This window comes from Amycolatopsis lurida, assembly GCF_900105055.1.
GTDB classification, from domain to species: domain Bacteria; phylum Actinomycetota; class Actinomycetes; order Mycobacteriales; family Pseudonocardiaceae; genus Amycolatopsis; species Amycolatopsis lurida.
On the sequence record NZ_FNTA01000004.1, the window covers coordinates 969,244 to 1,084,586 of the forward strand.

The 115,343-nt window shown below is 69.8% G+C and carries 107 protein-coding genes (2 of these 107 only partly in view); 35 read left to right on the top strand and 72 right to left on the bottom strand.

Features of this window, described 5'->3' with window-relative positions; genetic code table 11:
* Positions 1-351: the end of an IclR family transcriptional regulator gene (locus tag BLW75_RS09610; RefSeq protein WP_034311822.1), read on the top strand. It extends 537 nt beyond the left edge of the window; the window shows 351 of its 888 coding nt (coding positions 538-888); its start codon lies beyond the left edge, outside the window; its stop codon occupies positions 349-351.
* A 148-nt stretch (positions 352-499) separates the two neighbouring features.
* Here the strand turns inward: BLW75_RS09610 and BLW75_RS09615 are convergent, their stop codons facing one another.
* Positions 500-967 carry a nuclear transport factor 2 family protein gene (locus BLW75_RS09615; RefSeq protein ID WP_034311821.1) on the bottom strand — a complete coding sequence of 156 codons (468 nt, stop codon included), beginning with the start codon at positions 965-967 and terminating at the stop codon, positions 500-502.
* A gap of 77 nt (positions 968-1,044) precedes the next feature.
* Between BLW75_RS09615 and cysD the strand changes: the two genes are divergently transcribed.
* Complete coding sequence (cysD, locus tag BLW75_RS09620) at positions 1,045-1,953, top strand: sulfate adenylyltransferase subunit CysD (protein WP_034311819.1); 909 nt, start codon at positions 1,045-1,047, stop codon at positions 1,951-1,953.
* Positions 1,953-3,779, top strand: a complete 1,827-nt coding sequence (gene cysC / locus BLW75_RS09625; RefSeq protein WP_034311818.1) for an adenylyl-sulfate kinase — start codon at positions 1,953-1,955, stop codon at positions 3,777-3,779. The genes cysD and cysC overlap by 1 nt, the downstream gene beginning before the upstream one ends.
* A 143-nt stretch (positions 3,780-3,922) precedes the next feature.
* Here the strand turns inward: cysC and BLW75_RS09630 are convergent, their stop codons facing one another.
* Genes BLW75_RS09630 through BLW75_RS09640 form a run of 3 tightly spaced genes read right to left on the bottom strand, consistent with a single transcriptional unit; the run spans position 3,923 to position 6,381 of the window.
* Entirely contained in the window at positions 3,923-4,576 is a 654-nt protein-coding gene (locus BLW75_RS09630) for a response regulator (protein ID WP_034311817.1), read from the bottom strand.
* Positions 4,573-5,802: a sensor histidine kinase gene (locus BLW75_RS09635; protein ID WP_034311816.1), complete on the bottom strand. Its 1,230-nt coding sequence runs from the start codon at positions 5,800-5,802 to the stop codon at positions 4,573-4,575. The genes BLW75_RS09630 and BLW75_RS09635 overlap by 4 nt, the downstream gene beginning before the upstream one ends.
* Positions 5,803-5,811: 9 nt before the next feature.
* On the bottom strand, positions 5,812-6,381 hold the full coding sequence (locus BLW75_RS09640) for a TetR/AcrR family transcriptional regulator (protein ID WP_034311815.1): 570 nt from the start codon (positions 6,379-6,381) through the stop codon (positions 5,812-5,814).
* 90 nt (positions 6,382-6,471) lie between these two features.
* Between BLW75_RS09640 and BLW75_RS09645 the strand changes: the two genes are divergently transcribed.
* Positions 6,472-7,689: an MFS transporter gene (locus BLW75_RS09645; RefSeq protein ID WP_034311814.1), complete on the top strand. Its 1,218-nt coding sequence runs from the start codon at positions 6,472-6,474 to the stop codon at positions 7,687-7,689.
* A 13-nt stretch (positions 7,690-7,702) separates the two neighbouring features.
* Positions 7,703-9,667: an AarF/UbiB family protein gene (locus tag BLW75_RS09650; protein WP_034311907.1), complete on the top strand. Its 1,965-nt coding sequence runs from the start codon at positions 7,703-7,705 to the stop codon at positions 9,665-9,667.
* On the opposite strand, the gene lepB is transcribed toward BLW75_RS09650, so the two are convergent.
* From lepB to BLW75_RS09695, 9 genes are all read right to left on the bottom strand, one after another.
* Entirely contained in the window at positions 9,591-10,370 is a 780-nt protein-coding gene (gene lepB / locus BLW75_RS09655) for a signal peptidase I (RefSeq protein ID WP_241783595.1), read from the bottom strand. The two genes, BLW75_RS09650 and lepB, sit on opposite strands and share 77 nt — an antisense overlap.
* A gap of 25 nt (positions 10,371-10,395) precedes the next feature.
* Positions 10,396-10,725, bottom strand: coding sequence for a YnfA family protein (locus BLW75_RS09660; RefSeq protein WP_034311812.1), 330 nt, complete (start codon positions 10,723-10,725; stop codon positions 10,396-10,398).
* Between the two features lie 179 nt (positions 10,726-10,904).
* A complete protein-coding gene (locus BLW75_RS09665; RefSeq protein WP_034311811.1) occupies positions 10,905-11,312 on the bottom strand; it encodes a metal-sulfur cluster assembly factor in 408 nt (135 codons plus the stop codon).
* On the bottom strand, positions 11,309-11,758 hold the full coding sequence (gene sufU / locus BLW75_RS09670) for a Fe-S cluster assembly sulfur transfer protein SufU (RefSeq protein ID WP_034311809.1): 450 nt from the start codon (positions 11,756-11,758) through the stop codon (positions 11,309-11,311). The genes BLW75_RS09665 and sufU overlap by 4 nt, the downstream gene beginning before the upstream one ends.
* Entirely contained in the window at positions 11,758-13,047 is a 1,290-nt protein-coding gene (locus BLW75_RS09675) for a cysteine desulfurase (RefSeq protein WP_034311808.1), read from the bottom strand. The genes sufU and BLW75_RS09675 overlap by 1 nt, the downstream gene beginning before the upstream one ends.
* A gap of 39 nt (positions 13,048-13,086) precedes the next feature.
* Positions 13,087-13,857, bottom strand: coding sequence for a Fe-S cluster assembly ATPase SufC (gene sufC, locus BLW75_RS09680; RefSeq protein WP_034311806.1), 771 nt, complete (start codon positions 13,855-13,857; stop codon positions 13,087-13,089).
* Between the two features lie 36 nt (positions 13,858-13,893).
* Positions 13,894-15,066 carry a Fe-S cluster assembly protein SufD gene (gene sufD, locus BLW75_RS09685; RefSeq protein ID WP_034311805.1) on the bottom strand — a complete coding sequence of 391 codons (1,173 nt, stop codon included), beginning with the start codon at positions 15,064-15,066 and terminating at the stop codon, positions 13,894-13,896.
* Positions 15,067-15,068: 2 nt separating this feature from the next.
* Positions 15,069-16,517, bottom strand: coding sequence for a Fe-S cluster assembly protein SufB (gene sufB, locus BLW75_RS09690; protein WP_034311804.1), 1,449 nt, complete (start codon positions 16,515-16,517; stop codon positions 15,069-15,071).
* Positions 16,514-17,314: a helix-turn-helix transcriptional regulator gene (locus BLW75_RS09695; RefSeq protein ID WP_395766698.1), complete on the bottom strand. Its 801-nt coding sequence runs from the start codon at positions 17,312-17,314 to the stop codon at positions 16,514-16,516. Before BLW75_RS09695 ends, sufB begins: the two co-directional genes overlap by 4 nt.
* 247 nt (positions 17,315-17,561) lie before the next feature.
* On the opposite strand from BLW75_RS09695, the gene mptB reads away from it, so the two are divergent.
* The 5 genes from mptB to BLW75_RS09720 all read left to right on the top strand — a co-directional run bounded on the left by mptB (position 17,562) and on the right by BLW75_RS09720 (position 22,985).
* Positions 17,562-19,148 carry a polyprenol phosphomannose-dependent alpha 1,6 mannosyltransferase MptB gene (gene mptB / locus BLW75_RS09700; RefSeq protein ID WP_034311902.1) on the top strand — a complete coding sequence of 529 codons (1,587 nt, stop codon included), beginning with the start codon at positions 17,562-17,564 and terminating at the stop codon, positions 19,146-19,148.
* Positions 19,149-19,167: 19 nt separating this feature from the next.
* The gene (locus BLW75_RS09705; protein WP_034311803.1) at positions 19,168-20,094 is read left to right on the top strand and encodes an ABC transporter ATP-binding protein; all 927 of its coding nucleotides are present in this window, start codon (positions 19,168-19,170) and stop codon (positions 20,092-20,094) included.
* Positions 20,091-20,891, top strand: coding sequence for an ABC transporter permease (locus BLW75_RS09710; RefSeq protein ID WP_034311801.1), 801 nt, complete (start codon positions 20,091-20,093; stop codon positions 20,889-20,891). Before BLW75_RS09705 ends, BLW75_RS09710 begins: the two co-directional genes overlap by 4 nt.
* 64 nt (positions 20,892-20,955) lie before the next feature.
* Positions 20,956-21,924 (top strand): COX15/CtaA family protein, encoded by a 969-nt coding sequence (locus BLW75_RS09715; protein WP_034311798.1) that lies wholly within the window; start codon positions 20,956-20,958, stop codon positions 21,922-21,924.
* A gap of 113 nt (positions 21,925-22,037) precedes the next feature.
* Positions 22,038-22,985, top strand: coding sequence for an acyl-CoA desaturase (locus BLW75_RS09720; RefSeq protein WP_034311796.1), 948 nt, complete (start codon positions 22,038-22,040; stop codon positions 22,983-22,985).
* Between the two features lie 49 nt (positions 22,986-23,034).
* On the opposite strand, the gene BLW75_RS09725 is transcribed toward BLW75_RS09720, so the two are convergent.
* Together BLW75_RS09725 and BLW75_RS09730 are read right to left on the bottom strand one after the other, a co-directional pair.
* Entirely contained in the window at positions 23,035-23,901 is an 867-nt protein-coding gene (locus tag BLW75_RS09725) for an ATP-grasp domain-containing protein (protein WP_034311793.1), read from the bottom strand.
* On the bottom strand, positions 23,898-24,206 hold the full coding sequence (locus BLW75_RS09730; RefSeq protein ID WP_034311792.1) for a hypothetical protein: 309 nt from the start codon (positions 24,204-24,206) through the stop codon (positions 23,898-23,900). The genes BLW75_RS09725 and BLW75_RS09730 overlap by 4 nt, the downstream gene beginning before the upstream one ends.
* A gap of 95 nt (positions 24,207-24,301) precedes the next feature.
* Between BLW75_RS09730 and BLW75_RS09735 the strand changes: the two genes are divergently transcribed.
* Together BLW75_RS09735 and BLW75_RS09740 are read left to right on the top strand one after the other, a co-directional pair.
* A complete protein-coding gene (locus BLW75_RS09735) occupies positions 24,302-25,273 on the top strand; it encodes a quinone oxidoreductase family protein (RefSeq protein WP_034311790.1) in 972 nt (323 codons plus the stop codon).
* The gene (locus BLW75_RS09740) at positions 25,270-25,800 is read left to right on the top strand and encodes a GNAT family N-acetyltransferase (protein ID WP_034311787.1); all 531 of its coding nucleotides are present in this window, start codon (positions 25,270-25,272) and stop codon (positions 25,798-25,800) included. The genes BLW75_RS09735 and BLW75_RS09740 overlap by 4 nt, the downstream gene beginning before the upstream one ends.
* A 62-nt stretch (positions 25,801-25,862) precedes the next feature.
* Here the strand turns inward: BLW75_RS09740 and BLW75_RS09745 are convergent, their stop codons facing one another.
* From BLW75_RS09745 to BLW75_RS09765, 5 genes are all read right to left on the bottom strand, one after another.
* Complete coding sequence (locus BLW75_RS09745; RefSeq protein ID WP_034311786.1) at positions 25,863-26,108, bottom strand: cold-shock protein; 246 nt, start codon at positions 26,106-26,108, stop codon at positions 25,863-25,865.
* Complete coding sequence (locus tag BLW75_RS09750; protein WP_034311784.1) at positions 26,108-26,677, bottom strand: FKBP-type peptidyl-prolyl cis-trans isomerase; 570 nt, start codon at positions 26,675-26,677, stop codon at positions 26,108-26,110. Before BLW75_RS09750 ends, BLW75_RS09745 begins: the two co-directional genes overlap by 1 nt.
* Positions 26,678-26,687: 10 nt before the next feature.
* Positions 26,688-28,943 carry a HelD family protein gene (locus tag BLW75_RS09755; RefSeq protein WP_091597249.1) on the bottom strand — a complete coding sequence of 752 codons (2,256 nt, stop codon included), beginning with the start codon at positions 28,941-28,943 and terminating at the stop codon, positions 26,688-26,690.
* A gap of 70 nt (positions 28,944-29,013) precedes the next feature.
* Positions 29,014-30,195 carry an MFS transporter gene (locus BLW75_RS09760; protein ID WP_241783581.1) on the bottom strand — a complete coding sequence of 394 codons (1,182 nt, stop codon included), beginning with the start codon at positions 30,193-30,195 and terminating at the stop codon, positions 29,014-29,016.
* A gap of 233 nt (positions 30,196-30,428) precedes the next feature.
* Complete coding sequence (locus tag BLW75_RS09765) at positions 30,429-31,409, bottom strand: heme o synthase (RefSeq protein ID WP_034311778.1); 981 nt, start codon at positions 31,407-31,409, stop codon at positions 30,429-30,431.
* Between the two features lie 300 nt (positions 31,410-31,709).
* On the opposite strand from BLW75_RS09765, the gene tkt reads away from it, so the two are divergent.
* The 7 genes from tkt to BLW75_RS09800 all read left to right on the top strand — a co-directional run bounded on the left by tkt (position 31,710) and on the right by BLW75_RS09800 (position 41,658).
* Positions 31,710-33,812, top strand: a complete 2,103-nt coding sequence (gene tkt, locus BLW75_RS09770; protein WP_034311777.1) for a transketolase — start codon at positions 31,710-31,712, stop codon at positions 33,810-33,812.
* A gap of 16 nt (positions 33,813-33,828) precedes the next feature.
* Positions 33,829-34,941 (top strand): transaldolase, encoded by a 1,113-nt coding sequence (gene tal / locus BLW75_RS09775; RefSeq protein ID WP_034311774.1) that lies wholly within the window; start codon positions 33,829-33,831, stop codon positions 34,939-34,941.
* Between the two features lie 9 nt (positions 34,942-34,950).
* A complete protein-coding gene (locus BLW75_RS09780) occupies positions 34,951-36,570 on the top strand; it encodes a glucose-6-phosphate isomerase (protein WP_034311771.1) in 1,620 nt (539 codons plus the stop codon).
* Positions 36,567-38,096 (top strand): glucose-6-phosphate dehydrogenase, encoded by a 1,530-nt coding sequence (zwf, locus tag BLW75_RS09785; protein ID WP_034311769.1) that lies wholly within the window; start codon positions 36,567-36,569, stop codon positions 38,094-38,096. The genes BLW75_RS09780 and zwf overlap by 4 nt, the downstream gene beginning before the upstream one ends.
* Positions 38,093-39,097 carry a glucose-6-phosphate dehydrogenase assembly protein OpcA gene (gene opcA, locus BLW75_RS09790; protein WP_034311766.1) on the top strand — a complete coding sequence of 335 codons (1,005 nt, stop codon included), beginning with the start codon at positions 38,093-38,095 and terminating at the stop codon, positions 39,095-39,097. Before zwf ends, opcA begins: the two co-directional genes overlap by 4 nt.
* Entirely contained in the window at positions 39,094-39,849 is a 756-nt protein-coding gene (gene pgl / locus BLW75_RS09795) for a 6-phosphogluconolactonase (RefSeq protein WP_034311764.1), read from the top strand. Before opcA ends, pgl begins: the two co-directional genes overlap by 4 nt.
* Positions 39,850-40,455: 606 nt before the next feature.
* Entirely contained in the window at positions 40,456-41,658 is a 1,203-nt protein-coding gene (locus tag BLW75_RS09800) for a sensor histidine kinase (RefSeq protein WP_167373484.1), read from the top strand.
* A 107-nt stretch (positions 41,659-41,765) separates the two neighbouring features.
* On the opposite strand, the gene BLW75_RS09805 is transcribed toward BLW75_RS09800, so the two are convergent.
* The 8 genes from BLW75_RS09805 to BLW75_RS09840 all read right to left on the bottom strand — a co-directional run bounded on the left by BLW75_RS09805 (position 41,766) and on the right by BLW75_RS09840 (position 49,165).
* Positions 41,766-42,107 carry an RNA polymerase-binding protein RbpA gene (locus BLW75_RS09805; protein WP_034311760.1) on the bottom strand — a complete coding sequence of 114 codons (342 nt, stop codon included), beginning with the start codon at positions 42,105-42,107 and terminating at the stop codon, positions 41,766-41,768.
* Between the two features lie 65 nt (positions 42,108-42,172).
* Positions 42,173-42,403, bottom strand: coding sequence for a preprotein translocase subunit SecG (gene secG, locus BLW75_RS09810; RefSeq protein WP_016333144.1), 231 nt, complete (start codon positions 42,401-42,403; stop codon positions 42,173-42,175).
* Between the two features lie 155 nt (positions 42,404-42,558).
* Entirely contained in the window at positions 42,559-43,344 is a 786-nt protein-coding gene (gene tpiA / locus BLW75_RS09815; protein WP_034311753.1) for a triose-phosphate isomerase, read from the bottom strand.
* On the bottom strand, positions 43,344-44,552 hold the full coding sequence (locus tag BLW75_RS09820) for a phosphoglycerate kinase (RefSeq protein ID WP_277814956.1): 1,209 nt from the start codon (positions 44,550-44,552) through the stop codon (positions 43,344-43,346). Before BLW75_RS09820 ends, tpiA begins: the two co-directional genes overlap by 1 nt.
* A gap of 9 nt (positions 44,553-44,561) precedes the next feature.
* On the bottom strand, positions 44,562-45,566 hold the full coding sequence (gene gap / locus BLW75_RS09825) for a type I glyceraldehyde-3-phosphate dehydrogenase (RefSeq protein ID WP_034311751.1): 1,005 nt from the start codon (positions 45,564-45,566) through the stop codon (positions 44,562-44,564).
* A 178-nt stretch (positions 45,567-45,744) separates the two neighbouring features.
* Positions 45,745-46,932: a winged helix DNA-binding domain-containing protein gene (locus BLW75_RS09830; RefSeq protein WP_034311749.1), complete on the bottom strand. Its 1,188-nt coding sequence runs from the start codon at positions 46,930-46,932 to the stop codon at positions 45,745-45,747.
* A 47-nt stretch (positions 46,933-46,979) separates the two neighbouring features.
* Entirely contained in the window at positions 46,980-48,287 is a 1,308-nt protein-coding gene (locus BLW75_RS09835) for an acyltransferase family protein (RefSeq protein ID WP_091597252.1), read from the bottom strand.
* 455 nt (positions 48,288-48,742) lie between these two features.
* Positions 48,743-49,165: a nitroreductase family deazaflavin-dependent oxidoreductase gene (locus tag BLW75_RS09840; protein ID WP_034311895.1), complete on the bottom strand. Its 423-nt coding sequence runs from the start codon at positions 49,163-49,165 to the stop codon at positions 48,743-48,745.
* An 87-nt stretch (positions 49,166-49,252) separates the two neighbouring features.
* Here BLW75_RS09840 and BLW75_RS09845 point away from each other — a divergent pair, with 87 nt between their 5' ends.
* Entirely contained in the window at positions 49,253-50,179 is a 927-nt protein-coding gene (locus tag BLW75_RS09845) for an AraC family transcriptional regulator (RefSeq protein ID WP_034311748.1), read from the top strand.
* 12 nt (positions 50,180-50,191) lie between these two features.
* On the opposite strand, the gene BLW75_RS09850 is transcribed toward BLW75_RS09845, so the two are convergent.
* From BLW75_RS09850 to BLW75_RS09870, 5 genes are read right to left on the bottom strand one after another with little or no spacing between them, the layout of a single operon-like run.
* Positions 50,192-50,608, bottom strand: a complete 417-nt coding sequence (locus BLW75_RS09850; protein WP_034311747.1) for a type II toxin-antitoxin system VapC family toxin — start codon at positions 50,606-50,608, stop codon at positions 50,192-50,194.
* Complete coding sequence (locus tag BLW75_RS09855) at positions 50,598-50,864, bottom strand: type II toxin-antitoxin system Phd/YefM family antitoxin (RefSeq protein ID WP_034311745.1); 267 nt, start codon at positions 50,862-50,864, stop codon at positions 50,598-50,600. The genes BLW75_RS09850 and BLW75_RS09855 overlap by 11 nt, the downstream gene beginning before the upstream one ends.
* A gap of 47 nt (positions 50,865-50,911) precedes the next feature.
* The gene (locus BLW75_RS09860) at positions 50,912-55,378 is read right to left on the bottom strand and encodes a coiled-coil domain-containing protein (protein ID WP_034311742.1); all 4,467 of its coding nucleotides are present in this window, start codon (positions 55,376-55,378) and stop codon (positions 50,912-50,914) included.
* A 13-nt stretch (positions 55,379-55,391) separates the two neighbouring features.
* Positions 55,392-56,132, bottom strand: coding sequence for a hypothetical protein (locus tag BLW75_RS09865; RefSeq protein WP_091599662.1), 741 nt, complete (start codon positions 56,130-56,132; stop codon positions 55,392-55,394).
* 47 nt (positions 56,133-56,179) lie between these two features.
* Positions 56,180-57,631 (bottom strand): hypothetical protein, encoded by a 1,452-nt coding sequence (locus BLW75_RS09870; protein WP_034311893.1) that lies wholly within the window; start codon positions 57,629-57,631, stop codon positions 56,180-56,182.
* Between the two features lie 109 nt (positions 57,632-57,740).
* Between BLW75_RS09870 and BLW75_RS09875 the strand changes: the two genes are divergently transcribed.
* Together BLW75_RS09875 and BLW75_RS09880 are read left to right on the top strand one after the other, a co-directional pair.
* Positions 57,741-58,178, top strand: a complete 438-nt coding sequence (locus tag BLW75_RS09875; protein ID WP_034311892.1) for a PPOX class F420-dependent oxidoreductase — start codon at positions 57,741-57,743, stop codon at positions 58,176-58,178.
* Positions 58,179-58,517: 339 nt separating this feature from the next.
* Entirely contained in the window at positions 58,518-61,031 is a 2,514-nt protein-coding gene (locus tag BLW75_RS09880) for a PQQ-dependent sugar dehydrogenase (RefSeq protein WP_198935734.1), read from the top strand.
* Between the two features lie 106 nt (positions 61,032-61,137).
* On the opposite strand, the gene BLW75_RS09885 is transcribed toward BLW75_RS09880, so the two are convergent.
* Positions 61,138-61,749, bottom strand: a complete 612-nt coding sequence (locus BLW75_RS09885) for a TetR/AcrR family transcriptional regulator (protein ID WP_233621456.1) — start codon at positions 61,747-61,749, stop codon at positions 61,138-61,140.
* 84 nt (positions 61,750-61,833) lie between these two features.
* Here BLW75_RS09885 and BLW75_RS09890 point away from each other — a divergent pair, with 84 nt between their 5' ends.
* Complete coding sequence (locus tag BLW75_RS09890) at positions 61,834-62,712, top strand: sterol desaturase family protein (protein ID WP_034311732.1); 879 nt, start codon at positions 61,834-61,836, stop codon at positions 62,710-62,712.
* On the opposite strand, the gene BLW75_RS09895 is transcribed toward BLW75_RS09890, so the two are convergent.
* Together BLW75_RS09895 and BLW75_RS09900 are read right to left on the bottom strand one after the other, a co-directional pair.
* Positions 62,686-63,690 (bottom strand): glucosyl-3-phosphoglycerate synthase, encoded by a 1,005-nt coding sequence (locus BLW75_RS09895; RefSeq protein ID WP_034311729.1) that lies wholly within the window; start codon positions 63,688-63,690, stop codon positions 62,686-62,688. The two genes, BLW75_RS09890 and BLW75_RS09895, sit on opposite strands and share 27 nt — an antisense overlap.
* Positions 63,691-63,776: 86 nt before the next feature.
* Positions 63,777-64,700, bottom strand: coding sequence for a hypothetical protein (locus tag BLW75_RS09900; RefSeq protein ID WP_034311728.1), 924 nt, complete (start codon positions 64,698-64,700; stop codon positions 63,777-63,779).
* 60 nt (positions 64,701-64,760) lie between these two features.
* On the opposite strand from BLW75_RS09900, the gene BLW75_RS09905 reads away from it, so the two are divergent.
* The 4 genes from BLW75_RS09905 to BLW75_RS09920 all read left to right on the top strand — a co-directional run bounded on the left by BLW75_RS09905 (position 64,761) and on the right by BLW75_RS09920 (position 70,612).
* The gene (locus BLW75_RS09905) at positions 64,761-67,550 is read left to right on the top strand and encodes an FHA domain-containing protein (RefSeq protein WP_241783579.1); all 2,790 of its coding nucleotides are present in this window, start codon (positions 64,761-64,763) and stop codon (positions 67,548-67,550) included.
* Positions 67,551-67,740: 190 nt separating this feature from the next.
* Entirely contained in the window at positions 67,741-68,955 is a 1,215-nt protein-coding gene (locus BLW75_RS09910) for a glycosyltransferase family 4 protein (protein ID WP_103746172.1), read from the top strand.
* Entirely contained in the window at positions 68,949-69,656 is a 708-nt protein-coding gene (locus BLW75_RS09915; RefSeq protein ID WP_034311725.1) for a class I SAM-dependent methyltransferase, read from the top strand. The genes BLW75_RS09910 and BLW75_RS09915 overlap by 7 nt, the downstream gene beginning before the upstream one ends.
* Complete coding sequence (locus tag BLW75_RS09920; RefSeq protein ID WP_091597255.1) at positions 69,653-70,612, top strand: prenyltransferase/squalene oxidase repeat-containing protein; 960 nt, start codon at positions 69,653-69,655, stop codon at positions 70,610-70,612. Before BLW75_RS09915 ends, BLW75_RS09920 begins: the two co-directional genes overlap by 4 nt.
* 39 nt (positions 70,613-70,651) lie before the next feature.
* Here the strand turns inward: BLW75_RS09920 and whiA are convergent, their stop codons facing one another.
* Genes whiA through uvrC form a run of 4 tightly spaced genes read right to left on the bottom strand, consistent with a single transcriptional unit; the run spans position 70,652 to position 75,486 of the window.
* Positions 70,652-71,641 (bottom strand): DNA-binding protein WhiA, encoded by a 990-nt coding sequence (gene whiA / locus BLW75_RS09925; RefSeq protein WP_034311722.1) that lies wholly within the window; start codon positions 71,639-71,641, stop codon positions 70,652-70,654.
* Complete coding sequence (locus tag BLW75_RS09930) at positions 71,632-72,633, bottom strand: gluconeogenesis factor YvcK family protein (protein ID WP_034311720.1); 1,002 nt, start codon at positions 72,631-72,633, stop codon at positions 71,632-71,634. Before BLW75_RS09930 ends, whiA begins: the two co-directional genes overlap by 10 nt.
* Positions 72,620-73,477, bottom strand: coding sequence for an RNase adapter RapZ (gene rapZ, locus BLW75_RS09935; protein WP_034311885.1), 858 nt, complete (start codon positions 73,475-73,477; stop codon positions 72,620-72,622). Before rapZ ends, BLW75_RS09930 begins: the two co-directional genes overlap by 14 nt.
* A gap of 50 nt (positions 73,478-73,527) precedes the next feature.
* A complete protein-coding gene (gene uvrC / locus BLW75_RS09940) occupies positions 73,528-75,486 on the bottom strand; it encodes an excinuclease ABC subunit UvrC (protein WP_091597259.1) in 1,959 nt (652 codons plus the stop codon).
* Positions 75,487-75,724: 238 nt separating this feature from the next.
* Here uvrC and BLW75_RS09945 point away from each other — a divergent pair, with 238 nt between their 5' ends.
* The gene (locus tag BLW75_RS09945) at positions 75,725-76,462 is read left to right on the top strand and encodes a S1 family peptidase (protein ID WP_034311715.1); all 738 of its coding nucleotides are present in this window, start codon (positions 75,725-75,727) and stop codon (positions 76,460-76,462) included.
* Positions 76,463-76,557: 95 nt separating this feature from the next.
* Positions 76,558-77,337 (top strand): exodeoxyribonuclease III, encoded by a 780-nt coding sequence (locus BLW75_RS09950; RefSeq protein ID WP_034311712.1) that lies wholly within the window; start codon positions 76,558-76,560, stop codon positions 77,335-77,337.
* 71 nt (positions 77,338-77,408) lie between these two features.
* Here BLW75_RS09950 and BLW75_RS09955 read toward each other — a convergent pair whose 3' ends face one another.
* The 5 genes from BLW75_RS09955 to rpe form a co-directional block, all read right to left on the bottom strand.
* A complete protein-coding gene (locus BLW75_RS09955; protein WP_034311883.1) occupies positions 77,409-77,852 on the bottom strand; it encodes a PH domain-containing protein in 444 nt (147 codons plus the stop codon).
* 17 nt (positions 77,853-77,869) lie between these two features.
* A complete protein-coding gene (gene ribH / locus BLW75_RS09960; RefSeq protein WP_034311710.1) occupies positions 77,870-78,376 on the bottom strand; it encodes a 6,7-dimethyl-8-ribityllumazine synthase in 507 nt (168 codons plus the stop codon).
* A complete protein-coding gene (locus tag BLW75_RS09965; RefSeq protein ID WP_198935733.1) occupies positions 78,373-79,647 on the bottom strand; it encodes a bifunctional 3,4-dihydroxy-2-butanone-4-phosphate synthase/GTP cyclohydrolase II in 1,275 nt (424 codons plus the stop codon). The genes ribH and BLW75_RS09965 overlap by 4 nt, the downstream gene beginning before the upstream one ends.
* A gap of 53 nt (positions 79,648-79,700) precedes the next feature.
* On the bottom strand, positions 79,701-80,324 hold the full coding sequence (locus BLW75_RS09970; RefSeq protein ID WP_034311704.1) for a riboflavin synthase: 624 nt from the start codon (positions 80,322-80,324) through the stop codon (positions 79,701-79,703).
* Between the two features lie 111 nt (positions 80,325-80,435).
* A complete protein-coding gene (rpe, locus tag BLW75_RS09975) occupies positions 80,436-81,104 on the bottom strand; it encodes a ribulose-phosphate 3-epimerase (protein ID WP_034311703.1) in 669 nt (222 codons plus the stop codon).
* 145 nt (positions 81,105-81,249) lie between these two features.
* Between rpe and BLW75_RS09980 the strand changes: the two genes are divergently transcribed.
* From BLW75_RS09980 to BLW75_RS09990, 3 genes are all read left to right on the top strand, one after another.
* Positions 81,250-82,485 carry a sensor histidine kinase gene (locus BLW75_RS09980; protein WP_034311700.1) on the top strand — a complete coding sequence of 412 codons (1,236 nt, stop codon included), beginning with the start codon at positions 81,250-81,252 and terminating at the stop codon, positions 82,483-82,485.
* Positions 82,482-83,141, top strand: a complete 660-nt coding sequence (locus BLW75_RS09985) for a response regulator transcription factor (protein ID WP_034311699.1) — start codon at positions 82,482-82,484, stop codon at positions 83,139-83,141. Before BLW75_RS09980 ends, BLW75_RS09985 begins: the two co-directional genes overlap by 4 nt.
* Positions 83,142-83,288: 147 nt before the next feature.
* Positions 83,289-84,404 carry a serine hydrolase domain-containing protein gene (locus BLW75_RS09990; protein ID WP_034311696.1) on the top strand — a complete coding sequence of 372 codons (1,116 nt, stop codon included), beginning with the start codon at positions 83,289-83,291 and terminating at the stop codon, positions 84,402-84,404.
* On the opposite strand, the gene BLW75_RS09995 is transcribed toward BLW75_RS09990, so the two are convergent.
* The 4 genes from BLW75_RS09995 to ggt all read right to left on the bottom strand — a co-directional run bounded on the left by BLW75_RS09995 (position 84,401) and on the right by ggt (position 89,256).
* Entirely contained in the window at positions 84,401-84,907 is a 507-nt protein-coding gene (locus BLW75_RS09995; RefSeq protein ID WP_034311693.1) for a flavoprotein, read from the bottom strand. The genes BLW75_RS09990 and BLW75_RS09995 overlap by 4 nt on opposite strands.
* Positions 84,904-86,340, bottom strand: coding sequence for an RsmB/NOP family class I SAM-dependent RNA methyltransferase (locus BLW75_RS10000; RefSeq protein ID WP_091597262.1), 1,437 nt, complete (start codon positions 86,338-86,340; stop codon positions 84,904-84,906). Before BLW75_RS10000 ends, BLW75_RS09995 begins: the two co-directional genes overlap by 4 nt.
* A complete protein-coding gene (gene fmt / locus BLW75_RS10005) occupies positions 86,337-87,263 on the bottom strand; it encodes a methionyl-tRNA formyltransferase (protein WP_034311690.1) in 927 nt (308 codons plus the stop codon). The genes BLW75_RS10000 and fmt overlap by 4 nt, the downstream gene beginning before the upstream one ends.
* A 181-nt stretch (positions 87,264-87,444) precedes the next feature.
* Positions 87,445-89,256, bottom strand: coding sequence for a gamma-glutamyltransferase (ggt, locus tag BLW75_RS10010; protein WP_034311688.1), 1,812 nt, complete (start codon positions 89,254-89,256; stop codon positions 87,445-87,447).
* Between the two features lie 97 nt (positions 89,257-89,353).
* Here ggt and BLW75_RS10015 point away from each other — a divergent pair, with 97 nt between their 5' ends.
* Positions 89,354-90,733, top strand: a complete 1,380-nt coding sequence (locus tag BLW75_RS10015; RefSeq protein WP_167373485.1) for a pyroglutamyl-peptidase I — start codon at positions 89,354-89,356, stop codon at positions 90,731-90,733.
* 74 nt (positions 90,734-90,807) lie between these two features.
* Here BLW75_RS10015 and BLW75_RS10020 read toward each other — a convergent pair whose 3' ends face one another.
* From BLW75_RS10020 to pyrR, 13 genes are all read right to left on the bottom strand, one after another.
* Entirely contained in the window at positions 90,808-92,898 is a 2,091-nt protein-coding gene (locus BLW75_RS10020) for a primosomal protein N' (RefSeq protein WP_034311684.1), read from the bottom strand.
* A gap of 427 nt (positions 92,899-93,325) precedes the next feature.
* Positions 93,326-94,528 (bottom strand): methionine adenosyltransferase, encoded by a 1,203-nt coding sequence (metK, locus tag BLW75_RS10025; RefSeq protein WP_034311881.1) that lies wholly within the window; start codon positions 94,526-94,528, stop codon positions 93,326-93,328.
* Between the two features lie 96 nt (positions 94,529-94,624).
* Entirely contained in the window at positions 94,625-95,845 is a 1,221-nt protein-coding gene (gene coaBC / locus BLW75_RS10030) for a bifunctional phosphopantothenoylcysteine decarboxylase/phosphopantothenate--cysteine ligase CoaBC (protein WP_091597265.1), read from the bottom strand.
* Positions 95,838-96,107, bottom strand: coding sequence for a DNA-directed RNA polymerase subunit omega (rpoZ, locus tag BLW75_RS10035; RefSeq protein WP_005152353.1), 270 nt, complete (start codon positions 96,105-96,107; stop codon positions 95,838-95,840). Before rpoZ ends, coaBC begins: the two co-directional genes overlap by 8 nt.
* Before the next feature lie 24 nt (positions 96,108-96,131).
* Complete coding sequence (gmk, locus tag BLW75_RS10040) at positions 96,132-96,761, bottom strand: guanylate kinase (protein ID WP_091597268.1); 630 nt, start codon at positions 96,759-96,761, stop codon at positions 96,132-96,134.
* Positions 96,758-97,075 carry an integration host factor, actinobacterial type gene (mihF, locus tag BLW75_RS10045; protein ID WP_003096398.1) on the bottom strand — a complete coding sequence of 106 codons (318 nt, stop codon included), beginning with the start codon at positions 97,073-97,075 and terminating at the stop codon, positions 96,758-96,760. The genes gmk and mihF overlap by 4 nt, the downstream gene beginning before the upstream one ends.
* 107 nt (positions 97,076-97,182) lie before the next feature.
* Complete coding sequence (gene pyrF / locus BLW75_RS10050; protein WP_034311679.1) at positions 97,183-98,022, bottom strand: orotidine-5'-phosphate decarboxylase; 840 nt, start codon at positions 98,020-98,022, stop codon at positions 97,183-97,185.
* Positions 98,019-101,333, bottom strand: a complete 3,315-nt coding sequence (gene carB, locus BLW75_RS10055) for a carbamoyl-phosphate synthase large subunit (protein WP_034311676.1) — start codon at positions 101,331-101,333, stop codon at positions 98,019-98,021. The genes pyrF and carB overlap by 4 nt, the downstream gene beginning before the upstream one ends.
* Positions 101,333-102,466 carry a glutamine-hydrolyzing carbamoyl-phosphate synthase small subunit gene (gene carA / locus BLW75_RS10060; protein WP_034311673.1) on the bottom strand — a complete coding sequence of 378 codons (1,134 nt, stop codon included), beginning with the start codon at positions 102,464-102,466 and terminating at the stop codon, positions 101,333-101,335. Before carA ends, carB begins: the two co-directional genes overlap by 1 nt.
* Positions 102,466-102,975, bottom strand: a complete 510-nt coding sequence (locus BLW75_RS10065; protein ID WP_034311672.1) for a PH-like domain-containing protein — start codon at positions 102,973-102,975, stop codon at positions 102,466-102,468. The genes carA and BLW75_RS10065 overlap by 1 nt, the downstream gene beginning before the upstream one ends.
* Positions 102,972-104,273: a dihydroorotase gene (locus tag BLW75_RS10070; protein ID WP_034311670.1), complete on the bottom strand. Its 1,302-nt coding sequence runs from the start codon at positions 104,271-104,273 to the stop codon at positions 102,972-102,974. Before BLW75_RS10070 ends, BLW75_RS10065 begins: the two co-directional genes overlap by 4 nt.
* Positions 104,270-105,202, bottom strand: coding sequence for an aspartate carbamoyltransferase catalytic subunit (locus tag BLW75_RS10075; RefSeq protein ID WP_034311667.1), 933 nt, complete (start codon positions 105,200-105,202; stop codon positions 104,270-104,272). The genes BLW75_RS10070 and BLW75_RS10075 overlap by 4 nt, the downstream gene beginning before the upstream one ends.
* On the bottom strand, positions 105,199-105,795 hold the full coding sequence (gene pyrR / locus BLW75_RS10080; RefSeq protein WP_034311664.1) for a bifunctional pyr operon transcriptional regulator/uracil phosphoribosyltransferase PyrR: 597 nt from the start codon (positions 105,793-105,795) through the stop codon (positions 105,199-105,201). The genes BLW75_RS10075 and pyrR overlap by 4 nt, the downstream gene beginning before the upstream one ends.
* Before the next feature lie 261 nt (positions 105,796-106,056).
* On the opposite strand from pyrR, the gene bldD reads away from it, so the two are divergent.
* Entirely contained in the window at positions 106,057-106,545 is a 489-nt protein-coding gene (gene bldD / locus BLW75_RS10085) for a transcriptional regulator BldD (protein WP_003096372.1), read from the top strand.
* 109 nt (positions 106,546-106,654) lie between these two features.
* On the opposite strand, the gene nusB is transcribed toward bldD, so the two are convergent.
* Genes nusB through BLW75_RS10100 form a run of 3 tightly spaced genes read right to left on the bottom strand, consistent with a single transcriptional unit; the run spans position 106,655 to position 108,812 of the window.
* Complete coding sequence (gene nusB, locus BLW75_RS10090; protein WP_034311662.1) at positions 106,655-107,119, bottom strand: transcription antitermination factor NusB; 465 nt, start codon at positions 107,117-107,119, stop codon at positions 106,655-106,657.
* The gene (gene efp, locus BLW75_RS10095) at positions 107,119-107,682 is read right to left on the bottom strand and encodes an elongation factor P (protein ID WP_034311660.1); all 564 of its coding nucleotides are present in this window, start codon (positions 107,680-107,682) and stop codon (positions 107,119-107,121) included. Before efp ends, nusB begins: the two co-directional genes overlap by 1 nt.
* A 38-nt stretch (positions 107,683-107,720) precedes the next feature.
* Entirely contained in the window at positions 107,721-108,812 is a 1,092-nt protein-coding gene (locus BLW75_RS10100) for a M24 family metallopeptidase (protein WP_034311658.1), read from the bottom strand.
* A gap of 146 nt (positions 108,813-108,958) precedes the next feature.
* Between BLW75_RS10100 and BLW75_RS10105 the strand changes: the two genes are divergently transcribed.
* Positions 108,959-109,366 carry a B-4DMT family transporter gene (locus BLW75_RS10105; protein WP_034311656.1) on the top strand — a complete coding sequence of 136 codons (408 nt, stop codon included), beginning with the start codon at positions 108,959-108,961 and terminating at the stop codon, positions 109,364-109,366.
* Here the strand turns inward: BLW75_RS10105 and BLW75_RS10110 are convergent.
* The 7 genes in view from BLW75_RS10110 to aroC are tightly spaced (at most 60 nt apart) and all read right to left on the bottom strand, a layout consistent with a single transcriptional unit that may run on beyond the window.
* Positions 109,321-110,805, bottom strand: a complete 1,485-nt coding sequence (locus BLW75_RS10110; protein ID WP_034311653.1) for a glycoside hydrolase family protein — start codon at positions 110,803-110,805, stop codon at positions 109,321-109,323. The genes BLW75_RS10105 and BLW75_RS10110 overlap by 46 nt on opposite strands.
* Before the next feature lie 60 nt (positions 110,806-110,865).
* Positions 110,866-111,792 (bottom strand): GNAT family N-acetyltransferase, encoded by a 927-nt coding sequence (locus BLW75_RS10115; protein ID WP_034311651.1) that lies wholly within the window; start codon positions 111,790-111,792, stop codon positions 110,866-110,868.
* Positions 111,789-112,220: a type II 3-dehydroquinate dehydratase gene (gene aroQ / locus BLW75_RS10120; RefSeq protein WP_034311649.1), complete on the bottom strand. Its 432-nt coding sequence runs from the start codon at positions 112,218-112,220 to the stop codon at positions 111,789-111,791. The genes BLW75_RS10115 and aroQ overlap by 4 nt, the downstream gene beginning before the upstream one ends.
* The gene (aroB, locus tag BLW75_RS10125) at positions 112,217-113,326 is read right to left on the bottom strand and encodes a 3-dehydroquinate synthase (protein WP_034311646.1); all 1,110 of its coding nucleotides are present in this window, start codon (positions 113,324-113,326) and stop codon (positions 112,217-112,219) included. The genes aroQ and aroB overlap by 4 nt, the downstream gene beginning before the upstream one ends.
* Positions 113,327-113,334: 8 nt before the next feature.
* The gene (locus tag BLW75_RS10130; protein ID WP_034311644.1) at positions 113,335-113,757 is read right to left on the bottom strand and encodes a hypothetical protein; all 423 of its coding nucleotides are present in this window, start codon (positions 113,755-113,757) and stop codon (positions 113,335-113,337) included.
* A complete protein-coding gene (locus BLW75_RS10135) occupies positions 113,754-114,278 on the bottom strand; it encodes a shikimate kinase (protein WP_167373487.1) in 525 nt (174 codons plus the stop codon). Before BLW75_RS10135 ends, BLW75_RS10130 begins: the two co-directional genes overlap by 4 nt.
* Positions 114,275-115,343: the 3' portion of a chorismate synthase gene (aroC, locus tag BLW75_RS10140; protein WP_034311639.1), read on the bottom strand. 119 nt of this gene lie beyond the right edge of the window; 1,069 of the gene's 1,188 nt are visible here — the last part of the coding sequence; the start codon falls outside the window, past its right edge — the gene reads right to left on this strand; the stop codon is at positions 114,275-114,277. Before aroC ends, BLW75_RS10135 begins: the two co-directional genes overlap by 4 nt.

Consider the following 115,343-nt stretch of genomic DNA (forward strand, 5'->3'; position numbering starts at 1 on the left):
CTGGTGGAGAGCCTGACTTCCGCGGGGCGGCGGCTCTACGCGCTGATGGCGGGCGTCGACGCGGAGGAACTCCCGCCGGAAGTGCGCGGACTGGTGGGGGAACTCGTCTCGAGCCTCGGCGAGCGCGTCTACCTCGGCGCGGACCTGGAGCCCCGTCGCAAGCACGCGGTGAGCCTGCTCGCCGCGCCGACGTTCGACGCTTCGGGACGACAGGAGCTCGTGCTCACCCTTTCGGTCGGTGAACCGATCACCGGCGCGGAGATCGCGCGGCGGGGCGCGGCGCTGGTCGCCACCGCCGACGCCGTCACCGCCGAATCCGGCGGCCGTCACCCCCGCGTTCAGTCCTCTTAAATGCGTAGTCGCGCGGTCAGGGACGTAACACGTGTGAGGCCGGAATCGGCACTGTCTTCCGGCTCCGGACACGCGTGGTACGGCTTCAAGCACGCATGTTCCGGGTTCGCGCGAGCCCGATCGCCGCACTGAGAGGACTGAAGGCGGCTCAGGAAGACCAGCGGTTCGCGGTGAGCTTCAGGCTCGGCACGTCGTCCATCGACATCATCGTCTCGTACAGCCGGTCGTACTGGGTCGAGGCGGTCAGCCACACGCCGTCCACCCGCCGGTAGGTGTCCTCGTAGTACGCCGCACCCTCGATCACCACCCGATGTTCGGGCACGATCACCTTGTCCCGCATCAGCCAGGTGCCCGTCGCGGTGTCGCCGTCGACGTCGATCTCCGGCTGCCCGGCGAAGTGCACCGTCGTGATGCCGGGACCGACCGCGTTCCGGAAGAACTCGACGATGGCTTCACGGCTTTCGAAAGTCAGCGGTTTGCCGTACGACGGCGTGCCGTAGCGCGCGTGCGCGTCGGCGGTCAGGGTCTCGGCCATCTCGTCCCACAGCTTGAGGTCGAGACAGCGGAGGTAGCGGGCTTTGAGGCGACGGATCTCTTCGAGCGCGACCAGGTCCATGCCGACAGCGTCCCCCAGCCCTTGACCAAGCACAAGAACTTGTTCTACTTTTCTGATCTCGAACCACGGAGGTCACGATGGCGTCCCCGGCATACGAGCTCACCCATCTCGAAGCACTGGAAGCCGAAGCCGTGCACATCTTCCGCGAGGTCGCGGCGACCTTCGAACGGCCGGTGCTGCTGTTCTCCGGCGGCAAGGACTCGATGGTGATGCTCCACGTGGCGGCCAAGGCGTTCTGGCCGTCGCCGCCGCCGTTCCCGGTGATGCACGTCGACACCGGGCACAACTTCGACGAGGTCATCGAGTTCCGGGACCGCACGGTCGACACCTACAGGCTCCGGCTCGTCGTCACCAGTGTCCAGGACGACATCGACGCGGGCCGGGTCGTCGAAGACCCGAAGGCGGGTCGCAACCGTCTCCAGACCGCCGCCCTGCTCCGGGGCATCCGCGAGCATTCCTTCGACGCGGTCTTCGGTGGAGCGCGGCGTGACGAGGAGAAAGCCCGCGCGAAGGAGCGCGTGTTCAGCTTCCGCGACGAGTTCGGCCAATGGGACCCGCGCAACCAGCGCCCAGAACTCTGGGACCTCTACAACGGCAGGCACCGCAAGGGCGAGCACATCCGTGTCTTCCCGCTGTCGAACTGGACCGAACTCGACATCTGGCAGTACATCGAAGCCGAGAACGTCGACCTGCCGTCGATCTACTACTCGCACCGGCGTCCGGTCGTCCAGCGGGACGGCATGCTGCTCGCGCACACCCGGTTCCTCACCCTGAGCGAAGGCGAAATCCCTTACGAGGCAACGGTTCGCTTCCGGACCGTCGGCGACGCGACCTGCACCGGCTGCGTCGAGTCGACGGCGACGTCGCCGGGTGAGGTGGTCGCCGAGGTGGCGGTCAGCAGGCTCACCGAACGCGGCGCCACCCGCGCCGACGACCGGATCTCCGAGGCGGGCATGGAAGACCGGAAGAAGGAAGGCTACTTCTGATGAGCGCTTCGCTGGTCCGCCTCGCGACCGCGGGCAGTGTCGACGACGGGAAGTCGACCCTGATCGGCCGTCTGCTGTTCGATTCGAAGACGGTGTTCACCGACCAGCTCGAAGCCATCGAACGCGTCAGCCGCGACCGCGGCGAGGCGTACCCGAATCTCGCACTGCTGACCGATGGTCTCCGCGCGGAGCGCGAACAAGGCATCACCATCGACGTCGCCCATCGCTACTTCGCCACGCCCCGGCGCAAGTTCATCATCGCCGACACGCCGGGGCACGTGCAGTACACCCGGAACATGGTCACCGGCGCGTCCACCGCGGATCTCGCGCTGATCCTGATCGACGCCCGCAAAGGCGTGCTCGAACAGTCGCGGCGGCACGCGTTCCTGGCCAGCCTGCTGGGCATCCCGCATCTGGTGCTGTGCGTCAACAAGATGGACCTGGTCGGCTGGTCTCAGGAACGCTTCGAGGAGATCCGCGAGGAGTTCCGCCGCTTCGCCATGAAACTCCAGGTGCACGATCTCACCTTCGTGCCGATGTCGGCACTGCACGGCGACAACGTCGTGCACCGGGGCGCCGGTATGCCTTGGTACGAAGGGACTTCCCTGCTGCACCACCTCGAGCAGGTGCATGTCGCCTCGGATCGCAACCTCATCGACGCGCGATTCCCGGTGCAGTACGTGATCCGGGAGCACAGCCGTGATTTTCGCGGCTACGCGGGCACCGTCGCGGGCGGGGTGTTCAAACCCGGCGACGAGGTCGCCGTGCTGCCGTCCGGCTTCACCACGACGGTGCGCGCGATCTGGGGTCCGGGCGGCACCACCGTCACCGAAGCCTTCGCCTCGCAGGCCGTCACGATCGAACTCGAAGACGACCTCGACCTCGGGCGCGGTGACCTGATCTGCCGCCCCGGCAACCGGCCCCACACCAGCAGGGACGTCGACGCGATGGTGTGCTGGTTCTCGGAACAAGGAACTTTGAAAGCAGGGAACAACTACGTCGTGCGGCACACCACCAGGGAGACCAAGGCCGAGATCCGCGACCTGGACTACCGGCTGGACGTCACCACCCTGCACCGCGACGAGACCGCGGAATCGTTGTCACTCAACGAGATCGGCCGGATCCGGCTGCGCGCACGACAGCCGCTGCTGTTCGATTCCTACCGCCGCAACCGCTCCACCGGCGGCTTCCTCCTCGTCGACGAGCATTCCGGGGCGACGGTCGCGGCGGGCATGATCACCGGCCCGAGCGTGACCGCGTCGAACGTGGTCTGGCATACCGCCGCGGTCAGCAGGGCGGAACGGGCGACACGCGGGCTCACCGTTTGGCTCACCGGGCTTTCCGCGTCCGGGAAGTCGAGTGTGGCCGTGGAACTGGAGCGGCGGCTGGTCGCGTCCGGCAGGCCCGCGTACCTGCTGGACGGCGACAACCTCCGGCACGGGCTGAACGGGAACCTCGGTTTCAGCCCCGCCGATCGTACCGAGAACGTCCGCCGTGTCGCCGAGGTCGCGAAGCTGTTCGCCGACGCCGGAGTGGTGTCGGTGGTCTCCCTGATCAGCCCGTACCGGACCGACCGCGAACTCGCCCGCGCCGCGCATGAGGCGGCCGGGCTGCCGTTCCTCGAAGTCTTCGTCGACACCCCGCTCGAAGTCTGTGAAGACCGCGACCCCAAGGGGATGTACGCGAAGGCGAGGGCGGGCGAGATCAGCGGGTTCACCGGGGTCGACGCTCCCTACGAGCAGCCGGAGAACCCGGACCTGGTGCTGCGCCCGGAAAACGGCGATCCGGCCACGATGGCCGCGCTGATCCTCGCCGCCCTGGAGTAGCTGAACTCATGGTGCCCCGCTGCGAAAGCCACTTTCGCACCATCGGCCGACGGTGAGGTCGGCACCTCCGCTTCCCCTTCAGCCACTGTTGGCCGCCCGATACGGAGCGGTCGCGTAGGTGCGGGCGGTGACCGCCGTCGGCTTCAGCCCGCCGGCGTGACGAATCCGGTGTCGTAGGCCTTGATCACCGCTTGGGTCCGGTCCCGCGCGCCGAGTTTCGCGAGCACGTTCCCGACATGTGTCTTGACCGTCTGCACGCCGAGGTACAGTTCGCCCGCTATCTCCACATTGGACAGTCCGCCCGCCATCAGCCGCAGCACCTCGCTTTCGCGTTCGGTGAGCCCGGCGCCGGCGAGGCCGTCCTGCGGGCCCCGGTTCGCCTGCTGCGCGGCCAGCCGCCGGATCGCGGCCGGGAACAGCAGCGACTCCCCCGCCGCCACCGTCCGGATCGCCGCGACGATCTCCTCGGGCCGCGCCCGCTTCAGCAGGAAGCCGCTCGCGCCCGCGAGCAAGGCGTCGTATACGTAGTCGTCGTTTTCGAAGGTGGTCACCACGATCACCTTCGGCGGCTTGTCCATAGTGGACATCAGATGCGCGGTCGCGCGAATGCCGTCGACCGACGGCATCCGGACGTCCATCAGTACGACGTCGGGCCGGAACCGCGAGACCAGCCCCGGCACCTCGGCGCCGTCGGACGCTTCGCCCACGACCTCCAGATCGGGCTCGGAGGCGACGATCGCCCGCAGCCCCGCCCGGATGAGCTGTTCGTCGTCGACCAGCAGTACCCCGATGCTCATCGCCGTTTCCCCCATGGCACCGCCACCTCGACCTTCCAGAATCCGTCCGCCCGGCCCGCGGTGATCGTGCCTCCGAGCACTTCCACCCGTTCCGTCATTCCCCGCAGCCCCCGGCCGCCCCCGTCGCGCGACGGCGACGCGGCGCCGAGCGGGTTGGACACCCGCAGGCGCAGCAGCTCCGTTCCGGCGTCGACGAGCACCGTCACCGGAACCTTACCGGCGTGCCGCAGCGCGTTCGTCAGGCATTCCTGCAAGATCCGGTACGCCTCGCGGGAGACGACCGGCGGCACCGAGGACGGTTCTCCCCGCACCTCCGCCGCCACCTCGGCGCCCGCCAGCCGCGTCGCTTCGACCAGCGCGGGCAGCTCCGCCAGCCCTGACTGCGGTGTCCGTGACGACGCCTCGTCACGCAGCAGCCCGAGCACGTGGTCGAGGTCGTCCAGCGCGGCACGGGCGGAGTCCTCGATGGCGGTGAGCGCCTGCTCGGTGAACTCGGGATCCGACCTCAGCGTCCGTCGCGCGGCCCCGGCCTGGATGGTCACGACGCTCAGCGCGTGCCCGACGGAGTCGTGCAGTTCGCGCGCGAGCCGGTTGCGTTCGGCGAGTTGTTCGGTGCGCTTCTCCAGCTGGGCGATCCGTTCCGCGGCCGAGACCCCCAGCAGGCTCTTGGCGCAGCGGGTCAGCACCGCGCCCGCTCCCCACACGACGTAGGCCAGCGCGACCACGCCGAGCAGGCACGCCAGCGGGATCCACGCGCTCGCCCAGCCCTTCGGCACCTCGATCGGATCCTCGGTGGAGAGGGTGATCCGGCCGGTGAACGGGGCCGCGACCGTGAACCCGAACGCGACCGGGACGAGCAAGCTCACCAGGCTGACGACACAGCCGGTGCTCACGTGCAGCAGGAACATCGCGGTCGACCGCAACCGGACGGGCCAGCTCGACGCGGGCCCGAACGTCACACCGGGCACGGGATCGTCCAGGAGTTCCCGCACGGCCGCGCCCTCCAGCACCCGGACGGCGGGGATGAACGACGACGCGACCATCACCAGGACGACGGTGACCAGCGCGATGACGAGGCCGCGTTCCACCGTCACGACGAGGGGAAGCACCGACGGCACCACGATGGCGGCGAAGAGGATGTACGGCACGCTCAGCGCGCCGCCGAGGATGAAAAACACCCAACGGCGGTAGGTCGCCCGGTCGACGAGCGGGCCGAAAAGTCGCATGCGCTCTTTCTAGCGCGTGCCGGCCGGGCGCGGATCCCGCATCAGTACCTCCGCGATCTCCCTCGCGAGGGTGACCCGATGGGCGTCCCCGTCGATCCCGGTGTGCGCGACAGCGCCCTCGACGAGGAGGAAGAGCTGCTCCGCGAGCCTTTCCGGATCGTCCGCGTACGGGGCGTCCTCCCGGATCAGTTCGGCGAACTTCGCCCGCACGGCCGCCTTGTGCCGCCGGATCACGTCGAGTCCGGGATGCCCCGCGGGCAGTTCGGCGGCCGCGTTGAGGAACGCGCACCCCCGGTCACTCCCGAGCCGGGGGTGGTCGATGTAGGAGTCGAAGACCACGAGTGCCCGGGGACGATCGGCTTCGGCCAGCCGCTCTTCGAGGTACGCCCACCAGACGTCGTGACGACGTCGCAAGTACGCGACGGTGAGCTCCGTCTTCGACCCGAAGCACGCGTACAGGGTCTTTTTCGTGACGCCGGCGGCTTCGGCCACGGCCGCGACGCCCACCGCGTTGAGGCCCTCTCGGTAGAAGAGCTCACTCGCGGCGCTCAGGACACGCTCGCCAGCTGGGGTCAGCATGGCGCCGAGTATACCGATCGGTTGACCCGGCGGCGAAAAGCGGGAACACTCCCCAAGTATACCGATCGGTATACACGAGAAGGAGAGCTGATGGTTTCTTCGCACAAGCGTGAACTGACCCTCACGGCGGCCGGGTTGTCGCTGATCGCGGTCTCCTACGGACTCGCGAGGTACGCGTACGGCCTCTTCGCGCCGACCCTCCGGACGGAGTTCGACCTCGACGGCGGCGCCCTCGGCGCCATCGCGGCGGGAAGTTACGTCGCGTACTGCCTCGCGGTCGTCGGCTCGACCGCCATCACGACCCGCTGGGGAGCGCGGGCGGGCGCGCTCGCCGCCGGAACGACGGCCACGGCGGGAACCGCCCTGATCGCGGCCGCGCCGAACGCCGGCGTGCTCGCGCTCGGGGTCGTCCTCGCCGGCGCCAGCACAGGCCTGGCCTCCCCTTCGCTCGCCGACGCGGTCTCACGCGTCGTCCGGGCGACCCGCCGTGACCGCGCCCAATCCGTGGTGAACGCCGGAACCGGACTCGGTGTGCTGATCTCCGGCCCGGTGTCCCTGCTCGCCATCGGTGACTGGCGAATGGCCTGGTGGGCCTTCGCCGCGGCCTCGGCGCTGGTGACCTTGTGGATCGTCCGGGTCGTGCCGCCGGTTAAGGAAGACCGCGCGCGTGGGCTGCCGGTGCCGCTGTTCCCGCCCGCCACCGGACGGCTGGTGCCCGCCGCCGCGACGCTCGGCCTGGCCAGCGCGGCGATCTGGACCTTCGGCCGGGACATCGCCGTGAGCGTCGGCGGCCTCGACGAGACCGCCTCGACGGTGGTGTGGATCGTGCTCGGCGCGGTCGGCCTGGCGGGCGCGTTCACCGCCGAACTGACCTCGCGGGCTGGACTGCGGCGTGCTTGGTCCGCGGGGATGGTCCTGTTCGCCGCCGCCACGGCACTCTTCGCCCTCGCCACCCGTTCGCTTCCCGCGCTCCTCATCGCGGCCGCGGTCTTCGGAGCCGTCTACATCGGACTGACCGGCGTGCTGATCCTCTGGGGCACCAGGGCTTATCCGGCGGCACCCGCGTTCGGTGTCGGCGTGGCCTTCCTCGCGCTGGCGCTCGGCCAGGCCGCCGGGGCACCGCTCATCGGTCTCCTCGGCGATCTCCTCGACCTCCGCGCCGGCTTCCTCGCGGCGGCGGCGATCGCCGTACTCGGCGTCCTCTTCGCACCCCGGGAGGCGACCACGACGTACAACTTCGGGGTCCGTTCCCTCTCAAGGGTGAGTACCGTCCCGCCGGAGCGGGAATCCCCCGCGGACTGCGCGTGATGTGCTCTCCGGCATGAACCTGCTGCTCGGTCTGCTCACCCTGCCCGTCTACGCGCTGATGCTGTGGCCGCTCGTGGTCGCCGCCCGCCGCGTGCTGGGGGTGCGGATCGGCGTCGTCCGCGCGTTCTGCGCCGCCGGTTTCGGCTGGCTGGTCGCGGGCGGCATCCTCAGCGCGTTCCCCTCGCCGATGTACACGGGCGGAGCCTTCGCCGGGCTGGTCGTCCCGGTGGCGGGTGGCGCGTTCCTCGCGACGTTGATCTTCCTGTTCGTCGCGGAGTTCGTCCTGCCGTCCGGCTCGGGGCTCGGGCTGATCGGCAGGATCAGGTCGATGCGCCGCCGTGTCGCCCGGACGCGGCGTTACTCGCAGATCACCCGGATCGCGATCAAGCACGGTCTCGGCCGGTACCTCACCGGCCGCCGCGAACCCGGCCTCGCCCGGGTCCGGCACGCCAAACTGGCGCGATCGCTGCGCCGCGCGCTGGAGGAGGGCGGCGTGACGTTCGTGAAACTCGGCCAGTTGCTCTCGACCCGGTCCGATCTGCTCCCGCAGGTGTTCGTCGACGAGCTCAGCAAACTCCAGGATCAGGTCGCCTTCGCCGACGCCGACGAGGTCGCGACGGTGCTGCGGGAGGAACTGGGCGGAAACCCGGACGAGATCTTCGCCGAGTTCGACCCGGAACCGATCGCGGCCGCGTCGATCGCGCAGGTCTACCGGGCGAAGCTGCGCGACGGGCAGGAAGTGGTCGTCAAGGTGCAGCGGCCCGGCGTGCAGGCGCTGGTCGACCGGGACCTCGACATCGTCCGCCGCGTGGCGGCCGCGCTGGACCAGCGCGCGGAATGGGCGGGGTCGCTCGGCGTCGTCGACCTCGCCGAAGGCTTCGCCGACGCACTCGTCGAGGAGCTCGATTTCCGCACCGAAGCCAGGAACATCGAAGCGGTCGCCGCGGCCTACTCCGGCACCGAGGTCGCCCTGCCGACCGTCCACAAAGAACTGTCCACCGAACGGGTCCTGGTGATGCGGCGCCTCGACGGCAAGCCGCTCGCCGCCGCGCGGGAGCAGGTCCCGGCCGCGGAACGGGCAGGTCTCGCGCGGTCCATGCTGCGGTGCGTGCTCGGCCAGGTGATGGGCAGCGGTGTCTTCCACGCCGACCCGCATCCCGGCAACGTCCTGCTGCTCACCGACGGCAGGCTCGGCCTGCTCGACTTCGGCTCCGTCGGACGGCTCGACTCGGGCCTGCGCGGCGGGCTGCAGAACCTCATCCTCGCCCTCGACCGCGGCGACCCGGCCGCGTTGCGCGACGGCCTGCTGGAGATCGTCGACCAACCGGACGAAATCGACGAGCGTCGCCTGGAGCGGGCACTGGGTTCCTTGGTGGCGAAGCATTTCAACCACGGGCAGGCGCCCGATCTCGACATGTTCACCGACCTGTTCCGGGTGATCGCCGACTTCCGGCTCAGCGTGCCCCCGCCGATCGCCGCGGTGTTCCGCGCACTGGCCACCTTGGAGGGAACACTGGCCGCGCTGGCGCCGGGGTTCAACATCGTCGTCGAATCCCGCGCCTACGCCGCCGAGCAGGTAGGTGCCGGATTGCGACCGGAGTCGCTGCGCTCCACCGCCACCAACGAACTGATGGCGCTGCTGCCGGTGCTGCGGCGGCTGCCGCGCCGCGTCGACCGGATCGGCAACGCGCTGGAACAGGGCAGGCTTTCGGTCAACGTCCGGCTGTTCTCCGACGAACGCGACCGCGACGTGGTCACCGGACTGGTGCACGAGATCCTGCTGGCGTTCGTCGGTGTGGCCACCGGGCTGATGGCCGTGCTGCTGCTGGGCAGCACGACCGGCCCGGAGGTCCTGGACGGGGTCACGCTGCACCAGATGTTCGGCTACAACCTGCTGGTGGTCAGTGCGCTGGTGGGATTGCGGCTGCTCTTCGTCGTTTTCCGGCGGAGCGGACAACGGTCACGATCGCCCCGATGACACCGATCGCAACGAGGCTGATCCCGGCGAGCATGAAGTGGCGCGCGGCGAGAAATCCGGTGTCGGACACCGGTTCCCCTGGCAGGCCGGCGTCGACGAAAGCCGTTGTCTGCGGAAAGGGTTCCGCGTTGATGCTCCTGCCGATGCCGACGATGACCCCGTGCACCTTGTCCAGCGGAACGGCGCCATCACCCGGTTTCCCCGCGTAAAGCTGCGAGTCGCGGGAATTGTTCCGCTGATCGCCCGCGAGGAACACGGTGCCCGGTGGGACTTTGACGTCGAAGCGCCTCCCGCTGGTGCCCCCGTAATCGACGTAGGTCTCCTTGACGGCTTTCCCGTTGACAGTGATCAGGCCGTCCTTCGTGCAGCAGACGACCTGATCATCACCGACGGCGATCACCCGCTGGATGGCAAGGCCCTCACTGGGACTCGCGTCCGGATACGCGCTGAGATCCATGAGAACCACAGCGCCACGCGGAATGTCGCCGACCTCGGACCACCGGTAGGTCACGATGGTGCCGGGTTCGAGCGTGGGACTCATCGCCGGGCTGGCAGCGGTCTTCATCGCGTAGTCCGACAAGCTCCAGAAGCCGTAGCCGCCGGCGCCCACGCCGACGACCGCCACCAGGATCATCACCCACAGGAGCGGGGGGAATCTTCGCTTCGGCCCGGCCTTTTCGGGAGGCGGGGCGGGGAAGTCCATTTCGGTCACAGCGCAGATTAGCGTCTCAACCTCGGGGCGCGTACATGATTACTCCGACCCCCGCCAGGCAGATCAGCGCGCCGATGACGTCGTAGCGATCCGGCCGGTAGCCGTCGGCGACCATGCCCCACGCCAGCGATCCCGCGACGAACACTCCCCCGTACGCGGCGAGGATGCGGCCGAAGTTCGCGTCGGGTTGCAAGGTCGCCACGAAACCGTAGAGGCCGAGCGCGACGACGCCCGCGCCGATCCAGAGGTAGCCGCGATGTTCCCGCACCCCTTGCCAGATCAGCCAGGCGCCGCCGATCTCCAGCAGGGCGGCGAGCGCGAACAGCGCTATGGAGCGGAAGACCATGCCGTCACCCAACCAGACGCACACGCCGTCACCCGCGCCGTATAGGCCGTTATACGAAAGGGTGACCGTGTGGATTTTGGTGCATTGGATGTCACTCCAGCCACCCCGGCCCGAAGCGCGTGAAGGCCTCCTTCCCTCGGCTGAGCCGAGGGAAGGAGGCCTTCACGCGCAAGCGAGAATCAGACGGTGAAGCCGAGCGCCCGCAGCTGTTCGCGGCCGTCGTCGGTGATCTTCTCCGGGCCCCACGGCGGCATCCAGACCCAGTTGATCCGGAAGTCCTTGACCAGGCCCGTTCCCCCGCCGACGAGGGCGGCTCCGGTCTGGTCCTCGATGACGTCGGTCAGCGGGCAGGCCGCCGAGGTCAGGGTCATGTCGATGGTGGCGGTGTTGTCCGCCTCGACGCGGATGTCGTAGACCAGCCCGAGGTCGACGACGTTGATGCCGAGTTCGGGGTCGACGACGTCGCGCATCGCCTCTTCGACGTCCTCGACCTTCGCCACATCGGCGGCGTCCGGGGCGGCGGCGGTCTCGGCGTCGAGGTCGGCGGCCGTGCGCCCCTCGCGGGTTTCGGTCTGCTGTTCGGTCATGCCGTCTCAACTCCGTTGGTCGTGCGGGCGACGGCGTCCTTGAACGCCATCCACCCGAGCAGGGCGCATTTCACGCGGGCCGGGTACTTGGCCACGCCGGCGAAGGCGATGCCGTCCTCCAGCACTTCCTCGTCGGGTTCGATCTGCCCTTTGCCCTGCATCAGCTCGACGAAGGCGTCCATGGTGGTGAACGCCTCCTCCACGGTGTGCCCGACGACGAGATCCGTCAAGACCGACGTGGAAGCCTGGCTGATCGAGCAGCCCTGTCCCTCGTAGGAGACGTCGGCGACCTTCCCGTCGTCGACCTTCACCCGCAGCGTCACCTCGTCGCCGCAGGTCGGGTTGACCTGGAACGACTCGGCGTCGAACGGCTCGCGCAGGCCGCGGCCGTGCGGGTTCTTGTAGTGGTCCAGGATGATCTCCTGGTACATGCTCTCCAGGTTCATCACGCCACCCCGAAGAACTTCTGCGCCTCACGTACACCGTTCACCAGTGCGTCCACTTCGGACAGGGTGTTGTAGACGTAGAACGACGCGCGCACGGTCGCGGGCACCGAGCAGGCCCGGTGCAGCGGCCACGCGCAGTGGTGCCCGACGCGGACGGCGACGCCGAGGCTGTCCAGCACCTGACCCGAGTCGTGCGGGTGGACGCCGTCGATGACGAACGACACCAGTCCGCCGCGGTCGGCCATGTCGGTGGGGCCGATGATCCGCACACCCGGGATCTCGCCGAGCCCGGCGAGCGCCGCCTCGGTGAGGAGGTGCTCGTGCGCGGCGACGCGGTCCATGCCGATCGCCGACAGGTAGTCGGCGGCCGCGCCGAGACCGACGGCCTGCGACGTCATCGGGGTACCCGCCTCGAACCGCTGCGGCGGCGCGGCGAAGGTGGTCTGCTCCATGCGGACCAGCTCGATCATCGAGCCACCGGTCAGGAACGGCGGCATCGCTTCGAGCAACTCGCGGCGGCCGTAAAGGACACCGATGCCGTACGGGCCGACCATCTTGTGCCCGGCGAAAGCGGCGAAGTCGACGTCGAGGGCGTGCAGGTCCACCGGGAAATGCGGCACCGACTGGCAGGCGTCCAGCACGACCAGCGCGCCGACCTTGCGGGCCTTCTTCACCAGGAACTCGACCGGGTTGATCGTGCCGAGCACGTTGGACTGGTGCGTGAACGCGAGCACCTTGGTCCGCTCGGTGATCAGCTCGTCCACATTGGACAGATCGAGGCGGCCGTCCGCGGTGACGGAGAACCACTTCAGCGTCGCACCGGTGCGCTGGCAGAGCTGCTGCCACGGCACCAGGTTCGCGTGGTGCTCCATCTCGGTGATGACGATCTCGTCGCCGGGACCGATCTTGAACCGCTCGGCTCCGGGACCGGCCGTGGCGGCGTTGCTCATCGCGTAGGCGACGAGGTTGATGCCCTCGGTGGCGTTCTTGGTGAACACCAGCTCGTGCGGGGAGGCGCCGACGAACTCCGCGATCCGCACGCGGGCGGACTCGTAGGCGTCGGTCGCCTCCTCGGCGAGCTGGTGCGCGCCGCGGTGCACCGCGGCGTTCGAGGTCTCCAGGAACCGGCGCTCGGCTTCGAGCACCTGCACCGGCTTCTGGGACGTCGCACCGGAATCCAGATACACCAAGGGTTTCCCGTCCCGCACCGTGCGGGTCAGGATCGGGAAGTCGGCCCTGATGGCCGCTACGTCCAGCGGTGCAGCAGAGTTAGCCGTGGTGGTGGTCATCGGGCCAACTCCTCTCGGTGTAGTCGTGAAGTTCAGTGATCAGACGGCGGCGGTCTCGGCGGAGCCGGTGTACTTGACGTACCCGTTCTCCTCCAGCTCGTCCGCGAGTTCACGGCCACCGGACTCGACGATCTTGCCGCCCGCGAAGACGTGCACGAAGTCAGGCGTGATGTGCCGCAGGATCCGCGTGTAGTGCGTGATCAGCATGACGCCGGCGTCGTTGCCGGCCTTGAACTCGTTGACGCCCTCGGACACGACGCGCAGCGCGTCGACGTCGAGGCCGGAGTCGGTCTCGTCGAGGATGGCGATCTTCGGCTTGAGCAGCGCCAGCTGCAGGATCTCGTGGCGCTTCTTCTCACCGCCGGAGAAGCCCTCGTTCACCGAACGCTCGGCGAACTCGGACGAGATCTCCAGCTTGCCCATCTCCTCCTTGACCTCCTTGACCCAGTGGCGCAGCTTGGGGGCCTCGCCACGGACCGCGGTGGCCGCGGTGCGGAGGAAGTTGGACATGGACACGCCCGGCACCTCGACCGGGTACTGCATGGCGAGGAACAGGCCCGCGCGGGCACGCTCGTCGACGCTCATCTCGAGCACGTCCTCACCGTCGAGCAGGACCTGCCCGGAGGTGACTTCGTACTTGGGGTGACCGGCGATGGCGTAGGACAGCGTGGACTTGCCCGAACCGTTGGGGCCCATGATCGCGTGGGTCTCGCCCGACTTGATGGTCAGGTTGACGCCCTTGAGGATCTCCTTGGGGCCTTCCTCGGTCGTGACCGAGGCGTGCAGATCCTTGATTTCCAGCGTAGGCATTTCTTTCCTAAAAGTCTCTTGTGGACGGACGCGCGCTCAGGCGCCGACAGCTTCGAGTTCGGCTTCGATCGCGGCCTCGAGACGCTCGCGCACCTCGGGAACGCCGATCTTGACCAGGATCTCGTGGAAGAACCCGCGGACGACCAGGCGGCGCGCGGCGTCTTCGCCGATTCCGCGCGACTGGAGGTAGAACAACTGCTCGTCGTCGAACCTTCCCGTCGCGCTCGCGTGGCCCGCGCCTTCGATCTCGCCGGTCTCGATCTCCAGGTTCGGGATCGAGTCCGCCCGGGCGCCCGGCGTCAGCACCAGGTTGCGGTTGAGCTCGTAGGTGTCGGTGGCCTCGGCGGCCGCCCGGATCAGCACGTCGCCGACCCACACGGTGTGCGCGCCCTCGCCCTGCAGCGCGCCCTTGTACATCACGCGGGACTTGCAGTTCGGCACCGCGTGGTCGACGAAGAGACGGTGTTCCTGGTGCTGTGCTTCGTCCGCGAAGTACAGGCCGAGCATCTCGACGTCGCCGCCCTTGTCGGCGAAGGTCGCCGTCGGCGAGACGCGGACGAGGTCACCGCCCAGGGTGATGACGATGTGCTTGAGCGTGGCGTCGCGGCCGAGCTTGAGGTGCTGCTCGGAGACGTGCACCGCGTCGTCGGCCCAGTCCTGGACGCTGACGACGGTCACGTTCGCCGAATCGCCGATGACGAACTCGACGTTGTCGGCGTAGGTGCCGGAGCCGGCGTGGTCGAGGACGATGACGGCCTCGGAGAACTGCTCGGCGCGCACCTGCACGTGCCCGTAGGCGACCTTGCCCTCGCCCGGACCGGTGATCTTCACCGTCGACGGCTTCGACGTCTTCGTCTCCTTGGGCACCGTGATGACGGTGGCCTCGGTGAACGAGGAGTACGCCTGCGCGGCGATCCGGTCGCTCGGGACACCGGCGGCGCCGAGGCGCTCGTCGTCCCGGCCGACCGTCTCGATCTTCAGTTCGGGCGCGGCGTCGGCGTCCACTGTGGCCGAACCCGAAGCGGCGGCGGACCCGTCGTGCAGGCCGCGCAGCCGCTTCATCGGAGTGAAGCGCCAGTTCTCCTCACGGCCGCCGGGAACCTCGAAGGCCTCGACGTCGTAGGAGGTGAAGCGCTCCGCGCGGGACGTGGCCGGGATGACCACGCCCTCGCGCATCGCTTCGGAAACGTTGTTCTCGGTAACCGACATGACTAGCCGACGGACCCTTCCATCTGAAGCTCGATCAGGCGGTTCAGCTCGAGCGCGTACTCCATCGGCAGCTCACGCGCGATGGGCTCGACGAACCCGCGCACGATCATCGCCATGGCCTCGGCCTCGTCGAGACCGCGCGACATGAGGTAGAACATCTGGTCTTCGCTGACCTTCGAGACGGTCGCCTCGTGGCCCATGGAGACCTCGTCGTTGCGGATGTCGACGTACGGGTACGTGTCCGACCGCGAGATCGTGTCGACGAGCAGCGCGTCGCAGACGACGCTGGACCGCGAGTGGTGCGCCCGCTTCGCGACCTTGACCAGGCCGCGGTACGAGGTGCGGCCACCGCCGCGCGCCACCGACTTCGACACGATGGTCGAGGAGGTGTGCGGCGCCAGGTGCTCCATCTTCGCGCCGGCGTCCTGGTGCTGGCCCTCGCCCGCGAAAGCGACCGAGAGGACCTCGCCCTTGGCGTGCTCGCCCATGAGGAACACGGACGGGTACTTCATCGTGACCTTGGAACCGATGTTGCCGTCGATCCACTCCATGGTCGCGCCCTCTTCGCACTTGGCGCGCTTGGTGACCAGGTTGTAGACGTTGTTCGACCAGTTCTGGATGGTCGTGTACCGGCAGCGGGCGCCCTTCTTCACGATGATCTCCACGACCGCCGAGTGCAGCGAGTCGGACTGGTAGATCGGCGCGGTGCAACCCTCGACGTAGTGCACGTAGGCGTCTTCGTCGACGATGATCAGGGTCCGCTCGAACTGACCCATGTTCTCGGTGTTGATGCGGAAGTAGGCCTGCAGCGGGATGTCCACCTTGACGCCCTTGGGCACGTAGATGAACGAGCCGCCGGACCACACCGCGGTGTTCAGCGCGGAGAACTTGTTGTCCCCGGCCGGGATCACGGAGCCGAAGTACTCCTTGAAGATCTCCGGGTGCTCCTTGAGCGCGGTGTCGGTGTCCAGGAACAGGACGCCCTGTGCCTCCAGGTCCTCGCGGATCTGGTGGTAGACGACCTCGGACTCGTACTGTGCGGCGACACCGGCGACGAGGCGCTGCTTCTCCGCCTCGGGGATGCCGAGCCGGTCGTACGTGTTCTTGATGTCCTCGGGCAGGTCTTCCCAGGAAGTGGCCTGCTTCTCCGTGGACCGCACGAAGTACTTGATGTTGTCGAAGTCGATCCCGGAGAGGTCCGCACCCCAGTTGGGCATCGGCTTCAAGTCGAAGAGCTTGAGCGCCTTGAGTCGCGCTTCGCGCATCCACTCCGGCTCGGACTTCTTCGAGGAGATGTCGGTGACGACGTCCTCGTTCAGCCCGCGACGGGCCGTTGAGCCCGCCTCGTCGGAGTCCGCCCAGCCGAACGCGTACTTGCCAAGGGACTCGATGGTCTCTTCCTGGCTCATGGGCGCGGTGGTGGGAGTGCGCTGCTCGGCAGCGGCAGTCATGCGGGTTTCCCTCCATTCGGGATCCGTGCTGTGCGCCCTGGGGAGGGCGCCGTGCTTCCCGGCCCGGGTGTGGCCGGGTGACCCGCCGAGACGGCGGGTACGTGTGTGGTGCACGCGTTGTCACCGCGTGCGATGGTCGCCAGCCGCTGGACGTGAGTACCCAGAAGTTCCGCGAAAGCCTCTGTCTCGGCTTCACACAACTGAGGGAACTCGGCGGCGACGTGGGCGACCGGGCAATGGTGCTGGCAGAGCTGTTCGCCGACACCGACCTGACGGGTCGACGCAGCGTAACCCTCCCTGGTCAGCGCCGCAGCGAGGGCCTCGGCGCGCGAGGCGGGGTCCGTGTGCTTGGTGATCGCGTCCTGGTGCGGGCCGACCAGCGAGGCGACCCGAGCCTCCGCGAAGGCCTTCACGGCGTCTTCCCCGGCGTGTTCGGCGAGGAACCGGATGGCCGAGGACGCGAGGTCGTCGTAGGCGTGCCCGAACCGGGCGCGGCCGGCTTCGGTGAGCAGGAAGTTCTTGGCGGGACGGCCGCGGCCGCGGGGGCCGCGGCGGGGCGCGTCCCGGGTTTCGGCCTCGCCGTCGGCGAGCAGGGCGTCGAGATGACGACGGACGGCGGCGGCGCTGATCCCCAGCTGCTCGGCCACCACGACGGCGGTCATCGGACCCTGTTCCAGCAGCAGACGGGCCACTTCATGCCTGGTCCGGCCCTCGGGGCCGACCTGCGCGGGGACAGGCTGGACCTCGGCGCGGAGCATGTCGCCACCGGCCTCGTCCTGCGTCCCCGTCTTTTTCACAACATAAGTGTGACGTATTTCCGGAGAGACGGCAAAGAGGGGTGCCTCACGGAGTGGCGTGGGTCACTTCACGCCGACACCGACGCAAGTAGATGACGGATTGCGATCCTTGCACGCGCAACTACCGCAACCAGGTGCCGAGTTGCGTTGTTCCCGGCATCGCTACCCTTCCCGAGTGGCAGTGGGCGATCACCCGGCACAGCGGGACACGGACGGGGCGGAGCCGGAAGACCGGGCGGCAGGGCCGGTGGCGACGCTCGTCCCGGGGCGCCCGCACGAGCCGGAGCCGCTGGACGACAAGGAACTGCGCGGGCTGAACGTGGTCCGCCGGTTCGGCGCGGTCGGCTCCCTGTTCCTCGCGCTCGGCTCGCTCGGCGCGGGCGCCGCACCGGTGATCAACCCGGTGCAGGAGATCCCGGTCCTGCGGCTGTTCACCCGCATCCCCATGGTGTCGCTCGCGATGGGCCTGGCGGGCATGGCGATCATCGTGCTCAGCTGGCTGCTGCTCGGCCGGTTCGCGCAGCCCGCGCGCCGCCGCCTCGCCACCCAGGGCCAGCTCGCCCGCACCATCGCGCTCTGGTGCGCGCCGCTGCTGTTCATCCCGCCGCTGTTCTCCCGCGACGTCTATAGCTATCTCGCGCAGAGCGAGATCGTCGCCCGCGGGATGGACCCGTACTCCCTCGGCCCGGCCGAAGCCCTCGGCGTCTCCGACCCGCTGACCTCGGGTGTCTCCAACATGTGGCGCGAGACGCCGGCGCCCTACGGCCCGCTGCTGCTGCGCCTCGGCGGCTGGCTCGCCCCGCTGAGCAGCGGCAACATCGTCACCGGGGTCCTGCTGCAGCGCGGGCTCGCGCTGATCGGCGTCATCCTGATCATCTGGGCGCTGCCCCGGCTGGCCCGGCGGTTCGGCGTGCAGCCCGCCACCGCGCTGTGGCTCGGCGCCGCGAACCCGCTGCTGATCTTCCACTTCGTCGCGGGTGCCCACAACGACGCGCTCGCGATCGGGCTGATGGTGGCCGGGCTGGAGGTCGGCCTCCAGCGGATGCCGGTGCGGTTCAAGAACGACGCGCCGCCCCCTCTGGCCAAGGGCGAACTGCTGTACATCGGACTCGGGGTCGTGCTCATCACCCTCGGCGTCGCGGTGAAGATCAACGCGATCCTGGCGCTGCCGTTCTTCACGGTGATGGTGGCCAGACGCTGGCACGGCCGGATCAAGGACCTGGTCACCGCCGCGGTCCCGATGGCGCTGCTGTTCGGCGTGACCCTGGTGGCGGTCTGTTACGGCACCGGCCTCGGCTTCGGCTGGGTCGGCGCGCTCGGCACGCCGGGCCTGGTCCGCTCGTGGATCTCGCCGACGTCGGAACTCGCCGCGCTCGGCGGCGTCCTCGGCATCGCGCTCGGCCTCGGTAACCACACCAACGCGATGGTGCCGATCCTCGGCACGCTCGGCTACGCCGTCGCGGGCGCGGTGACGGTCAAGTTCCTTTGGGACAGCTTCAAATGGCGCTACCGGCCGATCATCGGCCTCGGGGTCTCCCTGGGCGCGGTGATGGTGCTGCACGTCGCGCTCCAGCCCTGGTACCTGCTGTGGGCGATCATCCCGCTCGCCGCGGCGGCGGGGACCTCGCGGTTCCGCATCGCCGCGACGATCGTCACCGCCGTCCTGCCGTTCCTGCTGCCGACGACGGGAAGCACCTTCGAGGGCCGCGGTTTCGTCCTGCCGTTCGCGTGGGCCGCCGCCGGGGTCGTCACGCTGCTGGGGCTGTTCATCGTCCACCGCCTCTCACCACTGCTGCTGTCCAGACCGTCCCCGGAGCATTCGGTCCCCGCGTGAGGCCGTATCGTGACCTGTCGTGAACGCCCCCGCCGTCGAGATCACCGGGCTGGTGAAACGCTACGGATCCACCACCGCCGTCGATGGACTCGACCTGCGGATGGAACGTGGCGCACTGCTCGCTCTGCTCGGCCCGAACGGGGCCGGCAAGACCACCACCGTCGAGATCTGCGAAGGCTTCCTGCGGCCTGACGACGGCGAAGTCCGCGTGCTGGGCCTGGACCCGGCGCGCGACGGCGCCGCGCTGCGGCCCCGGATCGGCGTGATGCCCCAGGGCGGCGGCGCGTATCCCGGCGTCCGCGCCGACGAGATGCTCGGGCTGGTCGCCGCGTGTGCGGCGAACCCGCTCGACCCCGCCTGGCTGCTGGACGTCCTCGGCCTTTCCGGAGCGCGGAAGACGCCGTTCAAACGGCTTTCCGGCGGGCAGCAGCAGCGGCTCTCGCTCGCCTGCGCGCTCGTCGGACGGCCCGAATTGCTCTTCCTCGACGAGCCGACGGCGGGCATGGACCCGCAGGCCCGCCGCCTGGTCTGGGATCTGCTCGGGGCGCTGCGTGCCGACGGGGTCAGCGTGCTGCTCACCACGCATCTGATGGAGGAGGCCGAAACGCTGGCCGACACCGTGGTGATCGTCGACCACGGCAAGGTCGTCGTCGAAGGTTCCCCGCAGTCGCTGACCGTCGAGGCAGGTGAGACGGCGCAGCTGCGGTTCAAGGCACGGACGCGGCTCGACACCGCGCTGCTGACCGCCGCCCTGCCCGAGGGCCACCTCGTCCACGAATCGGCGCCGGGGACGTATCTCGTCGAGGGCGCGATCGATCCGCAGGTGGTGTCGACGGTGACGGCGTGGTGCGCGCAGCAGGGTGTCATGCCCGAGGAACTGCAGGTCGGCAGGCGCACGCTGGAAGAGGTCTTCCTGGAGCTGACCGGACGGGAACTGCGCGCATGACCACGACGCCCACACCCCGATTCGCCCCTGGCACGTTCACCCCCGCCCCCGGCCGCGGTTCGCTCGGCAAGATGCTCCGCACGCACGCGAAGGTCGAAGCGAGCCTGACGCTGCGCCACGGCGAGCAGATCCTGCTGACCCTGCTGATCCCGCTCGCGCTGCTGATCGGCTTGTCGCTACTGGACATCCTGCCGTCGTCACAACTCGGCGACTCGTCCAAAGTGGACTGGATCACGCCGAGGATCCTGGCGCTGGCGGTGATGTCTTCGGCGTTCACCGGGCAGGCCATCGCGCTGGGCTTCGACCGCCGTTACGGGGTCCTCAAACGACTTTCCGCCACCGCGCTGCCCCGCTGGCTGCTCGTCGCGGGCCGGGTCGCCGCCGCGCTGGTCGTGGTCGCGCTGCAGGCGGTGATCCTCGGTGGCGTCGCCGCGCTGCTGGGCTGGTCGCCGTCACTCGGCGGGCTTGTCGGCGCGATCCCGTTCCTGATCGTCGGCACGCTCGCGTTCGGCGCGCTGGGCCTGTTGCTCGGCGGGGCGCTGCGCGCGGAGGCCGTGCTGGCGCTGGCGAACATCGTCTGGTTCGTGCTGCTGCTCGCCGGCGGCATCCTGCTGGCGCCATCGACCATGCCGTCCGGCGTCGCGTGGATCGTCGAACTGCTGCCCTCGGGCGCGCTCGCCGAAGGCCTGCGGTCGGTACTGCTGGACGGCTCGTTCGGCTGGGGCCCGTTCGCGGTGCTCGTCGGCTGGGGTGTCGTCGCGGGCGCACTGGCGAGCAAGACCACCAAGCTGACCTGAGGCGGCCGACACAGCGGGTCCGGCCGGTGGAACGCTCTCAGGAAGGGCGTTCTAGCATCGGACCGTGCCGTTCCAGAGCCTTGTAGCGCGTCTGCCGTATCCGTCGTTCGCGGTCCAGCGAGCGGTCGCGATAGCGGCGGTGATCGCACAGGCCGGAATCGGCGTCACCGGCTCGGTCGTCCGGGTGACGGGTTCGGGCCTCGGCTGCCCGACCTGGCCGCAGTGCGTCGAAGGCAGCATCGTGCCCGTCGCGCATCCCGAGTTGGACATGCTCACCCAGTGGATCGAGTTCAGCAACCGGTTGCTGACCGGGGTGGTCATCCTGGTCGCCGCGCTGTGCGTGATCACCGCGTGGCGCGTGCAGATCGAGCACCCGAGCCGCCGCCGTCTGGTGAAACTGGCCTGGACGATGCCCGCCGGCGTGATGCTGCAGGCCGTCGTCGGCGGGATCACCGTGCTCGCGAAACTCGAATGGTGGACCGTCGCGCTCCACTTCCTGGCCTCCACTCCCCTGGTCTGGCTCGCGGTCCTGCTGTTGCGCGCGTTCAAGGAGGGTGACGAGCCCGCCCGCTGGCTGATCCCGGACGCCGGCCGCAAGACGCTGATCGCCCTCGCCGTGTCCATGTGGGCCGTCCTCGCGGCGGGGACCACCGTGACCGGGGCGGGCCCGCACGGCGGCGACCCCGGCACCCACCGGCTCCAGGCCCCGATCGAGACGCTCACCCAGATCCACGGCGGACTGCTGGTGGTCTACCTGATCGTGCTGGCCGTCTTCGGGCTCCAGCTGATGCGTGGCGAGACGCCGAAGCAGCTGTGGAAGCGGTACACCATCGTGTGGGTCGTCGCGGTCCTCCAGGGCGTCGTGGGTTCGGTGCAGTACGCCCTCGGTGTGCCGGAGGCGCTGGTCTCGTTCCACGTCCTCGGCTCCGCGCTGGTGATCATCTCGACGGCGGCACTGTGGTGCGGATCACGCGATCGTGGTTCCGCGCCGGTTTCGCCCGCCGCTGACCGGGAACTCGCCACTTCGAACTGACCCCCTGGCAAACCGGACGTAACCCCCGGGCGGCGTGCTCGCCAGACACTGCCCTTACGCTGCGCTCGGTGCCCCGCACGGGGGTCACCACGAGTCGAGGCACGAGGTGTCGTATGACCGCCAGCACCGAGCCGGACGCACCGGCCAGTCCGTCCAAACCCCTGATCTCCCACCGGCGAGGCTCCGGGGAGATGCTGATCCTCAAGACCTTCCTGCTGGTCCCGTTCGTCGCGCTGATCGCCGCCGTGCCGATCGTGTGGGGCTGGGGCATGACCTGGGTCGACCTGGCACTGGCGGCCGTGTTCTACACCGTCGGGACCCTCGGGGTGACGGTGGGATACCACCGCTACTTCACCCACGGCGCCTTCAAGGCCAATCGCCCGCTGCGCGTGGCTCTCGCCATCGCCGGGAGTTTCGCGGTGCAGGGTTCGGTCATCTTCTGGGTGGCCAGCCACCGCCGCCACCACGCCTTCGCGGACCGCGAGGGCGACCCGCACTCCCCCTGGCTGTTCGGGACGTCGCCCTCGGCGCTCCTGCGCGGCTTCTGGCACGCGCATATGGGTTGGATGTTCAGCCGCGAGGTGACCAACTACGACCGGTTCGCGCCGGACCTGGTGGCCGACAAGGACCTTCGCGTGGTGAACCGCTACTTCTGGCTGTGGATCACACTGAGCCTCGCGCTGCCCGCGGTGCTCGGCGGGCTGATCAGCTGGTCGTGGTGGGGTGTGGTGACCGGGTTCTTCTGGGGAGGGCTGGTCCGGATCGCGTTCCTGCACCACGTCACGTGGTCGGTGAACTCGATCTGTCACCTGGTCGGCGAGCGCCCGTTCGCCAGCCGTGACAAGGCGGCGAACTTCTGGCCGCTGGCGATCCTGTCCATGGGCGAGTCGTGGCACAACTCCCACCACGCCGACCCGACCTGCGCGCGGCACGGTGTCCTGCGCGGACAGGTCGACGTGTCGGCGCGGGTGATCTGGCTGTTCGAGAAGTTCGGCTGGGCACGGGACGTGCGGTGGCCGAAGCCGGAGCGCTTGGCCGCCAAACTCGCGAAACCCGCCTGACCCCCGCTCCGCCATCGCAATTCGTCATCTACTTGCGACGGCGGGCGGGTCAGGCGAGTTGCTGGCGGACGGCGGAGGCGAAACGCCAGGCCGCGGCGGCGTCGGTCTGCCGGAACCCGAGCGAAGGCTCGACGAGCTCCAGTTCCAGCAGCAGCGGCCTGCCGTCCGGCCCGGCGACGAGGTCGACGCGGGCGTAGAGCAGTTCCGCGCGCAGGATGCCGAGCAGCGCCGCGGTCGCGTCCAAAGCGTCTTCGGCCAGCGCCCGGAATCCCGCGGCGGGCTGCACGGGCGCGAGCTTCTCCGTCACGTACAGCCCGGATTCGTCGAGTTCCCGGCCCAGCATCGCGGCCTTCGAGAAGGCGTGCGAGTACACGCCGCCGAAGTACACCAGTGCGATCTCGCCTTCACTGTCCACACTGGACTGGTACGGCTGGAGCAGCACGGTGTTCCCGTCGGCCTGCAGCCCGGAGAGATGTGCGGCGGCCGCGTCGCCCGCCGTGAACCGGCCCGCGCCTCGCGAACCGGCACCGACCGCGGGCTTCAGCACGAACTCGCCCTTGGGCCAGCGCGGGGCCTTGTCGTCCGGCGCGATCAGGGTCGTCGGCACGACCGCGACCCCGGCGTCGCCGAGTTCGGCCAGGTAGGACTTGTCGGTGTTCCACCGCACGACATCGGCCGAATTGGCCAGTGACGGCACGGATTCGGTCCAGGACAGGAACTCGTCGCGGCGCTCGGCGTAGTCCCAGGTGGCGCGCAGCACGACGATGTCCGCGGCGCCGAAATCGACGGTCGTGCCGTCCCAGGCGGCCCAGCGGGTCTTGAAGCCGAGGTCGGCCAGCGCCTCGGGTACCGCGTGCTCGTCGCCGTCGCCTTCCGGCAGGCTGGAGCAGGCGACGAAGATCGCGGAGCCGCTCACTTCCCCGCCATCCGGCGGCGGTGCTCGGCGCCGATCTTGGTGGCCTTCACGGTCTCGCTGTCCCATTCGGCGGGCTCGAGGTCTTCGACGGCCTCGACCAGCGCCTCGCCCGCCTCGACGGAGGTGACGACGACGTCGCCCAGCGCGCCGTCGGCGCCCACGAGCACGACGCGCGCGCCGACCCGGCCGATGTTCTCCACCACCGCGCGCGACGGCTTCCCGTGCCGCTTCACGAAGTCGCGGGCGGCCGCGACCTGGCGCGACGTGGGGGCGGCGGTCTCGGTCTTCTCTTCGGTCTCAGCCACGCGCCGAGCTTAACCGCGAAAGGCCCGGGACGCGGAATAACCGTGGCGTCGGCCATAGTTGTGCCGGTCGGAACGACCTTGAACGAGGAGGATGTATGCCCGCGGCAGTGCAGATCCGGCGAACCGGTGGCCCCGAAGTCCTTGAACTATCGGAAGTCGAGGTCGGTGAACCCGGTTCCGGCGAACTGCTCGTGGACGTCGCGGCGGCGGGCGTCAACTACATCGACACCTATCACCGCGAGGGCATCTACCCGGTCGACACCCCGTTCATCCTGGGTATGGAGGGCGCCGGCACGGTGGCCGCGGTCGGCGCGGACATGACCGGTTTCGCCGTCGGCGACCGGGTCGCCTGGCAGGGTTCGCTGGGCAGCTACGCCCAGCGCCGCCTGGTGCCCGCCACGATCGCGGTGAAGATCCCGGATGGCGTCTCCGAGGAGACCGCCGCCGCCACGATGCTCCAGGGGATCACCGCGCACGCGCTGATCGCCTCGACCTACGAGGTCAAGGCCGGTGACGACGTGCTGATCCACGCCGCGGCGGGCGGCATGGGCCTGCTGCTGGTCCAGCTGGCCAAGGCCCGCGGCGCCCGGGTCATCGGCACCGTCTCCACCGACGAGAAGGCCGAACTCGCCAAGCAGGCGGGCGCGGACGACGTCATCCGCTACGACCAGGTCGACTTCGCCAAGGCCACCCGCGACCTCACCGGCGGCAAGGGCGTCGAGGTCGTCTACGACGGGGTCGGCAAGTCCACTGTGGACGGCAGCCTCGCGAGCCTGAAGATCCGCGGCCTGCTCGCCCTCTACGGCGCGGCCAGCGGCCCGGTGCCGCCCATCGACCCGCAACTGCTCAACCGCAGCGGCTCGGTGTACCTCACCCGCCCGACCTCCGCGCACTACGTGCTCACCCGCGAGGAACTGGAGTGGCGCGTGAACGAGCTGTTCGCCGCCGTTCAGGACGGCTCGCTGAACATCCGGATCGGCGGCCGCTACCCGCTGGCCGACGCGCGCCAGGCGCACGAAGACCTCCAGGGGCGCCGCACCACCGGCAAGCTCCTGCTGATCCCGTGACGGCGCTCTGGCCGGAGGAGGTCCGGCTCACCGGCGAGGGGCTCGTCCTGCGGGAGTGGGTCGAGGACGACATCGCGTTCATGCCGGGGCTGTTCGACAATCCCGCTGTCGCCCGGTTCACGCCGCTGCCTTCCCCGTTCGACGAGGTGGCGGCGAAGGCCCACTACGCGAAGTCCGTCGCACGCCGCGCGGAAGGCAACGGACTACGGCTCGCCATCACGGCCGACGGCGGCGAACCGCTCGGCGAGGTGGTGCTGTTCCTGAAAGAGGATTCGGCCGAACTCGGATACGCCGTCGGTCCCGCCCACCGCGGGCAGGACCTGGCGGCGCGGTCGCTGCGGGTCCTCACCGCGCACGCGCTGGACCTGGGGCTCGGACCGCTGCAGCTGAAGATCGACGCCGAGAACGCGGCCAGTCAGGCCGTCGCCCGCCGCGTCGGCTACGCCCTGACCGACGCTCCGCCCGAGACGAAGGTCGAGAAGGGACTGAAGATCACGCTGCTCACCTGGGAGTACGCCGGGTCCTGACGAGAAGTCCGTGAAGGCCTCCTTGAGGGACTCTGGGTCCCTCAAGGAGGCCTTCACGGACTTCAGCCGAGCGTACGGACCCAGAGCGCCCGCAGCCGGAACTCGTCCTGTTCCGCGTGCTCGACGGTCAACTCGACCTCGTCGCCTACGTCGAGCTTCCGGAATTCCTCTGGCCCGAAGCCCTCCAGCATCGCGTAGTGGACCCAGATCGGGTCGGCGAAATCGGCCGACCCGACCACTCCCCAGCCCTCGTCCACCAGCCAGGAACGAACCGTTCCTCGGTGGACGCGGCCGTCGGAAGTCCCCATCAGCCCTTGTCGGTCGGGACGCTCACCGCGTCGGTCACGAACACCAGCGTCTCGTTCGGCGCGATACCGTTGCCGCCCTGGCCGTAACCGAGGTCCGGCGGGATGATCAGCAGCCGCCGCGCGCCCTGCTTGATCCCTTCGAGGCCCTTGTCCCAGCCCTGGATGACCATGCCGGCGCCGAGCGTCAGCTCGAACGGTTCACCGCGGTCGAACGAGCTGTCGAGCTTTTGCTTGTTCGACCAGGTGACCAGCGAATAGTTCATCTTCAGGTTCGCGCCCGCCTTGGCGCCCTCGCCGGTGCCGGGCTCGAGGTCCTTGGTGATGAGCTTCTTCGGCGGGTCGCAGTCGTCCGGGATGGTGATGGCCGGCGCCTCGCCGAACTTCCCGGTGGTCTTCACGTCCTCGGCCGTGCATTCCTTGCCCTTGGGGGCGGCGGGAGCCGAGGACGACGCCGACGCGGGAGCCGCGCCGGAGGTCTGGGCCGAACCCGCGGTGTTCTGTTTCCCGCCACAGGCCGCCAGGGCGAGGACGCCCGCGCCGATGACCACGATCTTGCCGAGTGTGCGCATGCGGCCGACCTTAGCCAAGACCCTCCAGCGCCGGAACAAGGTCACCGGTCTGCACTACGCCCATCCGACGGGTCGCCCTGGTCAGGGCCACATAAAGATCGTTGAGCCCACGCGGCGACTCGGCGACGACCTCGTCCGGGGACACCAGCAGCACCGAGTCGAACTCCAGGCCCTTCGCCCGCTCGACCGGCATCACCGACACCCGGTCCCCCGCCTCGCCGAGCGTCTCCGAGAGCGAAGCGACCAGGGGCGACGGACACAGCACGGCGACCGTTCCACCGTCCACAGCGGACAGTTCGGCATCGACGAGGCGGGGCAGTTCCGCGGTGAGATCCGCCGGGGCCACGGACCGGAGCCAGGGTTCGAAACCCGTCTCCCGCACCGAAACCGGCGCCTCGAGTTCCGGGTTGACCTCGGCGAGCACCCGGGACGCGACGGCCATGATCTCCGCCGGGGTCCGGTAGTTCACGGTCAGTTCCTCGAGTCGCCAGCGATCGGCGACGTACGGCGAAAGCGCCTCGCCCCACGTCCGCGCCCCGCCGGCCGCCCCGGTCTGGGCGACGTCGCCGACCAGCGTCATCGACCGGTTCGGCGACCGGCGCATCAGCAGCCGCCAGTCCATCGCGGTCAGCTCCTGCGCCTCGTCGACGATCACGTGCCCGAAGGTCCACGTCCGGTCCTGGGCGGCCCGCTGCGCCGCGGTCATCTCGCTGCGGCGCTGCTGACGTTCGGCGAACAGCTCCGCGTCGAGGACGTCGCCCACCCGCAGCAGTTCCTCGTCGACGATCTCCTCGTCCTGTTCGAGGATGTCGAGCACGCCTTCCGCGTAGGCGCGGTCTTCCCGCTCGCGGCGAGCGGCCTCGGCCCGGGCTTCGGTGTCGTCCTCGCCGAGCAGCTCGGCGAGTTCGTCGAGCAGGGGGACGTCCGACGGGCTCCACTTCGCGTCGGTCGGGCTGTAGAGATGCTCACGGTCGGTGTCCGACAGGGCTTTTCCGGCCGCGCTGCGCAACCGTTCGCGGTCGGCGAACAGCTCGTCGAGCACGATCTCGGGGGTGAGTTTCGGCCACAGCCCGTCGATCGCGGCCGCCACGTTCTTGTCCGCGGCGACCTCGGCCCGGATGTCCTGGACGTCCCGCGCGTCGAGCAGGTCCTCCCCCAGTTTGCGGGCGGCCTGCCGGGTCAGCGCGTCGAGGAGGTCCGAGACGAAGATCCGCCGGGCGAGGTTGTGCGGGCGGCGCGACCGGCGGGCCCGTGTCCGCGCCTCGGTGCAGGTCTTGCGGTCGAGCATGAGGATCTCGCGCTCGAACTCGATCTCCAGCACCGGTTCGGGCACGCGCTGGCGGTCGCGGACCGCGTTGGCGAGCACGTCGGCCATCACCGGACGGCCTTTGATCTCGGCGGCCTCGCGGGTGATCGGGCCGTCGGCGTCCAGCCCCGGGTACAGCTGCCCGATCGTGGCCAGCAGCACCCCGGTCTCGCCCAGCGACGGCAGGACCTGCCCGATGTAGCGCAGGAACGTGCTGTTCGGCCCGACCACCAGCACGCCGCGCGTGGTCAGCTGCTGGCGATGCGTGTAGAGCAGGTACGCCGCGCGGTGCAGCGCGACGGCGGTCTTGCCGGTTCCCGGGCCGCCCTGGACCACCAGGACTCCGTTCGGCGACGCGCGGATGATGCGATCCTGTTCGGCCTGGATGGTGGCGACGATGTCGCTCATCTCGCCGGTGCGACGGCGTTCGAGGGCGGCCAGCAGCGCCGCCTCGCCCGCGAGGCCGAGGTCTTGGCCCTGGTCGGCGGCGGAGAGGTCGAGGATCTCGTCGTCGACGCCGACGACCTTCCGGCTCAGCGACCGGATGTGGCGGCGGCGCCGCACACCTTCGGGTGAAGCGGCGGTGGCGAGGTAGAAGGGCCGCGCGACCGGCGCGCGCCAGTCGACGAGCAGCGGACGGTACTCGTCGTCCTCGTCGAACAGTCCGAGCCGCCCGATGTAGGTGGTCTCCTCGCCATGCTCCGGAAGGAAGTCGAGGCGGCCGAAGCACAGGCCCTGCTCGACGGAGCTCAGCTGGGCCAGCCTGTCGGTGTACAGCGTCGTGGCGACGTCGCGTTCGGTGCGCGCCTGCGGGGTTCCGCCGGTCTGGCGCAGCGTCTCGTCGAGCCTGCGCTGCGCGTCCACGCGTTCGGCGTCGAGCTTGCGGTAGAGGGTGGTGACGTACTGCTGCTCGAGCGCGACGTCCTGCTCGAGCGCGTCGGGTTCCCGGTCCGGGGACACGGACAAAAGCAGCCTGCTTTCGAGAGGTGGGACAGGGGCCGAACGAGTTACAACGGCGCCCGCCATCATCTCATTCCCGCGCTCTCACCCGGACCAGGAGGAAGGCGGCGAGGGAGAGGACGGTGACGACGACGGCCCACAGGACGTTCTCGTGGAGCAGGACGGCGATGGTGGCCGCGACACCCGCGATGGACTGCGCGACGAAGCCGCACAGCGCGACGGCGTACGCGTCGTGCGCGGGCACTTCGCTCACCGCGACGGCCATGCTGCTCGGGAAGAGCGCGGCCTGGCCGAAGGTGATCCCGCAGTACAGCGCGATGAACGTCACGAGCGCGGCCGTGAGCGGGATCGCGGGCACGAGCCACAACGCGATCGTCAGCGCGCCGGCACCGGTCATGACCAGCGCGCCCGCCCGCATCAGCCACGGTGAGCCCTTGCGGGCGGCCAGCCGGTTCACCAGCAGTGCGCCGCCGAAGTAGGCCAGCCCGAACAGGAGGCCGAGGCTGCCGTACTGCTCCACGCTCAACCCGAAGTGCCGCTGGAAGACGAACGGCGCGACCTCCTGGAGAAGGACGATCGTCGCGAAGCCGAGCCCCGCCGCGATCGTCGGCCGCAGGAACGCCGGAACGGCGAGGATCCGGAGATAGATCCGGACCATGCCCATCTTCTCGCCGCTGCTCTTGCGGAGCGGAATCGTCAGCGTGCCGATGACGCAGAGCACCCCCGCCGCCGTCAGCACCGCGAAACCGCCCTGCCACCCGCCGATCAGCCCGCCGGCGAACTGCCCGCCGCCGAGTGCGGTGACGAACGCGATGGACAGCACCGAAAGCCGCTTGGCGAGCGCGTCGCCGTCACCGAGGTCCCGCACGGCGATACGGGCGATGATCGCCGCGCCTCCGGCACCGATCCCTTGCAGGGCACGGAGAACGAGGAGCCACGTGGGTGACGTGGTGACGATGAGCACCGCGCTCGACACGGCGAACAGGCCCAGCGACGCCAGCAACGCGGCCCGGCGACCGAGCCGGTCGGCCGCCCGGCCCCACAGCACCACCGGTGCCGCCGCGCCGATGACGAACAGCGACACCGACAGCGCCGCGACGCTGCGCGACACCCCGAAGTCGCGCTCGATCAGCGGGAGGGCGGGAAGGTAGATCGTCGTCGCCATCTGCGCGGTGAAGACGATCAGGCAGGCGACCGCCATGGTCGCGCGCCCGGCTCGGACGGTGGCCGGGCGTTCGGTTGTGCTCGTCACTCCGCCGGACGGTACTGACGGGTAGCCGGGCCGGGTAGCGCACTCCATCAGGTGGGAAGCCGGGTCCGAAGGCACCTTCACGACAGGCGGGCCGCACGTCCTCGGGATGACCGTGAGCAGCTTGGTGCCCCGAATGCGACATTGGGAACTCTCCCGCCACCAGAGCACCACACGCGTGAAGGCCCCCTTCCCTCGGCTGAGCCGAGGGAAGGGGGCCTTCACGCGCTACAAGATCAGAAAGGCAGCCCGATGACCGGCAGCCCGATCGCCGAGTCCACCGCCAGCGCGACGAACACGATCATCAGGTACGTGTTCGACCGGTGGAATAGCGACATCGGCTTGGTCTCCTCGCCGCGCCGCACCGCCGCGTTCAGGCTGTGCGCGTAGAAGAGGAACCAGCCGCCCGCCAGGATCGCGAACGTGGTGTAGATCCAGCTCGTCACCGGGACCAGCAGCAGCGTCCAGGCGACCATCACCCACGAGTAGATGACGATCTGCCGCGCCACGTGCTGCGGGGTGGCGACCACCGGCAGCATCGGCACACCGGCGCGCTCGTAGTCGTCGCGGTACTTCATGCCCAGCGCCCACGTGTGCGGCGGGGTCCAGAAGAAGATGACGCCGAACATCACGAACGCGGGCCACTCGACGGTGCCGGTGACGGCGGCCCAGCCGATGACGACCGGCATGCAGCCAGCCGCACCGCCCCAGACGACGTTCTGTGACGTACGCCGCTTCAACACCAGCGTGTAGACGAAGATGTAGAAGAGGATCGTCACGATCGCGAGGATCGCCGAGAGCAGGTTCACCGTGAAATAGAGCACGACGAACGACAGGACGCCGAGCACGAGACCGAAGATCAGCGCGCCGCGCCGGGGCACCGATTCCTTCACCAGCGGACGGCGCTTGGTGCGGTTCATCACCTTGTCGATGTCCGCGTCGATGACGCAGTTCAAGGCGTTGGCGCTGCCGGCGGCCATGGTGCCGCCCACGAGCGTCGCGAGAACCAGCCACGGCGACGGGATTTCCCGGCCTGCCAGGAACATCGCGGGAATCGTGGTGACGAGGAGGAGCTCGATCACCCTGGGCTTCGCGAGGGCGGCGTACGCGCCGACGACCTGGCGGATTGTTCGCCGGCCACCGTGCGGTCGTTCACCGGTCGGATGTACGGCGCTGGTGCTGTCACTGCGTCCGTGCGCAGCGTTCACCAACGACATTTCACTCCCTGCGTCAGTTTTCGGGGCCGGGCCCACCAGGCTTCCGGGTGATGTGGCGGCCCCGGATCCGGAGTGTTCTGAACCCTTCCCCGATGTTAGACGTGCTGTTTCCAGAGGGTGATCGCGGGTCCTCGACCGGCCGAACCATTAGGCTGGCCGCGGTAGCTCGCGGCGTACCTCTGCGAACGGCCCGGACCAGGAATATCGTCCCTTCCGGATCGATTGAGATTAGTAGCGGTACCCATGGGTTACCCACGAGGGAAGAGAAGCCACAACCTGATGACGGGGAGTTCGAGTTCAGTGTCCGAAACCGCCTCTACCAGCGAGAAGAACCCACTCCTCCGGCGCAACGTGCCCGCCGACTGGACCGACCTCGACACGCGGGCCGTCGACACCGTTCGGGTGCTCGCCGCGGACGCGGTCGAGAACTGCGGCAGCGGTCACCCCGGCACCGCGATGAGCCTGGCGCCGCTCGCGTACACGCTCTTCCAGCGGACGCTGCGTCATGACCCGGCGGACCCCGAGTGGCCCGCTCGTGACCGCTTCGTCCTCTCCGCCGGCCACTCGAGCCTCACCCTCTACATCCAGCTGTACCTCGCCGGGTTCGGCCTGGAGCTGGAAGACCTGAAGCAGCTGCGCAAGTGGGACTCGAAGACCCCGGGTCACCCGGAGTACCGCCACACCAAGGGCGTCGAGACCACCACCGGCCCGCTCGGACAGGGCCTGGCCAACGCGGTCGGCATGGCGATGGCGGCCCGCCGCGAGCGCGGTCTGCTGGACCCGGACGCTCCGCAGGGCGAGAGCATCTTCGACCACTACGTCTACGTCGTCGCCTCCGACGGTGACATCGAAGAGGGCGTCACCGCCGAGGCCTCCTCGATCGCCGGCCGCCAGGAGCTGGGCAACCTGATCGTCTTCTGGGACGACAACGAGATCTCGATCGAGGACGACACCAAGATCGCGCTGTCCGAAGACGTCGTGAAGCGCTACGAGGCGTACGGGTGGCACACCCAGGTCGTCGAGGGTGGCGAAGACGTCGTCGCGATCGAAGAGGCCATCAAGGCCGCGAAGGCCGAGACCGAGCGCCCGTCGTTCATCGCGCTGAAGACCGTCATCGGGTACCCGGCGCCGAAGAAGATGGGCACCGGCAAGGCACACGGTGCCGCGCTCGGCGCCGAAGAGGTCGCCGCGGTCAAGGAGATCCTGGGCTTCGACCCGGAGCAGAGCTTCCAGGTCGACGACGAGGTCATCGCGCACACCCGCCAGGCGGTCGACCGCGGCAAGACCGCCCGCGCCGAATGGCAGGAGAAGTTCGAGGCGTGGGGCGCCGCGAACCCGGAGCGCAAGAAGATCGCGGACCGGATGTCGACCCGCACGCTGCCCGAGGGCTTCGCGGACAACCTGCCGAAGTGGGAGCCGGACGCCAAGGGCATCGCGACCCGCAAGGCCTCCGGTGAGGTGCTCAACGCCCTCGCCGAGCCGCTTCCCGAGCTGTGGGGCGGTTCCGCGGACCTCGCGGAGAGCAACAACACCACCATGAAGGGGGCCGACTCGTTCGGCCCGGAGAAGGCTTCCACCGACATGTGGAAGACCAGCCCGTACGGCCGGACGCTGCACTTCGGCATCCGCGAGCACGCGATGGGCTCGATCCTCAACGGCATCGCGCTGCACGGCGGCACCCGCCCCTACGGCGCGACGTTCCTGATCTTCTCCGACTACATGCGCCCGCCCGTGCGGCTGGCCGCGCTGATGAAGGCGCCGGTCACCTACGTGTGGACGCACGACTCGATCGGCCTGGGCGAGGACGGCCCCACCCACCAGCCGATCGAGCAGCTCTCCGCCCTGCGCGCCATCCCCGGCCTCAACGTCGTCCGCCCGGCGGACGCCAACGAGACCGCGTACGCGTGGAAGGCCGTCCTGGAGGACGTCCACCACCCGTCGGGCCTCGCGCTGACCCGGCAGAACGTGCCGGTCCTGGAGGGCACCAGCGCCGAAGGCGTCAAGCGGGGCGGTTACGTCCTCGCCGAAGCGTCCGACGGCAACCCCGAGGTCGTGCTGATCGCGACCGGCTCCGAAGTCCAGCTGGCCGTCGAGGCCCGCAAGACCCTCGAGGCCGACGGCATCCCGGCGAGCGTCGTCTCGATGCCGTGTGTCGAGTGGTTCGACGCGCAGGACCAGTCCTACAAGGACTCGGTCATCCCGCCGTCGGTCAAGGCACGCGTTTCCGTGGAAGCCGGTATCGCCCAGTCGTGGCACCGCTTCACCGGTGACGCCGGGGTGAACGTTTCGATCGAGCACTTCGGTGCTTCGGCCGACGCCGCCACACTGTTCCGTGAGTTCGGTTTCACCGCGGAGGCAGTCGTCGAGGCCGCCCGTCGCTCGATCGCCAACACCAAGAACTGAAGGGGATGACACAGCAATGAGCAACGACAAGCTCGCTCAGCTGTCCGAGGCAGGCGTCTCGATCTGGCTCGACGACCTGTCCCGTGAGCGCCTGAACACCGGCAACCTCGCCGCCCTGATCCGCGACAAGCACGTCGTCGGCGTGACGACCAACCCCACGATCTTCGCCAACGCGATGTCGAAGGGCGAGGCGTACGACGAGCAGACCAAGGAGCTCGCCGCCCGCGGCGCCGACGTCGAGGCCACCATCCGCGAGCTGACCACCACCGACGTGCGCAACGCCGCGGACCTGTTCCGCGACGTCTACACCGCCACGAACGGGGTCGACGGCCGGGTGTCCATCGAGGTGGACCCGCGGCTGGCCAAGGATTCCGACAAGACGGTGGCCGAGGCGCAGGACCTGTGGAAGACCGTGGACCGGCCGAACGTGCTGATCAAGATCCCGGCCACCGAAGAGGGTCTCCCGGCGATCACCAAGACCCTGGCCGAGGGCATCAGCGTCAACGTCACGCTGATCTTCTCGGTCGAGCGGTACCGGGCGGTCATCGAGGCCTACTTCGCCGGGCTTGAGCAGGCGAAGGCCAACGGACACGATCTCAAGGGCATCCACTCGGTCGCGTCGTTCTTCGTGTCCCGTGTGGACACCGAGATCGACAAGCGGCTCGACGCGATCGGCACCGACGCCGCCACCGCGCTGCGTGGTGAGGCCGCCATCGCCAACGCGCGGCTCGCGTACGCGGCGTTCGAGGAGCTGTTCGCTTCGGACCGCTGGAAGGCGCTCGCCGAGGCAGGCGCGAACCCGCAGCGTCCGCTGTGGGCCTCCACCGGCGTGAAGGACCCGCAGTACTCCGACACCCGCTACGTGGACCAGCTCGTCGTCAAGGACACGGTCAACACGATGCCGGAGAAGACCCTCGAAGCCGCGGGCGACCACGCCGAGATCACCGGTGACACGGTGACCGGCAAGGGCACCGACGCGCAGGCCGTCTTCGACAAGCTGAGCGCTGTCGGCATCGACATCACCGACGTTTTCCTCACCCTCGAGAACGAGGGCGTCGAAAAGTTCGAGAAGTCGTGGACCGAACTTCTCGAGACCGTCACCGGGCAGCTGGAAAAGGCAAAGGACTGATCACCGACCATGGCAGGGGAAACGACCGGCGTCGAAATCGTCGACGCCGCCCTGGCCGGCGAAGCCGCTCCGTTCGCGGAGCGGCTCGTCGCCGACCAGGGCGCATCGAAACTGGCGTCCCAGGACGCCACACTGTGGGGTCCCGAAGCCGAGTCCGAAGCGTCGATCCGTCTCTCGTGGACGACGCTGCACAAGTCCTCGCGGCCGTTGATCGGCGAGATCGAGGCACTGCGGACCGACCTGCGCTCCGAGGGCGTCGACCGTGTCGTCCTCGCGGGCATGGGCGGTTCGTCGCTGGCCCCCGAGGTCATCACCGCGACCGACGGCGTCCCGCTGACGGTCCTCGACACCACCGACCCGGGTCAGGTCGCCGACGCTCTGGCCGGTGACCTGGAGCGCACGGTCATCGTCGTGTCGTCGAAATCCGGCGGCACCGTCGAGACCGACAGCCACCGCCGGATCTTCGCGAAGGCCTTCGCCGACGCGGGCATCGACGCGGCCCGGCGGATCGTGGTCGTCACCGACCCCGGCTCGCCGTTCGCGGAACTGTCCGAAAAGGAGGGTTACCGCAAGGTCTTCCTCGCCGACCCGAACGTCGGAGGCCGCTACTCGGCGCTGACCGCGTTCGGGCTCGTCCCGGCCGGGCTCGCCGGCGCGGACGTCGCCCGTCTGCTCGACCAGGCCGCTTCGGTGGCCGACGAGCTGGCCGCCGATTCCGTGGACAACCCCGCGGTCAAGCTCGCGGCGGCGTGGGCCGCGGCGCACGAAAAGGGTGCCGAGAAGGTCGTCATCGGCGACACCGGTTCCGGGATCAAGGGCTTCGCCGACTGGGCGGAGCAGTTGATCGCCGAGTCCACCGGCAAACAGGGCACCGGTCTCCTCCCGGTCGCCGTCGAGGGCCCGGACTCCCCCGGGTTCGCCGACGCCAAGGGCGACGCCACTCCGGTGGCCGTCGGCGAGGCGGAAGGCGCGGCGAAGATCTCCGTGACCGGTTCGCTCGGCGCGCAGTTCCTGCTGTGGGAGTTCGCCACCGCGCTCGCCGGACGGCTGCTCGGGATCAACCCGTTCGACCAGCCCGACGTCGAGGCCGCCAAGAAGGCCGCGCGGTCGCTGCTGGACAACCCGGACAAGCTCAAGGGCGGCGAGAAGCCGTCCACTGTGGACGGCGCGGTCGAGGTGTTCGGCTCGGCGGGTGTTGCCACCGACGGAAAGCTCGCGGAAATCCTGCGGGCTTTCTTCGATTCCGCTCCGGAAACCGGCTACATCGCGGTGCAGGCGTACCTCGACCGGCTCGACGACGCGTCGACGGCGGTCCTGCGCGGCGAGATCGCCAAGCGCACCGGCCGCCAGACCACCTTCGGGTGGGGGCCGCGGTTCCTGCACTCGACCGGGCAGTACCACAAGGGCGGGCACCAGAACGGTGTCTTCCTGCAGATCACCGGCGCCGTCGAGGACGATCTCGACGTTCCGGACCGGCCGTACACGCTCGGCGTCCTGCAGCACGCGCAGGCACTGGGCGACGGCCAGGTGCTCGCCGAGCACGGCCGTCCGGTGCTGCGCCTGCACCTCACCGACCGGGCCGCCGGCCTGGCCGAACTGGTCCGCGCGGTACAGGAGGCCGGCGAGTGACACGAGCCTGGAACAACCCGCTGCGCGACCCGCGCGACAAGCGGCTGCCGCGGATCGCCGGGCCGTCCAGTCTGGTGATCTTCGGCGTCACCGGTGACCTCGCCCGCAAGAAGCTGATGCCGGCGATCTACGACCTCGCCCACCGCGGGCTGCTGCCCGCCGGGTTCTCGCTCGTCGGGTTCGCCCGGCGGGACTGGGAGCACCAGGACTTCGGCGAGCTCGTGCACGACTCGGTCAAGGAGCACGCGCGGACGCCGTTCAAGGAGTCGGTGTGGAACCGGCTCGCCGAAGGGATCCGCTTCGTCCAGGGCACCTTCGACGACGACGACGCCTTCGACCGGCTCGCGCAGACGGTCAAGGACCTCGACGCCGAACGGGGCACCGGTGGCAACACCGCGTTCTACCTGTCGATCCCGCCGAGCGCGTTCCCGGTGGTGACCAAGCAGCTCGCCCGCTCCGGTCTCGCCGAGGCGAGCGAAGACACCTGGCGCCGTGTCGTCATCGAGAAGCCCTTCGGCCGCGATCTCAAGAGCGCCAAGGAGCTCAACGAGATCGTGAACGACGTCTTCCCCGAGGAGTCGGTGTTCCGCATCGACCACTACCTCGGCAAGGAGACGGTGCAGAACCTGCTGGCGCTGCGGTTCGCCAACCAGCTGTTCGAGCCGATCTGGAACGCCAACTACGTCGACCACGTGCAGATCACCATGGCCGAGGACATCGGTCTCGGCGGCCGCGCGGGGTACTACGACGGTATCGGCGCCGCACGCGACGTCATCCAGAACCACCTGCTGCAGCTCCTCGCGCTGACCGCGATGGAGGAGCCGGTCTCGTTCGCTCCGCGCGCGCTCCGGGCGGAGAAGGTCAAGGTGCTTTCGGCGACCAAGCCGCTGGCGCCGTTCGACGAGACCACCGCGCGCGGGCAGTACGCGGGCGGCTGGCAGGGCGGCATGAAGGTGCCGGGCCTGCTGCAGGAGGGCGGTTTCGCGAAGGACTCGATCACCGAGACCTACGCCGCCGTGACGCTGGAGGTGCAGAACCGCCGCTGGGCGGGGGTTCCGTTCTACCTGCGCACCGGCAAGCGGCTGGGCCGCCGGGTCACCGAGATCGCCGTGGTGTTCAAGCGGGCGCCGCATCTTCCGTTCGACTCGACCTCCACCGAGGAACTGGGCCAGAATGCGCTGGTGATCCGGGTACAGCCCGACGAGGGCATCACGCTGCGGTTCGGGTCGAAGGTGCCGGGGACCACGATGGAGGTCCGCGACGTCACCATGGACTTCGGCTACGGGCACGCGTTCACCGAGTCGTCCCCGGAGGCCTATGAACGGCTCATCCTGGACGTGCTGCTCGGCGAACCATCGCTGTTCCCGGTGAACGAAGAGGTCGAACTGTCCTGGGAGATCCTGGACCCGATCCTCGACCACTGGGCCAAGAAGGGCGCGCCCGAGGCGTACCCGCCCGGTTCGTGGGGACCGCCGTCCGCGGACGAAATGCTGGAGCGTACCGGCCGGAACTGGAGGCGTCCGTGATCATCGACCTGCCGTCGACCACGACGTCGCAGCTGAACAAGAAACTCGTCGAGATCCGCGAACAGGGCGGGCAGGTCGCGCTCGGCCGCGTGCTGACGCTGGTCATAGTCGCCGACGACGACGACAAACTCGAAGAGGCGATCGAAGCCGCCAACGAGGCCAGCCGGGAACACCCCTCGCGGGTGATCGTGGTGGCCAAGGGCGCGCGGACCGCGGCGCCGCGGATCGACGGCCAGATCCGGGTCGGCGGGGACGCCGGCGCGAGCGAGGTCATCGTCCTGCGGCTCTACGGCCCGCTGGCCTCGCAGGGACAGAGCGCGGTCGTGCCGTTGCTGCTGCCGGACGCGCCGATCGTCACCTGGTGGCCGGGCACCGGTCCGAAGGCTCCGGCCAAGGACCCGCTCGGTGAGCTGGCGCAGCGCCGGATCACCGACTCGGCGGCGGAAAAGGCGCCCATAAGGGCACTCACCACGCGGGCGAAGTCCTATGTGGAGGGTGACACCGACCTGGCGTGGACCCGGCTGACCAGCTGGCGCGCACAGCTGGTGTCCGCTTTGGACCTTCCGCCACATGAGAAGGTCACCGGCGCGACCGTGACCGGTGAGGCCGACTCGCCGTCGACCGAACTGCTCGCCGGCTGGCTGGCCGAGTACCTCAAGGTGCCGGTGAAGCGGGTCAAGAGCAGCGGTGCCGCGGGCATCATCTCGGTGACGCTGGACCGGCGTTCCGGGCCGGTGGAACTGCACCGGCCGGACGGGCGGGTCGGCATGCTGACCCAGCCGGGCCAGCCGACGCGCCGTATCGCCCTGCAGCGGCGGAACAACAAGGACTGCCTGATCGAGGAGCTGCGGCGGCTCGACCCGGACGAGGTCTACGAGGCTTCGCTGAACGGGCTGGGCAAGATCTCGTCGGGCACCGCGGCCAAGGCCGCTCCGGCGAAGAAGACGGCTCCGGCGACGAAGAAGGCTCCGGCCGCCAAGACCGCGAAGAGCGCCTCATGAGCAAGACCGAGGTCGTCGTCTACGAGAACCCGGATCTCCTGGCCGCCGCCGCGGCGGCCAGGCTGGTCACCCGGATCGTCGACGTCCAGGCCGCCAAGGGCTCCGCTTCGGTGGTGCTCACCGGCGGCGGCACCGGGATCGCGATCCTGCGCGAACTGCGCGAGTCCAGTGCCCGTGACGCCATCGACTGGTCGCGTCTGGACCTCTACTGGGGTGACGAGCGCTTCGTCCCGGCGGACTCGGACGACCGCAACGAGAAGCAGGCCCGCGAGGCGCTGCTCGACCACGTCCCGCTCGACCCGAAGCGGGTGCACGCCATGGCACCCTCGGACGGCGAGTTCGGCGACGACGTCGATGCGGCGGCCGCGGCCTACGCGGAGGTCCTGGCGGCCAACGACGCGGCGTTCGACATCATGCTGCTGGGGCTCGGCGGGGAGGGGCACACCGCCTCGATCTTCCCCGACAGCCCGGCGGTGCACGAAAAGGAGCGCTCGGTCGTCGCCGTGCGGGACTGCCCGAAGCCGCCGCCGACCCGGATCTCGCTGACCCTGCCCGCGATCCGTCGCGCGCAGGACATCTGGCTGGTCACCGGCGGCGACGCCAAGGCCGACGCCGTCGCGCAGGCGCTGGCCGGTGCGGGCGAGGTCGAGATCCCGGTGGCGGGAGCACGCGGCTCGCGTCGCACGCTCTGGCTGCTGGACCGAGGCTCCGCCTCGAAACTCACGAAGGTCTACGAGACTCCGTCCGCCTGACCTTTCACGCGTGAAGGCCCCCTTCCCTCGGCTGAGCCGAGGGAAGGGGGCCTTCACGCGCTTCGGGTGGCTGCGGGCGAGGTGCCCCAAGGCGCGACTCGCGTGATCAGAGACGTAACTCGCGTGCTTGGAGGCGTATCTGCGAGTTACGCCTTCAAGCACGCGAGTTACGCCTTCAGGCACGCGAGTCGCGAGTTCGAGCGCGACCACCCGGTAGTGATACCCCCATGGCGGAAGTCCGCGAAGGCCTCCTTCCCTACGCTGAAGGACGGGAAGAATGCGCGGCAGGGTCACCGCGCGGCCACGAAACGTGACGTAGATCAACTTCCGGGGGCTTCGGCATCAGAGAGGACTTGTTCGCGCGTCGAAACGATCGACGGACCACCGAGCCCGGGTGGTCCGGTGTGGATTCGACCGACCGAACGTTCATGCACTTGTCCGCAGAGCGGACAGTGACCGGACAGTCGCTAGCCCGACTGGGGGAAACTTACCGCCCTTGTACATCCACCCGTTAGCATCCGCACATTTGTTCGTTCCTGCGCGTCCCGTTCGGGCGAAGAACACGTCTCACCATCCAAGTCCACAAGACGAGTGAGGTCGCCAGCGATGAGCACAGAGGGTCTCTCGATGCCAGGTATCTCGGTGGGCGGCTCCGGAGCGGACGCCGCCGACCGGATGCGCCGTGCCGCCGGGGTCATTTCGTTCGCCAAGATCAAACGCCCGGCGCTGGTCGCGCTGGGCATCGACACACTCGCGATCTTCCTGGCCGCGCTCGACGTGTGGCTGGTGATCCCCGAGAAGGCTCAGCCGTACTCGATCTACCTGTCCGGCGCCGCGTGCCTCGGCCTCGCCTTCCGGCGCAAGTTGCCGTTCCTCGCGGTGATCGTCACCGTCCCCGGGTTCCTGGCGGGCTGGTCACAGCTGGCCGCGATGATCGCACTCGGCTTCCTCGCCACCCGCAAACAGATGCACTGGCAGACCTGGACCGGGTTCGCCCTCGTCTTCACCTGCCGGTTCGTCCAGTGGCCGCTGGCCGACTTCGTCGAACTCAGCTGGCGCGAGCACGTCCTGGACGGCATCTACGGCGTCATCGTCGCCGGGATGCCGGTGGCCATCGGCCTGCTCATCGGAGCGCGGACCGAGATCTCGCAGAAGCTCTCCGAACTCGCCGCCAGCCGCGATCGTGAGCGCCGCTTCCACGCCGACGCCGTGCGTGCGGAGGAACGCGCCCGCCTCGCGCGGGAGATGCACGACGTCGTCTCGCACCAGATCACCCTGATCGCGATGCAGGCCGGCGCACTGCAGGCGCAGACCACCGACGCCCGCTCCCTCGAAACCGCGCAGGTCATCCGGAAGCTGAGCACCAAGACGCTCGAGGAACTGCGTTCACTCGTGAGCGTGCTCCGCTCGGGCTCCGAAGACGACGGGCCCCGGCCGGGGATCAACGAACTCGACCGGCTGATCCGCGGTTCGGACGTCCCGGTGCACCTGACCGTCGAGCGGATCCCCGACCTGCTGCCCAGCCAGGTTTCGGCGGCGGCCTACCGGACGGTGCAGGAATGCCTGACCAACGTGCACAAGCACGCGCCCGGCGCCACCGCCACCATCCGGATCCAAGGGGAGCACGGTTCGCTCAAGGTCGAAATACGCAACGAGCGCGCCCGGACCCCCGGTGCGGCCCTGCCCTCGGGAGGGCACGGGCTGACCGGGCTGGCCGAACGCGCTCGACTGCTGGGTGGGAGCTTCGAGACCGCCGACACCGAGGACGGCGGGTTCCGGGTGCGTGCCCGGTACCCGCTCGACCGATGACCGGCCGGTCGGCGGAGCTGCGCTGAACCCGGATGGCCGCGGGCCCCGCTATCCCACCGCCCTGGCGACGGGATAGCGGACGCGGACTCAGCCCTGAACAGCGGTGACTAGATCTCCCGGCGCTGGCGCAACCGCTCCAGCGCCTCGGCGAGAATGGCCTCGCCGTCGGCGTCGGAACGCCGTTCCTTCACGTACGCGAGGTGAGTCTTGTAAGGCTCGGTCCGCGGCGCGGCAGGAGGGTTCTTCTCGTCCTGCCCACCGGGGAGTCCGCAGCGCGGGCAATCCCACTCGTCGGGAATCTCGGCGTCCATCGAGAACGAGGGCTGTGCCTCGTGCCCGTTGGCGCACCAGTAGGAAATACGGCGCCGCGGCGCCGACTCACCCCGTTCCGATTCGCCCGAAGGACCGGCACCCACACGGGTGCCCCGAATCGCGTTACCGCCAACCATGAATCCTCACACCTATAGGGATCGGCGGCGCGCCCCCCATAGGCACGCCGAAACACCTGGGTCGATCAGACCTTGAGCAGGAGCCCGAGGCCGATGATGCTGATCAGCCACACCGCGCCCAGTAGCAGCGTGATCCGGTCGAGGTTCTTCTCGGCCACGCTCGAGCCGGAGAGGCTCGACTGCATACCGCCACCGAACAGCGAAGACAGACCGCCACCACGGCCGCGGTGCAGCAACACGGCGACCACCAGCAGCACGCTGGAGGCGATCAACAGGATTTGCAGGAACAGCTTCATGTCATCCTCTGCGCTCTTGGAGAATGCAGGAAAACGGTGTGCACAGGCGGCCGGGATTTGAAACAACCCAGCACCGCCAGGACACACCGTACTCCTGGACTCGTCCACTGCTGTGTGACGGACCGGATACCCAGGTTACCCGGTAGGTGCCCCGATCAGGGCAGGGGCCCGCCCGCGGCGAGTGCGCAGAGTTTGGTGAATTCGTCACCATCCAGGCTGGCACCACCGACGAGCGCACCATCGATGTTCTCGCAGGCGACGAGGTCACTGATGTTGTTGGCCTTGGCCGAGCCCCCGTAGAGCACGCGGACCGAGGACGCGACCTCGGCACCGTACTTTTCGGCGAGGGTGGCGCGGATGGCTCCGCACACCTCCTCGGCGTCCTGCGGGGTCGCGACCTTGCCGGTCCCGATCGCCCAGACGGGCTCGTAGGCGACGACGACGTCCTTGACCTGCTCGGCCTTGAGCCCCTTGAGACCCTCGACCAGCTGGGTCGTGGTGTGGGCGATGTGCTCGCCGGCCTCGCGGACCTCGAGCTTCTCCCCCACGCACAGGATCGGCGTGATGCCGTGCTTGAGCGCCGCCTTGACCTTCTTGTTCACCAGTTCGTCGGACTCGCCGTGGTACTCACGCCGCTCCGAGTGCCCGACGGTGACGAAGCTGCACCCCAGCTTCGCCAGCATCGGGCCCGACACGTCACCGGTGTAGGCACCGGAGTCGTGCGGCGACAGGTCCTGGGCGCCGTAGGTGAGCGACAGCTTGTCGCCGTCGGTCAGCGTCTGGACGCTGCGGATGTCGGTGAACGGCGGCAGGACCGCGACGTCGACCTTCGCGTAGTACTTCTCCGGCAGGGCGAAGGCGATCTTCTGAACCAGCGCGATGGCTTCGAGGTGGTTCTGGTTCATCTTCCAGTTGCCGGCGATGAGCGGTTTGCGCGCCACTAGTCGTTCTCTCCCAGCACAGCGACTCCGGGCAGTTCCTTGCCCTCCAGGTACTCCAGCGACGCGCCGCCGCCGGTCGAGATGTGCGAGAAGCCGTCCTCGGGCAGGCCGAGCTGCCGCACGGCCGCGGCGGAGTCTCCCCCGCCGACCACGGTGAAGGCATCGCTCTTGACCAGCGCTTCGGCCACGGCACGGGTGCCGCCGGCGAAGGACTCGAACTCGAACACGCCCATCGGGCCGTTCCAGAACACGGTCGCGGCGTCGGCCAGTTTGCCCGCGAACAGTTCCCGCGACTTCGGGCCGATGTCGAGCCCCATGCGCTCGGCCGGGATGGACTTCGCGTCGACGACGTCGAACTCGGCGTCGGCGGCGAAGCCCGTCGCGGCGAGGACGTCCACCGGCAGGATCAGCTCGACTCCGCGCTTCTCCGCCTCGGCGAGGAAGCCGCGGACCTGCTCCAGCTGGTCCTCCTGCAGCAGCGAGTTCCCGACCTCGTGGCCCTGGGCCTTGAGGAAGGTGTACGCCATGCCGCCGCCGATGAGCAGCCTGTCGACCTTGGTCAGCAGGTTGGCGATGACGCCCAGCTTGTCCGACACCTTCGCGCCACCGAGAACGACGACGTACGGCCGAGCCAGGTCCTCGGTGAGCTTTTTGAGGACGTCGACCTCGGCCAGCACCAGACCGCCCGCGTACGCCGGAAGCGCTCGCGCGATCTCGTAGACCGAGGCCTGCTTGCGGTGCACGACACCGAAACCGTCGGAGACGAACGCGCCACCCGGGACGAGCGCGGCCAGCTCTGCGGCCAGCTCCTGACGCTCGGCCTCGACCTTGCTGGTCTCGCGCGCGTCGAACCGCACGTTCTCCAGCAGGGCCACCTGGCCGTCGGTCAGGCCGGCGACGGTGGCCTTGGCGGACTCGCCGACCAGGTCACCGGCCAGCGGGACGTCGACGCCGAGCAGCTCGGTGAGCTTCGCGGCGACGGGCGCGAGCGAGAACTTCGGGTCCGGCTCGCCCTTGGGACGGCCGAGGTGCGCCGTGACGACCACCTTCGCGCCCGCCTCGGCGAGGCGCTTGAGGGTCGGCAGGGCCGCGCGGACGCGGCCGTCGTCGGTGATCTTGTTCCCGTCGAGCGGGACGTTCAGGTCGGAACGCACGAGTACGTACCGACCTGAGACGTCCTCGCCCAGCAGGTCTTCGAGGTTCTTCAGCGCCATGGCTCAGGAGAGCTTGTTGCCGACGAGCTTGACGAGGTCGGCGAGGCGGTTGGAGTAGCCCCACTCGTTGTCGTACCAGCCGACGACCTTGACCTGGTTGCCGATGACCTTGGTCAGCGGCGCGTCGTAGATGCAGGACGCCGGGTCGGTGACGATGTCGGCCGAAACGATCGGGTCGTCGCTGTAGCGCAGGATGCCGGCAAGGGGGCCCTCGGCGGCGGCCTTGTACGCGGCGTTGATCTCCTCGAGGGTCGCGCTCTTGGTCAGCGTGACGGTGAGGTCGGTGGCCGAACCGGTCGGGACCGGGACGCGGACCGCGTAGCCGTCGAGCTTGCCGTTGAGCTCCGGCAGGACCAGGCCGATGGCCTTGGCGGCACCGGTCGAGGTCGGGACCATGCTCAGCGCGGCGGCACGGGCACGGCGCAGATCCTTGTGCGGCGCGTCCTGCAGGTTCTGGTCCTGCGTGTACGCGTGGATCGTGGTCATCAGGCCCTGCTCGACACCGAAGGCGTCGTTCAGCACCTTGGCCAGCGGGCCGAGGCAGTTGGTGGTGCAGGACGCGTTCGAGATGATGTTCTGCGAACCGTCGTACTTGTCGTCGTTGACGCCCAGCACCACGGTCAGGTCCTCGCCCTTGGCGGGCGCGGAGATGATGACCTTCTTGGCGCCACCGGCGAGGTGCGCCTTGGCGGCGTCACCGGTGGTGAAGAAACCGGTCGATTCGACGACGACGTCCACGCCGAGGTCGCCCCAGGGCAGGTTGGCCGGGTCGCGCTCGGCGAGGGCCTTGATCGTCTTGCCGTCGACGACGATGCCCTCGTCGCTGACGCTGACCTCGCCCGGGAAACGGCCGAGGATGGAGTCGTACTTGAGCAGGTGGGCCATGGTGGCGACGTCGCCGAGGTCGTTGAACGCGACAACCTCGATGTCGTGACCGGCGGCCTGCACGGCCCGGAAGAAGTTGCGGCCGATGCGGCCGAAGCCGTTGACACCTACGCGAACCGTCACTGCTGCCACTCCCTTGAGACTCGTCCGGGATCGCCTCGGAAAGACGTCCTTTACTCGGGCGCAACCCTAGCGTGCGTGCTCGGGCGACCCTCTTTGCCCTGACGAGACTTCCACCACTCGGTGGGTCAGGTCAAGAATCGATTAAGACCATCGCTACCAGGCCGTCTTGTCGAAACTCTCAGCTTCCCTGTGCTAGTCGTCGCTCCACCGGAGTCCGCATCCGCGGCGTGACTCGCACCTCTCCGAACCACTCGGCCAGGTGGTTCGCCTCCGCCTCGACGGCCCGTTCGACGTCCGCGCCGACGTCCTCCAGGAAGTGGTGGACGACCTCGCCGTCCGGGCGCTGCGCCCAGCCGCCGACGATGCGGCCGTCGGCCCAGACGGTGGGACCGATGTTGCCGGTGCCGTCGAACAGCGGCGCCTTGTGCGGGCCGAGATACCAGTCGCGCTCGATCCAGCCCATCGACGTCGGATCGAGGGACGGGAGCAGCGCGACCCACGGCCCGGGCTCTTCGACGGGCTCCAGATCGTCGGCGAGGACCACGCCGGGAACGCCGTCGAGGTCGACCTCGACCGGCTGAATCGCCGCGAGGGCCTTCTTCGTCTGGCCCGCCGTCCAGCCCGTCCACCAACGGAGGTCCGCGATCGGAGCGGGACCGTAGGCGTAGAGCCAGCGCCGGGCGAGCTCGGCCCTGGCGGCGTCGGCGTCCCATTCGGCGAGGCCCTGTGGCAGCCAGCCCGCCATCGGGGCCCAGTAGTACTGGCTGCTGATCCAGCTGCCGCGCGGGCGGCCGCGCACGATGCGGCCGTCGACCGCGAGCTGGAACAGGACACGGCTGGTGACGTTGGCGATCGCCTCGTACGGCTTGCCCTTGGCCATCAGCAACTGCTGCTTGAGACGCGGCTCGTCCTCCGACAGCTGCTGAGCCGTGGCGGAACCGCGGGCCTTCAGCGCGCGCTCGGTCGCGTCCTCGACCTCGGCGAGCCAGCGTTCCGGCTCCGGCACGTTCTCCGGATGGCCCTGCGTGCCGAGGTGCTGCTCGAGGAGGCGGCGCTGCTTCTTCGCGATATCGGCGGAACACGCGGCCTGCACGAGCGCCGCGTTCTCGTGACCGAGGACGAAGACCGTGCGGCGCATGCCGAGCATCCGGATCAGCGTGCGCTCCTCGTACAGCGCGCTTTCCAGCTCCGCGACGCCGTCGCCTTTGACACGCGCCCACGCCGACAGGTGCACCGACGCCGGATCGGTGGCGTGCAGCGCGACGACCGCGTCCGCGGCGGCGAGCACCGACTCGGCGGGCGCGGTGAGGCGATGACGCGTCGCGAGCCGGGCACGGCGCTGCCGGATATCGATCTTGGGGATCACGGATCGTTCCTACCACCGGGCCCCGACAAAACGGATCGGTCCGCCCGTCAGTTCCGGCGCTCCCGGCCGTGGGCCAGTGGCGGCACCGATGCCCCGGGCCGCGGCCTGAAGCGAGCGACTTGAGGCGCCGGCCGGCGTGGCGGCGAAGCAGGAGGGACGGCCCGGATCACCTGGGTGATCTCGGTGTCCGGGTTCGGCGCGGGAGGGACGGCCGGAATCACCTGGGTGACCTCGGTGTCCGGGTTCGGCGCGGGTCTTCCGTCGGCGGACCGGGATTCATCCGGCACCCGGAGGTAGATCCGCAGTTTCTGGGTCGGCCGTTCGATCAGCCGCCAGGAGACCACCCCGCAGACGTACGCGGTGGGCACCGCGAGCACGATCAGCAGGTACGAATCGCGGACCCCGGCGAGCGTGAACAGCTGCTGCACCGGCATTCCCCACACGTACATCCCGTAACTGGGATAGACCCACTGGTCGTAGCCGTCCAACCGGCGCGGCCAGTGGTACGCCCAGGTGATCGCGCCGTAGCCCGCGGCGATGGGCAGGATGAACCGCGTCGCGGGTTCGATGGGCGGGGTGAAGTTCGCGACGAGGTAGAGCGCCACCAGCGCGTACGCGACGGCCGGGCGCAACGGGATCAGGTCCCGGTAACCGTGCAGCAGCATGCCGAGGACGAACGCCACCAGGAACGCCACCATCGACCCCAGCGGCACGCTGAACAACGAGCCCGCGTCGCCGTGGAAACCCACCGAGGCCCCCATGATCCCGTCCGCCACCATGAACGCCAGCAGCAGCGGGAACAGCACGATCCGCCCGCGCGCGAGGCCGCCCACCAGGCCGATGACGAGCACGATCAGATATCCGGTGGTCTCCATCGGGAGCGTCCAGATCGAACCGTTCGCGGAGAACGGGTACGGGTTCTCGGTGAACACGCCCGGGAGCAGATGCTGCAACGGGTACAGCATCGCGTTGTTCACGACGTAGCCCCAGGTGTCGTGATTCCCCCAGTACTCGCGCGGGCTGAGCACCGTCACGAGTGGCCCGATCACGAACGCCGTCACCATGACCACGAACAGCAGCGGCGGCCAGATCCGCAACACCCGCTTGAGCAGGTACCGCCACCACGAGGAGTCCCGCCGCCAGCTGTCCGCGATCTGGTAGCCGCTCATGGCGAAGAAGCCCATGAGCGCGAAGTACCCCAGCGAGATGTTCCAGCTCGACGGCAGGCTGGTGATCCGGCTCGGTTCGATGATCGGGAAACAGTGCTCGAAGACGACCAGGATCGCCCCGACCATCCGCAGCCACGCGAACCCGGTGTCCGGTTTCGCGTACGTCTTCGCGCCCGGGCTGCTCATGGGCCACCGTCGGCGAGCGTGTACCGGCGCTCGCGGATCATCCGGATGTCCCCGGCCCACGGCACACACCGCACACCCATCCGATCAACCGCCATGCGCGGGAGATTACCGGGGCCTTGCCGGGCCCATACGAGATACCGATACTTTTGGTGGGAAAGTATCTATACCAATCCTCGCCGAACACTGAGAGCACAGAAGGAGCGACCCACGGTGACCGAGTCCGATCGTTCACGCCGGGAACGCAAGCTGGGGCTCGTGGTGATCGTGGCGTTGTTCCTCGTCCTGGAGGCCGCCGTGATCGGTTACCTCGTCACGTCGAACTGAGCGGCTGTCAGGCGTTCACCGGACTCCCGTGCCCCAAGGCTTATGACGCCAATGCCGTGCGGGAAGGCCACCGTGCCCGGACTCGGCGATCGCCACGCACACCAGGTGTCACAACGGCTGAGCGTGAGGGGCTAGACCCGCTCCAGCTCGAAGACCGGGATGACGCGGCGGGTCTTGCTCTGGTACTCGGCGAACTGCGGCATGACGGCGGACTGCCTGGCGTAGACCTCGTCGCGCTCGGCGCCGGCGAGCAACCGTGCGCGGACCGGGAAGGTCTCGGTGCCGAGTTCGACCTTCGTGTCCGGATTGGCCACCAGGTTGTGGAACCATGCCGGGTTGTCGTCCGAGCCGCCCTTGCTCGCGAAGATGAAGATCCGGTCGCCTTCGAGCAGCGGGACGAGCGGCGCGATCCGCTGAGTGCCGGACTTCGCGCCGGTGTGGTGGACCAGGACGAGCGGGTAGCCCTCGAACATGCCGCCCGCCTTCCCGCCGGTCTCGCGGAACTCGGCGATCACGGTGCGGTTGATCTGATCGAAGTCGAACGTGTCAGTCATGACCTTGATCGTATGACGCACCCGGTGACCGTATCGATACCTGAAAACGCCACGAAGATATCCACCTGTAGCACTACCCTCGGTGCCATGGACCTGTTGGCCGAAGCACTCGCCGTGGGCGGGGTCCGCGGCGCCGCCGGAGCGCGGATCGAGGCGTCCGGACCGTGGGGCATCCTCTGGCACGGCATCACCCGCGCGGCCTTCTACGCCGTCACCTGCGGCACCGCCTGGCTGGAACTGGCCGGGCACCCGCCGCGGCAGCTCATGCCCGGCGACGTCGTCCTGTTGCCGAACGGCCCGGAGCACACTCTGCGCAGCGCTCCGGACGTCGCGATCATTCCCAACCTGTGCACGGCGGCGGAGAAGGCGCGAGCCTGCGGCGGCGTGTTGCGCCTCGGGTCCGGCGAGGTGGACACCCATGTCCTCGGCGCGTCCTACGACTACGACCCGGCGGTGTCCACCCAGGTGCTGGCCACCCTGCCCGAGCTGGTGCACATCCGCGCGAACCATGTCGGCGGTGGACTGGACGACACCGTCCGCCTGTTGTCGCGGGAACTGGCCTCTCCGCAGATCGCCACCGAATTCGTCCTCAACCGGCTCGTCGACATCCTGCTGGTCCAGTTGCTTCGCGCGTGGCGAACCGAGAAACCGGCCGAGGCGCGGGGAACCTGGCTCGGCGTCCTCGGCGATCCGCTGATCAGCGTGGCGCTGGCGAAGATCCACGAGGACCCGGCGAAACCATGGACCACCGACCTGCTCGCGACGGAGCTGGCGACCTCGCGCAGCACGCTGACCCGGCGCTTCCGCGAAACCACCGGCCGGACGCCGGGCGAGTACCTGACCCAGTGGCGGATGGACCTGGCCGCCGTCCGGCTGCGCGACACCGACGCCACCGTGGACACCATCGCCCACTCGGCCGGCTACACCTCGGTGTACGCGTTCAGCCGGGCCTTCCGCCGCGCTCGCCGTCAGGCTCCCGGGCAGTACCGGGCCTCGACACGGGGTCGTGCGTGATTCGGAGTCGTTCTAACGACCCGGCCGGGTGACGGGAACGACCTCGAGAAGTTCCTTCAGGCCTTCGAAATCCTGCGGATTGGTGGTGTACAACGGCATCCGGTGCGCGATGGCCACGCTCGCGATCATCAGATCGGCCATCCGCCGCCGGGGCGTCCTGCCCATCGCGAGCACGGACGCCGACACCCTGCCGAAGATCCTGGCCGCTTCGGTGCCGAAGGGCAGCGGGTCGAATTCGGACTCCACTCGTTGCAGCAGATCCGTACGCCGGGCCCGCTCGGCCGGATCGGTGGCGTAGTGCGGGCCCGCCGACAGTTCCGCGAGCGTGATCGTGCTGATCGACATCAGATCCGGCAGCTGGGCGTGGTCGATCGTCCGCCGGAGGATGAGGATGTTCGTGTCGAGCAGGCCGTGGACCTCAGCGGCCATAGGGATCTTCCGCCTCGCCTTCGAAAGCGTCGTCGAGGTCCGCGCGGAACCCGTCCGGGTCGATGAGCGGAGCGTTGGCCGAGCCGGTGGCGAACTGGTCGCGGGAAACGGCGTGACGGCGGCACAGCGGGACCAGCTGGGCGATGGGCGAACCACTGCGGGTCACGGTGAAGGTCTCCCCGTGCTCGACCGCGTCCATGATCTCGCCGGACCGGTTCCGGAGATCACGCTGGGAGATCTCGTGCTGAACGCTCATAAGCGCACTATAGCGCTCATGTGCCCCGGAGTGCCACACGGTGCCACCTAGGCGGTCTCCTCTTCCGGTTCTGGCTCGTCCGACGGCCGCGTGAACAGCCGCGTCGCCGAAAGCCGCGCGACGCCGTCCGGCTCGCCGAGTTCGTCGGTCGCGTTCCGGATCGTCGCGTCGACGGACAGGTACTTGCGCCCCGCCCGCAGGTCCGCGTCGTTGCGCAACCGCACGATCAGCGGGAACTCGCTCAGCGCGCCGGCGTCGAACAGGCCGGTGGTGTAGATCAGCTGGACGCCCAGCGCCTCCGCGACCGCGCGCTGCAGTTCCAGCAGGTAGCCCGCCGACGCGCGGCCGATCGGATTGTCGAGGAACAGCACGCCGGAATGCCGGTTGCGGGCCTTGCCGCGGTTGTTCGCCCGCAGCGCCGCCAGGGTGCAGTACAGGATGATCGCCGCGGTCAGCTGCTGCCCGCCGGAGAAGACGTCCCTGATCTCGGAGACGCGCTGCCGCTCGGTCCGCAGCACGGAGTCCGGCTTCAGCATGTCGACCCGGAAACCCTTGGGAGCGGCGGCCTGCACGCCGCGCAGCACGAGGGATAGCCCGTCCCGCTTGACATCCCGGCCGTCGGAGGTCTTCCCCACCGCGGCCTCGTCGACGACCTCGCCCAGTTTCTCGGCGAGCACGTTCTCCTCGAGTTCGGTGAAGCGGATCCGCAGGAACTCCTGGCCCGACCAGTCGCCGAGACCGTCCGGCAACCGCGAAACCCGTTGTGCCGCACGGAGAGTTCGCAGCGCACCGTCGACCATGCCCTGCAGGCGGGTGATGATGCCGCCGCGGTGCCGGTCGATCTGCGCGAGATCGTCGGTGAGCGTGCGCAGCCGGGGCCGCAGCGCCTCCGCCCATTCCGCGGCGTGGGCGGGCAGCTGATCACGGCGGACCGAGATCACCTGCTGCCGCACCGGTGTGCTGAGCTTCTCGAAGCGCTTGTCCGTGGCGTACTGCGCCAGCTGGTCGGCCGCGGCCCGCACCCGGCGGTCACCCGCGTCGGCGGCGTCCTGCGCCTCGGTGAGCGAGGTGTTGAGCCGGGAGTGCTTGGCGCGCGCGGATTCGACATCACCGTCGAACGCCGCCTCTTCGTCGTCTTTGGACAAGAGGTGCGCCATGGATTCGGCGAGCAGGCCGAAGCCGGACGCGGAAACCTTCGCGGACTCCAGCGTCGCTTCGGCCGCGGCGCGGCGCTTCTGCAGTTCCTCCCATTTCCGCGCGGCGGCGGACACTTCGAGGCTCGCCTCGTCGATCAGCTCCAGGCCGTGCTCGATGTCTCTCGGCCGCGCGTCGGAAGCGATCGCGGACGGCTGTTCCGGCAACTGGCCCAGTTCCGCCTTGCGGGTCGCGACGAGCCCGACGATCTCGGTGCGCTCCTCCTCCAGCACCGCGACCGCGCGGTTCGCCCGCGCCTGCGCCGCCGCCCGCGCCGAAGCGTCGGAACCGTCCGGCGTCTCCAGCAACGCCGAGGCCCGCTCGCGGACGGCGTCGTCCAGCGCCTCCACGGCCGCCCGCGCGGACGCCTCGACACTCTCGGCCTGGTCGAGTTCGGCACGGAGGTCGCTGCCGACCTCCACCTTCGCGTACGCCTCCGAAGCCGACGCGAATGTCCTCCGCAACGCGTCCACCGGTTCGGCGGGCACGGGGTCGTTTTCGGTGACGTCACTCGATCCCGGCACCTCGGCCAGTTCGGCCTTCGCGGTCGTCGCCGTGCGCCGGTGCCCGTCGGCGGTGCGTTGCTCCTCGCTCGCCTGCTCGCGCAGCCGGGAGGCCCTCACCGCGGCTTCGGCCGCCGTCGTCTCCGCCCGTTCGGCGGTTTCGGTCGCGCGTTCGACGTCGTCCGTCCACTCGGGAATCTTCGCGGCGCGCGCCGCGAGCGTTTCGAGCCCGCGAGCCCGCTCCCCCGCATCGGCCGAAGCCGCGCGCAGCTCGGGCACCCGTTCCCGCAGCCCGGCCGCCTTCTCGCCGAGACGCTGGAACTCCTTTTCCGCTTGATCCAACGCGGTCTGTGCGGTTTCGTGCGCGGTACGCGCGTTCTGGAGCTGCTCGGCCAGTGTCGCGATGCTGCCGGGCGGGTAGTCCTCACGCCAGGTCTTGAGCTTCCACGACAGGGCGCTGTCGTCGGCCAGCGATGTCGCCAGCGCTTCCAGCCTTCGCTGCCGTTCCGCGTGCCGGAGCGCGATGGCCTCGCGCTCGGCGTCAGCGGCCTCTTCGTCGTACATCGCCGGGTTGGGCGGCACGAGGAATTCGATCCCGGCCTCGTCCGGCAGGCGGTCGGTCGTGGTGGCCTCGGTCGTGGCGACCGGGATGATCGTGGTGGGCAGCAGACGCCGCTCCGACAGGACCTTCTCGGCGAGCCGGACCTGCTCCGGTTCGTTGAGCAGGATCCCCGAGACCAGCTGGGGCGCGCGGGCCAGTACGGCCGCCCGCCTTTTCTTGTCCAAAGTGGACAGGTAACGCCAGCCGGACCACGCGTTCATCCCGGCGGCTTCCAGCGCGTCCAAAGCGGCTTGGACCTCTTCGGTGGCGGGCAGGAGGCCGCCCGAGCCGAGCGCGTTCAGCGCGCGCTCGTCGACCGATTCCTCCATCCGCAGCGCGGTCTGTTCCTTCTCCGCGGCCGAACCCGCCTCGCGAAGCCGCTCCAGCAGCACCGGAAGGTCCGTCTCCAGCGTGACGTCGTCCGCGCCGAGGAGTTCGCTCAGCCGCGGTTCGACGGCGAGCGCGTCGGTGCGCCGGTTGGCCCGGTCGAGTTCGTCGGCCGCGCGTTCCAGACGGTCCTTTGTGGACCCAGCGAGCCGGTGCGCGTCGTTCACGGTGGCCTGCGCGGACCGCAGATCCTCCGCGACACGTTCGAGTTCCTGTTCACGACGGACGAGTTCCGCGGCGGTCTCCTCGGCCTCCGTCCTGGCCGCACGCGCCGCTTCGGCGACGTCGGCACCGGCCTTGAGCGCGCCGGACCGGACGGTTTCCGCGATCTCCTCACGGATTTCGGCGATCCGCGCGCCCAGCCCGCGGGCCTCCGCCCGGCGCGAGGCCGCGAGGTTCGCCGACTCGTCGCGTTCCGCCTGGGCCTTTTCCGCCTCGGCACGCAGGGCGCCGACATGGGCTTCGGCCTTCGCCGCCTGCTCGGTGGCGTTCTTGGCCAGCGCCAGCAGTCCCCGCGCGAGCGCACCCGCGGCGGCGTTGCGAGCCTGCAGCGCGGGCTGCGCCTTCTGCTCGCGATTCCCCACCAGTTCCCGGAAATCTCGCGCCTTGCGGGAGGCGTTGAGGTGGTTGAGCACGGTGGCGCATTCACGCCAGGCCTCGGCGGCCGTCTTCGCTTCGGCCAGTTCGCCGTCGATCCGCTTCTTGCTCTCCTGCGCCTCCTCGAGCCGCAGTTTCCCGACCAGGCGGCGGAGTTCGGTGACACCGGCGGTGAGGCGGCGGTGGTCGCCCTCGGCCAGCTTCTCCGCGGACTTCACCTCGTCGACGTGCTGTTCGAGCCCGCTCAGCCGCTCGTTCTCCAGCTTGTCGCGCGCGGCGACCTGACCGGCCAGCGTCCGCATCTCGGCGCGGGCAGCGTCGGCGAGCTTCCGTGACGCGGCGGCGACGCCTTCCTCCTCCGCCAGCGGCGTGAGCAGATCGAGCGCCCCCGCGACGAAATCACGCTCCGACAGCAGGTCCCCGCGCTGGGCGAGGTTGTGCGCGTACGTCGCGACCACCTCGGCGAGATCCTTCGGCTCCTCCTCCGAAAGCACCGCGCGCAACAGGAACTCGACGAACGCCTCGTCGGTGCTGAACGCGAAGGCGTCCGCCGCCTCGCCCTCACCGGCGTTCATCGCGCGCTGGTACCGGAAGAGCTCGGTGTCGAGGCCGAGGCCGTCGAGCCGGGACGTCCATTCGTGGTGACGCCGGGTCCAGAACAGCTCCAGTTCCGGCTCACCGCCGTGCACCTTGTCGAGCTGGTCGTGGAAGCCGGACATCGTCAGCAGCCTGCCGTCCGACGTCAGCGGCAGCGAATCCAGATCGAGCGAGGGCGTCGGCCGGAAGCAATACCAGGAATCGACGAGGTTCTCCGAATCCGCCGACACCACGTGGCCGCGCCATTCCGACACCTTGCCGGTGATCACCCGATGGCCGGTCTCGACCTGCAGCCACTCCAGCACGACGTGCGAGACGTCCTTGGCGGCGACGAACTTCTCCAGCACCTTGGTGTTCGTCGTGCCGACCACCTGACGGCGGCCGGGCAGCATGACCGAGAAGATCAGCTTGATCAGAACGGATTTGCCGCCGCCGTTCTCCAGGAACAGCACGCTCGCCGGCGACGGTCGCCGCGGCGGCCCCTCCCCCGCGAGGTGGATCCCGGCGCTGAACAGCGCGTCCTGTTTGGGCGCGGTGATGGCCGCGCCGACACCGCTGAAGTCCAGCACGACATCCTGGTACCGCGCGCCTGCCGGGCCCACCGAGTGCAGGCGAACCCGCGAAAGCTCGTACATCGACTCCCCTTGGTTAAAGCGTGTCCGACGCGGCCGCGCGCAACGTCCCGCCACCGTTGGCGACCGAGACCACGTTCAGTTCCAGCAGGTCGTCGAAGGCCGCGTCGGCGGCGAGTTCGCGCACCTGCACCTGATAGCGCGGTGTCGTCCGGTAGGTCCCGCCCTGTTCCCCGCTGACCTGGACGAGAAAGCCTTGATCGGCCAGGAAGCGCAGGGCGCGCGCGACCATGCCGCGCGTGGTGTCCGACGCCAGCCTGCCGTCCTTGGTCGCCGCCGTCGCCGGACGCCGGGCGTAGGCTCGCCAGGCCTGTTCGAGTTCGGGCGCGTCGGCCAGCGGGTCGTTGTTCGCCTCCGCTTCCGCCGCGCGCTCGTCGAGGATCCGGCAGGCCTCGCGCACCATCGCGTCCACCTGCTCGACGCTGACGCGGCCGATGTAGGTGTCGTTGGCGAGGTCGTCCGGGCGCGGGTAGCCGAGCGCCGCGGTGGCCAGGTGGACGAGTCCGTGCAGGACCTTCTCGGTCTCGCGGCGCTCGCGGATCTTGCTCTGCCGCGCGTAGCTGTCCATCTTGATCTCGAAGACGGACTCGTCGGTCGCCGCCAGCACGGCCCCGGCCTGGAGGTTGACCTCCAGCACCATCAGCCCGAGCCCGGCCGCGACCGCGTGCGTGAGCTGTTTGAAGGCCCTGTCCTCGCCGTAGCGCCGGACGAGGTCGCCGTACACGACATCCCTCGACGGCAGCTGCTTCGGGCGCATGCCGAAGGAAACCAGCCTGGCCGCGGATTCGACGTCCCCGGTTGTCGTCACGCGACCTCCTCCTCTTCTTCGTGGCGATCGACCGTGGCCGACGAAAGCAGCAGATCCGCTCCGCCGAACTCCGGGTCGTCGAGCAGCGTGCCGTCGTCGACGGCCAGCAGTACCTGGCGCTCCCCCAGCCGGAGCGCCGCGCCGACCTCGGGACTGTAGGCGTGCACCGCGCGCAGGGCGACCAGGGCCGGGAGCCCGGGATCGATCCGGCGGGCTTCCTCGAGCAGCCCGGACAACCGCCGCGGCACCTCCGGCAGGTCGAGCAGGTCGTCGGCGAGGCGCCACTGCTCGTCGCCGAACCTGTCGGTGACCTCGGCGGGCATGAGTTCGGGCTCGGGGATCTCTCCGACGAGCTGGTCGCGTTCGGGCGCGGGCCGCAGCAGCAACGACACCAGCGACGACAGCGACGGCACGGTCGGCGGGGAGATCCCGGCGCCTGCGTGGAAGAACGATTCGGCGGGCGCGACGGCTTCGGCGATCGGCAGGCCCAGCGTCGGCATCAGGAGCTGGCCGAACAGGTCGATCGTCGCGCGCTGCGGCGGACCGGAGAACTGCTGACGGTCCTGCTCGGCGCGGAACACCGCGCCCGCGTCGGCCAGCCGTGACTGCAGCCGGGTGTGGCGGCGGATGCAGTCGCCGACGATGTCGACGAGCTCGGCCGCGCGCCGTTTGCGGTCGGGGTCCTCGGTCTCGTCCCTCGACGCGGTGATGTTCTTGAGGATCGCGTTCTCGGCGCGGAACCGGGACTCGATATGGGACAGCGCCTGATCCAGCAGGTCCGGGACCTCGCGCTCCCAGTCGACCGCGCGCACGTCACGCCGGGTGGCGTCGAGCTTGGCGCGCAGGGTCTCGCCGTACTGGACCGTCCGGTAGCGGGCCTGCTCCGCCGCGAGCTTGGCGTCGGCGAGGCGGCCGCGGTTGATCAGGTTCTCCAGTTTGACCTCGGCCGCGATCTGAGCCGACTCGACGTCGGTGTCCAGCGCGCCGACGAGCACGTTGATCGCCTCGTCGGTGGCGCGCAGGTAGACCTCGCCGTCGGGCGCGGCCAGCTCGACGAGCAGCTTGAAGTCGAACTGGCGGCGCTGGTAGCCGCCGCCGGGGCCGATGGAGCCGTAGACGCGGCGGAACCCGCGATCGGTGGTGCCGACGTTGATCAGGTTGTCGAGTACCCAGCGGGCGACCTTGGCGTGCTCGTCGGGGGTCCGGCCGGGAGCCTGGAGCGCCACGAACGGCAGCAACCGCGCGATCACCTGGTCGTGGTCGGCGCCGGTGTCGAAGTCCATCGAGACGGTGACCTGGTCGATCGTGTGCAGGGCGATCTCGGCCATCTGGTAGATCGTGGCGTCCGCCCAGTCCAGCTTCGCCTTGCGCGCGTCGAGGTCGTGCAAGGGCGCTGTGCAGGCCAGCGCCTTGAGGCGGCGGGTCAGCCCCTCGTCGGCCAGCCCCATCCCGGTCAGCTCGTCGTCTCGCACAGCAGGCCAGGCTAGTCGCCGCCCCTCGCACCCCGCACGGGTGACCGGGGTGCCCGGCGCGCCGGGCGGCGGTAGCGTCTGGTTCATGCGTGAAATGAGCCGGGACGAATGGTGGAAGTTCGCGAGCGAGGGCACGCGGACGGGCATGCTCGGCCTGGTCCGCGCCAACGGGGCGCCGATCGTGACGCCGGTGTGGTTCCTGCTGAACGAGGGGCCGGACGGTGACGAGCTGATCTTCACCACCGGCACCGACACTCTCAAGGGGAAGGCGCTGCGACGCGATCCGCGGCTTTCGCTGGCCGTCGACGACCAGAAGCCGCCGTACTCGTACGTGCAGTTCACCGCCGAAGCCGTGCTGCACAACGACCTGGACGAGATGCTCGAATGGGCGACCAGGCTCGGTGGGCGCTACATGGGCGAGGACAAGGCCGAGGCCTACGGGAAGCGGAACGCCGTCCCGGAGGAGTCGTTGGTGCGGGCGCGGATCACGAAGGTGATCGCACGGGCGGACATCGCGGGGTGAGGTTCCGGCTTCACTGGATACTTGTGCGCGTGAAGGCCCCCTTCCCTCGACTGAGCCGAGGGAAGGGGGCCTTCACGCGTGTTCGGCTTGTCGGGCGAGGGCGCATTCGGGGGCATGACTCTGCGTGTTGATGTTGGTCAAGTATTGACACGAAGCACCCTCTGGTGTGTGATCTGAACCATAGATAGGAAAGTTTCCTAACTAAAACTCCACGTCCCCCGCCGGGCTCGCCCGGTCCGCCGTTGCACCCTCCCGAACCCCGAACTTTCACTCATGGAGGCTCCAGTGGCACCCCGACCACCGTGGCGCGCGCTGCTCACGTGCGCCGCCGCGACGGCGATGACCTTCGCCGTCCTGCCGGCTCTGCCCGCCGGCGCGGCACCGACCGATCACGAATCCGAAGCCTCGACGATCTCCCAAGGCGCCGTCGAAAAGAACCACGCGGGCTACTCCGGCACCGGGTTCGTGAACTTCGACAACGTCGCCGGCAGCTACGTCGAGTACACGGTGAACGCCGCACAGGCCGGAACCCAGACGCTGACCTTCCGCTACGCCAACGGAACCACGATCGACCGGCCCGTCTCCTTGAGCGTCAACGGCACCGCCGCCGGGACTCTGTCCTTCCCCGGCACCGGCGCGTGGACCACCTGGAAGACCGTCACCAAGGACGTCGCGCTGGCCGCCGGGGCCAACAAGATCCGCACCACCGCGACGACCGCGAACGGCGGGCCGAACGCGGACAAGCTCACCGTGAGCGGGGTGGTCGACGCCGAAGCGCCGACCCCGCCGAAGAACCTGGCCGCCAAGGACATCAAGGCCCGCAGCGCCACCTTCACCTGGGAGGCCGCGACCGACAACGTCGGCGTGGTCCGCTACGACGTCATGCGCGGCGGCAACGTTCTCAAGACCGTCGACGGGAACACGCTCACCACCACCGTCGACGACCTGCAGCCGAACACGGCCTACGACATCTCGGTCGGCGCCTTCGACGCGGCCGGAAACCCCTCGCAGCAAAGCAATGTCGTCCAGTTCACGACACCGCCCAGCGGGGACACCACACCGCCGACGGTGCCGGGGAACCTTCGCTCGACGTCGGTGACGGCGAACAGCGTCTCCTTGGCGTGGAACGCTTCCACGGACAACAGCGGCACGATCGCCGGTTACGACGTGTACCAGGGCACCGCGAAGGTCGCGACGACGCCTTCGCTCGAAGCCACGGTGACCGGCCTGACGGCGAACACGTCGTACACGTTCACGGTGAAGGCGCGTGACCTCGACGGCAATGCCTCGGCCGCGAGCACCGCACTGACCGCGAAGACGAGCGGCGCGGCGGGCGGCGGGATTCCCGAGTACGACAAGGACATCACGAAGGCGGACCTCGCCTGGTCGGTCGACTTCCTGCCGGACGGCACGGCGCTGGCGACCGAACGGGACCGGTTCGAGATCCTGCGGATCACGCCGTCGGGCGAGAAGACCACGGTCGGCAAGGTACCGGGCGCGGTCGGCACCAACGGCGAGGGCGGCTTGCTCGGCATCGCGATCTCGCCGAACTACGCCACCGATCACGCGATCTACCTGTACCACACGGCGTCCGGCGACAACCGGATCGTGAAGATGACCTACGAGAACGGAAAGCTGTCCTCGTCCTCGACGCCGGTGCTCACCGGGATCGCCAAGAACCGTTACCACAACGGCGGAAGGCTGCGCTTCGGCCCGGACGGCAAGCTGTACGCCACCGTCGGCGACGGGCAGAACAAGGACACCGCGCAGAACAAGGGCTCGCTCAACGGGAAGATCCTGCGGGTCAACCCCGACGGATCGGCGCCGAGCGACAACCCGTTCTTCTCCACCGGCGGCAACGCCCGCTACGTGTGGAGCTTCGGGCACCGCAACCCGCAGGGCCTGGCGTGGGACTCCCGCGGCCAGCTGTGGGCTTCGGAGTTCGGTGACGGCAAACTGGACGAGCTCAACCTGATCCAGAAGGGCGGCAACTTCGGCTGGCCCCAGTGCGAGGGCACCAGCGGAACCTGCGGTGGCACGGTCGCGCCGAAGAAGACCTGGCCGACCAGTTCCGGCGGGCCGAGCGGGATCGAGATCGTCAACGACTGGATCTACGTCGCGGCCGTCACCAGCGAACAGCTCTTCGCCACGCAGATCAACGCGGCGGGCAACGGCGTCGGTTCGGTGCAGTCGCTGTTCTCCGGCCGCTGGGGCAGGCTCCGCTCGGTCACCAAGACCCCGGATGGCGGCCTGTGGGTCACCTCGACCAACGCGGACAAGAACGGCGGCACCCCGAGCGGGATCGACAACGTCGTGGTCCGGCTGAAGTTCCCCGGCGCCTCGCAGCCGGGAGCGTTCAAGCTGACCAGTTCGGCGTTCGCCGACAACGCGTCGATCCCGGACAAGTTCACCTGCGCCGGTGACGGCACCGCCGGCCAGGACACGTCCCCGCCGCTGGCGTGGGGCGCCGGGACGACCGGCGCCAAGGGATACGCGATCGTCTTCGCCGACGTGGCCAACAACGGCAACAAACTGCACTGGGCGATCTGGGACATCCCGGCGTCCTCGGGGTCCACGGTTTCACTGCCCGAGGGCCTGGGAGCGGGCTACACCGTCCCGAACCAGAACGGCGCCAAGCAGAAGGCCATGGGCAGCGGGGCGAACTCGCAGAAGTACTTCGGCCCCTGCCCCGGTGGCTCCAGCCATCCCTACACCTTCACGCTCTACGCCCTGAAGTCGGCGACGGTGCCGGGCTTGTCCTCGTCCTCGACGATGGCGCAGATCGAGACGGCGATCAAGAACGCGTCGACGGCCAACGTCACGCTACGCGGCAAATCCAGCGCCGCGTCCTGAGTCACGGCCGGGGTGTCCGGAGCGGCGCCGGGCACCCCGACCGTATCCAGTGTGAGCTGGAGGAAAGCCACCCCGCCCGGGATCTCCCGGCGGGGTGGTTTTTCGTTCACCAGCCGAACAGGTTCCGCATGATCCGCCCGCACCGCTCGGTCATCGCCGCGGCGTCCTGGTCCGGCTGGTCGATCCACCAGCTGATCAGCGAATCGACCACGCCGGTCCACACCTGCGCGATCGCCTCGATGTCGCGATCGTCGTCCAGGCCCCGTGAGCGCATCAGCTGGGCGGCGCCGACCAGCGCGAACCCGTCGAGCCGGTAGCGGTAGTCGATCGCGACGCCGGCGATCTCACCCGTCGAAGGCACCGTCGGGTCGCGGAGCAGCTTCCAGGCGTACCGGTCGTTGTCGAACGTCTCGAAAATGGCCGAGAGCACCGCGAGCGGCATCCGTTCCGGCGGCTCGGCCTCCGCCGCCATCGTCTCGGCGACGCCTTCGGTCAGCCTGTCCCCCGCCCGGTGCAGGCAGGCGAGGTACAGCCCGTCCTTCGAGCCGAAGTACTGGTACAGCAAGGGTTTCGTGACACCGACCCGGCGGGCGATCTCCACCATCGACGCCCCGGCGTACCCGTTCTTGCCGAACTCCTCCGTCCCGGCGCGCACGATCTGGGTCTCCCGCTCCTCACGGGGCACCCCCTTCGTGCCGACGGCCCTTGCTTCTGTCACGGCGGTTATCTTACCCTGAGGTAAGTGACCCTCGGGTAAGTTACCTGATGGTCAGATAACGGGGGCGGACGAGGGAGAGGTGCGGTGGCGGATTTTCTTGCCCATCTGAGTGACCCGGTGCTGCTGGCGACACCGGTGTTCCTGCTGTTCGTCGCGATCGAGATCCTCGCGCTGCACGTGCTGGGCCACGACGACAACGTCATCGGCTACAGCGTCAAGGACACCCGAACGAGCATGTCCATGGGCGCGGTGGCGGTGGTGATCAACGGTGTCTTCCGCATCGCCATGCTGTTCGTGTTCGCCGCCCTCTACGAACTGGCGCCGGTGAAGTTCAGCCCGCACGACTGGTGGACCTGGGTCCTGATGCTGCTGGGCCAGGAGATCGTCTTCTACGCCTACCACCGGGCGAGCCACCGTGTCCGGCTCATGTGGGCGGGCCACCAGGTGCACCATTCGAGCGAGCACTACAACTTCTCGACGGCGTTGCGGCAGAAGTGGACCCCGTACTTCCAGCTGCCGTTCTGGTCGATCCTCGCGCTGGCGGGCATCCCGCCGTGGATGATCCTCACCGGCCTGTCGATCGACCTCGTGTACCAGTTCTTCGTGCACACCGAGAAGATCCGGAAGCTGCCGCGCTGGTTCGAGTACGTGTTCAACACGCCTTCACACCATCGTGTGCACCACGGCAGCGACCAGGAGTACCTGGACGCGAACTACGGCGGCATCCTGATCATCTGGGACCGGATGTTCGGCAGTTTCGTGCCGGAGGGCAAGCGCCCGACGTACGGGCTGACCAAGAACGTCGAGTCCTACAACCTGCTCAAGGTCGGCTTCCACGAATACGGCTCGATCCTGCGCGACGTCCGCACGGCCGGGTCGTGGCGGGACAAACTCGGCTACGTGTTCGGCCCGCCGGGCTGGCAGCCCAGGGAGGCGCTAAGCGCTCCTGCGCAAAGCGGGTGAGTTCTCCGGGCGGATCTCCGGCGGGAGGCTCTCCAGCGGCGGCCGCTGCGTGAGGGCCACATCGGTGAGCACAAGCTCCCGCTCGACGGACTCCCCCGCACCGCGCCGGAATTGAGCGAGCGACGTCGCCGGGGGCGCCGCGGAGATCACCCGGCCGCCGCGTTCCAGCCGGTCCATCAGGGTCAGCATGATCTGCGCGGACATCCGGCCGAGTGCCTGCGTGCTCTGGTGGCGGTGGGTCCGGTGACCGAGGTCGACCTGCGCGAGCGCGTCCAGCCCGTGCAGTTCGAGCAGGTCGATCAGATGGCCGACCTCGACGCCGTAGTGCGTGACGAACGGGATGCCCTCGAGCACTTCGCGGCGTCCCGCGTACTCGCCGGCGAGCGGCTGCACGAAACCGGCCAGCTCCGGCCAGTACATGTTGAGCAGCGGACGGGCGACGAGTTCGGTGACGCGGCCACCGCCGTCGGGTTCGACGCCCGCCTCCCCGGCGAGCGGGCGGTGGTAGAAGCCTTTGACGTAGGCGATCCCCGGATCGGTCAGCAGCGGTCCGAGCAGACCGGTCACGTAATCCGCGGTGAAGTCGTGAAGATCGCCGTCGACGAAGACGACGAGGTCGCCGGTGGTCTCGGCGACGCCCTTCCAGAGCGCTTCTCCCTTGCCCGCCAGGCTTTCCAGCTCCGGGAACACCGAGTCCTGCGCGATGACGTCCGCTCCGGCCGCCCTGGCGACCTCGGCTGTCGCGTCCGTGGAATGGCTGTCCACCACCAGGATCTCGTCCACCAGGGGGAACCGTTCGACGAGTTCGCGCCGGATGGTGCCGACGATCGCGCCCACCGTCTCCGCCTCGTCGCGGGCCGGGATCACCACCGAAACCCGGGTCCCGCGTTTGGCGGCGACCAGCTCCGCCGTCCACCAGTCACCCGCCCGGCTGCTGCGCCGCGCGAGCCACGTGCCGACCTCCGCCGATACCCGCATGGCTTCACCCTTCCGTCGAAGATCACCTCTCCGGCGATCTTCGAGGACGGCTGTTTCCATCGGTCGTCACCGCGGAAACCGCCGCGTTACGCCTGCCCGCCGCGGGTTAACGCCTGGGAGAGGACCTCACCGGTGCGGCGCTTCGCGAGGTAGAACGCCGCCTCGTGCGGTTTCGCCCCGTTGTCGACCGTGTAGCCGCTGTCCAGGACACCGTCGGCGCCGGGGAACAGCCCGCTGAGATCCGGCCGCGCGGCGACGAGATCGTCCCGGTCGGCCAGGTTCACCCAGCGCGCGACGCCGGGTGGGACGGACGGCGGCTGCGGACGGGTCCGTTCGTAGACCACCGTCCGCAGGCCCAGCGGTGAGCCGAGGGTGAGCAGCAGCGGTAGCGGACGGCCGTGCAGGTGGGCGGCTTCGTAGGCGACGACGGAACCGAGCGAATGCCCGACGATCACCTCGGTCTCCGGCCCGATGTGCTCGGCGACGCGCTCCTGCACGCGTTCCCGGATCGTCTCGTCGGTGAGGTACAGCGTCACCTGTTTGAGCGCCTTGACCACCACGCGTTCGGCGAACGCGACCCCGAGCCTCGCGAACGGCTTCAGCCGCACCAGCGCGTTCAGCACCGGACGGGCCGCCGCGCGTACCCCTTGGGTCTCCCCGGCCGGGCCGACGAGCTGGGCCAATTCGGCCTTCGCCCGCTCTCGGTCCGTCTCGCGGGACGCCGACTCGGCCGCGTTCCGGAGCCATTCCGCCGCCAGTGTCTCGGCGAGCGCCCACTCGTCCGCGGTCAGTTCGTCCGCGCCACCTTGCTGGCCGTCCTTGCGGAAAAGGTCGCCGTAGAAGGCCATCCGCGCGTCTCCGGGCCGGGCGTCGCGCCACACGGCGTCGGCGAGCGCGGCGTCGCCGGCGAGCCGGACACCGCCCGCGAGACTCGGCAGCCATTCGGCCTCGAGGGTATCGGCGGACTTCTGTTCCTGAGCGATGCCGTGCACCAGAACGATCCGAGCCATGGCGCACAGTATCGCGGGCCGCCCTTGCCGGTGACCGTCCGATGAGACAAAGTGATCTCCGTGGGAGAGCGCAGGTCGTTGGTGGTCGCGTCGCAATGCGACTCACTGAACCTTCTCTCGTTCCTCCCCGACGCGGGGCATCAGGTGTCGACGGCCCTGCTCGATCCCGAGATCGGCGGATGCGTGCCCGCGCTCGAAGACGGCCGCGGCCTGCTCGTCGACCCGACCATGGTCGAGCTGGACGACGCGCTCGTGGAGGCCTTCGAGCGCGCCTCGGAAGACGAGGCGACGCTCTTCCTCTCGCTCGTCGGCCACGGCGAATACGCCGACGACGACTTCTACTTCCTCACCAAGGACACCGGCCTGCCGGTGGACAGCCGCCGGTCGTTCCTGTTCGCCCAGCGCATCAAAGAGCTGCTCGGCCGCTACTCGACGCTGGACGGGCTGGTGATCCTGCTCGACACCTGTCACGCCGGCATCGGGGCGAGGCAGGCGGGCCAACGCTGGCTGAGGATCGTCGGCGAAGCGGGCAAACGTTTCGACCTGCTCACCGCCTCGGACGACCGGGTCGCCGCCAACGGATGCTTCAGCCGGTCGCTCGTCTCGGTGCTGCGGTCGGGGCACGCGGAGTTCGGCGAACGCGTCCGGTGCGCGGATCTCAAACGGGTGATCACCGGCCTGTGCCCGATGCAGACCGCCATCCACCTCGGTTTCGACGGCACCCGTGAGGTGACCGAGGCCGATCAAGGGCTGTGGCTCGCGCTGAACTCCTCCCCCGCTTGGCGGCGTTCCCCGCTGGCGGGGAACCCGGCCGCGCCCCGGATCGAACGGCTGACCGCGAACTACCGGCAGGATCCGAAACTCGGTGAGACCGTCGGACGTCTGCTCACCGGCGCCCGGCTGGTCGCGATCACGGGTGAAGCCGGCGCGGGGAAATCGACCATGCTGGCCGCGCTCGCCCGGCCGTCGGTGGCCGGTTCCTATGTGCCGCCCGACTTCCTGCACGGCGTCCTGTTCGCGAGCCGCGGCGACACGGCGGAGCGGCTCGCGCGGGAACTCGCCCGCCAGTTGCGGCGCACCGTGCCCGGTTTCGCCGAAGCCGAGCAGGCGCACCATGCCGGGCTCGACGACGCCGTCCGCAGTGGTGCCAGCGTTTTCGACCTGGCGCTGCTCGGTCCACTTCGGACGCTCGCTCCACAGTGGACCGGAGCGCCGGTGCGGATCGCGATCGACGGGCTCGACGACCTCGACCCCGACGTCCGGGAACGCCTGTACGGCCTCGTCCGCAGCCTTGCGACGGATCCGGGCCTGGAGCTGGTGACGACGGTCGTGGCGACGCGGGATCCGGCGCGCCTCCCGCCCGCGGCGGAGGTTCCCCTGATCCTGACCGGCGGTTTCGAGCCGCCCGGCGGAGGGTGGCCGACCGTGGATCCGCGGCCTGCTCCCGTGACACGGGAGCCGGAGCACATCGGCGGCTGGGGCGGCCAGGACACCGGTTCGCCGACCTCACCGAGGATCACCCCGGCCACGCTGATCATCGACGTCCCCGGTCAGCCGCCCGCCCACCACGAGCTGTCCTTCGGGCTTACGACCCTCGGCCGCAGCAGGAACGCCGCGATCCGGCTCGGGGACTCGCGGGTGTCCCGGCTGCACTGCAAGATCCGCTGGGACGGCACGAACGCGTGGCTGACCGACCTGGATTCCGCCAATGGCACCTTCGTCAACGGGCAGCGGGTGCCTGCCGCCACGCTGGCGCATGGTGACGTGCTCCGGCTCGGCGATTCGACGGTCACCTTCATCAGCGTCACGCAGGTGGACGACCCGGAAGACGAAGACATGTCCGACGTCGAGCCGGGCACCGGCGCGGTGGCCTCACCGCGGCCGGGACACGCGGTCCTGCTGGACCTGCTGACGCTGGCCGCCACCCGCGGGCCCATCCCGATCTCGATCCTCACCGCGGCGAGCGCGGCGGCGGGTGGACCGGATCGGCGGGTCCACGTCCGCGACTTCCTGGCCGGGCTCGGTGACTCGGTCAGCCGCACGCGAGCGGGCCTCGCCGACGAAACCGTCCTGTGGACCTCCGACGCGCCCGCACTTTCCCCAGATACGGTGACCCGGCTCCACGCCCGGCTGGCGGCGGCGACCTCGGAGGTGGCACTCGTGGCCGGAGACGACGAGCCGACGCTGGAACAGGGCTACGCGGTGGCCAACGAGGCCGAGCACTTCTGGCTCGCCGGACTCCGCGAAGACGCCCTCGTCGCGTTGGAGCGCCGGGCGTCCCACATCCCCGTCGAGAACCGGGAACGCTGGGCGGCCTGGGCGAAGCGCGCCGAACGGGAGCTCGGCGAGACCGACCGGATGACGCTGCGCTGCAAGGCACGGCACGCGACGTGGACCGGCAAGGCGGGCGACGCGGCCGCGGCACTCGCCCGGTTCGAAGAGCTGCTTCCGATCGCCACGGCCACCCTGTCGAGTGGCGACGAAGAGGTCTTGAGCATTCGCCACAACGTCGGATACCTCCGAATGGAACTCGGCCGCTTCGAAGAGTCCCGGGCGGCGTTCGAAGCCCTTGTCCGGGACGCCACCCACGCTCTCGGAGCCGGCCATCGCGAGACGCTGCACGCCCGGCACTTACTCGCGGTGGCGACCGGCAAGACCGGGAAGGGGGAGGAAGCCCTCCGCCTCTCCAGGGAACTGCTGCCGCAGGCGAAACAGGCACTGGGCGACGACGAGATCGTCGGCCACGTGCGGCACAACATCGCGTTCTGGAGCGCCGAAATCGAGCAACCCCCCCCCCGTCGTTTCGGAGTATCGACAGCTCCTCGACGAAGCGAGGGGACGGCTGAGTGAGCGGCATCCCGACGTCCTCGACCGCCGTTTCGGTCTCGCGCTCGCCCTCGCCAAGGCGGGCCAGGTCACCGAGGCGCTCTCGCTCTGGACCCTGCTGCTGGACGATTCGGTCGAGGTCCGCGGCGAACGGCACGGCGAAACCCGGAAGATCCGCGAGCAGCTCGCCTATTGGGGTACGCGGGAGTGAGCGGTGAGCGCACTGCGGATCGCGCTCCTGACCTACCGCGGGAACCCGCGCAGCGGCGGTCAGGGCGTGTACGTCCGGCATCTGAGCCGCGAACTCGCCGCGCTGGGGCATCACGTCGAAGTGCTGTCCGGTCCTCCGTACCCGGAGGTGGATGACGGCGTGCGGCTGACGAAGATCCCGGGACTCGACCTGTTCGCGGAGCCGACTCCCTTCCGGACACCGCGGCCGGGGGAACTGCGCGATCTGCCGTCCTGGGTGGAGTTCGTCGGCATGCGGCGCGGCGGCTTCCCCGAACCTCTCGCGTTCTCCCTGCGTGCCGCGCGCGCTCTCGCGAAACGCCGGGGCGAATTCGACATCGTCCACGACAATCAAGGGCTCGGCTACGGAATGCTCCATTGTGGACTGCCGACGATCGCCACCGTCCACCATCCGATCGCCGTGGACCGGGCGTTGAAGCTCGCCACCGTCACCGGGCACGACGCGGCACAGGTCAAGCGGTGGTACGGGTTTGTCGACATGCAGCACCGGGTCGCGCGGCGGCTGCCCACGCTGACGGTGTCGCGGGCGTCCCGTGCGGCCATCGGCCGGGAAATGGGCGTGCCGGAGGACCGGATCCACGTCGTCCCGCTCGCCGCCGACACCAGGATCTTCCGGCCGCGTCCCGAGATCCGGCGGGTCCCGGGACGGGTCGTGGCCACCGCCAGCGCGGACGAGCCGTTGAAGGGGCTCGATCAGCTCCTGTCGGCGTGGGAACGGATCGAGGGCGAACTGGTGATCGTCGGCAAACCGAAACCCGACGGCCCGGCGGCGCGGGCGCTCGCCCGGCTCGGCCCCAGCGCCGGCGTCCGCTTCGTCAGCGGGCTGACCGACGACGAACTCGCGCGGTTGCTCTGTTCCGCCGAAATCGCTTGTATACCCTCGTTGTTCGAGGGGTTCTCGCTCCCGGCCGCCGAGGCGATGGCCTGCGGGACGCCGGTCGTCGCGACGACCGGCGGGGCGCTTCCCGAGGTCGTCGGCGACGCGGGGATCCTGGTGCCGCCGGGTGACGTACCGGCGCTCGCGGAAGCGCTCATCAAGGTCCTCGGCGACGAACACCTCCGCGCCGACCTCGCGGCCCGCGGCCTGGAGACGGCCGGAGCGCTGAGCTGGCGGCGCACCGCCGAGGAGACCGCGGCGTACTACCGGCGTGTTCTCGGCCGGGAGCGTGCGGGATGCTGACCGTCGACTTCGGCCGGTTCCCCGTCGGCCCCGGGGACCGGGTGCTGGACCTCGGCTGCGGCGACGGCCGTCACGCCTACGAAGCGTACAAACGCGGCGCGGACGTGGTCGCCGCCGACCTCGACGACATCGCGCTCAAACACGTGCGGGACATGTTCGCCAACCTGGCGCAGGCGGGTGAGGCTCCCGCCTCGGCTTCGGCGCTGGCCGTTCGCGCGGACGCCCTCCGGCTTCCGTTTCCGAGCGGTTCGTTCACGCGGGTGATCGTGGCCGAGACGCTGGAGCACATCCACGCCGACCGGACGGTGCTCGCGGAGGCGAGCCGTGTGCTGGCGCCCGGCGGCAGGCTGGTGGCGACCGTGCCGCGCTGGTGGCCGGAGCGGATCTGCTGGCTGCTCTCGGACGCGTATCACGAGGTCGAAGGCGGGCACATCCGGATCTACCGCCGCCGCGAACTGCTCGGCAAGCTCAGGGAAGCCGGGCTGTCGACGACCGGCGGCCATCACGCGCACGCCCTGCACTCGCCGTACTGGTGGCTCAAATGCGCCGTCGGTCCCGACGAAGAGCACCGGCTCTGCGCGCTGTACCACCGGTTCCTGGTCTGGGACATCATGCGGAGTCCCCGGCCGGTGCGGTTCGCCGAGTGGGCGCTGAATCCAGTGCTCGGTAAGAGCCTCGTCGTCTACGCGCGCAAACCGTGAAGGCCACCGCCGCGACGATCGCGGCCGTGCAACGGCCGGACGGCGGGATCCCGTGGGAGACCGGTGGTCACCTCGACCCGTGGAACCATCTCGAAGCCGCCATGGGCTTGGACGTCGCCGGGTTCGGGGCCGAGGCCGAAGCCGCCTACGACTGGCTGGTCCGGAACCAGCGTCTTGACGGATCCTGGGCGGCCCGGTACCACGGCGGCGGAATCGACTTGTCCACTATGGACACGAACTTCACCGCCTACGTCGCGGTCGGGACCCGGCACCATTTCCTGCTGACCGGGGATCGCGCCTGGCTGGACCGGATGTGGCCCGTCGTGGACCGGGCCGTCGACGCCGTCCTGCGGCGACAGCAACCGTCGGGCGCCATCCCCTGGCGCGACGACCCCGGAATCCGGCTGGTCACGGGATGCAGCAGCATCCACCACGCGCTGACGCAGGCACTGGCGCTCGCGTCCATGGTGGGGCTTGACCGTCCACATTGGCTGGACGCGGCGCACCGGCTGCGGGCGGCCCTGGTCGGCGAGCCGCGGCTGTTCGCGGCGAAACCGCACGCGATGGACTGGTACTACCCGGTTCTGGGCTCTGTGGTGACCGGCGCCGACGCCTCGGCGCGGCTGGCGGCGGGCTGGGACCGGTTCGTCGTACCCGGGCTGGGGGTGCGGTGCGTGCACCACGAGCCGTGGGTCACCGGTGGGGAGACCGCCGAACTGGCATTGACCCTCGCCGCCCGCGGAGACCGGGTCCGCGCGAGCGAACTCCTCGCGTGCCTTGCCCGGCTACGCCACGACGACGGCTCGTACTGGACCGGGTATCAGTGCGCGGACGGGGAATTCTGGCCGGACGAGCGCACCACGTGGACCTCGGGCGCCGTCCTCCTGGCGACCGCCGCACTCGATGGCGACCCGGCCACCTGCCAAGTCTTCGGCGAACAACCTCGTGAGTGGTAAGGACGGTTAGAACCGTCCTTACCACTCACGAGAGTGACGTCAGGCCTCGTCTTCTTCGAGCATGTCCGGCGTGACCGCGGATTCGGTGTCCGGAATGCCTTGTTCCTTCGCCTTCTTGTCGGCCATCGCCAGCAGGCGGCGGATCCGGCCGGCGACGGCGTCCTTGGTCATCTGCGGCTCGGACAGCTGGCCCAGTTCTTCGAGCGAGGCCTGCCGGTTCGACAGGCGCAGTTTGCCCGCGGCGAGCAGGTGATCCGGCGCGGATTCGCCGAGGATGTCCAGCGCGCGCTCCACCCTGGCCGCCGCCGCGACGGCCGCGCGGGCCGACCGCCGCAGGTTCGCGTCGTCGAAGTTCGCGAGCCGGTTCGCGGTGGCGCGCACCTCGCGGCGCATCCGCCGCTCTTCCCAGGCGAGCACGCTCGTGTGCGCGCCGAGACGGGTCAGCAGCGCGCCGATCGCGTCACCGTCACGCACCACGACCCGGTCCGCGCCGCGGACCTCGCGCGACTTGGCCTGGATCCCCATCCGCCGGGCGGCACCGACGAGCGCCAGCGCGGCCTCGGGGCCGGGGCAGGTCACTTCGAGCGACGACGAGCGCCCGGGTTCGGTGAGCGAACCGTGCGCCAGGAACGCGCCCCGCCAGGCGGCTTCCGCGTCGGCGACGCCACCGGACACGACGGCGGCGGGCAGCCCGCGCACCGGACGGCCGCGCTGATCGATCAGGCCGGTCTGCCGCGCGAGCCCCTCGCCGTCCTTGACCACCCGGACGACGTACCGCGTGCCCTTGCGCAATCCGCTGGAAGAGATGACGTGGACGTCGGACTGGTGTCCGTACAGTTCGTGGATCTCCTTGCGCAGCCGCCTCGCCACCGAACCGGTGTCGAGTTCGGCCTCCACCACGACGCGGCCGGCCACGATGTGCAGCCCGCCCGCGAATCGCAGCATCGACGCGACCTCCGCGCGGCGCGGGCCGATCTTGGTGATCTCCAGCCGGCTCAGCTCGTCCTTCACGGCGGCGGTCATCGCCATCGCTGCCCCTCCATACCTTCAGCTCCTCCCCCGGTGAGACCGAGAGCGTCCCGCATACAGCCCGCGAGCGCATCAGGATCATGCCGCCCCGTCACGACCGGGTCAGCCACCGCCCCCAGCAACGCCCGCGCGCCCAGTCTCCCGGCAGCGTCTCGCAACCGGGCTGGTGAGGGCACCGAGTCACGGTCCGCGATGACCGCGTCCACCCGCAATTCCGGGGCGTGTTCGAAGAGTACGTCCAAATGCTTCTCCGGCGAGAACCCCGCCGTCTCCCCCGGTTGGGGGATCAGATTGAGGATCACGACCTTCGTGGCGTCCGTTCGGAGCAACGCGTCGTGCAGATCCGGTACCAGCAGATGGGGCAGCACACTGGTGAACCACGACCCCGGGCCGAGGAACACCACGTCCGCGTCGAGCACCGCCTCGATCGCCTCGGCGCAGCCGCGCGGCGGCCGATCGGCCTGGCCGGACGGATGCAGGCTGATCCGGTGCACCTGCCCCGGGGTCGTCGCCACCGCCACCTGACCGCGGATCCGCCGGACCGCCTCGGGATTCTCGGCGTCCAGCCCCGAAACCTCCCCCTGGATCTCCAGCGGTTCGGGTGACATCGGCAGGACGCGCCCGGAGATGCCCATGAGCCTGCTCGCCTCGTCGAGCGCGGCGACCGGATCACCGAGCACTTCGAACAGCCCGGCCAGCAACAGGTTCCCGACCGCGTGCCCGGCGAGCGCGCCGTCGCCGCCGAAACGATGCTGGAACACCTCCGCCCACAGGGTCCCGCCGTCTTCGGCGGCGAACGCGGCGAAGGCCTGCCGCAGGTCGCCCGGCGGCAGCAGCCCGAGTTCCCGGCGCAGCCTGCCGGAGGAGCCCCCGTCGTCCGCGACGGTGACCACGGCGGTGACCTGCGAGGTCACCCGGCGCAACGCGGTGAGGGTGGCGTGCAGGCCGTGCCCGCCCCCCAGTGCGACCGCGCGCGGATCACTCGCGGCCAAGGTCGCGGTGCACCACCTTCACGGCCATACCGTCCTCATTGGACAGACGCTGGGCGAGTTCCTCGGAAATGGCGACGCTGCGGTGCTTCCCGCCCGTGCAGCCGACGGCCAGCGTCAGGTACCGCTTGCCTTCACGCTTGTAGCCCGCGCCGATCAGGCGCAGCAGCTGGTGGTAGCGGTCGAGGAACTCGTCCGCGCCTTCCTGGCTGAGCACGTAGTTGCGGACCTCGCCTTCGAGACCGGTGTGGTCGCGCAGTTCCGGGATCCAGAACGGGTTCGGCAGGAACCGGACGTCCATCACCAGGTCGGCGTCCATCGGCAGGCCGTACTTGTAGCCGAACGACAGCACGGTGACGCGGGTCTGCGTGCTCGCCTCGGAACCGAAGGCGTCCTCGATCTTGGCGCGCAGGTCGTGCACCGAAAGCGACGACGTGTCGAGCACGAGGTCGGCCTCCTCCCGCAGCGGCTCCAGGAGCGTGCGCTCGGCGGTGATGCCGTCGGCGAGCCTGCCGTCGCCCTGCATCGGGTGACCGCGGCGGACGGCCTCGAACCGGCGCACCAGCACCGCGTCGGTGGCCTCCAGGAACAGGACGCGCGGCTTGTACCCGCGAGCGTCGAGGTCCTTGATGACCGACGCCAGGTCGTCGGTGAACGCGCGCGAGCGCACGTCCATCACCACGGCGACCTTGGTGATCGCGCCCCGCGCCTGCGCGCCGAGCTCGACCATGGTGGCGATCAGTTCGGGCGGCAGGTTGTCCACCACGAACCAGCCCAGATCCTCCAGGCATTTCGCGGCGGTGCTGCGGCCGGCGCCGGACAGACCGGAAACGACCGCGACCTCCATCCCCGAACCGCGGCCTTCTTCTTGCGCACTCACGATGGTCCCTTCACCGGTCACGAACTGGACTCCCCCGCCGTCTGCGGCTGCTCCCCTGCGAGTGCCGCGACGACCGCTTCGGCGGTGCGCCTGCCGAAGCCGGGCACCGCCTCGATCTCCTCTATCCGCGCTTCGCGGAGTTTCTTCACCGAGCCGAAGTGCTTGATCAGCGCGGTACGGCGAGCCTGCCCCAGCCCGGGCACGCCGTCCAAAGCGGACACCTGCATCCGCTTGGACCGCTTCTCCCGGTGGTACCGGATGGCGAAGCGGTGCGCCTCGTCACGCAGCCGCTGCAACAGGTACAGCGCGTCGGAGGTGCGCGGCAGGATCACCGGATCGGGATCGCCCGGGAGCCACACCTCCTCCAGCCGCTTCGCCAGGCCGACCACGGCGACGTCGGTGACACCCAGTTCGGAGAGGACGTCCGCGGCGGCGGTGGCCTGCGGGCCCGCGCCGTCGACGACGAGCAGGTTCGGCGCGTACGCGAACTTGCGCGGCTTGCCGGTCTCCGGGTCGATGCCCGGACGGTCCGGATCGACCTCGGCACCCTCGGCGTTTTCCTTGAGGTAGCGGTAAAAGCGGCGGCGGACGACCTCGGCGATCGAGGCGACGTCGCCTTCTTCCGCGGCCTCGCGCAACGCGAAACGCCGGTACTCGGACTTGCGCGGAATGCCGTCCTCGAACACCACGAGCGACGCCACCACGTCACTGCCCTGGATATGGCTGATGTCGACGCATTCGATGCGCAGCGGCGCGGTTTCCAGCGCCAGGTAATCCTGCAGTTCCGCCAGCGCGGCCGAGCGGGCGGTGAGGTCGCCCGCACGGCGCAGTTTGTGCTGAGTGAACGCCTCGCCGGCGTTGCGTGTCACGGTCTCCGCGAGCGCGCGCTTGTCCCCGCGCTGCGGCACCCGCAGGCTCACCCTCGACCCCCGCAGCCCGGAAAGCCATTCGCCGAGCGCTTCCGCGTCGGCGGGCAACTCGGGCACGAGGACTTCGCGCGGCACCGGCGACCCGAGGTCGGGGTCGTCCGCGCGTTCGGCCTCCTCACCGTAGAACTGCGTGAGGAAATGGTCGACGAGGTCCTTGACGTCCATCTCTTCGGCCTTGTCGATCACCCAGCCGCGCTGGCCGCGGACCCGGCCGCCGCGCACGTGGAAGACCTGGACGGCGGCTTCGAGTTCGTCGTGGGCGAAGGCGACGACGTCGGCGTCGGTGCCGTCGCCGAGCACGACGGCCTGCTTCTCCATGGCGCGCCGCAACGCGCCGAGGTCGTCGCGCAGCCGGGCCGCGCGCTCGAACTCCAGCTCTTCGGACGCGGCCGCCATTTCCTGTTCCAGGCGGCGGATCAGCGCGTCGGTGCGGCCGGCGAGGAAGTCGCAGAAATCCTCGACGATCGCGCGGTGTTCGTCGGCGGAGACCTTGCCGACGCACGGCGCGGAGCATTTGCCGATGTAGCCGAGCAGGCAGGGCCTGCCGATCTGGCCGTGCCGTTTGAAGACGCCCGCCGAGCAGGTGCGCGCCGGGAAGACCCGGAGCAGCAGGTCGAGCGTTTCGCGGATGGCCCAGGCGTGCGCGTACGGACCGAAATACCGCACGCCCTTCTTGCGCGCGCCGCGATAGACGTGCAGGCGCGGGAACTCCTCGTTCATCGTGACGGCGAGGACCGGATAGCTCTTGTCGTCCCGGTAGCGGACGTTGAACCGCGGGTCGAACTCCTTGATCCAGTTGTATTCCAGCTGGAGCGCCTCGACCTCGGTGCTCACCACGGTCCACTCGACGCTCGCCGCCGTCGTCACCATCTGGCGGGTGCGCGGGTGCAAGCCCGTGATGTCGGCGAAGTACGAGTTCAGCCTGCTGCGGAGGCTTTTCGCCTTGCCGACGTAGATGACCCTCTTCGTGGCGTCACGAAATTTGTACACGCCAGGGGCGTCCGGGATGCTCCCCGGCGAGGGACGGTAGGTGGTCGGGTCAGCCACGCCGCCAAGCCTATGGGGCACCACCGACAGTCTTGCGAGCCCCCATGCTCTAGCCCTCATTCGAGTGGCGCCTACCACGATGCGGTCCGTATTTCATTACGTATACCGACCTAAGTCGGGTCTTCGGCCGGATCCGACGTTCGTTGGTTCCTATCGGGTGAACCGGGTGATTACTTTCCGTCCCAGTTCCACTTCACTCGGTTCTTCGTCAGATGACGCTCGAAAGGACTCCTGCACCGTGAGCCGTCTTCGTACGCTGGGCGCCGCCACCCTCGCCGCCGCAGCCCTCACCATGACCGCCGGCGCGGTCGCCTCCGCGGGCACCCCCACCGGTGTCCAGCCCAACATCGTGGGCGGCGGCACCGCCCCCACCGTGAGCTGGGGCGCCCAGATCTACGTCAACACCCCGGGCCGTCAGTGGGACGGGTTCAACTGCTCCGGCAGCGTCATCGCCCAGCGCTGGGTCCTGACCGCCAAGCACTGCCTCGACTCCGACGGCAGCGGCATGCGGGTCCGCGTCGGCAGCAACCAGCTCCAGGGCGGCCGTGAGATCGCGGTCGACCGCAAGGTGTCCTCGCCGAACGGCGCCGACATCTCGCTGCTGCACCTGGCCTCCGACGCCGGTGTCACGCCGATCAGCCTCACCAGCTCGAACCCGCCGGTCGGCAGCACCAACCAGCTCTACGGCTGGGGCCGCGAGACCCCGACCGGCCCGCCCGCCTCGGCGCTGAAGGTCGCCAACGTGCGCGTCACCGGTACCTCGCGCGACGCCTACGGCGGCCCGGCCATCCAGAGCGTCGGCATCAACGGTTCGGCGTGGAAGGGCGACTCGGGCGGCCCCCAGGTCTACAACGGCGTCCAGGTCGGTGTCGCTTCGACCGTGCAGAACCAGAGCGGCTCGAACATCCGCGGCACCAACAACTACGGCAGCGTCGCTTCGGCACGCTCCTGGATCCGTACGACCACCGGGGTCTGACCTCCACCCCGGCCGGGCCCCTGTCGCGACGTGATCCGCCGCGACAGGGGCCCTTTCACGTCAGGGTGTCGGTGGGATGTGGGACGCTCGCGGGCATGCGGATCGCGACCTGGAACGTGAACTCGATCGGGCCCCGGCTGCCGAGGGTGCTGGACTGGCTCGGCTCGGTACAGCCGGACGTGCTGTGCCTGCAGGAACTCAAATGCGGCACCGACGCCTTCCCCTTCGAGGCCGTGAAGGAACTGGGCTACGAGACGGCCGCGTACGGCATCGGGCGCTGGAACGGCGTCGCGATCGTGTCCCGCGTCGGTCTGGACGACGTGACACGGGGCCTGACCGGCGAGCCCACCTTCGAGGACAAGGCCGACGCGCGGGCCATCGGCGCCACCTGCGGCGGGCTGCGGCTGTGGTCGGTGTACGTGCCGAACGGGCGTGACCTGGAGAACCCGCACTACGGCTACAAACTGGCCTGGCTTTCGGCGCTGGAGGCGACCGTGCGGGAGGAACAGGCGCGCGGGCTGCCGTTCGCGGTGCTCGGCGACTTCAACATCGCGCCGACCGACGCGGACGTGTGGGACATCGGCCTGTTCGCCGAGTCGACGCACGTGACCGAGCCGGAGCGGAAGGCGCTCGCCGCGCTGCGCGACCTCGGGCTGTCGGACGTGTTCCCGAGGCCGCTGAAGTACGACCACCCGTTCACGTACTGGGATTACCGGGCGGGGAACTTCCCCAACAACAAGGGAATGCGGATCGACCTCGTGTACGCCGACGCCGTCGTGGCCGGCGCGGTGACGGATTCCTATGTGGACCGTGAGGCGCGGAAGGGGAAGGGGCCCTCGGACCACGCGCCGATCGTGGTGGATCTTTCGCTCTGAGCGGTGGCGTGGTGGGTCCAGTCTCGTGAGTGGTAAGGACGGTTAGAACCGTCCTTACCACTCACGAGAGGTCAGTCTTCCCAGGCCGCCTTGTGCAACTTCCGCAGCGCTCGCACCGCGGCCACCGCGCGTTCCCGGTCCACCGCCTGCACCGCCATGACCGAGTAGTACTCGTCGTCCGGCAGCTCCAGCCGCGCCCACGAGGCCCCGTCCGGGAAGCTCACCGAGAGCACCTCGCTCCACGCGAATTTCTTGGTCATCAGCACGTTCCGGACCTCGATGCCGTCGGCGTCGGCCTTCACGCGCGCGGTCGCGAACAGCATCGTGCCCGCGGCGAGCAGGACGCCGATGCCGATCATCGCCGCCTGGTCTGACGGCTGGAAGATCACGCCGGTGTCCGAGCCGCGCAGCAGGACCGCGACGACCACGAACGTCGTCAGCATGATCACCGCCAGCACCGAGCACATGACCAGGGCACGGCGGGGCCGCACCACCACGACTTCGGACTCCGTCATCACATCCGCCTCGACGCTCACACGAAGCCCCGCTCGGTCCACGGCTGGCGCAGGTTCCGCAGCGCGTGCGCGGCGTCCAGCGCGGCGACCGTCGCTTCGTAGCCTTTGTCCTCGACGGAGCCGGGCAGCCCCGACCGGTCCAGGGCCTGCTGTTCGGTGTCGCAGGTGAGGACGCCGTTGCCGACCGGGGTGCTCTCGTCGAGCGCGACCCTGGTCAGGCCCGCGGTGACCGCGTCGCAGACGTACTCGAAGTGCGGCGTCCCGCCCCGGATGACCACGCCCAGCGCGACGACCGCGTCGTGCGTGCGGGCCAGCGCCTGCGCGGCGACGGGCAGTTCGACGGCGCCCGCGACGCGCACGACCGTCGGCTCTTCCTCCAGGTCGGCCGCCTTGGCCGCCTCGAGGGCGCGTTCCAGCAGTGCGCTCGTGATCTTCGTGTGCCAGCGCGTGGCCACGATCCCAAGCCGGATGTTCTTACAGTCGGACAGGTCGAGCTCGACGTCCGGACGGCCCTCGCCGCTCACCGCGTGCCACCTCCGTTGCCCTGGTCGACCTCGGCGCCGACCTGGTCGAAATGCTCCAGCTGGGACAGGTCGTGTCCCATCCGGTCCCGTTTGGTCTTGAGGTAGCGCAGGTTCTCCGGGTTCGGCGAGATCGGCAGCGACACCCGCCCGCTCACCCGCAGGCCGTAGCCCTCCAGCCCGACCCGCTTGGCCGGGTTGTTCGTCAGCAGCCGCATCGAGCGGACGCCGAGGTCGCACAGGATCTGCGCGCCGGTGCCGTAGTCCCGCGCGTCGGCGGGGACGCCGAGCTGCAGGTTCGCGTCGACGGTGTCCGCGCCGGCGTCCTGCAGCTGGTAGGCCTGCAGTTTGTGCAGCAGCCCGATGCCGCGGCCCTCGTGGCCGCGGATGTAGAGCACGACACCGCGCCCTTCCTTGGCGACCGCTTCCAGCGCGGCCTCCAGCTGCGGGCCGCAGTCGCAGCGCAGTGAGCCGAAGACGTCACCGGTCAGGCACTCGGAGTGCACGCGGACCAGGATGTCCTCGCCGTCGCCGATCTCGCCGTAGACGAACGCGATGTGCTCGATGCCGTCGAGCAGGCTGTCGTAACCGACCGCCCGGAAGGTGCCCGCGTTCAGCGGGATGCGCGCCTCGGCGACCCGCTCGACCTGCTTCTCGGTGCGCCGCCGGTACGCGATCAGGTCGGCGATGGTGATCATCTTGAGGTCGTGGTCCGCGGCGAAGACCTCGAGTTCGTCGCGGCGGGCCATGTCGCCCTCGTCCTTCTGCGAAACGATCTCGCAGAGCACACCGGACGGCGAGAGCCCGGCGAGCCGGGCCAGGTCGACGGCGGCTTCGGTGTGCCCCGGGCGCCGCAGGACGCCGCCCTGCTTGGCGCGCAGCGGGACCACGTGGCCGGGCCGCCGGAAGTCCGACGCCTTGGAACCCGGGTCGGCGAGCAGCCGGACGGTGTGCGATCGGTCGGCCGCGGAGATACCGGTGGTGATGCCCTCGGCGGCGTCGACCGTGACGCTGTACGCGGTGCCGCGCTGGTCCTGGTTCGTGTGATACATCGGCGGCAGGTCGAGCCTGTCCGCCTCGGCCTCGGTCAGCGCCACGCAGACGTAACCCGAGGTGTAGCGCACCATGAAGGCCATCAGTTCCGGCGTGGCCTTCTCCGCCGCGAAGATCAGGTCGCCCTCGTTCTCGCGGTCCTCGTCGTCGACCACGACGACCGGACGGCCCGCCTTGATGTCGGCGATGGCCGCCTCGATGGCATCGGCGTTCACGGCCACCCCGCCTCCACAGGGGGTCAGATCCGCCGACCCCGGAATCGCACTCGTCTCGCTCACGCCCGCTCCTCCGTACCGCCATTGTCCCCCTGCGTGCGCAGGTGCGGCATGGCCAGCTTCTCGACGTACTTGGCGACCACGTCGACCTCGAGGTTCACCAGGTCGCCCGGGGTGTTCCGGCCGAGGGTGGTGAGTTCGAGGGTGGTCGGGATCAGGGCGACGGAGAACTCCTCGTCGGTCACCGAAGCGACCGTGAGGGAGACGCCGTCGACCGCGATCGACCCCTTCTCGACCACGTACCGGGACAGCTTCTTCGGCAGCGCGAACGTGGTGAGTCCCTGCTCGTCGCGTTTGAGGAAGACGCCGGTGCCGTCGACATGGCCCTGCATGATGTGCCCGCCGAGCCTGCCGCCCGCCGGCGTCGCGCGTTCGAGGTTGACCACGTCACCGACGTGCACCTTCGCGAGGCTGGAGCGCTGCAGGGTCTCGTGCACGACATCGACGGTAAACTCACCGCCCGTCACCGCGACCACGGTGAGGCACACGCCACTCACCGCGATGGAGTCGCCGTGCCCGGCGTCGCTGGTCACCAGCGGCCCTCGCACGGTCAGTCTCGCGGCGTTGGGGACCTGCTCGACCGCGGTGACCTCGCCGAGTTCCTCGACAATGCCGGTGAACACTCCTGCTGCCCTCCTCTTGGCTCGCACCGTCGCTGAAACGGTGCTCCCCTCATCCAACACCCATCGGGACCGATTCCTTCTCCTGACCCGACGGCGGATCAAGAGGCGGGATCAGCCGCGGGCGCGGGCCGCCTGCTCGCGCAGCGCCGCGACCGCCTTACCAGGGTCTTCGGCGCCGTAGACGGCGGAACCGGCGACGAAGCAGTCCACACCGGCCTCGGCGGCCTGCTCGATGGTGTCGGCGTTGATCCCGCCGTCGATCTCGACGACGAGCTTCAGGTGGCCGGTGTCGACCAGGCGCCGCGCGGTGCGCACCTTGTCGAGGACGCCTTCGATGAACGACTGACCGCCGAAACCGGGCTCGACCGACATCACCAGCAGCGTGTCGTAGTGCTTGAGGGTCTCGAGGTGGTCCTCGATCGGCGTGTTCGGCTTGATCGACAGCCCGGCCTTCGCCCCGGCGGCGCGCAGGTTCTTCGCCAGCGCGATCGGGTCGTGCGCGGCCTCGACGTGCACGGTGACGTTGTAGGCGCCCGCCTCGGCGTACCCGATGGCCCACTTGTCGGGGTTCTCGATCATCAGGTGGCAGTCGATCGGCACGTCGGTGGCCTTGAGCAGCGACTGCACCACGGGCAGGCCCAGGGTCAGGTTCGGCACGAAATGCGCGTCCATGACATCGACGTGGACCCAGTCCGCGCGGGTCTCCCCCTCCCCCGCGACGGCGCGGATCTCGTCGCCGAGCCGGGCGAAGTCCGCGGAGAGGATGCTGGGTGCGATCAAAGGTCGATGAGCCACGCGCCCGAGTGTAAGAGGGCGCCGCTAACGCCCGCTAACCGGCTGTGACCGGCGTCCCGGTCTGGAGTATGACGCGAAATGGCACCGCAGTGGGAGGTGCGCGCACGCGCCGCCGCATAGCGTTCCGGTCATGGTCAACCCACTCAAGCCCCTGGTCCGGATCGGCAGCTACCGCAGCCTGCCGTTCGGCTTCCTCGGCATGGCGATCACCGCGATCCCGTTCCCGATCGCGCTCATCCCCGCCGTCCTCATCCCGGGCGACGTGCGGGCGAAGGCGCTCTACGGCGTGCTCGCCATGGGCGTACTGGTCGCGCTGGCCGGCTTGCCGGGGCCGATGCGGCGGGTCGGTATCTGGTTCTCCAACCAGATGCTGGGCACCCGGATCGCGCAGCCTCCGCCGAATACGAAGGTCGCCTGGCCGGAGCGCCGGCGCTCGGCCGCCTGGCTGCTCGTGCACACCGCGCTCGGCTGGGTGCTGTTCGGCCTCGGCTGCTTCCTGTTCCTGGGTTTCGTCCTGACGCTGGTATGGGCCGGGGGTGGCGGCAGCCCCATCGCGATCTTCGGTGAAGAGGTGACGATCGAACCCGGCGTCGCCGGAGCGTGGACCTTGCCGATCGGGTTCTTCACGCTCGTGGTGATCGCGTACGTCCTCGCCGGCTTCACCAAACTGTTCCAGTACAGCGCGGTCGCGCTGCTGGGCCCCTCGGCGGCCGAACGCGTCGCCGCCGCCGAAGTCCGGGCGAACCATTTCGAGCAGCGCAACCGGCTGGCCCGCGAACTGCACGACTCCATCGGCCACACGCTGACGACGTCGACCATCCAGGCGGCCGCGGCCGCCGAACTGGTCGATTCCGAACCGCAGTTGGTGCGCCGGGCGCTGGGCACCATCGAGGAGTCGTCCCGTGCGGCGCTCGAAGACCTCGACCACGTGCTGGGCCTGCTGCGGGACGACCGGTCCTCCCGCGAACCCGAACGACGGCTGCTCGAGGCCGGCACGCTGGCCGAACGAGCTCGCGCGGGTGGCGCGGTGATCGACTACGAGCTGACCGGGCCCGCCGCGGAACTTCCCGCCACCCTTTCGCGGGAGGCGTACCGGATCGTCCAAGAAGGACTGACGAACGCGCTGCGGCACGCCCACCCCGGCCCGGTGACCGTGCGGGTCGCGGTGCTCGCCGACGCGTTGCGGATCGAGATCGTGAACCCGCTCGTGGAGCACGCCGTCGCTTCCGGCCGCGGCGGCAACGGACTGCCGGGGCTCACCGAACGTGTCGAAGCGCTGCGCGGCGAACTCGTCGCGGGGCCGGCCGTCGACGGGGAACCGCTGTGGCGGCTGGTGACCACGATCCCGCTACGGTCGCACCCATGACACTGCGGGTCCTGATCGTCGACGACGAACCCTTGCTGCGCGCCGGTTTGCGCTCACTGCTCGGCAACCAGCCCGATCTGACCGTGGCCGGGGAGGCCGGTGACGGCGGCGAAGTGGTCGATCTGGTGCGGCGGACGCGTCCCGACGTGGTCCTGATGGACGTGCGCATGCCCGGGGTGGACGGGATCGAGGCGACCCGGCGGGTACTGGCCGAAATCCCCGAACCGCCGAAGATCCTCGTGATCACGACGTTCGACAACGACGACTACGTCTACGACGCGCTGCTGGCCGGGGCCAGCGGATTCCTGCTGAAGCGGGCGCGCAAGGAGGAGTTCGCGCACGCCATCCGGACCATCGCCGCCGGGGAGACGCTGTTGTTCCCCGACGCGATCCGCCGGATGGTCACCGCGCGACCGGCGCCGTCCGGCCTCGCTCCCCGGCCGTCCTCGCTGACGAAACGGGAGACCGAGGTACTGCGGCTCATCGCCACCGGGAAGTCCAATGTGGACATAGCGGCCGAGCTGGTGATCAGCCTCGAAACCGTCAAGACCCATGTGGGCAACATCTTCGGGAAGCTGGGGGCGGCCAACCGCAGCCAGGCGGTGGTGTTCGCCTACGAGACCGGCATCGTCGCACCGGGGCACAGCCTGCGCTGAGCCTCTCGGCGCGCGGCTCCACGCCCGGTCCCTTCCCTACTGTGAGGGTCGGGAAGGAGGCCTTCACGGACAGGTGGGGCAGCCCCCAGTACGACGCGGGGGTTTACCCCATGGCCACCGCGCCGGAGCCTCCCTAGCTTGGTATCCATGCGAAAATCCTTGCCAGGCAAGAAGATCATCGCCACCGCTTCCCTGGTCGCGCTGCTCGCCGCGACGGCGGCCACCCCGGCGCTCGCCGTGGGCGGAGCCCGTCACGACGTCGACGAAGCGCTGAAAACGCTGGTGCGGGACGGAGTACCCGGCGCGCAGGCGACGGTGACGAACCCGTCCGGGCGGACGTGGTCGGAGCGCGAAGGCGTCGGGAACGTCGAGACCGGGACACCCTTCCCGCACGGTTCGAAGTTCCGGGCGGCCAGTGTCACCAAGACCTTCGTCGCCGTCGTGATCCTGCAGCTGGTCGCCGAGGGGAAGGTGCGGCTGGACACGCCGATCGACCGGTACCTGCCGGGGCTCGTCAGCGGGAACGGCAACGACGGCACGAAGATCACCGTGCGCCAGCTGCTCCAGCACACCAGCGGGCTGTACGACTACGTCCGGGACCTCGACCTCGAAGAGTGGCGCCATCGCGGCGCGGAACCCGGAGAACTGGTGGCGATCGGCCTGGCACATCCTCCGGCGTTCGCCCCCGGGACGAGCTGGGCGTACTCCAACACCAACTACATCATCGCCGGGATGCTCATCGAAAAACTCACCGGCCGCTCCGTCGCCGACGAGATCCGGAGCAGGATCAGCGAACCGCTGGGCCTGCGCGGAACCTCCCTGCCGCAGCGCGGGAACGAAGAGCTGCCGCGCCCGCACGCCAGGGGTTACGCACCCGGGCCCGTCGATTACACCGAATTCGATCCGTCGGCCGCCGGCGCCTCCGGCGGGCTCATTTCGACCGGTGAAGACCTGAACCGCTTCTACGGCGCGCTCGTCGACGGCCACCTCCTGCCGCGCGCGCAGCTGGCGGAGATGCAGCGGACCGTTCCGCGGCCCGGCGGCGTTCCCGGCTCGGACTACGGCCTCGGCATCGGCTCCGTCCCGCTGTCGTGCGGTGGCAGGTTCTGGGGGCACGGAGGGAACATCGTCGGCTACGCGAACCTGTCGGGCGCCGTCCCGCACGGCAGGCGGGTGAACGTCGTGGTGAACCAGAATCCGTTGCCGGACAAGGCGTCGAAAGACCTCGCCAAGGCGCTGGACACCGGGTTCTGCGCCCGCTAGACCGGCGGCAGCAGGTCCAGCACGGAGGTCCACGAGGCCTCCGGGCTGAGCCTCGCGGTGGTGACCCCTGCGGAGACGAGCGTGTCGAGATGGCGCTGCCACGCCGGATGGTGGATCCGCGTGTCCTGGATCTGGTAGCCCAGCACGATCGTGCTGCCCGGCGTGCCGAGGACGTCGCCGAGCAGGGTCAGCGCCTGGTTGTCGGCGATGCCCAGCGCCAGTTTCGCCACGGAGTTCGCGGACGCCGGCGCGAAGAGGAACACCTCGGGGTCCGGATGCGGCCGGGGTTCGCCCGGCAGCCGGGAGGTACTGCGGACCGGCAGCTCGGTGAGCTTCTCCAGCTCACCGATCCCGCCGGTCTTCTCCAGCCAGCGGGCCGCGGTGGGGGTCAGCGTGATCGCGAGCTCCCAGCCGCGGTCCGCGGCCGGTTTCGCGAGCTGCGCGGCGAACCGGGTGTCCAGTCCGCCGCACGAGCTCGCGACCAGGCCGAGGACCCTGCTCACCCGGCGGAGTCCGGCTTCCGCAGGACGGCGCAGAACATCGCGTCCGTACCGTGGCGGTGCGGCCACAACTGCACGTACGGGCCGTTGCCGAGTTGCGGGACCTCCGGGAAGAACTCCCGCGCGTCGACGATCTGGGCACCGGCGCGGCGCGCGGTCTCCCCCACGACGCCTTCGGTCTCGGCCAGATGCGGCGAGCAGACGACGTAGGTGACGACGCCGCCGGGCCGGACCAGGTCCAGCGCCGCGGTGATCAGCTGGCCCTGCAGTTTCGTCAGGTCCGAGATGTCGCTGGGCTGACGCCGCCAGCGCGCCTCGGGGCGGCGCCGCAGCGAGCCGAGACCACTGCACGGCGCGTCGACGAGGACGCGGTCGTAGCCCGGTTCGAGACCGGTCTCGCGGCCGTCGGCGACGTGGACCGTCACCGGCAGCCCCTGGACGGCGTTCTCGATCAGCTTCGCGCGGTGCGGCGCCTTCTCGACGGCGTCGACGGTCGCGCCGCTGATCGCCGCCAGCGCGCCGAGCAGCGCGGCCTTGCCACCCGGTCCGGCGCACAGGTCCAGCCAGCGCTCGTCGGAGCCGGTGAGCGGGACCTTCGTGACGGCGACAGCACACAGCTGGCTGCCCTCGTCCTGCACGGCGGCCAGCTTTTCCTTGATCGGCTCGATGTCACCGGGGTCGCCGGAGCCGGCGGGCATCCGGACGCCGTAAGGCGAGTACGGCGCGACGTCGCCGCCGGTGATGGCGGCCAGTTCGTCGGCGCTGATCTCGCCGGGCCGGGCGACCAGGTGGACGTCGGGGCGGTCGTCGTCGGCCTCCAAGGCCGCCTTCAGCTCAGGCCCCTTGTCCCCCAAGGCTTCCGCGAACGACCGCGCGACCCAGCGCGGATGCGCCGTCCGCAGGGCGTAGGCCCCGATCGGGTCGACGGCCTCGTCGGGGGCCAGCTCGTTCAGCCAGGTCTCTTCGTCCTTTTCGGACACCGAGCGCAGCACGGCGTTCACGAAACCCGCGATCCAGGAACCGACTTCGGCGCGGACGAGGTCCACAGTGGACCCGACGGCGGCGTGCTGGGGGATGCGGGTGCGCAGCAGCTGGTACGCGCCGAGCCGCAGCCCGTCCAGCACGATGGCGTCCACCTTGGCGAGCGGCCGGTCGAGGCAGGCCTCGATGACGGCGTCCAGCATGCCGACCGCGCGGCAGGTGCCGTAGGTCAGTTCGGTGGCCAGCGCCGCGTCACGACCGGAGATCCGGCGGGTGCGCAGCAGCTGCGGCAGCACCAAGTTCGCGTACGCGTCGTCTTCGCGGACCGCGCGCAGGACGTCGAAGGCGACCTGACGGGCCGGGTCGATCTGCGGCGGGCGGCTCGGCCCCTCTTTACGCTGGCCGGGACGGCCGCGATCCGGCCTCGACGGCCGGCGTTCCCTACGCTCGTTCACTGCAGGCGCTCTCCTTGTTCGATCCTCGTACCGCGCGCCCAGTCGGTGGCCGCCATCCGCTTCTTCCCCTGCGCCTGCACCTCGCCCAGCCGCACCGGCTTCGACGCCGTGCCGACCAGGACCCGCTTGCGCTCCACGACCAGTTCGCCGGGCGGAGGGCCCGGCTCGTCGGCGACCGTCACGGGGCCGAGCTTCAGCCGCTCGCCCCGGAACTCCGCCCAAGCGCCCGGTTCCGGCGTGACCGCGCGGATCTGCCGGTCGACGGCGGTGGCCGGGTCGGCGAACGAGACCCGCGCGTCCTCGACGGTCACCTTGGGGGCGTAGGTCACTCCGTCGCCGGTCTGCTCCACCGCGCGCAGCGTTCCGTCGGCGATTCCGTCCATCGTGGACACGAGCAGCTTCGCCCCCGACTCCGCCAGCCTGGCGAGCAGCTCCCCGGCGGTGTCGGTGTCGGCGATCTGCTCGGTGACCACGCCGAAGACCGGTCCGGCGTCGAGTTCCTTGACGATGCGGAAGGTCGAGGCACCGGTGATCTCGTCCCCGGCGCGGATCGCGGCCTGGACCGGCGCGGCGCCACGCCACGCGGGCAGCAGCGAGAAGTGCAGGTTGACCCAGCCGTGCGCCGGGATGTCCAGCGCGGCCTGGGGCAGCAACGCCCCGTACGCGACCACCGGGCACGCGTCGGGCGCGATCTCCGCGAGCCGGGCGAGGAACGCGGGGTCACTCGCCTTCGGCGGGGTCAGCACCTCGATCCCGTGCTCGTCGGCCAGCGCGCCGATCGGCGATCGGACCACCCGGCGGCCGCGGCCGGCCTGGGCGTCCGGGCGGGTCACGACGGCGACGACCTCGTGCTGCTCGGACGCCAAGAGCGCGCGCAGTGACGGGACGGCGGGTTCGGGGGTGCCGGCGAAGACGAGGCGCATCAACGCACCTCCGCCGGGGGGACGGGTACCTCTGACTGGGCGAACATCGCCGCTCAGTCTAGAAGGAGCTCACCACCCCGGCGCGCTCGCTCCACTCGTGGGGGCTGAAGGACGCTTTCCCCGCATGTCATGTGGGGAAAGCGCCCTTCACCGCGTGAGATACGGGGAAAGCGTCCTTCGGCTACCTGGGTGGCCAGGGCAGCACGACGGCCGCCGCGCCGCCACCCCGGCGCGTGGGTTCGGCGGCGGCGAGCCACCGGCCGTCCCGCAGCCGTTCGACACCGGTCGCCGCCCCGATCTCGGCGGGCGTCGTCGAGAAGCCCTGCCCCTTGGCCTTCAGCGCCTTGAGCACCTCGGTCTGGTCCAGGAACGCCTGCTCGACCTGCGCGGCCGTCGAGTTCCGCTGCGAAGCGCGCGGTTCGGCGATGGCGTCGACGAGCTTCAGGCCGCGGTCGATACGGCCGGTGAGGATCTGCAGCACCGTGGTGATGATCGACGCGCCACCGGGCGAGCCGACGGCGAGGAACGGCTTGCCGTGATCGAGCACGATGGTCGGCGCCATCGACGAACGCGGCCGCTTGGCCGGGCCCGGCAGGTTCGGGTCGGGCACGCCCGGCGTCACCGGGGTGAAGGAGAAGTCGGTCAGTTCGTTGTTGAGCAGGAACCCTCGGCCCGGCACGACGATGCCGCTGCCGCCCTCCTGCTCGATGGTCAGCGTGTACGCCACGACGTTGCCCCACCGGTCGGCGACCGTGAGGTGCGTGGTGTTCTCGCCCTCGTACGGCGTCGGCGCGGCGTTCGTCCCCGCCACGCACGGCGTGGGTTTGCGCGGGTCGGCCGGCGCGACCGGGCTGGTCCCGGCCTTCGCGGGGTCGATCAGGCACGCGCGGCTGTCGGCGAACTTCTGGCTGATCAGTTCCTTCGCCGGGACGTCGACGAAGGCCGGGTCACCGATCCACCGGTTGCGGTCGGCGAAGGCGTACCGCGTCGACTCCAGGAAGTAGTGCAGGTAGTCGGCCTTCTCCAGCTTGGAGAGCTTCGTGTTCTCGAGGATGTTCAGCGCCTCGCCGACGGTCAGCCCGCCGGACGACGGCGCGGGCATGCCGTAGACGTCGAGGCCGCGGTACTTCGTCTTGGTCGGCTTCCGCTCGACGACGCGGTACTTCGCGAGGTCGGCCGCCGTCATGTCGCCGGGCCGGACCTTGAGCGTCGACGCGGGGTCCACCGGCGGTTTCCGGACGGTGTCGACGACGTCCGCGCCGATCGGGCCTCGGTAGAGCACGTCGGTGCCCTTGGCGGCGAGCTGGGCGTACGTGCCCGCGAGGTCCGGGTTCTTGAACGTCGTGCCGACCGCGGGCGGCGCGCCGCCGGGCAGGTACAGCGACCTGGTCGACGGGAAGGCCGAGAAGCGGGCGGCGTTGTTCGCGATCTGGGTGGCGAAGGTCTGGTCGACGGTGAAACCCTTGCGGGCGAGTTCTTCGGCGGGTTTGACCGCCTTCGCCAGCGACCTGGTCCCCCACCTGCGCAGGGCTTCGTCCCAGGTGGCGGGTGTGCCGGGCACGCCGACGCTCAACCCGCTGGTCACCGCTTCGGGGAACGGGATCGCCTTGCCGTTTTCGACGAAGAGGTTCTCGTTCGCCGTCGACGGCGCGGTCTCGCGGCCGTCGAGAGTGTGCACCTTGCCGGTGCGCGCGTCGTAGTAGACGAAGAAGCCGCCACCGCCGAAGCCGGCGGAGAACGGGTCGGTGACGCCCAGCGCGGCGGCCGTCGCGACGGCGGCGTCGACGGCGTTGCCGCCCTCACGCAGGATCTTCGTGCCGATCGCGGTCGCGTCCGCGTCGATACTCGACACCGCGCCCAGATAGCCGACGGCGGTCGGCGACTTGGGTGTCGGTGGTGCCGCGGCCGCGGTTCCCGGCGCGGCCGTGCCGACCAGTGCGGCGATCGCGGTGACTGCGGTGATGCGTCCCAGAGTGCTTCTGTGCGCGGCCATGGCGCGAGTCTGCCCCGCCTGTCCACCCCGGACAAGACCCGGCCGGACCTGCGAACGTCGGTAGTGCGGCCCGGCCTCGATGAGAAGAATGCGGTCCATGAAGACACCCGGCAGGCGGTGGAGCGCGCTCCTCCCGCTGCTCATCGTCCTCCCCGTCCTCGCGGTCCCCGGCGTCGCGCACGCCGAAGGCGCCCGCGCCTGCTTCGACGAGTCCGCGGCGATCACCGTCGAGGAGAAACGGCTCACCGCGACCCTGCCTTCCGGCGGCCCGGCGGTCGGTCCGGAGCTGGTCCGGCTCGCCGGATTCGACCGGCTCGTCTCCGACTTCACGACCCGTCTTTGCGCGACGAAGACCGCTTTGCGCGCTGAGAAGCTCGCCGTGACCGCCGGCGATGGGCTCTGGCGGACCGCGGTCGACCGTGCGCAAGGCCGCCGTCCCGATCTCGGCAGCATCGACAAGGCCGACGACCGCCCGCTCTACTGGGCACGCCTGCAGATGAGCAAGGCGCTGCGGGAGTGGACTCCGCGCTTCCCGCTGTCCGCGCCCGCCCGCGCGGAGCTGCTGAAGACGTTCGACTTCGGCGCGCGAGGACTCGACGACGCCCGTTTCCCGTCCGCCCAGAAGCCGCGACGCGTCCTGGTGAGCGGATTCGACCCGTTCACCCTCAACGGCGCGGGCGTCCGCATCGCGAACCCGTCGGGCGCGGCGGCGCTGCACCTGGACGGCAAGGTGATCCAGACCCCGGCCGGGCCCGCGCAGGTGCAGGCCGTCTCGTTCCCGGTGGTGTGGAGCTACTTCGACGCCGGCATCGTCGAGGCGGCCTACGGTCAGGCGTTCAAGGACCGCTTCCGCCGCCCGGAGCTGATCATGACCATCAGCCAGGGCCGCCCCGGCCGCTTCGACATCGAACGCTGGGCCGGCGCCTGGCGCGGCGGGTCGCCGGACAACCTCGACGAGCCCGTCCGCGGCCCGGTCCCGCCCGCCGACGGCTGGCCGCAGCCGGACGTCCAGTTCATCGAAACCACGCTGCCGTACGAAAAGATGCTCGCCGCGCCCGCCGGGGCGTACCAGGTGCTGTACAACCAGGCGTTCTGCGTCTGGCCGGACAGCGGCAACCCAGGAGTGGGAACGGCGGTCTGCCGGACGGACGCGCCGAAGCCCGGCGAGATCGCCGCTTCCGGTGGCGGCGGCAACTACTTGTCGAATGAGTCGATGTTCAGGAGCAACCGGCTCCGGACGGGGCTCGGCCTGACGGGTATCGCGGGCGGGCATCTGCACACGCCCGTCCTCGGCACGCCCGCCGATCCTTCGGCGCTGACCGACGCCGATTTCGAGGCGCGGCGGGCGGCGATCTCCTCGCAGATCGTCACCCTGCTCACCGCCGCACTCGGCGGCACGGCCACCAAACCCGCTTCGCCCGCTCCGGGTGCTTCGGCCCGCGCCGACGTCCTCGCCATCCCCGGCACAACCCTCTGACCCCACGCGATCAGTCACCTGGATGCGGTAGTTCGAGGCCGAACTACCGCATCCGGATGACGAAACGCGGGGGGTTAGATGAGCTCCAAGGGGTCCAGCTGGATCCGGATGGGTTCGGCGGCCTTGCGCGCGTCCCGGCGGGCGGCGGCCGCGTGGATCGCGGCGGCGAGTGCCTTCCCTTCCGGACGTGCGACGCGCACCAGTGCCCGCTCCCGTTCGGCGTTGCCGTCCTCGTCGACCTCGCCGAGCGGCACCGGACCCAGGACCTCGCCGGACTCCGGGAGAGCGAGGTCGTCGAGCAGTCCGGCGACCGCGTCCGGCGTGCCCTCGATACTCGCCATCCGCATCGCGGGCGGGAAGCCGAGTTCGCGCCGCTCGGCCAGTTCCAGGCTCGCGTGCCAGCCCGGATCCCAGCGCACCAGCGCCTGCACGACGGAAAGGCCCGCTTCCGCGCCGACGAACACGCGACCGCCCTCGGTCCCCGGCCGCACCAGGGCCGCGGCCGCCATCCAGCGGCGCAGGGTCTCCTCCCCCGCGCGCAGGTCCTGCCGTCCGAGCAGTGCCCAGCCATCGAGCAGCAGCGCCGCGCCGTAGCCGCCTTCCGCGACCGGCTCGGCTCCCGGCGTGCACACCACGAGGGCCGGTTTGCCGGGCACCGACGCCAAGACCTCCGTCGCGCCCGAGGTCCGCACCGGAAAGCCGGAGAACGCCCGGCCCAGTTCCTCCGCGGTCCGCTTGGAGCCGACGACGACCGCCCGCAACCGCACCGAACCGCAAGCGGCGCAATGGAAGTTCGTCTCGGGGACGCCGCACCACCGGCACGCGGGCGGCCTCGGTGAGCCGTCGATCAGCCCACCGGGCAAGGACAACGGACCGGCGCAACGACGGCAATGCGCCGACGTCCGGCAGTTGCCGCAAGCGAGCCCCGGGACGTAACCGCGACGCGGAACCTGGACCAGCACGGGGAATCCACCGGCCAGCGACTGCCGCGCCGCCTCGAAAGCGACCGATGGGAGGCGCGCGGCCTTCGCTGCTTCATCCCGGGCGACGTCGAAGTCCTCACCGACCGGCGTGACCCGCGGCGCGGCCGACCGCAGTTCGGGGCGCGCCGCCACGAGGGGCTGCGCCCAGCCCGATTCCACCAGGAACTGCGCCTCGGCGGTCCGCGCGAACCCGGCGACGAGCATGGATCCCTTCGCGGCATGCGCGCGGTCCATCAGCACGTCGCGGACGTGGGGGTACGGCGCGTGCTGGTCGAGGTGGACGTCGTCGCCGTCGTCCCACACCACGAACAGGCCGGGATCGGCGACCGGCGCGAACATCGCCGCGCGTGTGCCGACGACGACGCGCACCGCGCCGCGCAGCACCGCGAGCCAGCGGCGGTAGCGCTCGGCGGGCCCCAGCCCGGCGATCAGCGCGACCACGGAATCGGCGCCCAGCAAGGAAACACACGCGTCGTGCAGCCGCGTCAGGTCGCGGTGGTCGGGGACGACCATGACGACGCCGCGTCCGGCGGCGGCCGCGACGGTGGCCGCTTCGGCGAGGCGGCGAGGCCAGTCCTCACCCGGTAGTGCCTGCCAGACGGCGTTGGCCGGACGCCGTTCCGCGACGGCCTCCAGGAAAGCGGGGCCACTTTGGTACCTCTCCCAGGCCGCGGTTTCGGGTGGCTCCGGCGTCCGCGCGGGTTCGGCGGGTGGTTCGGCTTCCACCTTCGCGTGGCGGGACGGGATCGCGAGCCGCAGGACGTCACTGAGCGTGCCGCCATAACGGTCCGCGACGGACCGGCAGAGCGTGTGCAGCGCCGGTGGCAGCACCGGCTCGCTGGAAGTCACCCTGTCGATGTACGCGAGCTTCCCGGTGAACTCCGTGGTGTCGGCGCGCTCGACGAGATACCCGTCGACGAGCTGGCCCGCGAACCGGACGCGGACCCGGCAACCGGGCACGGCGGCTTCGTGCAGCTTCTCCGGGATCCGGTAGTCGAAGGTCCGGTCGAGATGCGTGAGCGGGATGTCCACGACGATCCGCGCGACCGGGTTCTCGGGCGCGGGGTTCTGCGCGCCGCGACGGCTGGCCGTCTTCGCGCGCGCCGGTTTGGCCTTCCGCGCCGGCTCGGCCTTCGGCTCCGGAAGGTCCCACAGCGGGGTCGGTTCGGGACTGCTGCTCACCCCGTGATCTCTACCAGACTCCGTCGCCACCGCCTGTCACCGCGTGCGATTCCTGCCGCAGAGTGCCAGGCAACGCCCCGTTCGCCACAGGTACATCAGCAGTCACAACGGCCGCGGGTGAAGGCCCCTCCGAGTACATGAAGGCCCCCTTCCTTGCGCCTAGGTACAGGACGGACCCCTTCATGTACCTCCGGCAAGCAAAGACGCGCCACCACCACGCAGGCCGGGATCTCAAGCTGGCGGCCTCGCGTGGTCGAAGGGACGACACGTGTGATCCGGCGGACGACACGCGTGACTGGATGGACGACACACGCGCAACCGGGCTCCGACCCGAATCACGCCCGGAGCACACAGCCCGGACGCCATGAAGGCCTCCTTCCCCACCCTCAAGGTAGGCAAGGAGGCCTTCACGGACGGAACAGGCGGATCAGGCGCCCGCGGCCGACTTCAGGTCCGCGGCCCGCGCCGTGCTCTCCCACGGGAGATCCAGCTCGGGACGGCCGAAGTGGCCGTACGCGGCCGTCGGCGCGTAGATCGGGCGAAGCAGGTCGAGGTCGCGGATGATCGCGGCCGGACGCAGGTCGAAGACCTCCTGGATGGCGGCCTGGATCTTCGACGGGTCGACCGTCTCGGTGCCGAAGGTCTCGACGAAGAGACCCACCGGGGCCGCCTTGCCGATCGCGTACGCCACCTGGACCTCGGCCCGCGAGGCGAGACCGGCGGCGATGACGTTCTTCGCCACCCAGCGCATCGCGTACGCGGCCGAGCGGTCCACCTTGGAGGGGTCCTTGCCGGAGAACGCGCCACCACCGTGACGGGCCATGCCGCCGTAGGTGTCGACGATGATCTTGCGGCCGGTCAGGCCCGCGTCACCCATCGGGCCGCCGATGACGAAACGGCCGGTCGGGTTGACCAGCAGCCGCACGTTGGAGGTGTCGAGCCCGAGCTCGGCGATCTCCGGGGCGACCACGTGCTCGCGGACGTCGACGCCGAGCATCTGCTCGAGGTCGATGCCGTCGGCGTGCTGGGTGGACACGACCACCGTGTCGAGCCGCACCGGCTGGTCGCCGGCGTACTCGATGGTGACCTGGGTCTTGCCGTCCGGCCGCAGGTACGGCAGCACGCCGTCCTTGCGGACCCTGGTCAGCCGCTGCGAGAGCCGGTGCGCCAGCGCGATCGGCAGCGGCATCAGCTCGGGGGTGTCCGAGCAGGCGTAGCCGAACATCAGGCCCTGGTCGCCCGCGCCCTGACGGTTGATCTCGTCCTCGTCGGACTCCACGCGGGACTCGTACGCCGTGTCGACGCCCTGCGCGATGTCCGGCGACTGGGAGCCGATCGCGACGTTGACGCCGCAGGAGTTGCCGTCGAAGCCCTTGGCCGAAGAGTCGTAGCCGATCTTCAGGATCACGTCGCGGACGATGGTCGGGATGTCCGCGTAGGCCTCGGTGGTCACCTCTCCGGCGACGTGCACCTGCCCGGTGGTGATGAGGGTTTCGACCGCGACCCGGCTGCGCGGGTCTTTAGCCAGCAGACCGTCCAGGATCGAGTCGCTGATGGCATCGCAAATTTTGTCGGGATGACCTTCGGTCACCGATTCCGACGTGAACAGTCTGCTCGTGGACGCGCTCACGGTGGCCGTCACTCCCTCACCTAGACGTCTGATGCCCAGTAAGTTAGGCACCCCTCAGCTTGCAATCAAGCCTACTGACTATCGCTTGGGGGACTCTCAACGCTTCATCAAGGTCACAACGGCGTCCCACAATGTGGACGCCAGTTCGGCCTTGGCGCCGAGCGGGATCGGGATTTCGGTGCCGTCGGCCCCGAGCAGCCAGCCCGAGTTGTCCTCGGTCCCGAAGGCCTTCCCCTCGCCGACGGCGTTCACCACCAGCAGGTCCGCACCCTTGCGCTTCAGTTTGACCCTGGCGTGATCGAGGACGGAGCCCTTGTCGTCCCCGGTTTCGGCGGCGAAACCGACGACCACCTGGCCGTTTGCCCGGTTTCGCACCAGTTCGGCCAGGATGTCCGCGTTGCGCGCGAGTTCGACCACGGGGTCCGGCGTGTCGTCGGACTTCTTGATCTTGTGGTCCGCCTGGTTCGATGGCCGGAAATCGGCGACGGCGGCGGCCATCACGAGGACGTCGGCGGAGGCGGCCTCGGCGTGCATGGCGCGGCGCATCTCCTCGGCCGTCGACACGTGGACGACCTTCGCGCCCGCGGGCTCCGGCAGCGCCACGGTGTGCGCGGCGACCAGCGTGACCTCGGCGCCGCGCTGGGCGGCGACCCTGGCCAGCGCATAGCCCTGCTTGCCCGACGAACGGTTGCCCAGATACCGGACGGGGTCCAGTGGTTCACGGGTGCCGCCCGCCGAAATGGCCACGCGCACGCCTTCGAGGTCGCGCGGGAGGGCCTTCGGGACGGCGAGCAGGAGCCGGGCGAGGTCGACGATCTCGGCGGGGTCGGCGAGCCGCCCCTTGCCGGTGTCCTTGCCGGTGAGCCTGCCGGCGGCGGGTTCGGCGACGACCAGACCGCGCGAGCGCAGCAGCGCCACGTTGTCGCGGGTGGCCGGGTGCTCCCACATCTCGGTGTGCATCGCCGGGAAGAAGGCGACCGGGCACCGGGCGGTGAGCAGGGTGTTGGTCAGCAGGTCGTCCGCGATGCCGTGCGCGGCCTTGGCGAGCAGGTTCGCCGTGGCGGGCACGACGATCACCAGATCGGCTTCCTTGCCGACGCGGACGTGCTGGACCTCGGGCACTTCGGTGAACACGCCGGTGTGCACCGGGTTCCCGGACAGTGCCTCGAAGGTGGCCGCGCCGACGAAGTTCAGCGCGGCTTCGGTGGGGACCACGCGGACGTCGTGACCGGATTCGGTCAGTCCGCGCAAGACCTCACAGGCCTTGTAGGCGGCGATCCCGCCACCCACGCCCAGTACGACGCGGGGCTTATTCACCCTCGGTGTGCTCGAGCAGGCCGCCGTGGATCTCGCGCAGGGCGATGGACAGCGGCTTCTCGCGCGGGCCCGGCTCGACCAGCGGGCCGACGTACTCCAGCAGGCCTTCGCCCAGCTGGGCGTAGTAGTCGTTGATCTGGCGAGCGCGCTTGGCCGAGTAGATCACCAGCGCGTACTTCGAGCTGACCTTCTCGAGGAGGTCGTCGATGGGCGGGTTGGTGATGCCTTCGAGCTCTTCGTGCAGCGTGGCCTGAGTCGTCACTCGTGGTGCTCCGAATCTTCGGGTCTAGTTGTCGCCGGTTATCAAGTTTAGCAACTGCTCAGCGGCCTCTCGCACGTCGGCGTTGACGACGCGCTCGTCGAACTCCCCGGCGGCGGCGAGTTCGCGTTCGGCCTCGGCCAGCCTGGCCTTCACCGCGGCCTCGTTTTCGGTGCCGCGGCCGGTCAGCCTGCCGACCAGTTCGTCCCACGACGGCGGCATCAGCATCACCAGCCGGGCCTCCGGCATCGCCTTGCGGACCTGCCGGGCGCCCTGGAGTTCGATCTCCAGGATCGCGTTGCGGCCTTCGGCGAGCACCCGCTCGACGGGCCCGCGCGGGGTGCCGTAGCAGTTGCCCGCGAACTCGGCGTGTTCCAGCAGTTCGCCGCCGGCGACCATGCGGTCGAACTCGGCCCGGTCGATGAAGTGGTAGTGCTCGCCGTCCACCTCACCCGGCCTCGGCTTCCTGGTGGTCACCGAGACGCTGAAATAGATCTCCGGATCCAGCTTGCGCAGCTCCTTGGCCACGCTCGACTTCCCGACCCCCGAAGGCCCTGAGACGACCGTGAGCCGGTGCCGGGATTCGACTCCCGCCACCGGCTCACCGCCGCGGTCAGCGCCCGGGTTCACCGGGTGGCCCTGACCGGTGCCGCTCACTCGCCGCTGAATTCGGCCAGCAGCGCCTTGCGCTGCCGGTCGCCGAGGCCGCGAAGACGACGGCTGGGTGCGATCTCCAGTCGTTCCATGGTCTGCTGGGCACGGACCTTGCCGACGCCCGGAAGAGCCTCGAGCAGAGCCGAGACCTTCATCTTGCCGAGGACTTCGTTCTCCTCGGCCTGCTTCAACACGTCGACCAGAGTGGTACCGCCCCGCTTCAGCCGCTCCTTCAGCTCAGCACGGATGCGGCGGGCGGCGGCGGCCTTCTCCAGCGCCGCAGCGCGCTGTTCCTCTGTCAGCTGGGGAAGTGCCACGTTTTCCTCCGGTAGTTCTCAAATCTGGGTGGGTGTGGCGACGGTACCCACCCGTTACCTCGGCCCACAATGCGGGGGTGGCTGGTCATGACGGATTCCCGGGCCTGCTATTGGCCTTTTTCCAGGGGACCGAGGGAATCCCGGGTCCGCCGAACGGCCGCACGCAACGCCTCCGGGTCCGGTCCGTGCTTGAGGACGTCACGAGAGGACGCCGGGAGCACACCCGGGAGTCCTGGGCCGAAAAGGCCCCGGAGATCGGCCACGGTGGCTCCCTGGGCCCCGAAACCGGGCGCCAGGATCGGACCGTTCAGCTTGCTCAGATCGAGTTCTCCCGGCGCGATGGTGGCGCCGACGACGACGCCGATGTCACCCAAGGGGCCGACGCCTGTGTTGTACGCGGCCGCCGTGTCGACGATGTCCTGCGCGACGGTCTTTCCGTTGGGCAGCAAGGCGTTCTGCAGCCCCTGCGCCTCCGGATTCGAGGTGCGCGCGAGCACGATCAGCCCCTTGCCCTGTGCCTGCGCGACGTCGATCGCGGGCGCCAGCGAACCGAACCCGAGGTACGGCGACACCGTGATGGCGTCCGCCTCGAGTTCCGCGCCGGCGGGCAGGAACGCCGCCGTGTACGCCGCCATCGTCGAACCGATGTCGCCGCGTTTGACGTCCAGCAGGACGAGCGCGCCCGCCTCCCGGCACACCTTCATCGTCTTGGCCAGAACGGCGACCCCAGGAGGCCCGTAGGCCTCGAAAAAGGCCGACTGGGGCTTGATCACCGCGACCTCGGGCGCGATCGTCTCAGCGGCCGTGAGGGCGAACTTCTCCAGTCCGCTCGCGTCCGCCGGGAGACCCCACGCCTGGAGCAGCCCGGGATGGGGGTCGATCCCGGCGCAGAGCGGTCCCTTCTCGGCGACCGCCCGCGCCAGCCTCGCCCCGAACCGCTCGCTCACGCCTTGGCCTTCAGCGCCGCCTGGAGGCTCTGCAGCGACCGCACGCCGATGTCGCCCTTGATGACGGCCTCTATCCCGTGCACGGCCGCCGCCGCGCCCTGCACCGTGGTGATGCAGGGGATGTCCCTCGACACCGCGGCGGTGCGGATCTCGTAGCCGTCGATGCGGGGACCGCTGTTGCCGTAAGGCGTGTTGATCACCATCTGCACCTCACCGCTGAGGATGACGTCGACGACGTTCTGTTCGCCTTCGGCGGAACCCTCGTAGTGCTTGCGCACGACGGTGCAGGCGATCCCGTTGCGCCGCAACACTTCCGCGGTGCCCGACGTGGCGAGGATCTCGAAACCGAGGTCCGCCAGCCGCTTCACCGGGAACACCAGCGAACGCTTGTCGCGGTTGGCGACGGAGACGAACACCTTGCCCGACGTCGGCAGCGAACCGTAGGCGCCGGCCTGCGACTTGGCGAACGCCTTGCCGAAGGAGACGTCCACGCCCATGACCTCGCCGGTGGACTTCATCTCCGGGCCGAGCAGCGAGTCGACGCCGTGGCCCTCGGGCGTGCGGAAGCGGTGGAACGGCAGGACCGCCTCCTTGACCGCGACCGGCGAATCGGCGGGCATGTGGCCGCCGTCACCCTCGGCCGGGAGGACGCCGGACTCGCGCAGATCCTTGATCGACGAGCCGGTCATGATCAGCGCGGCCGCCTTGGCCAGCGGCACCGCGGTCGCCTTGGACACGAACGGCACCGTCCGCGAGGCGCGCGGGTTGGCCTCCAGGACGTACAGGACGTCGTCCTTGAGCGCGTACTGGACGTTCAGGAGCCCGCGGACGCCGACACCGCGCGCGATGGCCTCGGTCGAGCGGCGCACCGTCTCGATGTCGGTCCGGCCCAGCGTGATCGGCGGCAGCGCGCACGAGGAGTCGCCGGAGTGGATCCCGGCCTCCTCGATGTGCTCCATGACGCCGCCGAGGAAGAGCTCGTCGCCGTCGAACAGCGCGTCGACGTCGATCTCGATGGCGTCGTCGAGGAACCGGTCCACCAGCACCGGGTGCTCGGGGGTGACCTCGGTGGCGCGGTGGATGTAGCCGGCGAGGGATTCCTCGTCGTACACGATCTCCATGCCGCGTCCGCCGAGCACGTAGGACGGCCGGACCAGGACCGGGTAGCCGATCTTGTCGGCGATCCGCTTCGCGCCCTCGAACGAGGTCGCCGTGCCGTACTTCGGCGCGGGCAACCCGGCGTCGGTGAGGACCTCGCCGAACGCGCCGCGGTCCTCGGCGAGGTGGATCGCGTCCGGGGAGGTGCCGATCACCGGGACACCGGCGTCGGCGAGGCGCTTCGCGAGCGAGAGCGGGGTCTGGCCGCCCAGCTGCACGATGACCCCGGCGACGGTGCCCGACTCCTGCTCGGCGTTGACCACTTCGAGCACGTCCTCGAACGACAGCGGCTCGAAGTACAGCCGGTCCGAGGTGTCGTAGTCGGTGGAGACGGTCTCGGGGTTGCAGTTGACCATGACGGCCTCGAAACCGGCCTCGCGCAGGGCGATCGCGGCGTGCACGCACGAGTAGTCGAACTCGATGCCCTGCCCGATGCGGTTCGGCCCGGAGCCGAGGATCAGCACCTTCGGCTTGTCGGTCTGCGCGGTGATCTCCGACTGTGCCGCGGGGTCGGTCTCGTAGGCCGAGTAGTGGTACGGCGTCTTGGCCGCGAACTCGGCCGCACACGTGTCGACGGTCTTGTACACCGGCCGCACGCCGAGACGGCGGCGCAGCGCGCGGACGCCGTCCTCCCCGGCCAGTTCCGGCCGCAGCGAGGCGATCTGGCGGTCGGAAAGGCCGATCCGTTTGGCGCGCCGCAGCAGCGGCTCGTCGAGGACCTGGGCGTCGCGGACCTCGGCGCCGACCTCGCCGATGAGGGCGATCTGGTCGATGAACCAGGGGTCGATCCCCGACGCCTCGTGCACCTGCTGGACCGTGGCGCCGAACCGCAGCGCCCGCTCGACCTCGTAGAGACGGCCGTCGTGCGGCGTGCGCAGCGTCTCTAAAATCGAGTTCAGCGTCACCCCCTCGGGGTCGGGCCGGGTCCAGAAGCCGGTGGCCTTGGTGTCGATGGACCGCAGCGCCTTGCCGAGCGCCTCGGGGAAGCTGCGGCCGAACGACATCGCCTCGCCGACGCTCTTCATCGTCGTGGTCAGCGTCGGGTCCGCACCGGGGAACTTCTCGAAGGCGAACCGCGGCACCTTCACCACGACGTAGTCCAGCGTCGGCTCGAAGGCCGCAGGGGTCTCGCCGGTGATGTCGTTGCGGATCTCGTCGAGGGTGTAGCCGATGGCGAGCTTCGCGGCGATCTTGGCGATCGGGAAACCGGTCGCCTTCGACGCCAGCGCGCTGGAGCGGGACACGCGCGGGTTCATCTCGATGACGACCATGCGGCCGTCCTCGGGGTTGATCGCGAACTGGATGTTGCAGCCGCCGGTGTCGACGCCGACCTCGCGCAGCACGGCGATGCCGACGTCGCGCATGTGCTGGTACTCGCGGTCGGTCAGGGTCATCGCGGGCGCGACGGTGACCGAGTCGCCGGTGTGCACGCCCATCGCGTCGATGTTCTCGATCGAGCAGACGACCACCACGTTGTCGTGCCGGTCGCGCATGAGCTCGAGCTCGAACTCCTTCCAGCCGAGGACGCTCTCCTCGATGAGCACCTCGGTGACCGGCGACTCGGTGAGGCCGGTGGAGGCGAGCCGCTCCAGTTCCTCGTCGGTGTGCGCCATCCCCGAGCCGAGCCCGCCCATGGTGAACGACGGCCGGATGACCACCGGGAGCCCGACCTCGGCGACGGTCGCGCGGACCTCGTCCATGTCGTGGCAGACCCGCGACCGCGGCACCTCGCCGCCGATCGTGCGGACGATGTCCTTGAACTTCTGCCGGTCCTCGCCGCGCTGGATGGCCTCGACGTCGGCGCCGATCAGCTCGACGCCGTACTTCTCGAGGACACCGCGCTCGTGCAGGGCGACCGCGCAGTTCAGCGCCGTCTGCCCGCCCAGCGTCGCGAGGATCGCGTCGGGGCGCTCCTCCGCGATGACCTTCTCGACGAATTCCGGCGTGACCGGCTCGATGTAGGTGGCGTCGGCGAACTCGGGGTCGGTCATGATCGTCGCCGGGTTCGAGTTCACCAGCGAGACGCGCAGTCCCTCTTCGCGGAGTACGCGGCAGGCCTGGGTGCCGGAGTAGTCGAACTCCGCCGCCTGGCCGATCACGATCGGCCCGGAGCCGATCACCAGCACGTGCTGGATGTCTGTCCTCTTCGGCATTACTTGGCCTTCTCCATCAAGCTGACGAACTCATCGAACAGGGGGGCCGCGTCGTGCGGGCCGGCGGCGGCCTCGGGGTGGTACTGCACCGAGAACGCGGGGACGTCGAACGCGCGGACACCTTCGACGGTGTCGTCGTTCGGACAGTAGTGCGAGATCTGCGCGGCGCCGAACGGCGTCTCGAACCGCTGGCCTGGCTCGCCTTCGAGGGCGAAACCGTGGTTCTGCGCGGTGATCGCGACACGTTTGGTGGCCACGTCGATCACCGGGATGTTGATGCCGCGGTGGCCATAGCGCATCTTGTAGGTGCCCAGCCCCAGCGCGCGGCCGAGGATCTGGTTGCCGAAGCAGATGCCGAACAGCGGGATCTCCCGCTGCAGCACCGATTTCGTCAGCTCCGTGGCGTGCGCGGTGGTCGCCGGGTCGCCGGGGCCGTTGGACAGGAACACGCCGTCCGCCTCGACGGCGAGCAGTTCGTCCACAGTGGACGACGAGGGCAGGACGTGCACCTCGATGCCGCGCGCGGCCATCATGCGCGGGGTGTTGGACTTGATTCCCAAGTCCAGCGCGGCCACGCGGAACTTCCGTTCGCCCTGCGCCTCGACGACGTACGCCTGCTTCGTGGTGACTTCGCCGGCGAGGTCGGCGCCCTTCATCTGCGGGCTCGCCTGCACCTGCGCGAGCATCTCCTCGTCGGTGCCCAGCGCGTCACCGGAGAACACGCCGGACCGCATGGCGCCCTGCTCGCGCAGGTGCCGGGTCAGCGTCCGGGTGTCCACCTCGGAGATCCCGACGACGCCCTGGCGCTCCAGTTCCTCGTCCAGCGTGCGCTTGGACCGCCAGTTGGACGGGGTGCGCGCCGGGTCGCGGACGACGTAGCCCGAGACCCAGATCCGCGAGGACTCGTCGTCCTCGTCGTTCCAGCCGGTGTTGCCGATCTGCGGCGCGGTCTGGACCACGATCTGCCGGTGGTAGGAGGGATCGGTCAGCGTCTCCTGGTAGCCGGTCATGCCGGTGCAGAACACCGCCTCACCCAGGCTGCGGCCGCGAGCGCCGTACGCGGAGCCGCGGAACACGCGGCCGTCTTCGAGGACCAGCGCGGCGGGGGTCCTGGTGCTGTTCGCGGTGCTCATCAGGCACCTCCCTTGATGTCGTTGCGGGTGTCTTGCAAAGCTTCGATCCACTGTGGATAGTCGTCGACGTCGTCCCCGCGGAATCCGGTGTCCAGTTCGACGTCGCCCGCCAGCCAGGTGACGACGAGCAGCGCGTCGATGCCCATCACCTTCCCGGCCATCCCCTTGTCCTTGCGGACGCCGGTGACGGACGCGCGCGGGATCCAGAAGTCCGGGGCGCCGCCGCGTTCGATGGCGATGCCTTCTTCGTGCAGGCGCCACACCGCGCCGGTGCGCAGGCCGGCGCCGCGGGTGACCACGCGCTCCTGCCAGTGCCCCGCCGTGGTGGTGCTGATGTAGACGCCGGTCGATTCGAGCGACGCCTCACCAGGCTCCGCGGGGATCTCCGGGAACGGCGGCACCTGCACGCTCTGCGCGCGGGACTTCCGGCGCCAGCCGCGCCACATCAGGAAGACGCAGAACAGGAAGAAGGCGAAGACCGCCAGGGTCAGCAGAAGCCGGTCGCTCATGATGCGATCTTCCCTTCCCGTGCGGTGATCCGCCCGCGCAGCAACGTCGCCGTCACCACGCCGGGGAGCCGCATTCCTTCGTACGGGGTGTTCGCCGCGATGCTCGCGAACTCGGCCCCTCGCACGGTCCATTCGGTGTCCGGGTCCACCAGCGTCAGGTTCGCCGGTTCGCCGACCTCGATCGGACGGCCGTGGTCGGTCAGGTTGCCGATCTCGGCGGGCCGCTCGCTCATCACGCGCGCGACGCCCCGCCAGTCCAGCAGGCCGGTGCGAACCATGGTCTCGACCACGATCGACAGCGCGGTCTGCAACCCGAGCATGCCCGGCCTGGCCGAACTCCACTCGCAGTCCTTGTCCTGGACCGCGTGCGGCGCGTGGTCCGTGGCGACGCAGTCGATGACGCCCTCGGCGAGCGCGGCGCGCAGCTTCTCGGCGTCGGACTCCGTGCGCAGCGGCGGGTTGACCTTGTTGACCGGGTCGTAGGTCGCGAGCCGCTCGTCGGTCAGCAGCAGGTGGTGCGGGGTGACCTCGGCCGAGACCTTGGTGCCGCGGTCCTTGGCCCATTTGAGGATGTCCGCGGTACCCGAGGTCGAAACATGGCAGACGTGCAGCCGCGCGTTCGCGTGCTCGGCGAGCAGGCAGTCACGGGCGACGATCGACTCCTCCGCCGAAGCGGGCCAGCCGGTGTAACCCAGGCGCGCGGCCTGCTCACCTTCGTGCGCTTGCGCGCCGACGGTCAGCCGCGGCTCCTCGGCGTGCTGCGCGATGACCACGCCGAGCGCCGTCGAGTACTCCAGCGCGCGGCGCATGAGCAGCGGGTCCGCGACGCAGAGGCCGTCGTCGGAGAACACCTTCACCTGGGCTTCGGATTTCGCCATGGTGCCCAGTTCGGCGAGCTTCTCGCCCTTGAGGCCCACGGTGACCGCGCCGACCGGGTGCACGTCGACCAGCCCGGCCTCCTGGCCGCGGCGCCACACGTGGTCGACGATCACCGCGTTGTCGGCCACCGGGTCGGTGTTGGCCATGGCGAACACCGCGGTGTAGCCGCCGAGCGCCGCCGCGGCCGAGCCGGTGGCGATGGTCTCGGTGTCCTCGCGGCCGGGTTCGCGCAGGTGGGTGTGGAGGTCGACGAAACCGGGGAGCAGCACCTGGCCGCCCGCTTCGATCACTTCGGCGTCTTCGGGCACGTCGATCGCAGCGGTGTCACTCATGCCGGTGATGACCCCGTCCTCGACGAGCACGTCGACCGGATCGCCCTCGCCGTAGGGTCGGGCGCCCTTGATCAGGACGGTGGTCACGCGGCGGCTCCTTCGCTGGCGAGCAAGTGGTAAAGGACCGCCATGCGCACGTGGACGCCGTTGCGGACCTGTTCGGTGATGGCCGAGGCCGGGGAGTCGGCGACCGCCGAGGCGATCTCCATCCCGCGCAGCATCGGGCCGGGGTGCAGGACGACGGCGTGCTCGGGCAAGAGCTTCATCCGCCGTTCGTTGAGGCCGTACGCGATCGAGTACTCGCGGGCGCTCGGGAAAAAGCCCCCGTGCATCCGCTCCGCCTGGACCCGCAGCATCATGACCGCGTCGAGCGCGGGCAGTTCGGCGTCGAGTTCGTGCGACACCGTGACCGGCAGGCTCTCCACGCCGGCGGGCAGCAGCGTCGGCGGCGCGACGAGCACCACCTCCGCGCCCAGCGAGGACAGCAGGTGGATGTTCGACCGCGCGACCCGGCTGTGCAGGACGTCGCCGACGATCCCGATGCGGCGGCCCTCGAACGAGCCGAGGCGCTCCCGCAGCGTGGCCGCGTCGAGCAGCGCCTGCGTCGGATGCTCGTGGGTGCCGTCCCCGGCGTTGACGACCGCCGTCCCCGCTTCGGCGAGCCAGCCCGAAAGCCGCTGCGCCGCACCGGACGCGGGATGCCGGATGATCACGCAGTCGGCGCCGGCCGCGGCCAGCGTCAGCGCGGTGTCCCGCAGCGATTCGCCCTTGTTGACCGAGGAACTGGACGCGGAGACGTTGATCACGTCGGCGCTCATCCACTTCCCCGCGATCTCGAACGAGACGCGGGTGCGGGTCGAGTTCTCGTAGAACAGCGTGATGACGGTGCGGCCGCGCAACGTCGGCAGTTTGCGGACCTCGCGGCCCAGCAAGGTGTGCTTGAGCTCTTCGGCGGTGTCCAGCACGGCTGTCGCGAGCGCCGGGTCGAGCCCGTCGGTGGCGAGCAGGTGCTTCACGATCGATCTCCTTCTGGTTGCGCGCGAAGCAGAACCGAGTCCCGTCCGTCCACTTCGGACAGCAGGACCTCGATCCCCTCGGCGCGCGAGGTGGGCACGTTCTTGCCCACGTAGTCGGCGCGGATCGGGAGTTCGCGGTGGCCGCGGTCGACCAGCACGGCCAGCTGGACCGCGCGCGGGCGGCCGTGGTCGCGCAGGGCGTCGAGGGCGGCGCGGATGGTGCGGCCGGAGAACAGCACGTCGTCGACCAGGATCACCACCGCGTCGTCGATACCGGTCGGCGGCAGCTGCGAATGTTCGAGCGCGCGGGGCGGGCGGCGGCGGAGATCATCACGGTAGAGCGTGATGTCCAGCGCGCCGGTCGGCGGACGGATGCCGGAGAACTCGGCGATCTTGTCCGCGAGCCGCAGGGCGAGCGGGGTCCCCCGGGTGGGGATGCCCAGCAACACGGGCGGAGTCGAGCCACCGGCACCGAGAGCGGTCTTCTCGATGACCTGGTGGGCCATTCGGGCGATCGTGCGCGCGACATCGCCGGACGAGAGCAGCTCGCGCTCTCCCGCCGGTTCCGCCGCGCCACGCGGGCGTGACGACAAGGCGGACCTCCTTCCCCGCCTCTCTGGACGGGTCCTTAAAGGACGTCGACTTCCTGCTTGGCGAGGAAATCGAACCGACACTAGCAGGAGCGGACGCTCATTCTTACGAGTGGCGCGCCCCAGGTGACGAAGGCCTCTCGAAAGCACCCGCTTGACCTGGTGACAACTATGCGTAACCATTACTCTGAGTATTCGACTCTAGGAGTCCCCTGGATCGGTCACCCCCGACCGGTCGGGGGTGAGGAAACGGAGAACCACCAGATGGGCGATTACGCCAAGGCGCTCGGGGCCAAGCTCCGCGGGATCCGCCAGCAGCAGGGTCTGTCCCTGCACGGGGTCGAGCAGAAGTCCGGAGGCCGCTGGAAGGCCGTCGTCGTCGGTTCGTACGAGCGCGGAGACCGCGCCGTCACCGTGCAGAAGCTCGCCGAGCTGGCCGACTTCTACGGGGTCCCCGTGGTCGAGCTGCTGCCGGAGGGCCGCGTGCCGTCGGGTGCCGAGCCCGCCACGAAGATCGTCATCAACCTGGAGCGTCTCCAGCAGCTCCCGGCGGAGAAGGTCGGGCCGCTCGCCCGCTACGCCGCCACCATCCAGAGCCAGCGCGGCGACTACAACGGCAAAGTGCTTTCGATCCGCACCGAGGACCTCCGTTCACTGGCGATCATCTACGACATGACCCCCGGCGAGCTCACCGAGCAGCTGATCGACTGGGGTGTGCTGCCGCCCGAGGCTCGACCGTCCAAAGAGGACTAGAGATGGCGACGTTTTCGGTCCGGGGGGACCGGAAACGCCAACCTGCACCACCGAGCACGAGAACGGGCCGTGCCCTCGGCAGAGGACACGGCCCGTTGTAGTACGTCTTCTACAGGACCGCGCGAAGCCGGTCCGCGATGGTGCCGATCCGGCCGAGCACGCCGTTCACGAAACGCGGCGAATCGTCGGTCGACAGCTCCTTCGCCAGCCCGACGGCCTCGTCGATGGCGACCGGGTCCGGCACGTCCTCGGCCCACAGCAGTTCGTAGACGCCGACGCGGAGCACCGCCAGGTCCACCGGCGGCATCCGGTCCAGCGTCCAGCCCTGAGCGTGCTCGGAGAGCAGCTCGTCGATCTGGGTCTTGCGGCCGGTGACGCCCTCGACCAGCGAGATCGTGTAGTCCCCGATCGGGTCGACCTCGACCGAACCGACCCGGTCCGCCAGCAGCGTGACCGCGTCCGCACCGCGCTGGGCGGCTTCGTACATCATCTCGACGGCCCGCTTACGAGCCTGGCGACGGCTGATCGGCCCGCCGCGGTTCGGGGACTTGCCGGATTTGCCTGAGCCTGCCATCAGCTGGAGACGCGGCCCAGGTAGCGGCCGTCACGGGTGTCGACCTTGATCTTCTCGCCGGTGGTGAGGAACAGCGGCACCTGGATCTCGGCGCCGGTCTCCAGGGTGGCGGGCTTGGTGCCACCGGTGGAGCGGTCGCCCTGCAGACCGGGGTCGGTGTGCTGGACGACGAGCTCGACCGAGGTCGGCAGCTCGATGTACAGCGGGACACCCTCGTGCACCGCGACCTGGACCTCGGTGTTCTCGAGGAGGTAGTTCGCGTTGTCGCCGACGGTCTCGTTCAGCACGGTGATCTGGTCGTAGGTCTCCGCGTCCATGAACACGAAGTCCTGACCCTCCTTGTACAGGTAGGTCATGTTGCGGCGGTCGACGGTGGCCGTATCGACCTTCGTGCCCGCGTTGAAGGTCTTGTCGACGACCTTGCCGGTCAGCACGTGCTTGAGCGTGGTGCGGACGAACGCGCCGCCCTTGCCCGGCTTGACGTGCTGGAACGCGGTGACGGTCCAGAGCTGGCCGTCGAGGTTGAGGACGAGCCCGTTCTTCAGGTCGTTGGTGGTGGCCACGAGTGTGCAGTCTCCTGTGTCGATCTTCCGGGCCGCCGTCAGACGACCACGAGTTCCTTGGTGCTCAGCGTGAGGAGTTCGGGCGTACCTTCCCGCACGACCAGCGTGTCCTCGATGCGCACGCCTCCGCGTCCGGGCAGATACACACCAGGCTCGACGGTGACGGCCATACCGGCGGACAGTGTACCGACGCCGGTCGCGGCCAGGCTGGGCGCCTCGTGCACCTGCAGCCCGACGCCGTGGCCGAGCCCGTGGCCGAACTCCTCGCCGCGCCCCGCGCCGACGATCACGCCGCGGGCCGCCTTGTCCACTTCGGACACTTCGGCGCCGGGGAGGACGGCGTCACAGCCCGCCGCCTGCGCGCGCTGGACCAGCGCGTAGATCTCCTCCTGCCAGGCCGCGGGCTTGCCGAGGACGAACGTGCGGGTCATGTCGGAGTGGTAACCGTCGACCGTGGCGCCGAAGTCGATCTTGACGAAGTCGCCGGTCGCGAGCACGGCGGAGGTGGGCCGGTGGTGCGGGATCGCGGAGTTGGCGCCCGCCGCGACGATCGTGTCGAAGGACGGCCCGGTCGACCCGTGGCCGAGCATGCGATTCTCGAGGTCGCGGGCGACGTCCAGCTCGGTGCGGCCCGGCCGGAGCCCGCCGGCGGACACCAGGTCCTCCAGCGCCCGGTCGGCCGCCGCGCACGCCTGGCGCAGCGCCTCGATCTCCTGCTCGTCCTTGACCAGCCGCAGCTGCTCGACGAGCCCGGGCGTCCGGACCAGCTCGACACGGTCGAAGCGGACCTTGAGGTCTTCGTGCTGCTCGACGCTGACGTGCTGGCTCTCGAATCCGGTCTTGCCGAAGTGTTTTCCGGCCGCCAGATCGGCGAGCTTCGCCGCGCTCGCGCGGTCGAGCACCCGCTCGAGGTCGGGCACCTCCGTCGCCGACTGGACCGTGTAGCGGCCGTCGGTGCAGAAGATCGTCTTGTCGTCGCCGCTCCCGTGGACGAGAAGAGCGGCGTTGGACCCGGTGAAGCCGGTCAGGTACCTGATGTTGAGCAGGTCCGTGACCAGCAGCGCGTCCACCCCGGAGTCGGCCAGCAGGGAACGCAGCGCCGCGCGGCGGCGAGAGAAGTATTCACGCACGTGATGGAGTTTAGGGGGTGGGCCGCCGGTGGCACGCTTTTCGGCGCCGCCCAAGTCCACCGGCTGCGGGGCCGCGGCGGGCGTGACAGTCGCTACTGGCGAGTTAAACTCCCCCAATGGCACCGTGGCTGACTCGTGGACTCGTGATGGCGCTGCTGCACGGCGCGGCCGTCACCGTGCTGGCCAAGTATGAGGTCTTCAACCCCACCGACAAGACCCTCGTCACCGCCCTCACCCTCGCAGTCCTGGTCGGCGCGGCCGCGGGCTGGGGCGCCGTGGACGCCTGGCAGGGCAAACCCGAACGCGGCAAGAACTGGTTCATCGCGGCGCTGATCGCCGGACCGGTCTCGGGCGTGCTGTACGTGATCGGCCGCGCGGTGTTCGTCGATCAGACCGGCGCATCGGAGCTCGGCGGCGCGCTCACGGGCGGCGCCGCCTTCTCGGCCCTGCTGGTGCTCATCCCGGCCGGGCTCGGCCTGTTCGTCGGCGGCCGCATCACCAAGCCCGATCAGCCCGCGAGCGAGAAACCCACCGGGAAGCCGTCCCAGGTCTGATCGGCGATCTTCTCGACGGCAGAGTCGTTCAGGGCCGCCGCTCCGCCGTCGGGCAGCGCGAAGAGCTTGCCGTCGAGCACCACGCCGAACCCCCGGCCCGGCGCGTGCACCATCCGCGCCCCGGCGCTCAACCGCGCCGCCGTCGGCAGGTGGTCGACGACCTTGAGCCGCTGGTTCAGCACCTCGCCCGCGAGCGCCGCGGCCACCGAGCGCCGGTCGACCCGCACCAGGGCGCCGTCGGCCACCAGGTCGATGGTCCGCTGCGGCGACGGCATCGCGACGCCTTCGAACGAGGTCCGGATCCGGGCCTCGTTCTCGCACGCCCCCGAACCTCGGACGTCCAGGCCGAAATGCTTGAGGTCGGTCGGCGCCCCGGCGCCGCCGATGACCGTGGCGCGGACGACGTCGAACGGGACCCGGTCGCAGACGTCGCCCGAGGAGAGCGGCGCGTGCCCGTCGGGCCGCCGGACCAGCCCCGGGCCTTCCTTCCACACGCCGGGGATGAGCGCCTGCCGGTACGGCTGCGCGGAGAAGTCCCTGGTCCAGAACGTGAGGGTGGTGCCCTTTTCGGTCTCGTGCGCGATCACGAAGGCGTCGAGCGAACCGACCCACATCAGATCGGAGCTGAACGCGTCGACCAGCGAACGGGTGCGCGGCGAGGTCGTGGTGGGCTTGGCGAGGAAGCCCTGCTCCCCCATCGTCTCCACGTTCCGGGTGAACGCCGCGTCCTTGGCGCGGAGCAGGAACTGCCCGGCGCCGTTCCATCCGGCGCCCTTCGCCGTGGTGTCGGTGAAGAGCACGTAGAACCAGCCGTCGAGGTACACCGCCGAGGGCTGGCCCGCGCCGTAGACGTTGTCACGGTGCACGTCGTGCGACGGTCCGATGATCGGCTTCCCGCCGGCCGCGCGCGTCCAGGTCAGTCCGTCGGGGCTGGTCGCGAGGCCGATCGAATTGCCGAGCGCGTGATCACCCGCCGCGCCGGTGTAATACATGTAGTAGGTCGAGCCGACCTTGATCACCGAGGGGTCGCAGGTGTGCATTCCGTCGAACCCGCCGGGCGCGCCCGAGAACACCGCCGCCGGGCCACCACCGGACGGGCCGGTGAAGGGACCGTCGAGCGAGGACGACCGCGCGTAGAGGACATCGTCGCCGGGAGGCTGGGCGCTGCCGTACTGGCTGCACCACCACAGCTTGAGTTCGCCGCCGTCCCGCATCACGGTCGGGCTGTAGTTGTAGACCGCGTCCCGATCGCCCGCGGCGACCACACCGCCGCTGGCCCGGGGATCGCTCGTCGCGAGTTCGACGTCCATCGGGCGCGGCTTTTCCTTGGGCGCCTGCTGGGCTCCGCCGATCCCGCCGCCCTTGCCGTCGGCCTGGGACTGCACCGTGCCGTCACTGCACGCCACGAGGACCGCGCCGGCCGCGAAGAGGGCCACCACGGCACGGGCGGGTCGCCGACCCCCACGAAAAAGGCGCATGATGGCCGAGTGTAGCGAGGCTTAACCCAGTCGAGTGACCTCAGTACCCGGGAGAGCGACCAACTCCACTTCGAAGCCATCGGCGTTTTCGAGGTAGGCGGCGTAGTGGTGATCACCGCCCGCATACGGATACTTGTCCGCGAACATCGGCGACCAGCCGTGTTCGAGCGCCTTCGCGGCCAGTTCGTTCACCCGTTCGCGGGACTCGACGTGCAGGGCGAGATGGTTCAGGCCCGGCGCGGTGCGCTCGTGCTTTTCGCCGCTGAGCGCGGGAGAACGCTCGACGACGAGATAGGTCGCGCCGTGTTTCCAGCTGACTCCGGCGGGCCAGCGCTGGAACTCCCGCCAGCCGAGTTCGCCGAGCAGCCAGCCCCAGCTCTCCTCCGCGCGGCCGAGATCGGGCACCCACAGCTCGATGTGATGCGCGCGGCCGTGGTCCGAAGGCAGCGCGACGAAGACCCGATGTGGCCCGCTGCCGTAGTGGTCACCGCCGCCGACGTCGAGGAAACCCAAACGCCGCACCAGGTTCTGACTGGCCACATTGGACTCGCCGACCAGCGCCCACACCGACGACAGGCCGAGCCCGACGAGTCCGTGCTCCAGCAGGGCCTTCGCGGCCTCGGTCGCCAGGCCCTGCCCGCCGTGCGCGCGCGAAAGGTAATAGCCGATCTCCGGCACGTCACCGGGCAGCTCCTGCGACGGCCGCAGATGGGCGAGACCGATCACCTCGCCGTCGCGTTCGATCGCCCAGTGCCCCGTCCCGGCCGGGCCGTCGTAGGACAACCTGCGGCCGACCATTTCGCGGACGCGGTCCGGCTCGGTGAGCGGCACCGCGAAATGCGCGCTCATCTCCGGGTCGGCGAAGAGCTTGACGATCGCGTCGGTGTCCGCCTCCGTCAGCGCGCGCAACCGCAGCCTCGCGGTCTCGAGCGTGGGCGGGTTGTTCATGCCGCGTTCGCGGCCATCCAGCGCAGGGCCAGCGGGTACCCGTCGACCCCGAGCCCGGCGATCACGGCGGTGGCGACATCCGACAGCACGCTGTGGTGCCGGAACTGCTCACGCTTGTGCACGTTGGAGATGTGCAGTTCGATCAGCGGAGCCTTGAGCTGGGCGGCGGCGTCGCGGACCGCGATCGAGTAATGCGTCCACGCGGCGGCGTTGAGCACCACCGGCCACCCCGCGTCGGCGGCCTCGTGCAGCCAGCCGACCATCTCGCCCTCGTGGTCGGTCTGCCGGACCTCGACGTCGATCCCCAGTTCCTTGCCGGTTTCGACGCACGTGGAGACCAGGTCCGCGTGCGTGGCCGAACCGTAGATACCGGGCTCGCGCAGGCCGAGCCTGCCGAGGTTGGGACCGTTGAGGACGAGCACCTTCACAGCAGCACACTCCCGCCGGGCTTCGGGGCTTCACCGGCCACCACCGAGTACGCGGCGGCGAGCAGCGACGGGTCCGGGCCTTCCAGCCTGCCGGGCTTCGCGAGCCCGTCGAGGACGACGAAACGCAGCACGCCCGAACGGGTCTTCTTGTCGCCCTTCATCGTCTCCAGCAGTTGCGGGAGCGCGTCCGGGTCGTAGGTGGTCGGCAGGCCCAGCAGCTTGAGCACCTTCGAGTGCCGCTCGGCGGTGGCGTCGTCGAGACGGCCCGCCAGACGCGCGAGTTCGGCGGCGAACACCAGGCCGACGCTGACCGCCGCGCCGTGGCGCCACCGGTAGCGCTCGCGGCGCTCGATGGCGTGGGCGAGCGTGTGGCCGTAGTTGAGGATCTCGCGCAGATCCGACTCGCGCAGATCCGCGGCGACGACGTCGGCCTTGACCTGGATCGAGCGGCGGACCAGCTCGCCGAGGACCTCGCCGGTGGTGTCCAGCGCCGCGGCGGGGTCCTGCTCGACGAGCTCGACGATCCGCGGGTCGGCGATGAACCCGGCCTTGACCACCTCGGCCATTCCGGCGACGAGTTCGTTGGGGGGCAACGTTTCCAGCGTCGCGAGATCGACGAGGACCGCGCTCGGCTCGTGGAAGACGCCGACCAGGTTCTTGCCTGCCTCGGTGTTGATGCCGGTCTTGCCACCGAGGGAGGCGTCGACCATGCCCAGCAGCGTGGTGGGCACGTTGACCAGCCGGACGCCGCGCATCCAGGTGGCGGCGACGAACCCGGCCAGGTCGGTCACGGCGCCGCCGCCGAGCCCGACGACCACACCCTGGCGGTCGAGGCCGATGCGGCCGAGGACCTCCCAGCAGAAGCTGGCGACGGTGAGCGCCTTGCCGTCCTCGGCGTCGGGGATCTCGACCCGGTGCGCGTCGATCCCGGCCTCGGCCAGTTCGTCGCGGATGGCCTCGGCGGTGGTCGTCAGCGTCGGCGGGTGGATCAGCGCGACCTTGGAGGCGTCGGCGAGCTGCTCGGTGAGCTCGCCCAGCAGGCCGCGGCCGATGACGACGTCGTAGGGCTTGGCGGTGTTGACGGTGATGCGGACCGGCTCGGTCATCGTTTCCCTCACTTCGGCGGAAGCCGCTTGGCCCTCGCGACCTCGCAGGTGATCTTGCCCTTGACCGGGGTGTCCCCCGGGATCTCTTCGGTCACCTTCTGGCCGGGCGTCATCCGGTTCTTCGCGAACAGCGCCTCACCGGAGGGCTTGCCGTCGGCGTCCTTGATCGCGATGGTGACGGCATACCGCGCGTCTTCCGCGGTGCTGTTGGTGACCTCGATGGTGATCTTCGGGGTGTAGCTGTTGCTGCCGCACTTGGTGACCTTGACGTCGGCCGCGACGTCCGCTTCCGGAGCGGCCGACGCGGGCGCGCCGGTGGTGGCCGCTCCGGTCTGGACGACGTCGGCTCCCGCGGGCTGCTTCTCCTCGCCGCACGCGGTGAGGGTCAGGGCCACGACGGCGAGCAGTACGCCGGCGGTGGTGCGTTTCATGCTCGATCCTTGCTGATCTCGGTCAGTCCGATGACGGCGGCCTCGACGACCTCGTCGGCGGTCAGCTGGTCGGTCTCGATCTCGAAGGTGGCCACCTCGCGGTACACCGGCAGGCGCGCGTCGAGGAGCGCCTTGTAGGTGGCGCGGGGGTTCACCCCGGCCAGCAGCGGGCGCACGGTCGAGAGCCCGGCGCGCTGGACGCCCGCGGCCATCCCGACGTTGAGAAAGACCACGGTGTGCCCGGCGAGGCGCTCGCGGGTGCCCGGCGTGATCGGCGCTCCCCCACCCAGCGAGAGGACGCCGTCGTGTTCGGCCAGCGCCTTCGCGACCATTTCCTCCTCCAGCGCGCGGAAGGCGGGCTCGCCCTCCTCGGCGAAGATGTCGGTGATGGGCTTGCCCGCGCTGGCGACGATGTCGTCGTCGCTGTCGCGGAAGGCGAGACCGAGCCGGGCGGCGAGCGCCGGGCCGACCGTGCTCTTGCCCGAGCCCGGCGGCCCGATGATCACCGCGCGAGGAGTCACCAGCGCTCCTCGAGCGCCTTCAGGTAGGCCTCGGCGTTGCGCTTGCCCTCGGCCAGCGAGTCGCCGCCGAACTTCTCCAGCGCGGCGTCCGCGAGCACCAGCGCGACCACCGACTCCAGCACGACCCCGGCCCGGGGCACCGCGCAGACGTCGGAACGCTGGTGGATGGCCACCGCGGGTGCGCCGGTGGTGACATCCACAGTGGACAGTGCCTTGGGGACGGTCGAGATCGGCTTCATGGCGACGCGCACGCGCAGCGGCTCGCCGTTGGTGATGCCGCCTTCGAGGCCGCCCGCGCGGTTGGACCGGCGGGTCACCCCGACGGGGCCGGTCCCGCGGTCGATCTCGTCGTGGGCCTGGCTGCCCCAGCGCTTGGCCGTGGTGAAGCCGTCGCCGACCTCTACGCCCTTCATCGCCTGGACGCCCATGAGCGCGCCGGCGAGACGGGCGTCGAGCCTGCGGTCCCAGTGGACGTGCGAACCGAGGCCCGGCGGCAGGCCGTAGGCGATCACCTCGATCACGCCGCCGACGGTGTCACCCGCCTTCCGCACGGCGTCGACCTCGGCGACCATCGCGTCGGTCCCCTCCTGGCCGAAGGCGCGGACCGGGCTCTCGTCGATGGCCGGGAGGTCCGACGGCACCGGCAGCGGCCCCTCGGGCGCCGAGGCGCCGCCGATGGACACGACGTGGCTGAGGATCTCGACGCCGAGCAGCTGCTTGAGGTACGCGCGAGCCACCGTGCCGAGCGCCGTGCGGGACGCCGTCTCGCGGGCGCTCGCGCGCTCCAGCACCGGACGGGCCTCGGGGAAGCCGTACTTCTGCATGCCGGGCAGGTCCGCGTGGCCGGGCCGGGGACGCGTCAGCGGCTCGTTGCGCGCGAGGCCTTCCAGCTCCTCGGCGGGCACGGGATCGGCCGACATGACCTTCTCCCACTTGGGCCACTCGGCGTTCTCGATCTGGACCGCGACGGGGCCACCCTGGGTGAGCCCGTGCCGGACGCCGCCGGTGAACTCGATGTGGTCGGTCTCGAAGCCCATCCGGGGGCTGCGGCCGAAGCCGAGCCTC

Bases quoted from the DNA above. Each gene is read 5' to 3' on its own strand.
- BLW75_RS09615 (WP_034311821.1), bottom strand. From the start codon at position 967: ATGGACCTGGTCGCGCTCGAAGAGATCCGTCGCCTCAAAGCCCGCTAC.
- cysD (WP_034311819.1), top strand. From the start codon at position 1,045: ATGGCGTCCCCGGCATACGAGCTCACCCATCTCGAAGCACTGGAAGCC.
- cysC (WP_034311818.1), top strand. From the start codon at position 1,953: ATGAGCGCTTCGCTGGTCCGCCTCGCGACCGCGGGCAGTGTCGACGAC.
- BLW75_RS09630 (WP_034311817.1), bottom strand. From the start codon at position 4,576: ATGAGCATCGGGGTACTGCTGGTCGACGACGAACAGCTCATCCGGGCG.
- BLW75_RS09635 (WP_034311816.1), bottom strand. From the start codon at position 5,802: ATGCGACTTTTCGGCCCGCTCGTCGACCGGGCGACCTACCGCCGTTGG.
- BLW75_RS09640 (WP_034311815.1), bottom strand. From the start codon at position 6,381: ATGCTGACCCCAGCTGGCGAGCGTGTCCTGAGCGCCGCGAGTGAGCTC.
- BLW75_RS09645 (WP_034311814.1), top strand. From the start codon at position 6,472: ATGGTTTCTTCGCACAAGCGTGAACTGACCCTCACGGCGGCCGGGTTG.
- BLW75_RS09650 (WP_034311907.1), top strand. From the start codon at position 7,703: ATGAACCTGCTGCTCGGTCTGCTCACCCTGCCCGTCTACGCGCTGATG.
- lepB (WP_241783595.1), bottom strand. From the start codon at position 10,370: ATGGACTTCCCCGCCCCGCCTCCCGAAAAGGCCGGGCCGAAGCGAAGA.
- BLW75_RS09660 (WP_034311812.1), bottom strand. From the start codon at position 10,725: ATGGTCTTCCGCTCCATAGCGCTGTTCGCGCTCGCCGCCCTGCTGGAG.
- BLW75_RS09665 (WP_034311811.1), bottom strand. From the start codon at position 11,312: ATGACCGAACAGCAGACCGAAACCCGCGAGGGGCGCACGGCCGCCGAC.
- sufU (WP_034311809.1), bottom strand. From the start codon at position 11,758: ATGAACCTGGAGAGCATGTACCAGGAGATCATCCTGGACCACTACAAG.
- BLW75_RS09675 (WP_034311808.1), bottom strand. From the start codon at position 13,047: ATGACCACCACCACGGCTAACTCTGCTGCACCGCTGGACGTAGCGGCC.
- sufC (WP_034311806.1), bottom strand. From the start codon at position 13,857: ATGCCTACGCTGGAAATCAAGGATCTGCACGCCTCGGTCACGACCGAG.
- sufD (WP_034311805.1), bottom strand. From the start codon at position 15,066: ATGTCGGTTACCGAGAACAACGTTTCCGAAGCGATGCGCGAGGGCGTG.
- sufB (WP_034311804.1), bottom strand. From the start codon at position 16,517: ATGACTGCCGCTGCCGAGCAGCGCACTCCCACCACCGCGCCCATGAGC.
- BLW75_RS09710 (WP_034311801.1), top strand. From the start codon at position 20,091: ATGACCACGACGCCCACACCCCGATTCGCCCCTGGCACGTTCACCCCC.
- BLW75_RS09720 (WP_034311796.1), top strand. From the start codon at position 22,038: ATGACCGCCAGCACCGAGCCGGACGCACCGGCCAGTCCGTCCAAACCC.
- BLW75_RS09735 (WP_034311790.1), top strand. From the start codon at position 24,302: ATGCCCGCGGCAGTGCAGATCCGGCGAACCGGTGGCCCCGAAGTCCTT.
- BLW75_RS09745 (WP_034311786.1), bottom strand. From the start codon at position 26,108: ATGGGGACTTCCGACGGCCGCGTCCACCGAGGAACGGTTCGTTCCTGG.
- BLW75_RS09750 (WP_034311784.1), bottom strand. From the start codon at position 26,677: ATGCGCACACTCGGCAAGATCGTGGTCATCGGCGCGGGCGTCCTCGCC.
- BLW75_RS09765 (WP_034311778.1), bottom strand. From the start codon at position 31,409: ATGTCGTTGGTGAACGCTGCGCACGGACGCAGTGACAGCACCAGCGCC.
- tal (WP_034311774.1), top strand. From the start codon at position 33,829: ATGAGCAACGACAAGCTCGCTCAGCTGTCCGAGGCAGGCGTCTCGATC.
- BLW75_RS09780 (WP_034311771.1), top strand. From the start codon at position 34,951: ATGGCAGGGGAAACGACCGGCGTCGAAATCGTCGACGCCGCCCTGGCC.
- pgl (WP_034311764.1), top strand. From the start codon at position 39,094: ATGAGCAAGACCGAGGTCGTCGTCTACGAGAACCCGGATCTCCTGGCC.
- BLW75_RS09800 (WP_167373484.1), top strand. From the start codon at position 40,456: ATGAGCACAGAGGGTCTCTCGATGCCAGGTATCTCGGTGGGCGGCTCC.
- BLW75_RS09805 (WP_034311760.1), bottom strand. From the start codon at position 42,107: ATGGTTGGCGGTAACGCGATTCGGGGCACCCGTGTGGGTGCCGGTCCT.
- secG (WP_016333144.1), bottom strand. From the start codon at position 42,403: ATGAAGCTGTTCCTGCAAATCCTGTTGATCGCCTCCAGCGTGCTGCTG.
- BLW75_RS09835 (WP_091597252.1), bottom strand. From the start codon at position 48,287: ATGAGCAGCCCGGGCGCGAAGACGTACGCGAAACCGGACACCGGGTTC.
- BLW75_RS09840 (WP_034311895.1), bottom strand. From the start codon at position 49,165: ATGACTGACACGTTCGACTTCGATCAGATCAACCGCACCGTGATCGCC.
- BLW75_RS09845 (WP_034311748.1), top strand. From the start codon at position 49,253: ATGGACCTGTTGGCCGAAGCACTCGCCGTGGGCGGGGTCCGCGGCGCC.
- BLW75_RS09850 (WP_034311747.1), bottom strand. From the start codon at position 50,608: ATGGCCGCTGAGGTCCACGGCCTGCTCGACACGAACATCCTCATCCTC.
- BLW75_RS09855 (WP_034311745.1), bottom strand. From the start codon at position 50,864: ATGAGCGTTCAGCACGAGATCTCCCAGCGTGATCTCCGGAACCGGTCC.
- BLW75_RS09860 (WP_034311742.1), bottom strand. From the start codon at position 55,378: ATGTACGAGCTTTCGCGGGTTCGCCTGCACTCGGTGGGCCCGGCAGGC.
- BLW75_RS09865 (WP_091599662.1), bottom strand. From the start codon at position 56,132: ATGCGCCCGAAGCAGCTGCCGTCGAGGGATGTCGTGTACGGCGACCTC.
- BLW75_RS09870 (WP_034311893.1), bottom strand. From the start codon at position 57,631: ATGGGGCTGGCCGACGAGGGGCTGACCCGCCGCCTCAAGGCGCTGGCC.
- BLW75_RS09875 (WP_034311892.1), top strand. From the start codon at position 57,741: ATGCGTGAAATGAGCCGGGACGAATGGTGGAAGTTCGCGAGCGAGGGC.
- BLW75_RS09880 (WP_198935734.1), top strand. From the start codon at position 58,518: ATGACCTTCGCCGTCCTGCCGGCTCTGCCCGCCGGCGCGGCACCGACC.
- BLW75_RS09895 (WP_034311729.1), bottom strand. From the start codon at position 63,690: ATGCGGGTATCGGCGGAGGTCGGCACGTGGCTCGCGCGGCGCAGCAGC.
- BLW75_RS09900 (WP_034311728.1), bottom strand. From the start codon at position 64,700: ATGGCTCGGATCGTTCTGGTGCACGGCATCGCTCAGGAACAGAAGTCC.
- BLW75_RS09915 (WP_034311725.1), top strand. From the start codon at position 68,949: ATGCTGACCGTCGACTTCGGCCGGTTCCCCGTCGGCCCCGGGGACCGG.
- whiA (WP_034311722.1), bottom strand. From the start codon at position 71,641: ATGGCGATGACCGCCGCCGTGAAGGACGAGCTGAGCCGGCTGGAGATC.
- rapZ (WP_034311885.1), bottom strand. From the start codon at position 73,477: ATGGAGGTCGCGGTCGTTTCCGGTCTGTCCGGCGCCGGCCGCAGCACC.
- BLW75_RS09950 (WP_034311712.1), top strand. From the start codon at position 76,558: ATGCGGATCGCGACCTGGAACGTGAACTCGATCGGGCCCCGGCTGCCG.
- BLW75_RS09955 (WP_034311883.1), bottom strand. From the start codon at position 77,852: ATGACGGAGTCCGAAGTCGTGGTGGTGCGGCCCCGCCGTGCCCTGGTC.
- BLW75_RS09980 (WP_034311700.1), top strand. From the start codon at position 81,250: ATGGTCAACCCACTCAAGCCCCTGGTCCGGATCGGCAGCTACCGCAGC.
- BLW75_RS09985 (WP_034311699.1), top strand. From the start codon at position 82,482: ATGACACTGCGGGTCCTGATCGTCGACGACGAACCCTTGCTGCGCGCC.
- BLW75_RS09990 (WP_034311696.1), top strand. From the start codon at position 83,289: ATGCGAAAATCCTTGCCAGGCAAGAAGATCATCGCCACCGCTTCCCTG.
- fmt (WP_034311690.1), bottom strand. From the start codon at position 87,263: ATGCGCCTCGTCTTCGCCGGCACCCCCGAACCCGCCGTCCCGTCACTG.
- ggt (WP_034311688.1), bottom strand. From the start codon at position 89,256: ATGGCCGCGCACAGAAGCACTCTGGGACGCATCACCGCAGTCACCGCG.
- BLW75_RS10015 (WP_167373485.1), top strand. From the start codon at position 89,354: ATGAAGACACCCGGCAGGCGGTGGAGCGCGCTCCTCCCGCTGCTCATC.
- carB (WP_034311676.1), bottom strand. From the start codon at position 101,333: ATGCCGAAGAGGACAGACATCCAGCACGTGCTGGTGATCGGCTCCGGG.
- carA (WP_034311673.1), bottom strand. From the start codon at position 102,466: ATGAGCACCGCGAACAGCACCAGGACCCCCGCCGCGCTGGTCCTCGAA.
- BLW75_RS10065 (WP_034311672.1), bottom strand. From the start codon at position 102,975: ATGAGCGACCGGCTTCTGCTGACCCTGGCGGTCTTCGCCTTCTTCCTG.
- bldD (WP_003096372.1), top strand. From the start codon at position 106,057: ATGGGCGATTACGCCAAGGCGCTCGGGGCCAAGCTCCGCGGGATCCGC.
- nusB (WP_034311662.1), bottom strand. From the start codon at position 107,119: ATGGCAGGCTCAGGCAAATCCGGCAAGTCCCCGAACCGCGGCGGGCCG.
- BLW75_RS10105 (WP_034311656.1), top strand. From the start codon at position 108,959: ATGGCGCTGCTGCACGGCGCGGCCGTCACCGTGCTGGCCAAGTATGAG.
- BLW75_RS10115 (WP_034311651.1), bottom strand. From the start codon at position 111,792: ATGAACAACCCGCCCACGCTCGAGACCGCGAGGCTGCGGTTGCGCGCG.
- aroB (WP_034311646.1), bottom strand. From the start codon at position 113,326: ATGACCGAGCCGGTCCGCATCACCGTCAACACCGCCAAGCCCTACGAC.
- BLW75_RS10130 (WP_034311644.1), bottom strand. From the start codon at position 113,757: ATGAAACGCACCACCGCCGGCGTACTGCTCGCCGTCGTGGCCCTGACC.